The organism is Rahnella victoriana, assembly GCF_021276285.1.
In the GTDB taxonomy this organism is placed as follows: domain Bacteria; phylum Pseudomonadota; class Gammaproteobacteria; order Enterobacterales; family Enterobacteriaceae; genus Rahnella; species Rahnella victoriana.
Genome location: NZ_CP089920.1, coordinates 576,714 through 692,056 on the forward strand (window position 1 = coordinate 576,714; position 115,343 = coordinate 692,056).

99 protein-coding genes and 3 pseudogenes (2 of these 102 cut by a window edge) are annotated in these 115,343 nt (G+C 53.7%); 55 read left to right on the forward strand and 47 right to left on the reverse strand.

Annotated elements, in window-relative coordinates; translation table 11 throughout:
• Positions 1-5,748, reverse strand: the 5' portion of a protein-coding gene (locus tag J9880_RS23945) for a GH36-type glycosyl hydrolase domain-containing protein (RefSeq protein WP_408637243.1). 2,793 nt of this gene lie to the left of the window's left edge; only the first 5,748 of its 8,541 coding nucleotides appear in the window; the start codon lies at positions 5,746-5,748; its stop codon lies off the left edge, out of view.
• A gap of 377 nt (positions 5,749-6,125) precedes the next feature.
• Between J9880_RS23945 and lldD the strand changes: the two genes are divergently transcribed.
• Complete coding sequence (gene lldD, locus J9880_RS23950; RefSeq protein WP_095925524.1) at positions 6,126-7,289, forward strand: FMN-dependent L-lactate dehydrogenase LldD; 1,164 nt, start codon at positions 6,126-6,128, stop codon at positions 7,287-7,289.
• A gap of 37 nt (positions 7,290-7,326) precedes the next feature.
• On the opposite strand, the gene J9880_RS23955 is transcribed toward lldD, so the two are convergent.
• From J9880_RS23955 to fhuE, 9 genes are all read right to left on the reverse strand, one after another.
• A complete protein-coding gene (locus J9880_RS23955; RefSeq protein WP_232770608.1) occupies positions 7,327-8,472 on the reverse strand; it encodes a GGDEF domain-containing protein in 1,146 nt (381 codons plus the stop codon).
• Positions 8,473-8,556: 84 nt separating this feature from the next.
• Positions 8,557-10,788, reverse strand: coding sequence for a pyrroloquinoline quinone biosynthesis protein PqqF (gene pqqF, locus J9880_RS23960; RefSeq protein ID WP_232770610.1), 2,232 nt, complete (start codon positions 10,786-10,788; stop codon positions 8,557-8,559).
• A gap of 7 nt (positions 10,789-10,795) precedes the next feature.
• Positions 10,796-11,929: a pyrroloquinoline quinone biosynthesis protein PqqE gene (pqqE, locus tag J9880_RS23965; RefSeq protein ID WP_408637244.1), complete on the reverse strand. Its 1,134-nt coding sequence runs from the start codon at positions 11,927-11,929 to the stop codon at positions 10,796-10,798.
• A complete protein-coding gene (pqqD, locus tag J9880_RS23970) occupies positions 11,916-12,173 on the reverse strand; it encodes a pyrroloquinoline quinone biosynthesis peptide chaperone PqqD (protein ID WP_229921234.1) in 258 nt (85 codons plus the stop codon). The genes pqqE and pqqD overlap by 14 nt, the downstream gene beginning before the upstream one ends.
• A gap of 26 nt (positions 12,174-12,199) precedes the next feature.
• Positions 12,200-12,967, reverse strand: coding sequence for a pyrroloquinoline-quinone synthase PqqC (gene pqqC / locus J9880_RS23975; RefSeq protein WP_232770611.1), 768 nt, complete (start codon positions 12,965-12,967; stop codon positions 12,200-12,202).
• Positions 12,968-12,979: 12 nt separating this feature from the next.
• Positions 12,980-13,891, reverse strand: a complete 912-nt coding sequence (gene pqqB / locus J9880_RS23980; protein ID WP_232770612.1) for a pyrroloquinoline quinone biosynthesis protein PqqB — start codon at positions 13,889-13,891, stop codon at positions 12,980-12,982.
• 57 nt (positions 13,892-13,948) lie between these two features.
• Positions 13,949-14,020 carry a pyrroloquinoline quinone precursor peptide PqqA gene (gene pqqA / locus J9880_RS23985; protein ID WP_013578120.1) on the reverse strand — a complete coding sequence of 24 codons (72 nt, stop codon included), beginning with the start codon at positions 14,018-14,020 and terminating at the stop codon, positions 13,949-13,951.
• Between the two features lie 169 nt (positions 14,021-14,189).
• A complete protein-coding gene (locus J9880_RS23990) occupies positions 14,190-15,227 on the reverse strand; it encodes a dipeptidase (RefSeq protein WP_232770613.1) in 1,038 nt (345 codons plus the stop codon).
• A 296-nt stretch (positions 15,228-15,523) separates the two neighbouring features.
• Entirely contained in the window at positions 15,524-17,746 is a 2,223-nt protein-coding gene (fhuE, locus tag J9880_RS23995) for a ferric-rhodotorulic acid/ferric-coprogen receptor FhuE (RefSeq protein ID WP_232770615.1), read from the reverse strand.
• Positions 17,747-18,347: 601 nt separating this feature from the next.
• On the opposite strand from fhuE, the gene J9880_RS24000 reads away from it, so the two are divergent.
• The 7 genes from J9880_RS24000 to blaRAHN all read left to right on the forward strand — a co-directional run bounded on the left by J9880_RS24000 (position 18,348) and on the right by blaRAHN (position 27,209).
• A complete protein-coding gene (locus J9880_RS24000) occupies positions 18,348-19,259 on the forward strand; it encodes a homocysteine S-methyltransferase family protein (protein WP_232770617.1) in 912 nt (303 codons plus the stop codon).
• Positions 19,260-19,320: 61 nt separating this feature from the next.
• The gene (locus J9880_RS24005) at positions 19,321-20,862 is read left to right on the forward strand and encodes an ABC transporter substrate-binding protein (RefSeq protein WP_232770922.1); all 1,542 of its coding nucleotides are present in this window, start codon (positions 19,321-19,323) and stop codon (positions 20,860-20,862) included.
• A gap of 94 nt (positions 20,863-20,956) precedes the next feature.
• Entirely contained in the window at positions 20,957-21,895 is a 939-nt protein-coding gene (locus J9880_RS24010) for an ABC transporter permease (RefSeq protein WP_131694168.1), read from the forward strand.
• An 18-nt stretch (positions 21,896-21,913) separates the two neighbouring features.
• Positions 21,914-22,738 (forward strand): ABC transporter permease, encoded by an 825-nt coding sequence (locus J9880_RS24015; RefSeq protein WP_232770618.1) that lies wholly within the window; start codon positions 21,914-21,916, stop codon positions 22,736-22,738.
• Positions 22,735-24,321 (forward strand): ABC transporter ATP-binding protein, encoded by a 1,587-nt coding sequence (locus tag J9880_RS24020; protein WP_095925536.1) that lies wholly within the window; start codon positions 22,735-22,737, stop codon positions 24,319-24,321. Before J9880_RS24015 ends, J9880_RS24020 begins: the two co-directional genes overlap by 4 nt.
• Positions 24,322-24,525: 204 nt before the next feature.
• Positions 24,526-26,196, forward strand: a complete 1,671-nt coding sequence (locus tag J9880_RS24025; protein ID WP_232770620.1) for a methyl-accepting chemotaxis protein — start codon at positions 24,526-24,528, stop codon at positions 26,194-26,196.
• 125 nt (positions 26,197-26,321) lie between these two features.
• The gene (blaRAHN, locus tag J9880_RS24030; protein WP_232770622.1) at positions 26,322-27,209 is read left to right on the forward strand and encodes an RAHN family extended-spectrum class A beta-lactamase; all 888 of its coding nucleotides are present in this window, start codon (positions 26,322-26,324) and stop codon (positions 27,207-27,209) included.
• Between the two features lie 48 nt (positions 27,210-27,257).
• Here the strand turns inward: blaRAHN and J9880_RS24035 are convergent, their stop codons facing one another.
• On the reverse strand, positions 27,258-28,247 hold the full coding sequence (locus J9880_RS24035) for an aldo/keto reductase (RefSeq protein WP_232770623.1): 990 nt from the start codon (positions 28,245-28,247) through the stop codon (positions 27,258-27,260).
• 320 nt (positions 28,248-28,567) lie between these two features.
• Here J9880_RS24035 and J9880_RS24040 point away from each other — a divergent pair, with 320 nt between their 5' ends.
• From J9880_RS24040 to J9880_RS24050, 3 genes are all read left to right on the forward strand, one after another.
• Positions 28,568-28,981: a hypothetical protein gene (locus tag J9880_RS24040; protein ID WP_229921219.1), complete on the forward strand. Its 414-nt coding sequence runs from the start codon at positions 28,568-28,570 to the stop codon at positions 28,979-28,981.
• A 514-nt stretch (positions 28,982-29,495) separates the two neighbouring features.
• The gene (locus tag J9880_RS24045; protein WP_207391101.1) at positions 29,496-30,878 is read left to right on the forward strand and encodes a diaminobutyrate--2-oxoglutarate transaminase; all 1,383 of its coding nucleotides are present in this window, start codon (positions 29,496-29,498) and stop codon (positions 30,876-30,878) included.
• Between the two features lie 18 nt (positions 30,879-30,896).
• Positions 30,897-32,369 carry a pyridoxal phosphate-dependent decarboxylase family protein gene (locus J9880_RS24050; protein ID WP_232770625.1) on the forward strand — a complete coding sequence of 491 codons (1,473 nt, stop codon included), beginning with the start codon at positions 30,897-30,899 and terminating at the stop codon, positions 32,367-32,369.
• Between the two features lie 191 nt (positions 32,370-32,560).
• Here the strand turns inward: J9880_RS24050 and J9880_RS24055 are convergent, their stop codons facing one another.
• Positions 32,561-33,106: a cysteine hydrolase family protein gene (locus J9880_RS24055; protein ID WP_232770627.1), complete on the reverse strand. Its 546-nt coding sequence runs from the start codon at positions 33,104-33,106 to the stop codon at positions 32,561-32,563.
• 489 nt (positions 33,107-33,595) lie between these two features.
• Here J9880_RS24055 and J9880_RS24060 point away from each other — a divergent pair, with 489 nt between their 5' ends.
• Positions 33,596-34,129: a GNAT family N-acetyltransferase gene (locus J9880_RS24060; protein ID WP_232770628.1), complete on the forward strand. Its 534-nt coding sequence runs from the start codon at positions 33,596-33,598 to the stop codon at positions 34,127-34,129.
• 177 nt (positions 34,130-34,306) lie between these two features.
• On the opposite strand, the gene J9880_RS24065 is transcribed toward J9880_RS24060, so the two are convergent.
• Positions 34,307-35,368 (reverse strand): MFS transporter, encoded by a 1,062-nt coding sequence (locus tag J9880_RS24065; protein WP_232770629.1) that lies wholly within the window; start codon positions 35,366-35,368, stop codon positions 34,307-34,309.
• A 152-nt stretch (positions 35,369-35,520) separates the two neighbouring features.
• Between J9880_RS24065 and J9880_RS24070 the strand changes: the two genes are divergently transcribed.
• A complete protein-coding gene (locus J9880_RS24070; protein WP_195817969.1) occupies positions 35,521-36,417 on the forward strand; it encodes a LysR family transcriptional regulator in 897 nt (298 codons plus the stop codon).
• A 94-nt stretch (positions 36,418-36,511) separates the two neighbouring features.
• On the opposite strand, the gene J9880_RS24075 is transcribed toward J9880_RS24070, so the two are convergent.
• Complete coding sequence (locus J9880_RS24075; protein WP_232770630.1) at positions 36,512-37,261, reverse strand: IclR family transcriptional regulator; 750 nt, start codon at positions 37,259-37,261, stop codon at positions 36,512-36,514.
• 117 nt (positions 37,262-37,378) lie between these two features.
• On the opposite strand from J9880_RS24075, the gene J9880_RS24080 reads away from it, so the two are divergent.
• A complete protein-coding gene (locus tag J9880_RS24080) occupies positions 37,379-38,527 on the forward strand; it encodes an MFS transporter (protein ID WP_095925559.1) in 1,149 nt (382 codons plus the stop codon).
• Between the two features lie 14 nt (positions 38,528-38,541).
• On the opposite strand, the gene J9880_RS24085 is transcribed toward J9880_RS24080, so the two are convergent.
• Positions 38,542-38,922, reverse strand: a complete 381-nt coding sequence (locus tag J9880_RS24085; RefSeq protein ID WP_095925560.1) for a winged helix-turn-helix transcriptional regulator — start codon at positions 38,920-38,922, stop codon at positions 38,542-38,544.
• Between the two features lie 79 nt (positions 38,923-39,001).
• On the opposite strand from J9880_RS24085, the gene J9880_RS24090 reads away from it, so the two are divergent.
• The 5 genes from J9880_RS24090 (at position 39,002) to J9880_RS24110 (ending at position 44,211) form a co-directional block, all read left to right on the forward strand.
• Complete coding sequence (locus tag J9880_RS24090) at positions 39,002-40,009, forward strand: zinc-dependent alcohol dehydrogenase family protein (RefSeq protein ID WP_095925561.1); 1,008 nt, start codon at positions 39,002-39,004, stop codon at positions 40,007-40,009.
• A 134-nt stretch (positions 40,010-40,143) separates the two neighbouring features.
• A complete protein-coding gene (locus J9880_RS24095; RefSeq protein ID WP_232770631.1) occupies positions 40,144-42,129 on the forward strand; it encodes a CocE/NonD family hydrolase in 1,986 nt (661 codons plus the stop codon).
• A 49-nt stretch (positions 42,130-42,178) separates the two neighbouring features.
• The gene (locus tag J9880_RS25110) at positions 42,179-42,826 is read left to right on the forward strand and encodes a TetR/AcrR family transcriptional regulator (protein ID WP_095925562.1); all 648 of its coding nucleotides are present in this window, start codon (positions 42,179-42,181) and stop codon (positions 42,824-42,826) included.
• 281 nt (positions 42,827-43,107) lie between these two features.
• On the forward strand, positions 43,108-43,677 hold the full coding sequence (locus J9880_RS24105; protein ID WP_095925563.1) for a TetR/AcrR family transcriptional regulator: 570 nt from the start codon (positions 43,108-43,110) through the stop codon (positions 43,675-43,677).
• Between the two features lie 57 nt (positions 43,678-43,734).
• Entirely contained in the window at positions 43,735-44,211 is a 477-nt protein-coding gene (locus J9880_RS24110; RefSeq protein WP_095925564.1) for a nuclear transport factor 2 family protein, read from the forward strand.
• 187 nt (positions 44,212-44,398) lie between these two features.
• Here J9880_RS24110 and J9880_RS25215 read toward each other — a convergent pair whose 3' ends face one another.
• The 11 genes from J9880_RS25215 to J9880_RS24160 form a co-directional block, all read right to left on the reverse strand.
• Positions 44,399-44,503, reverse strand: coding sequence for a hypothetical protein (locus J9880_RS25215; RefSeq protein ID WP_165497983.1), 105 nt, complete (start codon positions 44,501-44,503; stop codon positions 44,399-44,401).
• A 103-nt stretch (positions 44,504-44,606) separates the two neighbouring features.
• On the reverse strand, positions 44,607-45,302 hold the full coding sequence (locus tag J9880_RS24115; RefSeq protein WP_131694134.1) for a DJ-1/PfpI family protein: 696 nt from the start codon (positions 45,300-45,302) through the stop codon (positions 44,607-44,609).
• Between the two features lie 108 nt (positions 45,303-45,410).
• Positions 45,411-46,688: an OprD family porin gene (locus tag J9880_RS24120; RefSeq protein WP_232770633.1), complete on the reverse strand. Its 1,278-nt coding sequence runs from the start codon at positions 46,686-46,688 to the stop codon at positions 45,411-45,413.
• A gap of 150 nt (positions 46,689-46,838) precedes the next feature.
• Positions 46,839-48,245, reverse strand: a complete 1,407-nt coding sequence (locus J9880_RS24125; RefSeq protein ID WP_232770634.1) for an FAD-binding oxidoreductase — start codon at positions 48,243-48,245, stop codon at positions 46,839-46,841.
• Positions 48,246-48,271: 26 nt separating this feature from the next.
• Entirely contained in the window at positions 48,272-49,087 is an 816-nt protein-coding gene (locus tag J9880_RS24130; protein WP_095925567.1) for an ABC transporter permease, read from the reverse strand.
• A gap of 4 nt (positions 49,088-49,091) precedes the next feature.
• Positions 49,092-49,919, reverse strand: a complete 828-nt coding sequence (locus J9880_RS24135) for an ABC transporter ATP-binding protein (RefSeq protein ID WP_095925568.1) — start codon at positions 49,917-49,919, stop codon at positions 49,092-49,094.
• Positions 49,916-50,830 carry an ABC transporter substrate-binding protein gene (locus tag J9880_RS24140; protein ID WP_408637254.1) on the reverse strand — a complete coding sequence of 305 codons (915 nt, stop codon included), beginning with the start codon at positions 50,828-50,830 and terminating at the stop codon, positions 49,916-49,918. The genes J9880_RS24135 and J9880_RS24140 overlap by 4 nt, the downstream gene beginning before the upstream one ends.
• An 82-nt stretch (positions 50,831-50,912) precedes the next feature.
• Positions 50,913-51,794 (reverse strand): creatininase family protein, encoded by an 882-nt coding sequence (locus tag J9880_RS24145; RefSeq protein ID WP_095925570.1) that lies wholly within the window; start codon positions 51,792-51,794, stop codon positions 50,913-50,915.
• A 21-nt stretch (positions 51,795-51,815) separates the two neighbouring features.
• A complete protein-coding gene (locus J9880_RS24150) occupies positions 51,816-52,286 on the reverse strand; it encodes a RidA family protein (RefSeq protein ID WP_232770635.1) in 471 nt (156 codons plus the stop codon).
• Entirely contained in the window at positions 52,276-53,556 is a 1,281-nt protein-coding gene (locus J9880_RS24155) for an amidohydrolase family protein (RefSeq protein ID WP_232770636.1), read from the reverse strand. Before J9880_RS24155 ends, J9880_RS24150 begins: the two co-directional genes overlap by 11 nt.
• Positions 53,557-53,576: 20 nt before the next feature.
• Positions 53,577-54,551: a PDR/VanB family oxidoreductase gene (locus J9880_RS24160; protein WP_232770637.1), complete on the reverse strand. Its 975-nt coding sequence runs from the start codon at positions 54,549-54,551 to the stop codon at positions 53,577-53,579.
• Positions 54,552-54,764: 213 nt separating this feature from the next.
• On the opposite strand from J9880_RS24160, the gene J9880_RS24165 reads away from it, so the two are divergent.
• From J9880_RS24165 to J9880_RS24180, 4 genes are all read left to right on the forward strand, one after another.
• Complete coding sequence (locus J9880_RS24165; protein ID WP_131694141.1) at positions 54,765-55,688, forward strand: LysR family transcriptional regulator; 924 nt, start codon at positions 54,765-54,767, stop codon at positions 55,686-55,688.
• A 261-nt stretch (positions 55,689-55,949) separates the two neighbouring features.
• Positions 55,950-56,939: an ABC transporter substrate-binding protein gene (locus tag J9880_RS24170; RefSeq protein ID WP_232770638.1), complete on the forward strand. Its 990-nt coding sequence runs from the start codon at positions 55,950-55,952 to the stop codon at positions 56,937-56,939.
• An 11-nt stretch (positions 56,940-56,950) separates the two neighbouring features.
• Positions 56,951-58,378, forward strand: a complete 1,428-nt coding sequence (locus J9880_RS24175; RefSeq protein ID WP_095925576.1) for an amidohydrolase family protein — start codon at positions 56,951-56,953, stop codon at positions 58,376-58,378.
• Between the two features lie 27 nt (positions 58,379-58,405).
• Positions 58,406-59,410: an isopenicillin N synthase family dioxygenase gene (locus J9880_RS24180; RefSeq protein ID WP_095925577.1), complete on the forward strand. Its 1,005-nt coding sequence runs from the start codon at positions 58,406-58,408 to the stop codon at positions 59,408-59,410.
• Between the two features lie 58 nt (positions 59,411-59,468).
• Here the strand turns inward: J9880_RS24180 and J9880_RS24185 are convergent, their stop codons facing one another.
• Positions 59,469-59,657: a YjfB family protein gene (locus J9880_RS24185; RefSeq protein ID WP_013575215.1), complete on the reverse strand. Its 189-nt coding sequence runs from the start codon at positions 59,655-59,657 to the stop codon at positions 59,469-59,471.
• 222 nt (positions 59,658-59,879) lie between these two features.
• On the opposite strand from J9880_RS24185, the gene pstS reads away from it, so the two are divergent.
• The gene (gene pstS, locus J9880_RS24190) at positions 59,880-60,926 is read left to right on the forward strand and encodes a phosphate ABC transporter substrate-binding protein PstS (protein WP_232770640.1); all 1,047 of its coding nucleotides are present in this window, start codon (positions 59,880-59,882) and stop codon (positions 60,924-60,926) included.
• 342 nt (positions 60,927-61,268) lie between these two features.
• Here the strand turns inward: pstS and J9880_RS24195 are convergent, their stop codons facing one another.
• Positions 61,269-62,438: an MFS transporter gene (locus J9880_RS24195; RefSeq protein ID WP_232770641.1), complete on the reverse strand. Its 1,170-nt coding sequence runs from the start codon at positions 62,436-62,438 to the stop codon at positions 61,269-61,271.
• A gap of 158 nt (positions 62,439-62,596) precedes the next feature.
• The gene (locus tag J9880_RS24200; RefSeq protein ID WP_123428136.1) at positions 62,597-63,526 is read right to left on the reverse strand and encodes a LysR family transcriptional regulator; all 930 of its coding nucleotides are present in this window, start codon (positions 63,524-63,526) and stop codon (positions 62,597-62,599) included.
• Between the two features lie 128 nt (positions 63,527-63,654).
• On the opposite strand from J9880_RS24200, the pseudogene J9880_RS24205 reads away from it, so the two are divergent.
• From J9880_RS24205 to J9880_RS24240, 8 genes and pseudogenes are all read left to right on the forward strand, one after another.
• Positions 63,655-64,220 (forward strand): annotated as a pseudogene (locus J9880_RS24205) (NADPH-dependent FMN reductase).
• 42 nt (positions 64,221-64,262) lie between these two features.
• On the forward strand, positions 64,263-64,787 hold the full coding sequence (locus J9880_RS24210) for a VOC family protein (protein ID WP_049089393.1): 525 nt from the start codon (positions 64,263-64,265) through the stop codon (positions 64,785-64,787).
• Positions 64,788-64,879: 92 nt separating this feature from the next.
• A pseudogene (locus J9880_RS24215) lies at positions 64,880-65,172 on the forward strand (IS3 family transposase); the annotation flags it as partial.
• A 305-nt stretch (positions 65,173-65,477) separates the two neighbouring features.
• On the forward strand, positions 65,478-66,800 hold the full coding sequence (locus tag J9880_RS24220) for an MFS transporter (protein WP_133822537.1): 1,323 nt from the start codon (positions 65,478-65,480) through the stop codon (positions 66,798-66,800).
• A gap of 17 nt (positions 66,801-66,817) precedes the next feature.
• Positions 66,818-67,981, forward strand: coding sequence for a mandelate racemase/muconate lactonizing enzyme family protein (locus tag J9880_RS24225; RefSeq protein ID WP_133822538.1), 1,164 nt, complete (start codon positions 66,818-66,820; stop codon positions 67,979-67,981).
• Positions 67,975-68,871, forward strand: coding sequence for a dihydrodipicolinate synthase family protein (locus tag J9880_RS24230; RefSeq protein ID WP_232770643.1), 897 nt, complete (start codon positions 67,975-67,977; stop codon positions 68,869-68,871). Before J9880_RS24225 ends, J9880_RS24230 begins: the two co-directional genes overlap by 7 nt.
• Positions 68,868-69,761 (forward strand): 2-dehydro-3-deoxygalactonokinase, encoded by an 894-nt coding sequence (locus J9880_RS24235; protein ID WP_232770645.1) that lies wholly within the window; start codon positions 68,868-68,870, stop codon positions 69,759-69,761. The genes J9880_RS24230 and J9880_RS24235 overlap by 4 nt, the downstream gene beginning before the upstream one ends.
• Positions 69,751-70,347: a bifunctional 4-hydroxy-2-oxoglutarate aldolase/2-dehydro-3-deoxy-phosphogluconate aldolase gene (locus tag J9880_RS24240; protein WP_232770647.1), complete on the forward strand. Its 597-nt coding sequence runs from the start codon at positions 69,751-69,753 to the stop codon at positions 70,345-70,347. The genes J9880_RS24235 and J9880_RS24240 overlap by 11 nt, the downstream gene beginning before the upstream one ends.
• On the opposite strand, the gene J9880_RS24245 is transcribed toward J9880_RS24240, so the two are convergent.
• A complete protein-coding gene (locus J9880_RS24245; RefSeq protein ID WP_095925585.1) occupies positions 70,330-71,019 on the reverse strand; it encodes a helix-turn-helix domain-containing protein in 690 nt (229 codons plus the stop codon). The genes J9880_RS24240 and J9880_RS24245 overlap by 18 nt on opposite strands.
• A gap of 1,118 nt (positions 71,020-72,137) precedes the next feature.
• Positions 72,138-72,294, reverse strand: a pseudogene (locus tag J9880_RS25220) (Lrp/AsnC family transcriptional regulator); the annotation flags it as partial.
• Positions 72,295-72,414: 120 nt separating this feature from the next.
• Between J9880_RS25220 and J9880_RS24250 the strand changes: the two are divergent.
• Both J9880_RS24250 and J9880_RS24255 read left to right on the forward strand, forming a co-directional pair.
• Positions 72,415-73,521 carry a mechanosensitive ion channel family protein gene (locus tag J9880_RS24250; RefSeq protein ID WP_232770923.1) on the forward strand — a complete coding sequence of 369 codons (1,107 nt, stop codon included), beginning with the start codon at positions 72,415-72,417 and terminating at the stop codon, positions 73,519-73,521.
• A 117-nt stretch (positions 73,522-73,638) separates the two neighbouring features.
• A complete protein-coding gene (locus tag J9880_RS24255) occupies positions 73,639-74,475 on the forward strand; it encodes an alpha/beta fold hydrolase (RefSeq protein ID WP_232770648.1) in 837 nt (278 codons plus the stop codon).
• 40 nt (positions 74,476-74,515) lie between these two features.
• Here the strand turns inward: J9880_RS24255 and J9880_RS24260 are convergent, their stop codons facing one another.
• Positions 74,516-75,412, reverse strand: coding sequence for a LysR family transcriptional regulator (locus J9880_RS24260; protein ID WP_095925599.1), 897 nt, complete (start codon positions 75,410-75,412; stop codon positions 74,516-74,518).
• A gap of 136 nt (positions 75,413-75,548) precedes the next feature.
• On the opposite strand from J9880_RS24260, the gene J9880_RS24265 reads away from it, so the two are divergent.
• The gene (locus J9880_RS24265; RefSeq protein WP_232770649.1) at positions 75,549-76,508 is read left to right on the forward strand and encodes a zinc-binding dehydrogenase; all 960 of its coding nucleotides are present in this window, start codon (positions 75,549-75,551) and stop codon (positions 76,506-76,508) included.
• A gap of 215 nt (positions 76,509-76,723) precedes the next feature.
• Here J9880_RS24265 and J9880_RS24270 read toward each other — a convergent pair whose 3' ends face one another.
• The 4 genes from J9880_RS24270 to J9880_RS24285 form a co-directional block, all read right to left on the reverse strand.
• On the reverse strand, positions 76,724-76,972 hold the full coding sequence (locus tag J9880_RS24270) for a biofilm development regulator YmgB/AriR family protein (protein ID WP_195817984.1): 249 nt from the start codon (positions 76,970-76,972) through the stop codon (positions 76,724-76,726).
• A gap of 131 nt (positions 76,973-77,103) precedes the next feature.
• Positions 77,104-78,924: a glycoside hydrolase family 15 protein gene (locus J9880_RS24275; RefSeq protein ID WP_232770651.1), complete on the reverse strand. Its 1,821-nt coding sequence runs from the start codon at positions 78,922-78,924 to the stop codon at positions 77,104-77,106.
• A gap of 116 nt (positions 78,925-79,040) precedes the next feature.
• Positions 79,041-79,487, reverse strand: coding sequence for a DUF421 domain-containing protein (locus J9880_RS24280; protein ID WP_195817986.1), 447 nt, complete (start codon positions 79,485-79,487; stop codon positions 79,041-79,043).
• Between the two features lie 11 nt (positions 79,488-79,498).
• Positions 79,499-80,017, reverse strand: coding sequence for a hypothetical protein (locus J9880_RS24285; RefSeq protein ID WP_232770653.1), 519 nt, complete (start codon positions 80,015-80,017; stop codon positions 79,499-79,501).
• 158 nt (positions 80,018-80,175) lie between these two features.
• Between J9880_RS24285 and J9880_RS24290 the strand changes: the two genes are divergently transcribed.
• Positions 80,176-80,661, forward strand: coding sequence for a CinA family protein (locus J9880_RS24290; protein ID WP_119824527.1), 486 nt, complete (start codon positions 80,176-80,178; stop codon positions 80,659-80,661).
• A gap of 46 nt (positions 80,662-80,707) precedes the next feature.
• Here J9880_RS24290 and J9880_RS24295 read toward each other — a convergent pair whose 3' ends face one another.
• Both J9880_RS24295 and J9880_RS24300 read right to left on the reverse strand, forming a co-directional pair.
• Positions 80,708-81,223, reverse strand: coding sequence for a ferritin-like domain-containing protein (locus J9880_RS24295; RefSeq protein WP_232770654.1), 516 nt, complete (start codon positions 81,221-81,223; stop codon positions 80,708-80,710).
• Positions 81,224-81,276: 53 nt separating this feature from the next.
• Positions 81,277-81,768, reverse strand: a complete 492-nt coding sequence (locus J9880_RS24300; RefSeq protein ID WP_119824523.1) for a YciE/YciF ferroxidase family protein — start codon at positions 81,766-81,768, stop codon at positions 81,277-81,279.
• 314 nt (positions 81,769-82,082) lie between these two features.
• On the opposite strand from J9880_RS24300, the gene J9880_RS24305 reads away from it, so the two are divergent.
• The 3 genes from J9880_RS24305 to J9880_RS24315 all read left to right on the forward strand — a co-directional run bounded on the left by J9880_RS24305 (position 82,083) and on the right by J9880_RS24315 (position 84,523).
• Positions 82,083-82,250 carry a con-10 family general stress protein gene (locus J9880_RS24305; RefSeq protein WP_119824521.1) on the forward strand — a complete coding sequence of 56 codons (168 nt, stop codon included), beginning with the start codon at positions 82,083-82,085 and terminating at the stop codon, positions 82,248-82,250.
• A gap of 161 nt (positions 82,251-82,411) precedes the next feature.
• Positions 82,412-83,605: a zinc-dependent alcohol dehydrogenase gene (locus J9880_RS24310; RefSeq protein ID WP_232770656.1), complete on the forward strand. Its 1,194-nt coding sequence runs from the start codon at positions 82,412-82,414 to the stop codon at positions 83,603-83,605.
• Between the two features lie 522 nt (positions 83,606-84,127).
• Positions 84,128-84,523 carry a hypothetical protein gene (locus tag J9880_RS24315; RefSeq protein WP_232770658.1) on the forward strand — a complete coding sequence of 132 codons (396 nt, stop codon included), beginning with the start codon at positions 84,128-84,130 and terminating at the stop codon, positions 84,521-84,523.
• A gap of 29 nt (positions 84,524-84,552) precedes the next feature.
• Here the strand turns inward: J9880_RS24315 and J9880_RS24320 are convergent, their stop codons facing one another.
• Together J9880_RS24320 and J9880_RS24325 are read right to left on the reverse strand one after the other, a co-directional pair.
• Positions 84,553-85,875, reverse strand: coding sequence for an IS4 family transposase (locus J9880_RS24320; protein ID WP_232770659.1), 1,323 nt, complete (start codon positions 85,873-85,875; stop codon positions 84,553-84,555).
• Between the two features lie 114 nt (positions 85,876-85,989).
• Positions 85,990-86,262 (reverse strand): DUF883 family protein, encoded by a 273-nt coding sequence (locus tag J9880_RS24325; RefSeq protein ID WP_131694154.1) that lies wholly within the window; start codon positions 86,260-86,262, stop codon positions 85,990-85,992.
• Positions 86,263-86,645: 383 nt separating this feature from the next.
• Here J9880_RS24325 and J9880_RS24330 point away from each other — a divergent pair, with 383 nt between their 5' ends.
• The 4 genes from J9880_RS24330 to J9880_RS24345 all read left to right on the forward strand — a co-directional run bounded on the left by J9880_RS24330 (position 86,646) and on the right by J9880_RS24345 (position 91,730).
• Positions 86,646-87,209, forward strand: a complete 564-nt coding sequence (locus J9880_RS24330) for a fimbrial protein (RefSeq protein ID WP_232770660.1) — start codon at positions 86,646-86,648, stop codon at positions 87,207-87,209.
• A 62-nt stretch (positions 87,210-87,271) separates the two neighbouring features.
• Complete coding sequence (locus tag J9880_RS24335) at positions 87,272-88,009, forward strand: fimbrial biogenesis chaperone (RefSeq protein ID WP_232770661.1); 738 nt, start codon at positions 87,272-87,274, stop codon at positions 88,007-88,009.
• 204 nt (positions 88,010-88,213) lie between these two features.
• Complete coding sequence (locus tag J9880_RS24340; RefSeq protein WP_232770662.1) at positions 88,214-90,628, forward strand: fimbria/pilus outer membrane usher protein; 2,415 nt, start codon at positions 88,214-88,216, stop codon at positions 90,626-90,628.
• Positions 90,629-90,674: 46 nt separating this feature from the next.
• Positions 90,675-91,730 carry a fimbrial protein gene (locus J9880_RS24345; protein ID WP_131694157.1) on the forward strand — a complete coding sequence of 352 codons (1,056 nt, stop codon included), beginning with the start codon at positions 90,675-90,677 and terminating at the stop codon, positions 91,728-91,730.
• 165 nt (positions 91,731-91,895) lie between these two features.
• Here the strand turns inward: J9880_RS24345 and J9880_RS24350 are convergent, their stop codons facing one another.
• Complete coding sequence (locus J9880_RS24350; protein ID WP_232770663.1) at positions 91,896-92,519, reverse strand: response regulator transcription factor; 624 nt, start codon at positions 92,517-92,519, stop codon at positions 91,896-91,898.
• Between the two features lie 323 nt (positions 92,520-92,842).
• Between J9880_RS24350 and J9880_RS24355 the strand changes: the two genes are divergently transcribed.
• Complete coding sequence (locus tag J9880_RS24355) at positions 92,843-93,472, forward strand: response regulator transcription factor (RefSeq protein ID WP_131694159.1); 630 nt, start codon at positions 92,843-92,845, stop codon at positions 93,470-93,472.
• 165 nt (positions 93,473-93,637) lie between these two features.
• Positions 93,638-95,554, forward strand: coding sequence for an ATP-binding protein (locus J9880_RS24360; protein WP_232770664.1), 1,917 nt, complete (start codon positions 93,638-93,640; stop codon positions 95,552-95,554).
• A gap of 19 nt (positions 95,555-95,573) precedes the next feature.
• On the opposite strand, the gene J9880_RS24365 is transcribed toward J9880_RS24360, so the two are convergent.
• The 5 genes from J9880_RS24365 to J9880_RS24385 form a co-directional block, all read right to left on the reverse strand.
• Positions 95,574-96,119, reverse strand: a complete 546-nt coding sequence (locus J9880_RS24365; protein WP_232770665.1) for a helix-turn-helix transcriptional regulator — start codon at positions 96,117-96,119, stop codon at positions 95,574-95,576.
• A gap of 52 nt (positions 96,120-96,171) precedes the next feature.
• Positions 96,172-96,996, reverse strand: a complete 825-nt coding sequence (locus J9880_RS24370; RefSeq protein WP_165497982.1) for an EAL domain-containing protein — start codon at positions 96,994-96,996, stop codon at positions 96,172-96,174.
• Positions 96,997-97,185: 189 nt separating this feature from the next.
• A complete protein-coding gene (treY, locus tag J9880_RS24375) occupies positions 97,186-99,729 on the reverse strand; it encodes a malto-oligosyltrehalose synthase (protein ID WP_232770666.1) in 2,544 nt (847 codons plus the stop codon).
• The gene (treZ, locus tag J9880_RS24380) at positions 99,726-101,513 is read right to left on the reverse strand and encodes a malto-oligosyltrehalose trehalohydrolase (protein WP_232770671.1); all 1,788 of its coding nucleotides are present in this window, start codon (positions 101,511-101,513) and stop codon (positions 99,726-99,728) included. The genes treY and treZ overlap by 4 nt, the downstream gene beginning before the upstream one ends.
• A 144-nt stretch (positions 101,514-101,657) precedes the next feature.
• Positions 101,658-101,849: a cytochrome c oxidase subunit II gene (locus J9880_RS24385; protein ID WP_232770673.1), complete on the reverse strand. Its 192-nt coding sequence runs from the start codon at positions 101,847-101,849 to the stop codon at positions 101,658-101,660.
• Between the two features lie 296 nt (positions 101,850-102,145).
• On the opposite strand from J9880_RS24385, the gene J9880_RS24390 reads away from it, so the two are divergent.
• From J9880_RS24390 to J9880_RS24410, 5 genes are all read left to right on the forward strand, one after another.
• Positions 102,146-103,252, forward strand: coding sequence for an ABC transporter substrate-binding protein (locus J9880_RS24390; RefSeq protein WP_232770675.1), 1,107 nt, complete (start codon positions 102,146-102,148; stop codon positions 103,250-103,252).
• 374 nt (positions 103,253-103,626) lie between these two features.
• A complete protein-coding gene (locus J9880_RS24395; RefSeq protein ID WP_195817992.1) occupies positions 103,627-104,208 on the forward strand; it encodes a fimbrial protein in 582 nt (193 codons plus the stop codon).
• A 95-nt stretch (positions 104,209-104,303) separates the two neighbouring features.
• The gene (locus J9880_RS24400; protein ID WP_232770677.1) at positions 104,304-106,805 is read left to right on the forward strand and encodes a fimbria/pilus outer membrane usher protein; all 2,502 of its coding nucleotides are present in this window, start codon (positions 104,304-104,306) and stop codon (positions 106,803-106,805) included.
• A gap of 12 nt (positions 106,806-106,817) precedes the next feature.
• Positions 106,818-107,549, forward strand: coding sequence for a fimbrial biogenesis chaperone (locus tag J9880_RS24405; protein ID WP_232770678.1), 732 nt, complete (start codon positions 106,818-106,820; stop codon positions 107,547-107,549).
• Between the two features lie 9 nt (positions 107,550-107,558).
• Positions 107,559-108,530 carry a fimbrial protein gene (locus tag J9880_RS24410; protein WP_232770924.1) on the forward strand — a complete coding sequence of 324 codons (972 nt, stop codon included), beginning with the start codon at positions 107,559-107,561 and terminating at the stop codon, positions 108,528-108,530.
• A 21-nt stretch (positions 108,531-108,551) separates the two neighbouring features.
• Here J9880_RS24410 and J9880_RS24415 read toward each other — a convergent pair whose 3' ends face one another.
• Positions 108,552-108,845 (reverse strand): hypothetical protein, encoded by a 294-nt coding sequence (locus J9880_RS24415; RefSeq protein ID WP_095925611.1) that lies wholly within the window; start codon positions 108,843-108,845, stop codon positions 108,552-108,554.
• A gap of 403 nt (positions 108,846-109,248) precedes the next feature.
• Between J9880_RS24415 and evgA the strand changes: the two genes are divergently transcribed.
• From evgA to J9880_RS24440, 5 genes are all read left to right on the forward strand, one after another.
• The gene (gene evgA / locus J9880_RS24420) at positions 109,249-109,881 is read left to right on the forward strand and encodes an acid-sensing system DNA-binding response regulator EvgA (protein ID WP_095925612.1); all 633 of its coding nucleotides are present in this window, start codon (positions 109,249-109,251) and stop codon (positions 109,879-109,881) included.
• The gene (locus tag J9880_RS24425; protein ID WP_232770679.1) at positions 109,856-113,485 is read left to right on the forward strand and encodes a response regulator; all 3,630 of its coding nucleotides are present in this window, start codon (positions 109,856-109,858) and stop codon (positions 113,483-113,485) included. The genes evgA and J9880_RS24425 overlap by 26 nt, the downstream gene beginning before the upstream one ends.
• A 179-nt stretch (positions 113,486-113,664) precedes the next feature.
• Positions 113,665-114,177 (forward strand): fimbrial protein, encoded by a 513-nt coding sequence (locus tag J9880_RS24430; RefSeq protein ID WP_095925614.1) that lies wholly within the window; start codon positions 113,665-113,667, stop codon positions 114,175-114,177.
• A gap of 90 nt (positions 114,178-114,267) precedes the next feature.
• Positions 114,268-114,984, forward strand: coding sequence for a fimbrial biogenesis chaperone (locus tag J9880_RS24435; RefSeq protein ID WP_232770681.1), 717 nt, complete (start codon positions 114,268-114,270; stop codon positions 114,982-114,984).
• A protein-coding gene (locus J9880_RS24440; RefSeq protein ID WP_232770682.1) for a fimbrial protein crosses the window boundary here: on the forward strand, positions 114,968-115,343 show its 5' portion. It continues 164 nt past the right edge of the window; 376 of the gene's 540 nt are visible here — the first part of the coding sequence; it begins with the start codon at positions 114,968-114,970; its stop codon lies beyond the right edge, outside the window. The genes J9880_RS24435 and J9880_RS24440 overlap by 17 nt, the downstream gene beginning before the upstream one ends.

Sequence of the window (115,343 nt, forward strand, 5' to 3'; positions counted from 1 at the left end):
GCTGGTCATGGTCAGCAACACAATGGGCAGGTCGCCGGAGAGGGATTGTCCCCACAGGCCGGACTGCCCGCGGCGGTTAGCGGCAACCGTCTGCGCATCGCCGCGCATTTCCTGACTGGCAAAAATCAGCGCACCGGCCAGACGGTTAAACAGACCGGCATCGTCCTCGCTGGCGTTAAGCTGGCGCAACACCACCTGACTGTGTGACCAGGCGATTTCGAATACCCGATCAGCAATATGGTGATCGCGGTATTTTTCCAGCAGCGCAAGACTCTGCAAACGTGTCTCGCTGATGCCATACACCATGTCGATTATCACCGGCACACCGGGTTTCAGGCGGATGCGCTGGCGGATCGCCATGACCGGATCTAACACCGCACCGGCGCTGTTGCCCAGTACGGCGTGATGCTGCAATGCCTGCGGATTGGCGGCGGTATTACCACGGCCGATAAAGGCTGCACGGTCGGTTTCAAACGAGGTTTCCCGTTCAACGGCACCGTGGATTGCCATCATATGAAACAGCCACGGGCACTGTTCATCCGGTTCGCGCGGGCGGCGGTGACAGAGAATGCCTTCCTGCGCGGGCACCAGTTCCGTCTGCACAAACAGATTGCTGAATGCCGGATGCGCGGTGTCATTGGCGGCCGGAGCCAGCACCACTTCCGCGTAGGTGGTGATATCCAGCGTGCGCGGATGGCGGCCCTGATGCGTGACGGTCATGCGTCGGATTTCCACGTCATCTTCCGGTGACACCACAATGTGCGTTTCCAGGGTCAGCGATCCCTGCGTGCGTTTAAATTCCGCACCGAAATCTGTCAGCACGGCGTGATACGTGCCTTTTTGTTTGCCGGACGGCTGCCAGGTATTGCTGTACACCGCGCCGGATTCCGGGTCGCTGACGTAACAGAAAATCCCGCGATGATCGCGCGTCGCATCTTCCCGCCAGCGGGTCAGGGTCATATCTTTCCAGCGGCTGACGCTGCCCCCGGCCTGCGTCACCATCAGGTGATAGTTTGTGTTCGACAGCAACTGCACTTCCGGCGTCGGGCTGTCGGCGCTGCTGAATTCGCGCAGTTCGGTATTCACTTTCTGCAAGGTGTTGTCGTGGGATTCGAAGTGGCGACGCGGGCTGTAAAGCTCGACGGCATCCGGCACCCGTTCCTGCAACAGCAGACGGGCAGACTGGAACGCCGCGTTTGCCGCAAAGCGCGCGGTCATCGGCGCACCGAGCAGCACGTTGGCCAGCGCCAGGAATCCCATGCCCTGATGGTGCGCCATGTAGGAACGCACCACGATATAAATCTGCCCGCGGATCAGCCGTGACGGGGTGTAATCCAGCGCATCGTAGAAACCGTATTCGCCGCGCGCGCCGCAGTTTTCCAGTTCTGTCAGATTCAGACAGGCTTCCTGCGGGCGGATCATCAGCGCCATCAGGGTGGCGTAAGGCGCGACCACCATATCTTCACCCAGACCCCGTTTCAGGCCGAGGCCGGGCACGCCAAACGCGTGATACTGATAATTCTGGCTGAGGTCAAAGGCTGCATACGCCGATTCGGAAATCCCCCACGGCACGTTGTTTTCACGGCCCCAGGTGATTTGCCGGTCAACGGCGGTCTGACACATCTGCGTCAGCAGGGTATCGGGATAGGCGGGCATCACCAGTTGCGGCATCAGGTATTCAAACATCGAACCGCTCCACGACATCAGCGATGGCTGTTTGTCGATCACGGTGAATAACCGGCCCAGCGCGAACCAGCTTTTTTGCGGCAACTGGTTGGTGGCGATGGTGACATAGTTGGTCAGACGAATTTCTGAAGGCAGCAAATCGTACTTTCCGCTGTCCAGTTTATGCGCGTCGCAGTTATAACCGACGGTCAGCAGATGGGTGTTTTTATCGTAAAGGAAAGTGAAGTCCATGTGCGCGTGGTCGTTCAGGCGCTGTTCCAGTTCACCGATAATGTCCAGACGCTGACGTGCCAGCCCGATAGCGCGGGAAAGCTGCGGTGCATCCAGACCGTTTTGCTGCGCCAGCCATTGCAGCGAAGGCAGCGGCTGTTGTTGTGCTTCCGGCGACAGACCGCCGTAAAAATCTGACCACTCTCTTAAGCCTGCATCGAGCTGGCCTGCCAGCCGTTGCAGCCATTTTCCGGCGGATAGCGGGATCAGCGCGCGGACCGCCTGTAAATGCTCAATCGCCTGCGCGCCTTTCCCGGTCATCGCACGGTGCAGGAGCTCTTCAAGTTCAGACACCCGCGACGCGTCATCCGCTGTCTGCGCCATCTTCAGGGTGTCTTCCAGCCCTTTCAGCCAGGCATCAATATCCATCGCCGGTTGCGTGCGCCACAGCCGCAGGCCGGTGCTGAGTGTCAGCAGATGCCCGGCCAGATTGCCGCTGTCGACGCTGGAAATGTAACGCGGATTCAGCGGTGCCAGCGTGCGTGTGTCATACCAGTTGTAAAGGTGACCGCGATAATGCTCGAGTTTATCCAGCGAATCGAGCGTCAGACTGGTACGTTCCAGCACGTCGCCCTGGGTGATGTAACCGAAATCCCACGCGGTGATATTCGCCAGCAACGACAGGCCGATATTGGTCGGCGAGGTGCGGTGCGCGATCACCGGCTGCGGAATTTCCTGATAATTATCCGGCGGCAGCCAGTTTTCGGTTTCATTAACGAAAACCTCAAAGAATGACCAGGTTTCGCGCGCGGTCTGGCGCAGGGAACGCTGTTGCTGTGCATCCAGATCCGGCACTTCCCGGCGGGCAGGCTGACTCAGCCAGCACAGAATACGCGGCGCGACAAACCACAGCACGCCGGTCAGCAGGGCAAAACCCGACAACGGCGGATGTGCCGTCGCGGACAGTAAAATAACAGCCACTCCGGCCAGCGGATTCGCCCACATGCGGCGATAGAAATATTCCGGTGACAACGCGCTTTTTTTCGCGCTGATATTCACGCTTGCCCATTCATGCAACATGCGGTGGCTGACCTTCAGACGCCACAGCGTCAGCACAATGGCGTGCACGGAATAGGCGGCTTCATGCGGCAGCGTCATGATGTAAAGCAAAACGCGGGAGAGCCGGCTGACGGTGGCTTTCGCCACGCTTTTCAGGTGCGCAAACAGCGACCGTCGCGGCCCCTTGTTGAGCAGATCCAGTACCAGCGCCACCCCCGCCGGAAACAGCAATATGACGCCGGTAAACCCGAGCCAGTAGGCGGTGTTGGGCACCACGGCCAGTGCGCAAAAAATGATGATCAGCAGGGCAGGCGCGACCAGACTGCGACGCAGATTATCGAACAGTTTCCAGCGCGACAGCGGGGTTAGCGGGTTGCGGCAGCGGGTGCCGTCTTCCTGAGTGACACGAAAACCCAGCCAGTTCAGCAACTGCCAGTCGCCGCGGATCCAGCGGGTTTTACGCGCCACATCGGCCAGATAATGATCCGGATATTGTTCGTACAGCACCACATCGCTGAGCATGCCGGAACGTGCATAGCAGCCTTCCAGCAGGTCGTGGCTGAGCACCCGGTTTTCCGGGCAGGTATTTTCCGTCGCGCGGATAAACATATCGACGTCGTAAATGCCTTTACCGACGAACGAGCCTTCTCCGAACAGATCCTGATAGATATCGGAAGACATTGACGAGTACGGATCGTTGCCCGGCACGCTGCTGCATAACGCGGCATAACGTCCCTGACCGTTTTCGGGGATCTCTTCCGCCAGTCGCGGCTGGAGGATGGCGTAACCGGACACCACCCGCCGGCGCTGTGCGTCGTACACCGGCTGATTCAGCGGGTGCGCCATCGCCGCCACCAGCTGATGCGCGGTATCGCGCGGCAGAACGGTGTCGCTGTCGAGGGTGATGATGTATTTCACGTCACGCAGTTGCGCCTGCGTACTGCCTTCGATCAGTGAGAAAGGTTCGCCTTCGTCGCGCAGCCAGCGGTTCAGCGCATTCAGCTTGCCGCGTTTGCGTTCGTATCCCATCCACACGCCCTGCGGCGTATTCAGTTCACTGTCGCGATGAAGCAGGGTAAACAGCGCGCCCTGTGGCGACGGATAGCGCCGGTTCAGCCGCTGAATTTGTTGCGAGGCGAAAGCCAGCAGCGCGTCGTTATCCGCATTATGCTGTTGTGCGCTGTCATGAAAATCACTGAGCAGCGCGAATTTCAGGTTCGGCAGCACGTTACCGAGGTAACACACTTCGAGGCTGTTGATCAGCGTCCCGATATTTTTGCGGCTGCCGAGCAGACAGGGGATCACCACCAGCGTGCTGGCCTCTTCCGGGATACCACCGGCAAAATCCAGGCGCGGCAGCGGTTGCGGGGTACGGCTGCGGGTGGTGATTTCACTCAGCAGATTCAGCGCGAACTGACTGGCCACCAGCACCACCGGCAGCAGCAACGCCCACCACAGCCAGTGCAGCGACGGATGGGCGGAACGGTATAACGCATCGGCGGTCACTGCGGTGGTCAGCAGCAACAGACTGCCGAGCCACGACAGCAGCGGTGTCTGGCTCAGCCGGGCGCGCAGTCGGGTCAGCAGAGGGAACCGCACGCTGAGATCGTCTTCCAGTGCTTTGCGGCCTTCACCAATCAGGTAATACCCGACGTGTTGTTGCAATGCATTGTCGCCGGAAAGCCGGGCCAGCGCCACGGCGCGCGAGGCGACAAAGGCTTCATCATGGCGTGAATTTCGCGAGAGACGTTCAATCTGATGGCGGTAATTATCGCGGGTATCAAAGTGCATCCGGGGGTAAATGCCTGCCGGATCCTCACGCAGGATTTTCTCCACCACGCTGAGGTTTTCCGCGAAATCTGCCCAGTCCATTTCCGTCAGCTGGCGTAATCCCATAATGCTGTTGCTGACCGAAAGCTGGCTGGCCGCCAGTTGCTGATTAAATTTGTCGATCACTTCCCGCTGCGTCAGCCCGACTTCGCTCAGGCGCTGTTCCACCCAGGTCAGCGGCAGCGCCAGCATGGATCCGTGTCCCTGCAACCGGCGCACCAGTTCGGCGACAAACGCGCTGGTGCGCGGCGGATTGGTGCGTGCCATATCGGCAATCACAATGATCTGACCGGACGGATCGTTCTCCGCGCTGTCGTGCAATTTATTGACCCAGAAGTCGGCCAGATTGCGCTCCTGCTGGGCATCCGCCACTTCAATGCTGACGCGCCGCAGGTTCTCGATCAGCGCCAGACGCAGCATACCGGGGAAAGCCCACAGTTCGCCGAGCGTCAGCGGGCGCACGCTCTGATAAGTTGAGAGAAAGCGGGTGAGGGTTTCGATGTCCCACAGGCCGTCACTGTGACTGACCACTTCCGTGGCGATGTCGTAAATACGCGGACAAAAATGCGGTGCGCCCAGTGAAGGCAGCCCCTTGCCGAAGTTCTTCGGCAACAGCTGACGCACCACGCGGATCTGTTCTTCAATCAGATAAAAGTTATCCAGCAGCCATTCACCGGCTGGGGTGATGCTGGCTTTGTCGCCGCTGCTGAGGATCAGGCAACTTTGGGTTAAGACTTTTTCGTTATCGTCCAGACGTTTCAGCAGGTAATAAGGCAGTTTCTTGCGGGAAAGTTTGTGGGAGAGCGCGAGTTTTCCGCCGAAGCGTTCCATCTGGTCGGCCGAAAATAATTCAGCACGGATTGGCGCAGTGTGTTCGTTCGCGCCGGGGCGATGACGCCGCGAAAGCGTGAGAACGGGGGGTGCTCTTTTACTTTTGTACCAGCTAATCACAGCATTTTTCACGTCAACATACCCTGTGCGGACCCGAGAAGGCAGTTGCCTGAGCTGCGATAAGAGTTCACAAAAAGAGAAAAGTGGGTAAAGGGCAGGGAGGCACAACGGTCTGACGCCCGGACTGGCGTCTCGCCTCAGCTTAGTCTGTTTATGCCATGTGCGTCGGTTTTCTTTTCCGTTTTGCTTTCTGACTGGCGGGTAAAAGACATGGGGGGTTAACCCCCTTTATTTATGAACGATCGTTCCATTTCTCCCGCCCCATGCCCTGTCCCGTAAAAAATATCGTGGTCTATCGGCATTGTTTTCTCCCGCGCGGGGTTTATCAACTACACTTTTGACACCCCTACAGCGCCACGAAAAAGAGCGCAAGAAAACGAGAGAAAACAATGATCATTTCTGCATCAACGGACTACCGCGCTGCGGCAAAACGTAAACTGCCGCCCTTCCTGTTTCACTATATTGATGGCGGTGCCTACAACGAGCATACGCTCAGACGTAACACGGCCGATCTGGCGGATATTGCCCTGCGCCAGCGCATCCTGAAAAACATGTCGGATCTCAGCCTTGAAACGCAACTGTTCGGCGAAAAACTGGCGATGCCGGTGGTCCTGGCACCGGTCGGGCTGACGGGTATGTACGCCCGCCGTGGCGAAGTGCAGGCAGCGCGTGCGGCGGCGAAAAAAGGCATTCCGTTCACGCTTTCCACCGTCTCCGTCTGCCCGATTGAAGAGGTCGCACCGGCTATCGACCGCCCGATGTGGTTCCAGCTTTACGTGCTGAAAGACCGCGGTTTCATGCGCAATGCGCTGGAGCGCGCACAGGCCGCAGGCGTCAAAACGCTGGTGTTTACTGTGGATATGCCGACGCCCGGCGCACGCTATCGCGATGCGCATTCCGGCATGAGCGGCCCGAACGCCGCCGCCCGCCGCATGTTGCAGGCAGTGACGCATCCGCAATGGGCGTGGGATGTCGGCCTGAACGGCAAACCGCATGATCTGGGCAATGTCTCGGCCTATCGCGGCAAACCGACCACGCTGGAAGATTATATCGGCTGGCTGGCGGCGAACTTCGACCCGTCGATTTCATGGAAGGATTTAGAGTGGATCCGCGAGTTCTGGAAAGGGCCGATGATTATCAAAGGCATTCTGGATCCGGAAGATGCGAAAGACGCGGTGAAATTTGGTGCGGACGGCATCGTGGTCTCCAACCACGGAGGCCGCCAGCTTGATGGCGTGTTATCCACCGCCCATGCATTGCCCGCGATAGCTGACGCGGTGAAAGGCGACATCACTATTCTCGCGGATTCCGGCATCCGTACCGGGCTGGACGTGGTGCGCATGATTGCCCTCGGCGCTGACAGCGTGTTGCTTGGTCGCGCCTTTGTGTACGCGCTGGCCGCTGCGGGCGAGGCGGGGGTGACTAATCTGCTGAACCTGATCGAAAAAGAGATGCGCGTGGCGATGACGCTGACCGGTGCGAAATCCATTGCTGATATCAGCGCGGACTCGCTGGTGTACGGGCGGGATCAGGTGCATCGCGCAACGTTATAAAACGCGCCGGGCGCGGATCTGAACCCGCGCCCGGTTTTTACATCGTTTGTTCCGGACTTCCCACGCAATACCCGTTGCGTCCCGCATGTTTGGCGTCATACAGCGCGCCGTCCGCGCGTTTGAGTAATTCCAGCGCGGTCATTCCCGGTGCCCATTGCATGATGCCCTGACTGACCGTCACCGTTTTAGCTACCTGTGACAAGGCATGCGGAATGGCAGCCTGCCCGACGCTTTGCCGGATGCGTTCCGCGACAACTTCGGCATCCTTTGCGGCCGCGCTGTGCAGCAGGATGACAAATTCCTCGCCGCCATAACGGGCAACCAGATCGGCCGGTTGCCTGACCACCTGTTTGAAGCAATCTGCAATGGCGACCAGACAGGTATCACCGGCCTGATGGCCGTAGTGGTCGTTGTATTTTTTGAAGAAATCCACGTCGATCATGATCAGGGAAAACGTGCCGCCAGAGCGTTCTGTCTGTGCAATAAGTTGTTCCAGCTGATTATCGAGCTGACGACGGTTCGCCACGCCGGTGAGCGGGTCGTAGTGCGCCAGATTATCCAGCTTACTGACCAGCAACTGGTTATCGCATTCCCGCCGCACGGAGAGCACAAACCAGCGGCTCAGCATGATACGGGCGGTCTCAAACAGGACACTGGCGACCACCATCGCGGCGATCTCCAGAATGGGAATGTCCGGCTTCAGCAGGATCAGATGGAAAAACAATGAGAACCACAGCGGAGACGTAAAGCTGTAGAGGATGGGCATCGTCGGATACAGCGCGATCAGCGCGGTGAAAATCAGCATGCAAAACAGCGGAAAGACCAGCTGTTGTTGCGCGTCACTGATCAGCATGAAATGGAACACCACTGCCCAGTACAGACCGACCAGAAATGCCAGCGCCATTGCCGGTGTACGTGATTGGATGAAGCGCAGTACCGGCAGAAGAATGATAAAAAACACCAGGAAAACCAGCGCCAGTTTATCCAGCACCGGACCGGTGATCGCCACGTCAGCGTGCGGATCCAGCAGGACCCTGAACTGGTGCCGGCCAAACAAAAACAGCACAAAACAAAGATTGGCGATCAGCAGCCAGAGACCGCTGGTGCGCAGCGAGGCTTTTTTATAATGGTCAAGCAGGGTATCGAATGAGCTGTCCTGCGGAAGGGGAGGAATATTTTGCATGTTTATCCTTAACATCGGGCATGGGGGATAGTGTAGCCGAAGTCATGTACTTACTCCTCCCCCGCGAAATGGATGCCGCCCGTCTCAGGGGTATTGGGTTTGCTCCTCCCCCTGCGAAGGGGGAGACGGGGAGGGGGTTTTAAGGACGAAACAATCCTCTCCTTCGCCGGACAGGACGTTGTCCGTTTGCCGTACACAGGCCAGCAGTTGTTCTGTTGTTATCGCCGCAACAGACTCTTCATTCCATTCTGGCGCGTACGCAAACTCCTCCAGCCATTGTTGCCGCGCGGCTTCCAGTCTGTCGGCAGGCTTCACGCTGAGCGATTCCCGCAGCGCGCCGCGTTTTCTTGCCAGTGCTTCGTCGGAAATCTCAGCAACCAGCGCCGGAATGTCAGCGATAAAAGCGCCGATAAACCCCAGTAAAGCTTCCGTGTCATACGCGGGCGACTGCAACGCGAACAGGAGCCCGGACTGGCGTGCGGTCTGATGGAAACGGCAACTCACTACGTACCCGATATTCTTTTCGACACGATATTGCCGGAAGAACGTCGGTTCCAGAAAAGCCGCGAGCAGTTGCGTGGCGGCCAGACATTCAGCGGTGTTTTCCGCCAGCGGGCAAAACACCAGCACCGCAGCATCGTCACCGGCGGTGGTGAATTCATGCACTGCGCCTGACGGGCCGCTGACCACTTCCGGCAGTTTTGCCAGCAGCGTGCGGATGGCGATGTCCGATGCCAGCTGACGTTGTTCCTGTTCATAGAGCCGTTTGCCCTGTGCCAGCGCGGCGGGTGGCGGGGCGCGCAGCAGTTCAAGCGCCCTGACCAGCGTGCGCGTTGCCCAGGCCTGCGGTCCGCTGAGCTGCAATAAGCCGTTGCCCTGCACATAGCTGAACAGCAGTGAATGCCCTTCATGGGCGGACTGCGCACAGAGGGCGCGCAGGCTGGCGCGGGCGAGGCTGGCCTGTTGCGCCGTCAGCGGCGCGCCGGTGGTCAGAACACTTTCATGGGTTTCAGGGGAGGCAGGGGCCGCCGGAAGGGTAAACGCAAAGGGCGGATCCGTGACGTTGTCACAATCTGACTGCCATGCTTTCAGGCTTACCGGCAGGGTGAAACCTTTTACCACGGTGTTTTCTCCCTGAACATCAGGAGCAATCCACAGCCGTGTCATGTTTTGCGGTCGCAGCTCGCTGAGCAATGTCTGCCAGCCATCTTGTGCGGCGGGCGGGAAATCCAGTGTCTGTGCGCGCAACTGATCCAGCGGTGTCAGGCGGCTGAATTCCCGCCGTGCCAGGGCGATGTAATGCTGTAAATGTCCGGCGCTTAAATCACGGATTTGTTGCAGCCAGTGGCGGAACAGTGTTTCCAGCCGGGCGCGCAACGCAGACGTGGTATCGCACACAAGAAATTCGATGCTGAGAATAGCGTCACGGGCAGAGGCGTACGGCAGCGAAACCCGCACGCTGTCGGCCAGCGCCTGCGTTCGCAGCTGATCCAGCAAACTGTCCGGTGCTTCATCTTCAAGCAGCTGACGCAGTAATGTCAGTGCCGGGCAGGGCGCGACCGGAAACGAAAAACGCAGCCGTGGTGAACCGTCGAGACGTAGCCGGAGATGTCGCGCCTCACGCAACGCCAGCGGCTGCACCGGCGCGGGGTGAACCCCCGTCCCGGCAGCAAAGGCATTGCCGTAACGCTCAGCCAGCGCGGTCAGGTCGGTGAACGATTGCGGACCCTGCAACCATAACGTCAGATGATCAGTGGTGAAAAATTGCTGGTGATAATGCACCAGCGCCTGTTGCAGCGCGGGGATATCATCACCGAAAGAAGCGCGGTGGCCGACGTGAAAATCCTGTAACTGCACAGGCGTCGCGAAGGCCAGACTCTGCGCCGCCTCGCACAGCGAATCCGCATGCCCGCTCAGCATGCGGTATTCGGCGTCGATCACGGCCACTTCCTGCCTGACCGCATCCTCTGTCAGCAGGGGCTGTGCCAGCATATCGGTCAGACGCGCCAGACCGGCTCCGAACTGTGCCGGTGTCATGTCGAAAAACCAGGCCGTCGAGGTGGCGTGCGTGGTGGCATTGAGTTTTGCCCCTGACGCCTGCGCCCACATCATCAGCCGGTCATCGCCATGAAACTGCTGACTTCCGGCAAAGACCACGTGTTCAAACAGGTGCGCCAGCCCCGGAAACGCGGCAGGTTCGTGATGGCTTCCGGCATTCAGATGCAGCAACGCGGCCGCGCGGGTGGCTTGCGGATCGTGGAGAAGGTTGACCCGCAAGCCGTTTTCCAGCGTCAGCGACTGCATGGCAGGCAGCATCAGCGCATCAGCCTTTGAAAATCAGCTGAGAGTTCGCGCGGTTGCGGAACTGCAACTGGTTGATCTGAATGTTGGTGCAGTTGGCCTGTTCGCGCGCGGCGAGAATTTTGCCGTGATGCTCCGATTTGGAACACACCGGATCGGCGTTGTCGGCATTGCCGGTGAGCATAAACGCCTGACAGCGGCAGCCGCCGAAGTCTTTCTCTTTTTCAGAGCAGGAACGGCAGGGTTCCGGCATCCAGTCGAAGCCACGGTATTTGTTAAAGCCGAAGGAGTCGTACCAGATTTCCTGCAACGTATTCTCCAGCACCGACGGGAATTCCACCGGCAACTGGCGCGCACTATGGCACGGCAGCGCCATACCTTCCGGCGTCACACTGAGGAAAATCGCGCCCCAGCCGCCCATGCAACCTTTCGGACGCTCTTCGTAATAATCCGGCGTCACAAACAACAGATTGGCGAGATTACCGGTACCGGCCATTTTTTCGCGGTACTGATGTACGACGTCTTCGGCACGGGCGATCTGTTCACGGGTCGGCAACAAACCCTCGCGGTTGAGCTGCGCCCAGCCATAAAACTGACAGGTCGCCAGTTCCACGTCATCGGCTTCCAGCTCGATACTCAGGTCGATAATCTTGTCGATCTGGTCGATGTTATGGCGGTGCAGCACGAAGTTCAGCACCATCGGATAACCGTGGGCTTTCACCGCTTTTGCCATTTCCAGTTTTTGCCGGAAGGCTTTGGCATTGCCCGCCAGCGCGGCGTTCAGCGTTTCATCACTGGCCTGAAAACTGATCTGAATATGGTCCAGACCCGCCTGCGCAAAGGCATCGATTTTCTTTTCCGTCAGCCCGATACCGGACGTGATCAGATTGGTGTAAAAGCCCAGATCACGGGCGGCGCGGATCAGCTCCGGCAAGTCTTTACGCACCAGCGGTTCACCGCCGGAGAAGCCGATTTGCACCGCTCCCATTTCCCGCGCTTCCTCAAACACTTTGATCCACTGCGCGGTGGTCAGCTCTTTTTCCTGTTTAGCGAAATCGAGCGGGTTCGAGCAATACGGACATTGCAGCGGGCAGCGGTAAGTCAGTTCGGCCAGCAGCCACAGCGGCGGTTTGACCGCAGGTTTAAGCAGGTTCACGGAAGGTAATCCACTTTTGTGCATGGGCCTGAGCGAAGAAATCTTTGACGTCATCATTCACACCACCGGCTTCCGGAAAGCGCGTATTCAGCTCATCAATGATATTGGCAATCGTCCGCTCGCCGTCCACCAGTTGCAAAATGAAGGTCGCGCTGTCGTTCAGTTTCGCCATGCCTTCCGGGTACAAAATCACATGGCAGTCCTGCGTTTTCTCAAACTGCATGCGGTAGCCGCGACGAAACATCGGCGTGTAGTGTTCGGTAATGGTGATCACAGGAGTCTTCCTTTATGCCAGACCGCCTGTTGCGTCACGCTGTGGTACGGCGGGCGGTTCAGTTCGTAGGCCATGGTCATGGAATCGAGCATGCTCCACAGAATATCGAGTTTGAATTGCAGGATTTCCAGCATGCGCTGTTGTTTTTCGACGGTATCGCAGTATTCCAGCGCCAGCTGTAAACCGTGTTCGACGTCGCGGTTGGCCTGGCTCAGACGGCTGCGGAAATAGCCGTAACCCTCTTCCTCGATCCAGGTGTAATGCTGCGGCCAGCTGTCGAGACGCGCCTGATGGATTTGCGGGGCGAAAAGTTCGGTCAGCGAGCTGCACGCGGCTTCCTGCCAGACGGCGCGGCGGGCAAAGTTAACGTACGCATCGACGGCGAAACGCACGCCCGGCAGCACCCTTTCTTCTGAAAGCAGTACGTCGCGATCCAGACCCACCGCTTCGCCCAGACGCAGCCAGGCTTCGATACCGCCTTCGCTGTCACCATGACCGTCGTGATCGAGAATACGCTGCACCCATTTGCGGCGGGTTTGCGGATCCGGGCAGTTGGCCATGATCGCCGCGTCTTTCAGCGGAATGCTGGTCTGATAATAGAACCGGTTCGCCACCCAGCCCTGAATTTGCTCGCGGGTCGCCTGACCGTTATGCATCGCAATGTGGTACGGATGATGGATGTGATAAAACGCGCCTTTGGCACGCAGCGCCTGTTCAAATTCTTGCAGCGTCATCGGTGACGTCGGAGTTGTCGATATGCTCATGGTCGTTTTGCCCTAAAGTTCGATGCGCATCCCGTCCCGGCTGACTTCGATATTTTGTTGCGTCAGCGCCTGCCGCTCGGCAGAGGATTCATTGAGGATCGGGTTGGTATTATTAATATGGATGAGAATTTTGCGTTCTGCCGGAAGGGAAGAGAGCAGGGCAATCAGCCCCTGTTCTTCGGCAAGCGCCAGATGGCCCATGTCTTTGCCGGTATTACGGCCGACGCCGGTGGTCGCCAGCTCGTTATCCTGCCACAGCGTGCCGTCAATCAGCAGGCAGTCGGCTTTGTTCAGCCAGCGCAACAGTTCATCGTCCGGTTCGCCCAGTCCTGGTGCATACAGCAGTGAGGTGCCGGTCTGGGTGTCTTCGATAAACAGCGCGATATTGTGGCCCGGCAGTGGCTTGCCGCGGTATTTCGAATACGGCGGCGCGTTGCTCAGCAGCGGAATAGCCGTGAACCTCAGATTCGGGCAGACGGCCACGGAGAAGCTGTTCTCCGGCTCGATAACGTGGTGTTGCAGGCCGCCATTCCAGTGAGAAAGCATGGTAAAAATCGGGAAACCGGTGGTTAAGTCTTCGTGGACTTCCGGCGTACACCACACCTGATGCGGGCAGCCTTCGCGCAAATTCAGCAGGCCGGTGCAGTGATCAATCTGGCTGTCGGTCAGGATAATGGATCCGATAGCGGTGCCGCGTAAAACGTCGTGTTTAATCAGTTCCGGCGTGGCGGCAATCTGGTGGCAAATGTCCGGTGACGCGTTGCACAGCACCCAGTCGGTGCCATTGTCGCTGACGGCAATCGACGATTGTGTGCGGGCGGACGTTTTCATGGTGCCATTGCGCACACCCTGACAGTTGCTGCAATTGCAGTTCCATTGCGGGAAGCCGCCGCCTGCCGCGGAACCAAGTACGATAATCTGCATGTGAGAACCAGGGGAAAGGGAAGGAAGATGCCCACAGTAAACCGTGGGCATAAGGGCTTAGCGGTTAGAAATGTACAGGGTCACTTCTAAGCCTAAACGCAGGTCTTCGAAAGAAGGTTTAGTCCACATAATTACGTCCTCTTGGTGATAACAGTAGTAAGTTCACTGCCCCTTTTATTGCGGCAGGTGATCGGCTTATTGTCAAATATCGCGGGTTTGGCTACAAAAATGTTGCGATGGATCCAAACCGCTATTGCCCTGTAAGCCACAGGGATTAGGGCAAACGCCGGATGAAAAACTATTCACCCCACGTTTGCTTTAATACTTTCAGCCAGTTGCGGCAGGCGATTTTTTCGATCAGTGCATCGCCGTAACCGGCATCGGACATGGCCTGCAACAGCACCGGCAGTCCGGCGACATCACCCAGCGCGTCCGGCACATTGATACCGTCGAAATCCGAACCAAAACCGACATTTTCTTCGCCCAGTTTAGCAAGAAGGTTATCAAGATGTTTAACAATTTCGGTGACCGGGGTATCGCCATGGCGTTTGCCATCAGCCCGCAAAAACGCGGTGCCGAAATTAACGCCAACAAAGCCGTCACTTTCGGCGATGGCGGCCAGTTGTTTGTTGGTCAGGTTACGCGGCTGCGGACATAACGCATGCACATTGGAATGGGTGGCAACCAGCGGCGCATCGCTGAATTTCGCTGTCTGCCAGAAGGCTTTTTCATTCATGTGCGAGACATCGAACAGAATTTTCTTCCGGTTGCATTCGCGCAGTAAATCAAGCCCGGCGGGCGTCAGACCGTCGCCAGTGTCCGGCGATCCCGGAAAGTCGCCCTTTACGCCGGTCCCAAACTGATTGGGTAAATTCCACAGCGGCCCGATGCTGCGCAGCCCTTTTTCATACCACAGATCCAGCCGCGAGAGGTCATCGCCAAGCGCCTCCGCTCCCTCGATATGCATCACCATCGCCAGTACGCCCCGGGCGATACAGTGTTCAATTTCACTCACAGAACGGCAGATTTTTGCCCGTCCTGCGGATTGCATTTCGAGGCGTTCCAGCAGTGAAATCTGTGCCTGAGTAATGGCAAAAGCATCATGAGGCGCAACAGGGGAGTTGGGCTTCAGTTGCGGCATATATGAAGCAGGTGGTACGAAAACAGCAAATAACCCGCCAGCGAAGCCGCCGAGACGACAGCGCCTGAGGTCGAGATGTCCTTCCAGCGAGCCATCAAGAAACAGGGCAGCAGGATCTGCTGCATCATGCAGCCAAAGGCGGAGTAACAGGTCATTGTGACCGTCAAAGACAGGGAGATGAGGGATGGTGTTCATGATGTTAATGGTACTTTATAAAAGCACGAAAATGTATGCGGAATATGTAATGGTTTGTTTGGTTGATGTTAAGTGATTTGACTGACTTCTTTTCATGCGGAGGAGAAAAACTCGATCGGCTCCCTCCCCTGCGAAGGGGAGGGTTGGGGTGGGGTATTAAGGTTAAAATCTAAAAGTAAAAGTGTGTTTTGACAAAGAGTTAGCCATTAAAACCCCCTCCCAACCTCCCCCTTCGCAGGGGGAGGAGCAAACTGAAAAACATTCTGCATTTGAATTATTGCTGCGGCCTCAGCAAATCAGAAACTATAACTCGCCGTCACCGACACATTTCTCGGTTCACCGTAAACCACGTACTGGTTCACACTGGTGTCATATTCTTTGTCGAACAGGTTATTGATGTTGCCCTGCACGGCCAGCTGTTTCGTAACCTGATAGCGGCTGAACAGATTGACCAGCGCATAGCTGCCTTGCTCAGCGTAACGGGTGCCGTTGCCGCTTGGGCCAGGGACGGTATCCCAGACGTGTGTCTGCCAGTTCACGCCACCGCCGACGGTCAGATCCTGCAACATCGGCAAACGGTAGCTGGAGAACAATTTCAGCTGAGTGCGCGGCAGTTGCGGGTTGACCGCATCACCGTTTTCATCTTCTGCAATGTAACGGGTACCGCCGAACGTCATCTGCCAGTTATCGGTCAGTGCGCCGTTGACTTCGAATTCGACACCACGACTGACGGTGCCGTTCTTACCTTCGTAAGCGGTATCGGTCGTGCCCGGAATAACGCGGCCAGTGCTTTGCGCGACGTTATCCAGTTCCGCGCGGAAGATGGACACGGAAGCCGTCAGACGGCTGTTGAACCAGTCGGATTTCACGCCCGCTTCGTAGTTTTTGCCGATAACCGGTGACAGATAGCCGCCATTGATATCGCGGTAAGTCTGCGGCTGGAACACCGAGGTGTAGCTGGCGTAAGTGGACCAGGTATCGTTGATATCAAACACCAGACCGGCGTACGGCGTGATGTTGTTCTTCTCGATCTGATCCGTCAGCGTGTGTGAATTCCAGTTGGTGTAACGCGCCCCGACGATCAGATGCAGCGGATCAGCCAGTGACAAACGGGTGGCGATGTACGCAGATTTCTGACGGATGGTGTTATCTTCCGCCAGAGAACGCGGACCCCAGTCGGTTTCAGGGAACTGACCGTTGAAATCGTTGAAGTTACCCAGCTCTTCGGTGGTGATGTTGGCGAAAGAGCTGTAATAGGTATTTTGCTGTTTGCTGTAGCTGACGCCGGTCATCAGTTCATGCTGACGGCCAAACAGGTTGTACGGGCCGCTGGCGAAAGCGTCCACGCCATCCACTTTACGTTTACCGGTGTTATAGCCCGTTCCGCCCACGACCGGATAACCGGCATACATGGATTCACCCACGCCGGTGGTTTTATCGAATGTCCCGTCGATGTACATCATTTTACTGTCGATATGGGATTCGGTATGCGTGCCGTTCAGCGTTGCCTGCCAGCCGTTATCGAAGGACTGCTTCAGGGTGGTGAACAGTTTGGTGGTTTCTTTATCGCTGTATGCCCAGTCCGGTGCCGAGTTAAATCCGCGACGGTAATCGGTTTTGCTGCCGTCCAGATACCAGCGCGGCATACCGCCCCAGGTCGGGCTGTCGGTGTTGGTTTGCTGGAATTCGTAGCCTGCGGACAGCAGGGTGGATTCGGTCAGATCGGCATCGACGGTGGCGTAAACGAATTTTTTGGTCGCGCCGTAACGCTCAACGTAACTGTTTTTATCCTGATAACCGGTGACCAGACGGCCACGCACGCTGCCGGAGGCGTTGAGCGGCGTCGACAAATCGGCCACATAACGCTGTTTATTCCAGCTGCCGTAAGTCGCGGAAACATTGCCGGTAAACTCTTTGCTGTCGGCGTGTTTGCGTACCTGATTGACCGAGGCCGACGGGTTGCCCGGGCCGGTCATCAGACCGGTGGCACCACGCACCACTTCGATACGGTCGTAAATGGCGGTATCTGACTGTGCATCGCCCAGATCCCAGCGCGGGTCGAAGGAGGTCGGGATGCCATCAACCATATAATTGTCGATCAGGAAACCCCGGGCGTAATAAGTGCGGCGGTCAAGATCCGAGACGCTTTCCTGAATACCGGTGGTGTTTCTCAGCACGTCACCGAGCGACTGTAACTGCTGATCCTGCATACGTTGCTTGCTGATAATACTGACGGACTGCGGAATGTCGCGTGCAGTCAGCGCCATTTTGGTTCCGGCGGTGGTCACCGGCACGCTGTAATCGGTCGCGGCGGTATCCGCTGCGCCTGCAGAACTGTTCTCGCCAGTGACGACGAGCGTATCGTCCGCCGCTTTCTGTGCAGTGGTTTCGGCCGCATACGCAGAATGCAAAGATGACGAAATGAGCAGTGCGATAACTGAAAGTGAAAGTTTTTTTCCTGAATGATGATGTGTGTCTTTCCTGACAATGACGGCGCAATTCCCTGAAACGGTTGACATAAATACTCTCCACACGGTTATTTTATTATTTTTTAAGCCACTGCCTTTTTGTATTAATACGGCTTTATCAGCATGAATATCCCCGCCAGGATCCCCCGGAACGAAGGCTGGAAAAAGGAAATACATATCAGGTTAATAAAGCGAATGAGAATAATACGCATTGGGTTTACTGGTGTAAATAAGTATTACAGACGGGGGGGGAGTGGGGGGTTGTCGCATAGCTCCCTCCCCTGCGAAGGGGAGGGCTGGGGTGGGGTATTAAGGTCAAAAACTAAATTCAAAGTGTGCTTTAACTCATTGCTTTGTATTTAAAACCCCCTCCCAACCTCCCCCTTCGCAGGGGGAGGAGCCAAAAACCGCCCCGGTCTGGCCGCCAGACGTTGCTGAGAAAGTGCTCAGTTAGCTCCCACCCCTTCGAAGGGTGAGGAGCAAAGATAAAAACCCTTTCACCCTTCAGGGCAAGTGAGAACAATTTGCAATTAAAAACCCACTTTTTAGCCATTAAGAAATCTAGACATCTAAACGTTCGTTTTGTAGAGTGGACGCCACCTGCTGAGTTAATAATTGATTCGGTTAAGAAAAATACGATGGCGGCGACACAATGATCAGTAACATTAAAATCCTCGATGGCGGCATGGGCCGCGAACTGGCCCGGATGGGCGCTCCTTTTCGTCAGCCGGAGTGGTCTGCGCTGGCGCTGATGCAGGCACCGGAATATGTGCGTGCCGCTCATGATGCGTTTATTGCCGCCGGTTCTCAGGTGATCACCACGAACAGTTACGCCGTCGTGCCGTTCCACGTCGGGGAAGAAGTGTTTGCGGAGCAGGGCGCGGTGCTGATCGCGCTTTCCGGCAAGCTTGCGCGCGAAGCGGCGGACGCGGCACCGGCTAAGGTGCGGGTCGCGGGTTCACTGCCTCCGGTGCTGGGGTCTTATCGTCCGGATCTGTTCGAGCCGGTGGCGGCGAAAAAACTGCTGCGGGTGCTGGTGGAAAATCTGACAGATCACGTCGATGTCTGGCTGGCTGAGACCCAAAGTTCTGTCGCAGAAGTCGACGCCGTACGCGATGTGCTGGGCGATGATCCGCGTCCGCTGTGGCTTTCTTTTACCCTGCAGGACAATCTTGATGAAAGCGGCAACGCGCTGCTGCGCTCCGGTGAGTCTGTGGAACAGGCGGTCAGCGCCGCGCTGCGGATTTCTGCCGGTGCCGTGCTGTTCAATTGCAGCCGTCCGGAAGTGATGGCGACGGCGGTCAAAACCGCCCGTGACGCGCTGACGGCGCAGGGTTCTGCGCTGGATATCGGCGTGTACGCCAACGCCTTCGAGCCTTCCGACAATACGCGCGGTGCCAATGAAGGGCTGAGCAAAATGCGTCAGGACACCGATCCGGCCGGATACCTTGATTTCGCGAAAGACTGGGTGGCACAGGGCGCGACCATGGTCGGCGGTTGCTGCGGCATCGGGCCGGAACACATTGCCGCGCTGAAACAGGCTTTCGTCAAAGAGCATTCATAAAAACAATAAAACGCATATCCATTCAGAAGGTGAATCCTTCGGAGACAGGGGAAAACACATGATTGATCGTCGTTCGTTTATTAAAAGTGCGGGGGCACTTTCCGTGGCTGCGGCTACCCATTCCCTGTGGCTGGGCAATGCCTTTGCCGCAGAGGCAGAAAAACCGAAAAAGGGCGGGCATCTGGTGGTTGGCGTGGATAACGCCTCCAGCACAGACCGTCTGGATCCGGCATTCTGGTTCGAAACCTACATGTATTTCGTCGGTTCGCAGATGTTTAACAATCTGGTGGAAATCGATGAAAACGCCAAACTGGCACCGTCACTTGCCGAGTCGTGGGCTTCCACTGATGGCAGCAAAACCTGGGTGCTGAAAATCCGTCAGGGCGTGCAGTTCCACGATGGCCGCTCGCTGGGCGCGAAAGACGTGGTCTATTCCCTGAATCACCATCGCGGTGAGAAATCCACTTCGCCGGTGAAAGGCTATCTGGATGCTGTCAGTTCGATAGAAGCCACCGGCGATCACGAAGTGACGATTAAACTCACCGCGCCGGACGTCGAATTCGTCTGGCTGCTGAGCGCCGTGCATTTCGCCATTACCGCTGAAAATGAAAACTTTGATAAAGGCATCGGCACCGGCGCGTTCATTCTGGAGAAATTCCAGCCGGGCGTGACCACGCTGACCAAACGCAATCCGAATTACTGGAACAGCGAACGCGGCCATGTGGATTCCGTCGAAACGCTGGCGATGAACGACTCCACCGCCCGCGTGGCGGCGCTGGTCAGCGGGTCGGCGCAGCTGATTAACCGCGTGAATCCGCGCATCGTCAGCCGCATCGAACGTATGCCGAACCTGAAACTGGTGCGCGCCAAAGACAGCATGATTTACACCTTCCCCGGCCTGTCGAATCTGGCACCCTTCGATAATGTCGATGGCCGTCTGGCGCTGAAATACGCCATTGATCGCCAGAAGATTATCGACACCGTGCTCGGCGGTTACGCCAGCGTGGCGAACGACAACCCGATTTTCCCGTCGAACCGTTACTTCGCCAAAGACATCCCGCAGCGCACGTACGATCCGGAAAAAGCGCAATTCCACTGGAAGAAATCCGGTTTCAGCGGCCCGCTGACGCTCAATGTGGCGGATGCCGGTTTCCCCGGCGCGGTCGATGCCGGTCAGCTTTATCAGCAATCCGCTGCCAAAGTGGGCATTAACCTGAATGTGGTGCGCGTGCCGGACGATGCGTTCTGGAATGACATCTGGCAGAAGAAAGCCTTTGTGTCGTCGAACTGGGCGAACCGTCCGACCGCCGACGCGCTGCTTTCGCTGGTATTCACCAGCCAGTCTTCCTGGAATGAATCGGCGTGGCATGTGCCGGAATTTGATGCGATGGTCAAAGCCGCACGCGGCGAAGCGGACGAAGCGCGCCGTAAACAGATTTATCATGATATTCAGGTGATGCTGGTCGATCAGGGCAGCGAAATCATTCCGCTGTACGCCGATGCGCTGGACGGGTGTTCCGCCAAAATCAAAGGGTTCACGTCTGTGCCGGGCATGCCGCTGAGCGGTAACCGTGCGGCGGAGAAAGTCTGGATCGAAGGCTGAACCGGGTAAAAATATGTCTGACTTATCTGCACAACAGAAAGCGACTCAACGGCCTGCGGGCCGTTTTTCGCACTTTCGTTCTTCGCTGCTGAGCATGATTCTGGTTCGCCTGTTTTATGGCGTGCTGGTGGTGCTGGCGGTTTCCATGCTGATTTTTGCCGGTGTGCAACTGTTGCCGGGCAACGCGGCGACGGCGATCCTCGGGCAGAGCGCCACGCCGGAAGCCATCCGCGAGCTGAATCTGCAACTCGGGCTGGATCAGCCGGCGGTCAGTCGCTATCTGAGCTGGCTGACCGGCGTGCTGCACGGCGATTTCGGCACCAGTTTTTCCACCCGCGAAGCCATCAGCGGTCCGCTGTTTACCCGTCTGGGGAATACGCTGTTTCTGGCCGGATGCACCGCCGCGATTGCCGTGCCGCTGGCGCTGCTGATCGGGTTTATCTCGGTGCGTTATCAGGGCAGTGTCATTGATACGCTGCTCAGCGCCATCACCCGCGCCACCGTCGCGCTGCCGGAATTCTTCTCCGGTTATCTGCTGATCCTGATTTTTGCCATTACGCTGGCATGGGCGCCGAGCAACAGCAGTATCACGGCGGAGATGCCGCTGGCCGCCCGACTCTCTGCGATTTCCCTGCCGTGCGCCACGCTGGTGCTGGCGATCCTCGGCCATATGAGCAACATGACCCGCGCCGCGCTGATTGCCGCGCAAAGTTCGGCGTATGTCGATACCGCGCTGCTGAAAGGGCTGTCGCCGTCGCGCATTTTATGGCGTCACGTATTGCCCAACGCCGTGGGGCCGATCATTAACGTCGTGGCGATCAATCTGGCTTACCTGATGGTCGGCGTGGTGATCGTCGAGAACGTGTTTGTCTATCCGGGGCTGGGACAATATATGGTCGACAGCATCAGCAAACGCGACATTCCGGTGATGCAGGATTGCGCGCTGCTGCTGGCCGGGATTTATATCCTGCTGAATTTGCTGGCCGATGTGATGGCGCTGGTCGCCAATCCGCGTTTACGCCACAACCGCTGAATTTTAGGAATTGCTGCAATGCGTGCACTCCCTGCATTAAAACCGGTTTCGGTACTCGGTCTGCTGGTACTGAGTCTGTTTATACTTATCGCCATTTTTGCGCCGTGGCTGGCACCTCACGCGCCGGATCAGACCCTCGGCATGTCATGGGATTTACCGGGGCCGAATGCGCTGCTCGGTACGGATAATCTCGGCCGCGATCTGCTTTCCCGCCTGATCTGGGGCACCCGCGTCTCTCTCGGTGTGACGGCGCTGGCGGCGCTGGTGGCGTTTGCCGTCGGCTGTACGCTCGGTTTTATTGCCGGGCTGCGCGGCGGCTGGCTGGATCAGGTGATTTCCCGCTGTAACGATATCGTGATGGCCATTCCGACGCTGATCCTGGCGCTGATCGTCCTGGCGGTTTTGCCGAAAACCCTTCTGGTGCTGACGCTGGTGCTCGGCATGCTGGAATCCGTCCGGGTACTGCGCGTGGCGCGGTCGCTGGCGGTGGATATCGGCGTGATGGAATTTGTCGATGTGGCCCGTCTGCGCGGTGAAAGCCTTGGCTGGATCCTCTGGCATGTGATTTTGCCGAATGCGTTGCAGACGCTGATTGCCGAATTCGGCCTGCGTTTTATCTTTATTCTGCTGTTCCTCTCGGCGCTGTCATTCCTCGGGCTGGGCATTCAGCCGCCGACCGCCGACTGGGGCGGGCTGGCGCGGGATAACAAAGATGGCATTTTGTTTGGCGTCTGGGCGGCACTGCTGCCGGGTGGCGCGATTGCGGTGCTGGCGCTGGCGGTCAACGCCGTGGCGGACTGGCTGATGAGCGGTGAACGTCGCGTGTGGGGGAAGAAAGCATGACCGGACACTTACTGAAGGTCGAAAACCTGCGCGTGGTGTCGCAGGGGAAAAATCCCCGTGTGCTGGTGGATGATGTGTCGTTCACCGTGAAACGTGGCGAAGTGCTCGGGCTGATCGGCGAATCCGGCGCAGGGAAATCCACCATCGGGCTGGCGATCCCCGGCCATTGCCGTCAGGGGATGCGCATTCAGTCCGGCAGTATCCGCTTCAACGGTCAGGAACTGACCGCGCTGTCTGAGCGTCAGTTGCGACAGGTTCGCGGCAGGCATATCGCCTATGTCGCGCAGTCTGCCGGGGCGGCCTTTAACCCGGCAATCACGCTGGGCGAGCAGGTGATCGAAGCTGCGCTTAAGCACCGTATCCTTCCGCGTCAGCAGGCGCAGGCGAGGGCCATTGAATTGTTCGCCCAACTCGGTTTGCCGGATCCTCAGCAATTTTATCAGCGTTATCCGCATCAGGTTTCCGGCGGCCAGTTACAGCGCGCGATGATTGCGATGGCGTTGTGCGCGGGACCGGAGTTACTGATTTTCGATGAGCCGACCACGGCGCTGGATGTCACCACGCAGCTTGGCGTGCTGAAAGCCATCAGTGACGTGATCCGTCTTTCCGGCGTGGCGGCGATTTACATCAGTCATGATCTGGCGGTGGTCGCGCAGATCAGCGATCACATTATGGTGTTGCAGCACGGCAAAACCGTTGAGCAGGCGGAAACCGCGCAACTGCTGACGCGGCCTGAGAAGGATTACACCCGCCGCCTGTTGCACGCGCAGGGCGGGAGCAAAACCCCGCAAACCGGCGATGCGCCGGTGGCACTGGAAATCCGCCATATCAGTGCGCGCTATCATGCACAGCCGGTGTTGCAGGATATCTCGCTGAGCCTGCCACGCGGGCGCACGCTGGCGGTGATCGGAGAATCCGGCTCGGGAAAATCGACCCTCGGCAAAGTGATTTGCGGACTGCTGGCCCCGGAGGCCGGAGACATCCGTCTGGATCAGCAGGTATTGCCCGCCAGCTTGCGCCAGCGCAGCCGCGTGCAGTTACGCGATGTGCAGCTGATCCATCAAATTCCCGATACGGCGCTGGATCCGAAGGCACGCATTTTTAACCAGATTTCCCGCGTGCTGGAATGTTTTACTTCCCTGAACCGCAGCCAGCGTGAGGCGCGGGTGCGTGGCCTGCTGGCACAGGTCGGGCTGAATGCGGACATTGCGGAACGTTTTCCTGCTGCGCTTTCCGGCGGCCAGAAACAGCGCGTATGTATCGCACGGGCGCTGGCGGCGGAACCGAAAATCATCGTCTGCGACGAACCGACTTCGGCGCTCGACCCGCTGGTCGCCCGCGATGTGCTGGCGCTGTTACGCCAGATCCAGCATGACACCGGGATTGCTTACCTGTTTATCACGCACGATTTGCAGGTGGTGCGCGAAGTGGCGGATGACGTCGCGGTGCTCAGACTGGGCGTGATTGCACGGCAGGGACCGGCAGCCACCGCGCTGGCAGAGCCTCTGGACGATTACACCCGCGAGTTGCTGCGTTCGGTGCCCGAAATGCGGGCTGGCTGGCTTGAGGACATGTTTTCCTGATCACACTCCCCCTGCGAAGGGGGAGCAAAATAGTCATCCTTCTTTACACTTTCCAAATATTCTCTTCACTAAAGATTCCCTTATTTATACCGATAACCCTTTTGAAATAAATTAATCATTAGAAAGTGGTTCCGCTATGTAATCAATATTTTGAATTATTTTTCATTGTATTTGTTTTATTGGCCAGGAAATAAGGGAAATAAAATGTTTAAACTGATCAACAATATGCGCGTCGGCGCCCGTCTGGGTGCAGCGTTCAGCCTCGTCATCTTGCTGCTGATCATCGTCAGCGTGACAGCCGTAACCAAAATAAGCAGCATTAACAGCAGCATTGAACAAATCGTCAACGATCGTTATGTCAAAGTCCGGCTGGCATTTGATGTCCGTGACGGCGTGAATGACCAGATTAAATATTTACGCGGCATTGTTATTGATACTAAAAATCCGGAGCAAAATAAGAAGCGTTATTTGCAACTGGATGACACGGTTAAACAAACTAATCTGGCGATGGATAAAATCGCCGCCATCCAGACCACTGTGACCGGCAAGCAAAAAATCAAAGCCTTGCAGGATGCGAGCGATACCTTTGAAGCGGCGAAAGAACAACTGGTCGCCTTAACCCGCGCCGGGGATATGGACGGTGCAACGGAATATGTGCTGCGCAAACTGACCACCTCGCAAAATGCGTATCTGGATCTGGCGACCGCGTTTGCCAACTCTCAGGATCAGCAGTTGCAGGCCGAAGGCAAAAAAGCGGTGTCAGACGGGTCTGTCGCCATTCAGCTGACACTGATTTTCTCCGCGCTGGCGATTTTAGTCGCTGCCGCGCTGGGCTTCTTCCTGACCCGTTCCATCACCCGTCCTCTGCATACTGCCGTGAAAGTGGCTGAAAATGTGGCGGCAGGGGATCTGACCACGCAGATCCAGGTGACGTCACATGACGAAACCGGTCAGCTGATGCAGGGTCTGAAAAACATGAACGAAAACCTGCTGAAAATCGTCACCGAAGTGCGTGCAGGCACCAACGCCATCACCAGCGCTTCCAGCGAAATCGCCGCCGGGAACCTGGATTTGTCTTCCCGTACTGAGCAGCAGGCCAGCTCGCTGGAAGAAACAGCGTCGGCGATGGAGCAGATGACCGCTACCGTGAAACAGAATGCCGATAACGCGCATCAGGCCAATCAGCTGGCGGCGCAGGCTTCCCGTGTTGCAGTGCAGGGCGGTGAAGTGGTGGGCGAAGTGGTGAACACCATGGAAGGCATTAATACGTCTTCGCGTAAGATTGTCGATATCATTGCGGTGATCGACGGCATCGCTTTCCAGACCAACATTCTGGCGCTGAACGCCGCCGTTGAGGCCGCGCGTGCCGGTGAGCAGGGACGTGGCTTTGCCGTGGTGGCATCGGAAGTCCGCAACCTGGCGCAACGTTCCGCCAGCGCCGCGAAAGAGATCAAAGTGCTGATCGACGATTCTGTGGCGAAAGTGGATAACGGTACGCAACTGGTCGCCAAAGCCGGGGAAACCATGGCAGAAGTGGTCTCAAGCGTGAAAAACGTCACCGATATCGTCGGCGAGATTGCCATTGCCAGCAATGAGCAAAGCACCGGCATTGAAGAGATCAACAAAGCCATCAACCAGATGGATGAAGTCACGCAGCAGAACGCCGCATTGGTTCAGGAAGCGTCATCGGCCGCGTACTCACTCAATGAGCAGGCGGAGCGTTTATCGCAGGCGATCAGCATCTTTAAAGTCAGCGCCGGTTCGGCGACGGCGGCAGTGCGTAAAGCCGCTCAGGCCAAAACACCGGCCTTGCTGTCAAACCGTCAGGCTTTACCGGCGGGGAATGCGGATCAGGGCAACTGGGAAACGTTCTAAATCCGGCTGAGTTTCTGAAAATAGTTCTGTATCCGTTCTAAAACCCGACAATTTTTGTCGGGTTTTTTACTTTCTGCTGCCGCTTTTGTCATAATCCCTTCGCCAATAAAAAGGAGAAGGCTTTGATGATGAAAAATACCCTGCGTAAAACCGTGCTGATGGCGGCGGCTGTGGTGCCCCTGCTTGCTTTCAGCGCGGCATCATGGGCGCAAACCGCCAGCAACATGACGTCCGTCCAGCAACAACTGGCGGCGCTGGAAAAAGACAGCGGCGGCCGTCTTGGGGTGATGCTGATCAACACGGCGGATAATTCGCAAATTGCTTACCGCGCCGATGAACGTTTTGCCATGTGCAGCACCAGTAAATTCATGGCCGCGTCCGCCATTCTCAAACAGAGCGAAACGCAAACGGAACTGCTGACCCGGCGTATCAGCCTGAAAAAATCCGATCTGGTGAATTACAACCCGATCACCGAAAAGCATCTGGACACCGGCATGACGATCGGTGAACTGGCGGCTGCCGCGTTGCAGTACAGCGACAACACCGCCATGAACAAGCTGATCGAACAGCTTGGCGGCCCGCAAAAAGTGACGGCGTATGCCCGCACACTTGGCGATAACACCTTCCGTCTCGACCGCACGGAACCGACGCTGAACACCGCCATTCCGGGCGATGATCGCGACACCACGTCACCGCGTGCCATGGCGCTGAGTCTGCAACACGCCACGCTGGGCACGGCGCTGGCCGAACCACAACGTGCGCAACTGGTGGAGTGGATGAAGGGCAATACCACCGGTGGGATGAGCATCCGCGCCGGGCTGCCGGCGACCTGGGTGGTCGGCGATAAAACCGGCAGCGGCGATTACGGCACGACCAATGATATCGCAGTGATCTGGCCGGATAACAAGGCACCCTTGATTCTGATCACCTATTTCACCCAGCCGGAGAAAGACGCGAAATCCCGCCGCGATGTGCTGGCTTCCGCCGCAAAAATTGTCACGCAGGGATATTGATTTGCGGTGATAAAAAAAGGGTCCGCAAGGACCCTTTCTTGTTTCCGGTTAACGCCCGACCCGCGCCTGTAAGGCGGCAGGGTAGCGGTCGCCCTGCACCTTGACGGTTTCCAGCGCGGTGGCGATGTTACGCAGTTCGCTGTCGGTCAGCGTCACGTCTGCCGCACCGAGATTTTCTTCCAGACGGTGCAGTTTGGTGGTGCCGGGGATCGGCACAATCCACGGTTTTTGTGCCAGCAACCAGGCCAGCGCGATTTGCGCAGGCGTCACTTTTTTGTCCTGAGCGATCTGATGCAGCATCGCGACCAGCGCCTGATTGGCCGCCAGCGCTTCCGGCGAGAAGCGGGGCACAAGACTGCGGAAATCGTCGTTGCCGAAGGTCGAACCCGCGGCGATGGAACCGGTCAGGAAGCCTTTGCCCAGCGGGCTGAACGACACAAAACCAATTCCCAGTTCTTCCAGCGTCGGCATGATGTCCTGCTCCGGCTCACGCCACCACATGGAATATTCACTTTGTAACGCGGTCACCGGTTGAACTGCATGCGCCCGGCGGATGGTGTGTGCGCCAGCCTCGGACAGCCCGAAGTGCTTCACCTTGCCTTCGCTGATCAGATCTTTCACCGTACCGGCGACATCTTCAATCGGCACTTCCGGATCGACGCGGTGCTGATACAGCAAATCAATCACATCGGTTTTCAGGCGTTTCAGCGAGCCTTCAACGGCCTGGCGGATATGTTCCGGGCGGCTGTTGAGGATTTGCTGCTTATTATCATCACCAAAAGTGAAGCCGAATTTGGTGGCGATCACCACTTTATCGCGCACGGGAGCCAGCGCTTCGCCGACCACTTCTTCGTTGAGATACGGACCGTAAACTTCAGCGGTATCAAAGAATGTCACGCCGCGTTCCACGGCACTGCGGATCAGTTCGACCGCCTGTCTGGTTTCCGTGGCAGGGCCGTAACCGTGGCTCAGCCCCATACAGCCTAAACCCAGCGCAGAGACTTCAAGACCCGATTTTCCCAGCGTACGTTTTTGCATGTGATTCTCCTCTGAAGCGTGGTTGCCGAAAATCCTGTCATCACATAATCACAAGATGATGGGATTGCAGGATGTACCTCACGGCAGGTATCAAGATGGCGTTAATAGTAGCCGCTGTTCTTTCATCAGATTAGAGGCTGTTATCCGCAAGACTTTATGAACTGAATTCATAAATCGCGAAGAGGGGATGGCGGGCAGGGGAGGCCGGTGGTCAAAAAGTCCTGCTTTTTAAACCACTTTTGAGAAAATAAATGCCCTGTCCGGGCCGTTATACGCTACTTTTCCTGTGGCGAGTTGTTTATGGAAATAAAGGAAGAAATATGACCAGAGCGTTTTCAGGATCGGCGCAGGCGCTGATGATGTCACTCCTGACGGGGCAGGCACTGCACTGGCAACGCGCGTGGACGCCACTGCCGTTTGCGTCTTCCGTCTGGCGGAGCGCCAGCCCGGTGCTGTTTCATAAAATACTCGAGCCGGTCTGGTGGTGTTGCCGTTGCCCGGAACCTGCGGTGACGGTGCGAAAAAATACCGTCTACTGGCTGGCGCATCTGGTGCAGGAGCCGGGTCCGGCGGCGGATAAGTTGTGGGTGGATGCGGTGAGAACCCGTTATCAGATGCAAACCAGCCAGTCGCTTCCGCCGGAATCCGACCCGTTTCTGGTGCAGGTCTTTCAGGATTACGTGGCGCTGTATGATTTGTACCGCAGGGGCCGGATCGCGGAATCTGATATTTAAGTGAAATATCTCTGAAAGACGGGATATATAAATCATCGTCAGCAAGTGGCTATTACCGGATAATAACCTGACGGGATATCCGTGTAATAGTTTTACACATCTTTATCCGGCTACTATTCAGCCATTTACTGCCCGTTTTGATTATTACGCCCTTCACTGAATACCACGGGGACTATAATAGAGAAGTGCGTTTTTCTTCCCCGCTGGCACGGCACAGTCACCGGCCAGTCTTGCTCCCTCAGCGCACGTGTTTACCCGTTGTTTTACGGGGTACATGGGCTTTTTAGTGCTTTATTAATGACCGCATAACGGGCTTATGTCAGCACGATCGTTCATTAAATCAGCAACATATTGATTCGTATAAAAAAGAATAAACAATTCTATACAAAATAAATTATTGAGGTGGGGGCAAAAAAGCCATATATTGGCCGCGTTTTTCCCATGGCAGTCATTTTTTTAATCAAATTTATTCAATTGTGGCGTTCTAATAACCCACGGTTGTAGGAGAGATATGATGACGGATAAAGTCCGTATTGACAGTTTAGGTGCGAATTCATTAAACGGAAACAATGAAACCTATTTGGCGAGACAAGCTGAATTTGAATCGAATGTTAGGAGTTATCCACGTAAATTGCCTCTGGCAATTGCGAAGGCCAATGGCGTTTGGATCACTGATGTTGAAGATAATCAATATCTTGATTGCCTGGCTGGCGCGGGTACGCTTGCTCTTGGACATAATCATCCTGACGTGCTGCAAAGCATCCAAAATGTCATTACCAGCGGCTTGCCGTTACATACACTGGATCTGACAACTCCCCTGAAAGACCAGTTCTCTGAATATCTGCTCTCTTTATTGCCACAACAGGGCAAAGAGTATTGCCTGCAGTTCACCGGCCCGTCCGGTGCGGATGCTGTTGAAGCCGCAATGAAACTGGCGAAAAAAGTGACCGGCCGTACCGGTATCATCAGCTTCTCCGGCGGTTATCACGGTATGACGCACGCCACGCTGGCGGTGACCGGTAATCTGTCTCCGAAAGAAGCGGTTAACGGCATGATGCCGGAAGTGCAGTTCATGCCTTATCCGCATCAGTACCGCTGCCCGTTGGGCATTGGCGGTGACGCGGGCGTGAAAGCTTTAACCTATTATTTCGAAAACCTGATCAACGATGTGGAAAGCGGCGTTCGTAAACCTGCGGCTGTCATTCTGGAAGCGGTGCAGGGCGAAGGCGGCGTGAACCCGGCTCCGGCTGAGTGGTTGCAGCGCATCCGTAAAGTGACTCAGGAACACGGCATTCTGCTGATCCTCGATGAAGTGCAGGCAGGTTTCTGCCGTACCGGTAAGCAGTTCGCGTTCGAACACGCGGGTATTGAGCCGGACATCATCGTGATGTCAAAAGCTGTCGGCGGTGGTCTGCCACTGGCGGTTCTGGGTATCAAAAAACAGTTCGATGCCTGGGCACCGGGTCACCACACCGGTACATTCCGCGGCAACCAGCTGGCGATGGCGACCGGCCTGACCACCCTGAAAATCCTGAAAGACGGCAAGATCGCGGAGAAAGTGGCAGCGCAGGGCGAATGGCTGAAAGCCAGACTGGCTGACATGCAGAAACGCTATCCGGTTATCGGTCACGTGCGCGGTCTGGGTCTGATGATCGGTATCGAGATCGTCAAACCGAACGAAGCACAGGATCACATGGGTTGCTACCCGGCTGACGGCGAATTGTCTGCGTTGTTGCAGAAAAAATGTTTCGAAGCGGGCCTGATCCTTGAACGCGGCGGCCGTAATGGTTGCGTGCTGCGCCTGTTGCCATCCCTGCTGATCACCAACGATGAGCTGGGTATTTTCCTCGACAAGTTTGAGCAGGCGCTGTTAGCGGCTGGCATCAAACCTGCCTGAGCGGAGTAAGAGACACCGATGTCCGAGTTAAACCCGATTCTGGCAGGCTCAGCGCACAGCACTGAAGCCTACCAGCAGGCCATTGCACAGAGCAGCGAAGCTGTTGTGCAGTGGCTGCAACAACCTGAGATGTATCAGGGCAAAACCGTTGCTGAACTGCGTGAACGTATTACCCTGGATTTCAATCCAAACGGTCTGGGTAACCAGGCCGCGATTGAACGCGCGATTGAGTATTTCCTGAAAGACAGCCTGTCTGTGCATCACCCGCAATGCGTGGCGCACCTGCACTGTCCGAGTCTGGTGGTCAGCCAGGCGGCGGAAGTGCTGATTAACGCCACCAACCAGAGCATGGACTCCTGGGACCAAAGCCCGTCAGCGACCATCATCGAGATGAAACTGATCGAATGGCTGCGTACTCAGGTCGGCTATCAGGCTGGCGACGCGGGCGTGTTCACCAGCGGCGGCACCCAGAGCAATCTGATGGGCCTGATGCTGGCGCGTGATGCCTTCTTCGCCCGTCAGGGGCATTCCATCCAGCAGGATGGTCTGGTCGGTAATCTGCGTAAGATTAAAGTGTTATGTTCTGAAAATGCGCATTTCTCTGTGCAGAAAAACATGGCGCTGCTCGGTCTCGGTTACCAGTGCGTAACGCTGGTGAAAACCGATGAGTTCGCGCGTATGGATCTCAACGATTTGCGCGAGAAAGTGGCGCAGGCGCAGGCCAACGGTGATCAGATTCTGGCTATCGTCGCGACCGCCGGTACCACCGATGCCGGTGCTATCGACCCGCTGCGTGCCATTGCTGAACTGGCGGCAGAGCATCAGATTTGGGTTCACGTGGATGCGGCGTGGGGCGGTGCGTTATTGCTGTCCGAAAAATACCGCCATTATCTGGACGGCATCGAGTTAGTGGATTCCATCACTCTGGACTTCCACAAACAGTTCTTCCAGACCATCAGCTGCGGCGCGTTCCTGCTCAAAGAAGAGCGTCACTATGAGCTGATGCGCTATCAGGCCGCTTACCTGAACTCTGAGTTCGACGAAGCCGCAGGCGTGCCGAATCTGGTGTCCAAATCGCTGCAAACCACCCGCCGTTTCGATGCACTGAAACTGTGGATGGGGCTGGAAGCGTTAGGTCAGAAACAGTACGCGGCGATCATCGATCACGGCGTGACGCTGGCACAGGACGTCGCGCAATATGTGACCTCTGAAGCCTCGCTGGAACTGGTGATGAAACCACAACTGGCCAGCGTGCTGTTCCGCTATCGTCCTGCGCAACTGGCAGGCAGCAGCGATGCCGCTATCGCACTGCTGAACCAGAAAATCGGCGATGCATTGCTGGAATCCGGCCGTGCCAACGTCGGCGTGACCGAACATAACGGTGTCACCTGCCTGAAACTGACCCTGCTGAACCCGACGGTGACGCTGGAAGACGTGAAAGTGCTGCTGGCACTGGTTGAGAAAACCGCGCAGCAACTGCTGAACCAGTAAGGTTGAGTTCTGCGCTCAGGCGCAGCGAAAAGCCGGTGATACGAAAGTGTCACCGGCTTTTTTATTGCTTGATTGGACATATTTTTTGTCGCGGATTGGCGTTTATCCTGCCCAGGGACTGAGAGACTTATTCGTGCCACAAACGGACTTTAAGCACCTTAGCCGCCCTATGGGCGGCTCTCAATCTCAACTCATTTCTCAGAGTGAAAGGTCCAGTCATTTGCTGTCGCGAGCGACACAAACGGGCCAGCCAGAGTGACGTTGTGGTGGCTGATGATTTCATTTGCGGACAGGTAATTGTTATCCATTGTCGTGTGCGCATCTGAAATCAGCACGGTGCGGAATCCCAGTTCCGGTGCTGCCCGGCAGGTAGTGTCCACACAGAATTCTGTTTTCATCCCGATGATAACCAGTTCCTTAACCCCTCGCTGGCTGAGCTGATGCTGCAGGTTCGTATCCCGGAAACAGTTGGGGTACTTTTTGATAAACACGACGTCGTGCTCAGCGTTCACATTCATTTCGGGTATCAGTTGTGTTAACGGACTTTGCTCAGAGAAGTGAGAATCATCAGGACCGGTGTGGCGGGCAAAAAATACGGGCACCTTAGCCTGCCTCGCTTTTTCAATCATCAGGCAGATGTTAGACAGAACCGAGTCTGCAGAATACGGTGAGGCGGGGCCACGGAAAAGTCCCTGCTGCATATCGATAACTAAAAGCGCATTTCCAGATGAAATCATGATGTATCTCCATTCAGTAAATCATGAACGGAGAAGTTTTCTTCCCCGTCCGGTTTGGCGGGGAGTGAGAGTCTGTTTTGTCAGGAGCCAGTCACAGATACGCCCACGCCGCCGAAAGTTCCGGTGGTGGTAACGGTTGTCGCTGGATGAACTGACTTAATCATTTTCTGAGTGTCTCTTATGGGTTGGGTATCAGGAACAGGAAACACAACGAATCTTAAAAAACTGTTCTTTTGTTTTAGCACTGAGATTTACCGGATTCAACAAATATGTTTCCTGAATGTTGCCGGGCTTTGTTGGCACCCACTGACCCGCAAAGGAAAGCGATTTAAGTTGTCAGGGCTGCAACATCAGCCCTGTGCCAGAAGCGGACGTTCCCGTAATGGTGACAATTTGGTAATCACGTCTTGTTTTCTACGATAAATATTCATTTAATTGCCAGACCATAATCGCTTTTTTCCTCTTAATGATTTCAGACAAGGCACATACATGATTCAGTTAAGAAAAGCGCAATACAGTGACGCCGGGGCAATTGCACATCTCCACGCAGCCGGATGGCGTGATACCTATGGAAATGTGATGTCTTCAGATTTTCTCGAAAATCATGCGCAAAATGAGCGCTTTTCCCACTGGCAGTCTCTGTTGAATCAGAGCAACCGAGATGTGGCTGTCTTTGTCGCAGAAAATGAAGAGAACATTGAAGGGTTTATATGTGTAATGCTAAAGAAGGATGCGCAATGGGGGGCGTACATTGACAGCCTGCATGTCAGTTCTGCACTGCGAGGCCAGGGTGCAGGAAAAAAATTGCTCCATCATGCAGCAGAGTGGGTATGCGGCGAAGATGCTAAGTCACCGCTTTACCTGTGGGTTTTTGAAGATAACGTCAGGGCAACCAGTTTTTACCAAAGGCTGGGCGGAGTTATTACCGAGCATACCGTATCCGATATGCCTTCATCCGATAATGCCCCTGTATTCAGAATCAGCTGGGAAAATGCCGTTCAGCTTGTCATGAGCACCCGCTGACCCTTTCTTTAAGCCAATCTGCGCTTTTATAGAAAATCAGCATGCTGACAATAGCAGAGTCAAGATTTATGCAGATTTACTTGCGAGCAGTTCAGTCATAAAGACCAGCAGAATTGCCATTGCCAAACATGCTCCGGCCACAGCGATCGCACTCCAGCCGCCATGATAAAAAGTAAATCAACCCAGCGCCGAACCCACTGCACCACAAATGAAAATGACGGTCATATAAGCCGCATTTAGCCTTCCCCGCGCCCCGGTATCCAGACTCTGGATGGCACGCTGGCCAAAGACCTGATTTGCCTGTGTTGCGGCATCGAGAATTATTGCGGCAAAGACCAAAATCATCAATGAATCTTCCGCGTGCCCCCAGCCACTCATCAGTAGCGCAATACCCGCGCAACCGATCACTACACCGGTGCCGGTTTTTGCCCTCCCACGGTCTGCAACTTTACCTGCCACGGGAGCTGAAAGTGCGCCTGCCGCTCCCGCCAGCGCAAAGGCAGCAATCCCCGCTTGGGCGAGACCAAAACGCAGATGTAGCATGGGAGGAGCGGCAGTCCAAAACATATTAAATATGCCGAACATCGTACCCTGATAGGCCGCCCGTCGTTGCAGAGTTCTGGAAGTTATCAGTAAGTTAAGCATTGACCGCAGCGTAGCCCAATAATTTCGCTTCGATTGAGGATGCCATTGCGGTAACGCGCGCATCATTAGCACGAAGGTACCGAGCATCAAAGCCGCTGAGAAGACAAAGATGGATCGCCATCCCCAATAGCCTGCCAAAAAACTCGCTAAGGGGCGAGACAGCATAATGCCAGAGACCAATCCGAACATGATATTGCCGATAATTTTCCCTCGTTTACGCTCCGGGGAAAGATGAACCGCAAGCGGCACCAGGACCTGGCTGCCTACGGTACAAACTCCAAGCGAAAACGAAGTGACCACCAACGCTGCGGGACCAGAACTGATCGCTACGCCAATCAGGCTAACGATAGTACCCGTGGTGGTGATCAATACTAACCGACGGTTCTCAATCAAATCGGCCAGGCAAACCAGAAAAAACAGACCCATGCCATAGCCAAGCTGGGTGGTAGTGACAATCAGCCCCGCGAGACTCGCCGGGAGATGCATACTACTCGCAATCAATCCGGCGATTGATTGCGAGTAATAAACATTCGCGGTAGTGGCTCCGCAGGCAAAAGCAAACAGGATGACAGTGGACGTCTTTAAGCTTGCCATTTGGGGGGCAGTGTCAGGGTGCAGCGGCGTTTGTGTCGTCAAATCATGTCCCAATCTTATTCAATTTTTTCTTAAGGAGGATGAGTGTAAACCTTGCGGAAATTATTGATAAGTGGTGCAATAACGAATGTATATTTCGAGAATTCCGAATAATGTTAGAAAATTTGAAGTTGTTCCTTATGATTGTTGAAAAGGGCACCCTGTCAGCAGCAGGACGTGAACTTGGACTTTCTCCAGCTTCTGTGTCTGAACGTCTGATGATGTTGGAGTCTTATTACGAGACGAGATTCCTGGCGCGAACGACCCGTTCGTTAAGCCTTACTGAAGAGGGAAGAATTTTCGCGATAGGTGCACGCCGACTGCTGGCCGAGGCCGATGAACTTGAAAGCCGCATCAAATCAGGAACACAAAAAATATCTGGCCCGATCAAAATCACCGCGCCCGTCGATTTAGGACAAACCCGTGTTGTGCCCATTCTCGATCGGTTCCTTGCCAGTCATCCCGATGTCACCATTGATCTCAACCTGACCGACAGTTTTGTTGATCTGGTGAGTCAGGGAGTCGATTTCGCCATACGTTATGGAACATTTTCGAACACCACACTCAAAGCCAGGCCGATTGGGGAAAATCGTCGTTTGATTTGCGGGTCTCCCGATTATTTGAACCGTAAAGGCATTCCATTACACCCCGATGATCTCTTAAATCACGAATGCATCATGATGCGCTTTACGCAGGGAATCGAGCGTACTTGGTCATTTCAAAACCATGGAGCACCCTATGCCGTCTCAGTTAACGGACAGCGGACAACCAACAATGGCCAGTTAATCAAACAGTGGGCATTGCAGGGACATGGGCTGTGTAAAAAGTCCATCTGGGATGTTGAGGATGATCTTGCTTGTGGCAGGCTCGTCGAAGTTTTGGCTGCCTACGCCCCTTCACCCACTGCATTGCATATCGTTTACTCGCCAGCCCCCGTTCAACCTCGTCGGGTAACAAAGCTGATCGATGTTATCGCGAATGAATTAGCGATATACAATGCAAATGGCTGATAAAAAGGTGTGCCAATTTCGCTCATAGCGGACCTGGCCTGCGCGTCCTCTTAGTGCCATAAGCGGACGTTACTGACACTCTTATATAAAATAATCAGCCTGAAATCATAGCTTCAATTTCCGCTTTGCATTTCATCAGAGATACGATGAGAAACTCCTTTTTTTCCTCAAACCGCAGGGACGGCACGGCAACGGAGACAGCATACAACTCGCTCAGAGAAGACTGTATATGAACGCTGAGGCCGCATACACCCTGCGCATGTTCTTGATAATCTACCGCATGTCCCGCCTTTCGAACTTTGGCGACTTCATTAAGAATATCTTCCACGCTGCTTAATGATTTTTGCGTCCTGATTTCAGGCGTATGGCTATAAAACGATACTATCTGCTCGTCTTCCAGACGGGCAAGCAGCGCTTTTCCCGGAGCAGTACAGTGGCCAGGGAAGGCTGTTCCAACCGGTGAAATGACACGCAACTCCTGATCGGAAGCATACTGGCTGATGAGCAGCGCATGGGCACCACGCATAACGCTGAGATCGACGGTTTCCCGCGTCCGGCGTCCCAGCATTTCCATAGGCGTACGCGCCAGAGCAACCACATCCGTATGCGCTGAAGCCGCAAGTCTTGTCAGCGCAGGACCCAGCCGGATAAAACCTGCCGCACTCAGTAAAAGTTCTTCAGCCTCCAGTGAACTGACCAGCCGGTGTACCGTCGTACGCGGCATTCCGGTATAACGCGACAAAGCGGCGATCGTCAGCCCTCGAGGATGTTCTTCAAGCGTCCGCAGCAGCAGAGCTGCCCGAACGATAACACTTGTACCTGAATCAGCAGATTTGGCCGGCATGGAGACTCCTTACTTTCAACTTACATTTTGCGCATTGACATCATCGGATAGAAGCCAGAATACTATATCCGAATGTCGGACGCTATCGTCCGAATATCGGTCATTATGGAGCGATTTATGTTACAGATAAATAAAATTGGGGGGGTTACGCTTCTGGCCGTGGCCTGCCTGACAATTATGGTGGGATGCGTAATCGTGCCGGGACTGACCAGTATTTCTGATGCGCTGAACGTGAAAGGTGCAGAGAGCTGGCTTGTTACCCTACCGTCTCTGGGAGTGGTGCTGCTTGGACCACTTGCCGGTAAATTCATGGAACGGGCGGGGCTTTACAGGGCACTGTGCCTCGGGCTTTTCCTGTACGGCTTGTTAGGTTCAGCCGGTGCATTTCTTTCCGGTTACATTACAGTCTTTGCCGATCGCTTCCTGCTGGGAGGGGCGACGGCGCTGATCATGACTGCAGGAACGGGTCTGATTTCAGTATTTTATAATGGGCCAGAACGTATGAAGATGATTGCGCGGCAGGGTATGTCGATTGAGCTGGGCGGCGTCATATTCCTGTTTATCGGTGGGTTACTTGCCGCTGCAGGGTGGCGCTGGCCGTTCGCGCTCTATTTATTTGCCTGGCTGATGCTGCTGATGGTACTGATGTTTGTTCCGCGACCTGACAACAGAGCGGAGTCTGAACAGATTAAAACGGATGTCAGCCACGGTGCCACTTCACCAGCCGTTCTGATGACCTGGGCAGCCGCGCTGATGTCCATGATTGTCTTCTTTACCGCCATTGTTGTCTTACCCCTGCACCTGCACAAAATGGGAAACACCGAGTCTCAGACGGGATATTTTCTCTCATTTGTTTCTCTGGTTGCCGTCTGTGGGGCCTGGCTGATGCCCAAGCTGGTAAGCCGTTACAGTGATTTTTCAACCTTATCCATTGCTTTCGGCTTTTACGCGCTTGCTCATCTGATCTTTGCTTTTGCGACTTCCATGCCTTTCCTTATCCCCGGGGGAATCGCACTGGGACTGGGATTCGGTTTTTCCGTTCCCCTGGTAAATCACCTTATTGTCGAACTCAGCAGTAACGCTGTGCGCGGAAGAAATCTGGCACGGCTATCAATGGCTATCTTTCTTGGGCAGTTTTTGTCCGCGTTCATGGCTTATCTTCCGGGTACCACTTCAACCGTATTTTTATCCGCTGCGGTAATCGGTGCGTTATTTTCAGTGTTTATAAAATTTCGCGCGCCGGCCAGAGTCGCACCCTATACATAACTCACCGTCCGGCTTCATGTGCCGTCAATGTGGTTACTGATCCAGTCGGTCAGCCTTTCAATATGTGCCGCAGCCTCCCGTCCCGGAGCGGTGAGCGCATATTCAGTATGAGGCGGTAAAACGGGATAAACCTTTCTGTGGACCAGAGACGCGCTTTCGAGTTCCTGCAGCGTTTTTATCAACATCCTGTCGGTAATTCCGCCCATTTTACGTTTCAGCTCCCCAAAACGATGAGTACCATCCATGAGAGTTATCAGCGTCAGGGTTCCCCACCGGCTTGTCAGGTGACTGAGCAGCCTTCTGGAAGGACACGTCGCATCAAATGTTTCTCCGTTGCGTAACCGGGTCGCCAGCACATTTTTTTTTACATCAGCAGATTCAGAGAATACAGACATTTTTGTAGGTACTTATCCTGGACGTTAAAGAAGGCTAAAGTCATAGTTTACTCTATCGGATACGGGGAAAACCTTCACGATGAAAGCTGTACTCCTTGGCAATGAAGCGGGCGTAGATAATATCGCCTTTACAGACGTTACCGATCCGGGCCAGCCAGGCAAAGGTGAAATACGCGTCCGCATTCATAATGTCTCGCTTAACTTTCACGATTACAACGTCGCTGCGGGTATCCTGCCCGCGCAGGCGGGTCGTATCCTGATGTCTGACGGCGCTGGAACCATCGAAAGCGTCGGAGAAGGCGTCACAGATTTTCAACCCGGGGATGCGGTGGTATCAACATTTTTTCCGGATTGGGACAAAGGAGAGTGCCCACTCGCCGGTTTCAGCCGAACGCCCGGAGACGGCATTGATGGCTATGCCACGGAATACGTTGTCCGTCCCGCCCGTTTCTTCACGCATTCCCCCGCAGGATGGACGCATGCCGAGGCGTCAACGCTCCCTACCGCAGCACTGACGGCCTGGCGGGCTTTGATTACCGAAGGCAATCTGCGCCCGGGGGAAGATGTTCTTATTCTGGGCACCGGGGGCGTATCCGTTTTTGCCCTGCAGCTGGCAAAAATGACCGGAGCCCGGGTCTGGGGCACGTCTTCCTCTGAAGAAAAAATGGCCTGGCTGCGTGATCAGGGTGTTGCCGGTGTAGTTAATTACCGTAAAGAGCCGCATTGGGGTAAAAAAGTCTTCGAGCTCACCGGTGGACGGGGGGTTGATCATGTCATTGAAATTGGCGGCCCCGGCACGCTGGCTCAGTCAATTGCCGCAGCGCGCATAGGCGGCCAGATTACGCTTATTGGCGTATTTACCGGCATTGCCGGAGAAGTCCCTACGGCGGCAATAATGGGCAAGCAGCTAACCGTCCGGGGCATCACCGTTGGAAGTCGTGAACATCAGAAAGAGATGATCCGCGCTTTTGAAGCCTCTGATGTACGTCCCGTTATTGATAAAGTTTTGCCGCTCGGGGAGCTGCAGGACGCATTCCGGCATCAGCTTGCCGGTAAGCACACGGGTAAAATTGTCATAGAGATTTAACAAGTCAGGCCAGCGGAAGCTGGCTTTTTTTTTGCACAAAATGCGGTCTCGTCGTGTTCCGGCACCAAGCAGATTGACTTGTAGACAATGCGCTTTAAAATTAAATCATCAACTGATGATTTATGGGGAGTGTGATGAATAAAATGAAACCAGCTGGCCTGGAAGTTTCACGACGCTCGCTACTGGCGGGTGCAGTGGGAATGGCCGTGACACATATGATGTTGCCGCGACTGGCATTTGCTCAGAGCGGCAGTACAAACGGGAATCGTATCGTGCAAAATACAAAAATTTATGGCGACAGCGCTTATCCTGTCTGGTATCGGCGTCCGCTGCCTCTTAATGCTCCCCGCGCTCGCTATCCCGGTTTTGCTCCGGGCACGACTCTGCTCAAAAAAGGGACCGTCCGGCGTGAAGGGGCAAAACCACTGCCCTGCGACATCATCTTTGAGCAGGACGTGGCTCTTAAAATGCGTGATGGAACAACCATTTATACGGATGTTTTTCGGCCGGTAGCGGAAGGAAAATACCCGGCTCTGGTAGCATGGAGTCCCTATGGAAAAGAGATAGGCGGTCAGTGGCTGGATGATATACACGAGCGCTCCGGCGTGCCGCTGGAGTGGGTCTCAGAACTTCAGAAGTTTGAAGGCCCCGATCCGGCCTTCTGGGTCAATGAAGGTTACGTTATTCTGAATCCAGATCCACGTGGGGCTTATAAATCTGAAGGTGATATCTCTTACTGGGGGCGGCAGCTGGCTGAAGACGGTTATGATTTTATTGAATGGGCCGCGCAGCAGTCATGGTCAAGTGGAAAAGTGGGTATGGCGGGGAACTCCTGGCTTGCCGTCTCGCAGTGGTTTATTGCAGCCGAGCAGCCTCCCCATCTCACGGCTATCGCGCCCTGGGAAGGGTTTGTCGATCATTTCAGAGAAACGGGTAATCGCGGAGGAATACCTGCGCCGGCATTTCCTGAAGTCATACTGAAATCTTTCGCCGGCGAGAACCTTGTCGAAGATCAGCCCCGGATGATTATGGAAAAACAGCTGATGGATGGCTACTGGGAAGACAAAAAGGTAAAGCTTGAGCGTATCAGCATCCCGGCGTACGTTGTCGCAAGCTATACCAATCACGCTCATACCCACGGATCGTTTGCCGGTTACCGTCAGATAGCTTCAGAAGAAAAATGGCTGCGGGTTAATAACACAAACGAATGGCTGGATTTTTATACGCCCGCCTATTCGCAGGAACTTCTGGCGTTTTTTGACCATTATCTCAAGGGCCAAAAAAACGGCTGGGAAAACACCCCCCGCGTGCGTATCTGCGTTCTGGATGATGGCGGTACAGATATTGTTGACCGGACTGAAGACAGCTGGCCACTGCCCCATACTCAGCTGAAAAAAATGTTTATTACTTCCGGCGCGCAGCTCAGCCCTCTGGGTCAGAACATACCGGCGTCTCTGTCCTATGACGTTTCCGGTGAAGGAAAAACGGAGCTTCACTTTACCTTCACGCAGGATACAGAGCTCACAGGCTACATGAAACTGAAGCTCTGGGTGGAAGCCCAGGGGGCTGATGATATGGAGCTTGAGATTGGCGTTGAGAAACGAAGTAAAGACGGAAAACCGTTTGAACGCCTGCTGGGAGAAGGCGTGAAAGGACCGGTGGTCGCATCAGGTCTACTGAGGGTTTCCCAGCGTGCGCTTGATCCCACGCTGTCAACTGAAACAGAGCCGTTCCACACGCACATCCGTGAAGAGAAGCTGCACGCTGGGGAGATTGTACCTGTGGAAATAGGTATCTGGCCGATGAGCATGCTTTATCATGCAGGTGAAAAACTGGTGCTGACCATTGCCGCTCACCGCCCAATACCCACAAGTATTGACATGGGGTTTGGCTCTGCCGTCATTGAACTGCCAGCTTCCGGAGGAACCTTTATGCCAGGTGAGAAAATTAAACGTATTTACCTCGGCGGTCCGGCGTCAACGCTTCTGCCATTTGTCAGTGAACAGCAGGTAGCTACCCCGGTGAGCCGGAATGCAGGCCGGCATATCATTCATTTTGGTGGAAAATATGACAGTTATCTTCAGATCCCGGTTGTGAGTAAAATGGGCATGGTATTTTGATCAGTAAAAAGCACCGGTCCGGTCCGGTGCTTATCAAAAATGGAATCACATGAGCTCACAAGACAACAGACCTTCAGTACGGGGGCGCCGCCCCGGCGGGGCAGTTTCAGGGCGGGAAGCGCTTCTTCCCGTCGCTACACGTTTTTTTTCCCGAAACGGTTATGACGGCACATCTTTACGAAAAATCGCAGCTGAAGCCGGTGTGGATATGGCTCTGGTGGCGCGCCTTTTCGGTTCAAAATCCGATCTCTGGAATGCGGTTCTTGAACATCTGCTGGATAAGCAACGGCATCATCTTGAAGAAATCAGTGCAATTGAACACTCGTTCAGTATCAATCCTGCCGAAGGGTTTCGCCGGTTTATCCGTCACCTGACCGCTATCAGCGTGGAAATTCCAGAGTTTCCCTCGCTGCTGCTGAACGAGGCGGCGAGGGGCGACGAACGGCTTGAATACCTTCTCCTGCATCTGGTTACGCCGTTTCGTGACAGCTGCCTGCCTGTCATCAGACTGGCGATGGAGAAAGGCATCATCAGAAGTCATCAACCCTCACTGACTTTTGCTTTGATGATTTCAGCAATTTCGTTGCCTTTGATCACTCCCGGTCTGATCGATCCGGATGCCCCTCAATCCACCTCTCTTTCCTCTGATATTGCTGATGAAGCTATACGTCTGTTCGTCGTCTCTGAACATTCCTGAACCAATGACCTGTTGCATAAGTGCAGCGGTTGCGCGCTATCGGCAGTTTATAGCCCATCCAGGGCTGCTGGAATCAAGCCTCTGGTGACGGTCTGCTCCTCGCTCAATACTGCCCTATCTGGTGCCAGGGCAGTTTTGTGCCAAAAGGGTACATTTTCAAATCACGCTTTATTCATAAATGGGTACCCGTTCTTTAACCCCCAAAGACTGTATTTTTCATTTTTATACCTGTTTTTAAGAAAACTGTTGACCATGAAGAACGATCGTTCTACCTTCATCTCATGAACAAGAAGCCAACAGATACCCGCGAAAAAATCCTGACTACCGCTGAGCAATTGATTTATCGGAATGGAATTCATGCCACAGGCATGGACCTTCTGGTCAAGACCTCAGGCGTAGCAAGGAAAAGTATTTATCGCTATTTCGCGAACAAGGATGACGTGGCAGCCGCCGCGTTGAATGAACGTGATGAACGCTGGATGCACTGGTTCAGAACTGAATCTGATAAAGGTGATACTCCTCAGAAGCGCATTTTGAATATGTTCAGTGTGCTCAGGGGCTGGTTTGATTCAGAAGGCTTTCGTGGTTGTGCTTTTATAAATACAGCCGGAGAAGTTGGTGATCATAACGACCCCATTCGTCAGATAGCAAAGCTGCATAAACAAAAATTGCTGGATTACACGCTCGATCTCACGGAGCAATTAAACATTGAGCAACCTGTCGTTCTGGCCAAACAGTTGCTGATTCTGATAGAGGGCGCAATCACCATAGCCTATGTGATGGGCGATAGCAGCGCCGCCGACAGTGCAAGGGAAGTTGCGGAACGTTTGCTGGAACAGGTCTCTCCTTAAGTCCTGAGTAACACAACTGTTTCTATTTATATATCCAATTCTACGGGAGGCTTTACCATGTCCGATACACACACTCGCCAGCCACTTCCACCTTTCACTTACGAATCGGCGACTGAGAAAGTTCGGCTCGCTGAAGATGGCTGGAACAGCCGCGATGCCGAAAAAGTATCGCTGGCGTACTCAATGGAGACCAAATGGCGTAACCGAACAGAGTTTGCCAATAATCGTGAAGAAGCCAAAGAATTCCTCACACGTAAGTGGAACAAAGAACTTGAGTATCGTCTCATTAAAGAGTTGTGGACGTTCGGTAGCAACCGCATTGCTGTTCGCTACGCTTATGAATGGCGTGACGACTCAGGTAATTGGTTTCGTTCTTACGGGAATGAAAACTGGGAGTTTGAAGCAGATGGCCTGATGCACCGTCGCTTCGCCTGTATCAATGACATGCCTATCAAAGAAGGTGACCGCAAGTTTCACTGGCCCCTGGGGCGTCGCCCGGATGACCATCCGGGTCTGTCGGAGCTGGGTCTGTAAATTTGACGATTATCTCGCCAGAAGCCCAGGGCTACTGTCTTAGCTTGGGTTTTTTGACTCAAAAGCTATCCCGATTACCCCGGAAAATTCAATAAGTTAAACCCTGAGTAAAAACTATAATCAACGTTTTCATTACGTATTTCAGTGGACGTTCCCTATTCAGACCTGCACGAGACGCTTCAGCAACTCATGCAGGATGGACAAATAGGGTTACCGCATCACGTACAACTCCTGCTGCAATCTCAGCATTCTTTATTTTAAACTCACCGCTATTTATGCCTTGCTGAATAATCTGCTGAGCGGTTCAATCAGTGTGTTGCATCCATCGGTTGAACTCACAGCCAAAAGCAAAAGTTGAAAAATGAAGAGGAAAATAACCTTTTTCCGCTATGCCCTTATTTCTGAAGTCTGGCTGCTGCTTTTAAAGTTGCCTGCCGCCTTTTTTCAATAAATGGCGCAGCCTGTTCCTGTGCTTTTTTTAGCTGTTCTTCAGAGGCCGTGCGGGGTGAGCCACAGGTAAAGGGAGGTGCGGGGTCGTATTCCATATGCAGCTGAATATTCTGAGCGATATCACATCCGTAGATTTCTGACACGACGTTGAGAGCAAAATCGATACCTGAAGTCACACCTGCGCCAGTTATACGGTTTCGGTCACGAACTACACGCTCACTTACTGGCTCGGCACCTAACAAAGCGAGCTGATCCAGAGATGCCCAGTGCGTAGTGGCTTTGTATCCCTTCAGAAGCCCTGCTGCGCCCAACACAAGCGACCCGGTGCATACCGAAGTCACCAGCTTTGCATGTTGACTTTGAGTCCGGATAAACGAAAGGACTTCTTCGTCCTCCATCAGGTCAATCTGCCCTGGACCACCCGGGATACAAATGACATCCAGTTCGGGACATGCGTTGAATGTGGTTGTTGGCTGTATAGCCATACCACGATCAGAAACCACGAGGTCCAGGTTTTTCCAGATGAGATGAACCTTTGTGTTTGGCGCTCTTACGAAAACTTCATAAGGGCCGGTAAGATCAAGCTGAGTAAGAGCCGGAAACAGGAGCAGCCCGATTGATGTGCATGCAGAATCACTCATAAAATTCCTTTAACCTTAAAAGGATATAATGTCTCTCCGTTCAACAAAGGCAACCATTTGTTGAACGGAGAGACGTGCACCTAGTCTTGCAGGCAAGCTGAGCGTTATTTAAAAATCATATTCCAGCGCCAGACGGTTTTGCCAGAAGGATTTGTCGGAGGTGGAGGTGGTTTGCACACCGGCAAAGTCGGTCAGGCTCAGCCCTTTGAGCACGCCGCCGAAACTGTAGGTACCGTACACCAGATATTCAGACTGATTGCTGCTTGAGGCACCTTTGGACGGGGTTAAATCCATAAAGGAATAACGGCTGCCCAGAGAGATGCTGTCGGTCGCGCTCCAGTTCAGATCGGTTGAATAGGCGTTGCCGCTGCCCAGATCCTGTGTGCTGGTGAAGAAGGGTTGCGCAAAGTACGGGCCGGAAGAGGTGTTGTGTGCGTAAGGTGTGACCAGTGCGCCGTTGCCGTAAGCATCACCATTGGCGGCAATATGGTTGTAATTGAGTGACCATTTCAGCACCGGAGTGAAATTCATCGCGAACTGCGCGCCGTAGCTGGTGCTGTTCACGTTGCCCGCCAGCGCTTTGCCTTCGCTCACACCGCGAATAAACTGAATGCCGATCTTCGGCTGGGCAGGGCTGTCCGTCCACGACAGGAAGCTGTCGGCGTACACCATTTTGGTGTAGTTGTGATACTCCTCGTACCACAACTGGCTGTTCAGTTTTTGATTATCAAACGTAAGGGCGCGGCCGCCGCCAATTCCCCACATGCCGTTGGTGGTGCCGTCGGCGTCGGTATAAGCGGTGGTGTTCAGGAACTCATCGTCGCCCCACGGTTTATAACGGGTGATTTTGGTGGCATGCAGGAAGTTGTCGCTGTCGCCGTAGCTGCTGTCGATACCCCGGAACAGGATCGGCGTGATGCGCCAGTCATAGTCGCCGATGAAAGGAATATTAATACGCTGATCACCGGCGGTGATGCGGAAGTCCTGATAGTGGTAGCTCAGATAAGCTTCGCCCACGCCGGTCTGGTTAGAACCCAGTTCGGTGATCAGATGGTCGTCGTTGTGTGAAATTCCGCGCTGAAGAATACCGCTGACGCCCAGACTCAGGCCGTAATATTCTGCCGTGGCGTATTTCACGCTGCCGCCGTAGCTGACCGTGTCCTGAGAATAGCCCGGCACGAAATACGCATTATGGGTGGAATAATACAGGGTGCGCAGGCTGCCGCTGACCGTGCCGCAGGTGAACATTTCGGTCAGGGAATCTGCCGCGCCTGTGCCGCAGTCAGACGTGACCGGTATGGCCGCAACCGCGTGGTTCATGAATAACGCTTGTGACACGACAATTGCGCTTAACGTGAGCGCAAAGTTGAAGGTGTTACTTTTCATTAATCTCTTCCTGTCAAAAATGTAATAAGTTTCTCCGGCAGCAAAACTGCCGTTAATTGTTTTTATGAGGGCGCACGCAAACGGGTGCCTTCCCGTTTATTTTGTTGTTATCAATAAGCGGGGAGGATAATAGTTATTTTTATTTTACAGTCAATATTTGCCCGTCAATAAAAGAGGATCATTGTCTAATTCCAGCGTGTCGCGCACATCCCAGCCGCGCAGTTTGCCGGGGTTAAGTAACCCGCTGGGATCAAGACATTTTTTGACGGAAACAACGTCGGGCTTTATTTCTCCCTGCTTGCCGTCTTCTATCTGAAAGACATGCGGGTTATTTATTTTTACGTCATTATCACGGAAGGTCATCATTATTTCGTTCAGTCTTTCTTCGGTGGAATAACGTACTAATTGCAAACCGCTGGCAGTGATATTACCGTCATTGTCACGCAGGAATTCAATATGAGAAATAACCTCGTCGCCAAACATTTTAGCCATATCGATAATCTGCTGACGATAATGGGTATAATTAAACGCCGTTTGCAGATAGGTCAGCGTACTGTCAATTTTCAGCGCGTGCAGCGTGGTGTGGTTCCAGCAATATTCCATCAGTGAGGCATTGGCCTCGCGTGCTTCACCGGCAAACTGACGCACCGCGCTGTGCCCGCGATATTTTTCCAGCAGAGGGGCGCAAAAACCTTCGCTTTCCTGCGCAATCACGCTGATTACCGCGTGCTGACTGGCAAGATAATGTCCGTTCAGATGGCTGAAATATGATGGGATCGGCGCGGCGAACAGCGCAAGCTGCCGTTTCACCAGCCCCGGCGAGCGGGCAAAGGCGTTGGCGTAATCCAGCGCATCGGTGAAATCATCGAACACATCCAGCCGTTCAATCCACTGATGAACCGGTGCCAGCGCCAGTTCGACCTCAAGCACAATGCCGTTGCTGCCATAGGCGTGATGCAGTAACAGCGCCTGCGGAGCCGGAACGTGCAGAATGCGCGGTTCGGCTTCCATGGTCATGACCTTGACGCTGAGCACATTGCCCGGCGCGCCGAGCGGACCGTAGTTGATCGAGCCGATGCCGCCAAAGCCGCCGCCGTACAGGCCGCCGAGGCTGGCGAGCCGGTAAGTTGACGGCATACACCGCAGTTCCCAGCCCGCCGGACGGGTCAGGGTTTCAATCTCGGCCAGGCGGATCCCCGCCTGTGCCCGCACCACGCCGTTGCCCAGTTCACACACCTGATTAAACCCGGTCATATCCACCAGAATTCCGCCTTCCAGCGGGACCAGCTGGCCGTAGTTGCCGGTCGCGCCGCCGCGTAAAATCAACGGTAACTGGTGTTTAACGCAGGCCTGCACCAGTAAACTCAGCTCTTCTTCACTGCGCGGTTTGACCACAGCGTCGGCCTGTTTATCTTCCAGTTGCCGCTTCAGCACCGGGCTGAACCAGTGAAAATCGCGTGAGAGGCGTTTCACTTTGGGTGCCTGTAACGTCCAGTCGAGATCAGGGAGTGCCTGCTGTATCAGGGCAAGCGCGTGTTGACGTTGTTCACTGTCCATATTTTTCCTGCCTGAGTTGAATGAGGTTAATGAGATTGCACGGCTTCGCTTTCATGCCAGGCGCTCAGGGCGCGGCGCGAAATCCACGACATCACGCCAAACAGCGCGATACCGGTGAGTGAAATCAGCAGCAGCGCTGCAAACATCAGCGGGATGTCCAGCTGATATCCGGCCTGCAATATCTGATAGGCCAGACCGGTGTTATTGCCGCCGGTGCCCGCCACGAATTCAGCGACCACCGCACCAATCAGTGACAGGCCGCTGGAAATGCGCAGCGCGCCGAAAAAATACGGCAGGGCAGAAGGGATGCGTAAGCGGATCAGGATTTGCAGACGGCTGGCACGGTTAAGCTGGAAATAACTCAGCAGACCCGGCGATACGCTGCGCAGGCCCTGCGTGGTATTGGAAATGATTGGGAACACCGCCATCAGCGTTGAACACACCACCAGCGACAGCGTGGTGTCCTTGACCCAGATAATGATCAGCGGCGCGATGGCCACAATCGGCGTCACCTGCAAAAACACGATGTACGGGAACAGCGCGGTTTCGACAAAGCGGTTTTGCACCAGCACGAACGCCACGGCAGCGCCGATAACAATCGAGAGTAAAAACGAAATCAGGGTGATTTTCAGCGTAAACAGCAGCGACATCATCAGCGAACCGAAATTGGTCCACAGGCTTTGCAGCATCACACCCGGCGAAGGCACCAGAAACTGGGGGATTTTGAAATAACTGACCCAGCCCTGCCACAGCAAAATTACCACCACGGCGACCACGGCCGGATACAGCACTTTGCGGAACGTGGGGTTATTGATCCACGGAACGGATTTTTGAGTTTGCATACCGTTACTCCCTGCCTGATTGGCTGGCTTGCAGCAGGCTGTCCTGCAACTGCTTCGCATAACGTGAAAACGCCGGACTGACGCGGAAATCTTCGCTGCGCGGGAAAGGCTCAGTGATGGCGATATCTTCCACCACGCGTCCCGGACGGGCAGCCATCATGATCACCCGCTGCGACAGAAACACCGCTTCGTGGATCGAGTGCGTGACAAATACCACCGTCAGCCCCTGTTCCCGCCACAGGCGCAGCAGGTCGCTGTCGAGTTTGTTGCGGGTGATTTCATCGAGTGCGCCAAAGGGTTCATCCATCAGCAACAGTTTCGGGCGCGTCACCAGCCCGCGGGCAATCGACACGCGCATCTGCATGCCGCCTGACAACTCGCGCGGCAGGACGTGGGCAAACTTCCCCAGCCCGACCAGTTCAAGCGCCTCGGTGACACGGGTGTTGGCTTCGGCACGCGGCACGCCCGCCAGATCCAGCGGCAAACGCACGTTATTTTGCACATTGCTCCACGGCATCAGCGTGGCTTCCTGAAACACGAAAGACAGCGGCACCTGCGTTTTTTCACGGCTGTCGCGACGCCACAGCACCAGCTTGCCGTCGCTGGGTTCTGTCAGCCCGGCGACCATTTTTAGCAGGGTACTTTTGCCACAGCCGGACGGGCCGAGCAGGGTGACGAATTCCCCCTGGTTGATGGTCAGATTGACCGGCAAAAGGGCGCGGGTGCCGTTGCTGTAAATTTTCTCCGCCGACAGCACTTCAATAGCCGGAACCGGCGGAGGATTGGCTGAGCGGATATCGCTCATCACGGTCAGTTTCGGGGCTGAATTCATGGCATTACCTTCGCGTCTTTGATCATGTCGAGGGTATAAGTCTGCTCAAACGGCACTTTGTCCGCGTCGATCAGCTTGTTTTTCACCAGCATGTCCCAGGTCTTTTTCAGACGCGGTTCAGTGATGATGCCGATACCACCGGTCTGTGCGTCGCCGCCGGTGACCAGCTCATACTTCTTCATCTGCGCGATGCCGAAAGCAATCTGATCGGCACCCATACGCGGGTTGTCTTTGGTGATAAGCGCGTTGCCCGCTGTCGGATCCTGCAGGTATTCCTTCCAGCCCTGCATCGAAGCTTTCACGAACGCAGCCACCGCCGCCGGGCGTTTTTTAACGGTGTCGGCCATACAAATAATCGAGTTGCCGTACGGCGGATAACCCCAGTCGCTGAGCATGTAGACGTAGAACGGTTTGCCGCCTTTTTCGACAGAGAAAGGCTCGGAGGTGACATAACCCTGTTGCACCAGATTATTGTCCGCCAGGAAGGGTTGTACGCTGAAGGTGTACGGGCGGATTTTGGCGCTCGCCAGTCCCAGTTCACTCTTCGCCCACGGCCAGAAAGAGGTGTAAGCCTCGGTGGCCAGCAGGAAGGTTTTGTCTTTCAGCTCCTGACCTTTCTCCACTTTGTCATGGCTGATAAACACTGTCGGCGAATGCTGGAACACTGTCGCGACGGTCACCGCATGTACGCCCGCCTGCCAGGTTTCCAGCGCCTGGCCGTTATCGCCAAGCGTGCAGTCAGCTTGTCCGGCCGCCATCAGTTGCATCACGTTGACCTGCGGGCCGCCCATTTTGATGCTGACATCCAGACCGGCGGTTTTGTACAACCCTTTGGCCTGCGCCTCGTAGAAACCACCATGCTCCGCCTGCGCGTACCAGTTGGTCAGGAAGGTAAATTTCTCTTCCGCCATGCTGGTGGTGGAAACCCCGGCCAGCAGCACGGCCAGCAGGCTGTAAGTGAAGGGACGCTGTGTTTTCATGGTGAGAATTCCTTTATTCAGAGGCCAGAGAAGACGAAGGAGGAGTGAAGCTGGTCTGCACGAAGCCGTTCCAGTGGTGTTTTCCCCAGGTCGGTTCGCTGCGGACTTTCCATTCCATATGATGGATTTCGGTGATGGCCTGCGCCCAGCTCGCCGCCAGCGAATCGAGGATCGCGTGGCCCTGTTCAGCGGTCGCGCCGGTCGGGTCGCCGATGACGCCACTCGGGCCAAAATCATAAGACGCCCAGGCGGCGGCAGGACGACCCGATGACAGCGTCGGGCACGGGAATTCCGGCGGATAATTGGCGACCGCATGTTCGATGTGCACGCATTCGGGTGCCAGCGCCAGCATCACTGCGGTTTCGCTGTGACCGGCGTGCATCGCCATTTTTTGCTCCTGTGCGCTCAGGAACTGGTTTTCGACATTTGGCACACGGAATACGTCGTGTGGGATCATGATCATGTCGCCGTGACGCAGGCGCATTTCACGCGAGGCCATTTGCAGCACCTGCGGCTGTCCGCCGTGACCGTTGATCATCAGCAGCTTGCGAAATCCGGCGCGGTACAGGGATTCGGCAATTTCCAAAACGGTTTGCAACAGGGTGTCACCGGTTAAAGTCAGCGTGCCGGGGAAATTCAGATGTTCGTCCGATTTGCCGTAAGTGATCGGAGGAATGGCGTAAGCCGGAATGTCTTTTGGCAAACGCGCCAGCGCGTGACCCGCCACGCCGGACGAGATCACGCTGTCCACCGAGCACGGCAGATGCGGCCCGTGTTGCTCAATCGCGCCGGTCGGCAGGACGATCACGGTATTGGCTTTATCGGGCAGGGCAGCAATGGCTGTCCAGCTCAGGAAAGGGAGAAATCGATCTGCGGGAAGATAGCCGTTAATCATGCTGTGCCTCGTGGTCGGACATTATTGGGTTAAGCGGGATTGCGGTAACCAGGCCGTGGCTTCCACTTCAATCAGCACGTCGGTGCTTGGCAGCATCTCGCTGACCTGCACCACCGTGGAGACCGGCGGTTGCCCGGCGTAAAAGAGTTTTCTGACCCGGCTGTAATACGGGAAGTGATCAAGGTTGCGAAAATACTGCACCAGCTTGATCACATCGCTCATTTGCCCGCCCGCGTCTTCAATGGTGTGGCGGATGCTTTCGAGTACATACCAGCTCTGGGCGAGGATCGGCCCCTGTTTGGCGTCGGTGGAAAACTCACCGGTTTCGCCCAGCAGCAGACGCGCTTCGGCGGGAATGTCCTGAAAACCGCGCACGATGGTTGCCGTTTGCGGGTTGACGGGGATGATGCCGGAGAGAAACACGAAATCACCGGCGCGACGCCACGCGGCATATTTGGCGAGCGGTTTTCCCGCTCCCGCTTCAAGACTCATGGGATAACTCCTGATTCCAGGTACGTTGATGCGTCAGCCTGCCGTGGTGAATAACCAGGCGGGCCGCGCTGTGTAAAGGCCAGGTCAGACTGTCGCTGCCGGGAAAGATCACCAGACTGGCGTCGCTGCCGGGGGCGAGCGGCAGTCCGCCCTGATCATCACCGGTCAGGGCGGCGACATCGCAGATAAGCCGCGACTGCCGGTCAAAGACGTTATCGAGCTGAAGCGCGAACAGGGCGCAGGTCAGCGTATCCAGTGGGTCATAACTGCCTGCCGGACAAAAGGCGTCCTGCACGTTATCGCAGCCGAGCAGCAGCGGAACACCCGCCGTCTGCGCTTCTTTGATCAGGGTGATGCCCCGCTGGCGCGGCGTACGGCCGGTCACCGCATCCTGCAACAGCAGATTGGTCATCGGCAGGGCAATCAGCGTAACGCGCTGCGCAGCCAGCACACTCAGCACGTCCCGGGCCTGTTGTTCACTGCCGGAGGCCAGCGCACAGCCATGGCTGCAACAGATGTGACCGCTGAATGTATTCTCTGTCAGGTAATGCGCCAGCCAGCTCAGACCGTGTGCCACCGGGGAAAGCTCCTCGTCGATATGCAGATCCAGATTCAGCTGCCAGCGTGAGGCGCTGCGCATCAGATGGGTCATCGCCGTCGGATCCCAGTTTGAGGAGTGGATAAATCCACCCAGCAGACAATGCTTTCCGCTTTCTGCGACCGCACGGGCTATGCGGTCTGCCGCGTGTTCATCAGCAAAAATACTCAGGGGTGCCAGTGCGACGCGTTCCAGCGTGACGCCCGGCTGGTCAATATCGGCCAGCTCCCGCCAGGCCAGCGGCGGAACCACATCGAACCAGTCAATGTGGGTGCGCAAATGGGTCACGCCGTTAGCCGACGCCCACGCCATGCCTTTTGCGGCGCGCTGGCGAAGATCATCGGCGGTCCAGTGCTGACGGTCCTGATGCAGCGTTTCAATGGCGGCCAGCAGACCGGGTTTCGGCGGACGGCTGCGGTGGAGGGTGAAGGTTTTATCAAGATGCGCGTGGGGTTCCGTCAGCCCCGGCAATGCCAGCGCGCCGTGCGCGTTCCACAGGTCAGCCTGATCCGGCTGAGCAGGCGTCACGGATGCAATTATGCCTGCGTCAAAACGCAGATCTGCCGTAACCGGTTCGCCTGCCTGCAAAGGCCATCCGGCGGGAAGCAGCCACGCGGGCAGACGAGCGTTGGCAATGCCGTTCAGCGGTGTGGTGGGATCCGGTAGGTTCATTGTGTCGCTCCGCGTTAACATCACAGGTCGAGGACCAGAACAGGACTTTTGGATCGCGAACAGCACAGCGTTATCTGCGTATTCTCCGCTTTCTCTGCATCCGTCAGCACGCAGTCCCGGTGATCGGGAATACCGTCTAACACATCAGTAATACAGGAGCCGCAAATACCCTGTTCGCACGACAGCATAATATCGACCCGGGCGCTTAATAAGACTTCGGCGATGGTCTGGTCGCGGCCCACTAAATAACGTTGGCCGGTAGAACTGAGCTGAATATGAAATTCATTTCCGGCGGTGTCATTATTCATTCCCGTATTGCTGAACCGCTCGAAAGATAATTGATTTTCCTGCCAGTGATGGGTCCGCATAATTTCCTGCAGGCGTTGAATAAATCCGTCCGGGCCGCAGGCCATTACCCGCGTATTCTCATCCGGCTGACATAAGCTCAGCGGCGTGTGATGGCGCAGGGAATCGTTTGCGCCGCTGTCATGTATAAAGACATTTTTCGCTAAGGCAGGCGCCGTTAAGCGCGGCAGAAACGCGATTTGCTCACTGTCTGAAACAGAGTAATGCAGTTCAAATTCAATATCCTGATGCGCAATCTGTTCCGCCATTGCCAGCAGCGGCGTGATGCCAATGCCACCGGCAAAGAACAGATATTTACCGGCCTGTGGCAGCGGAAAATGATTGCGCGGAGGCGAAATGGTCAGGTTATCGCCGGGGCGGAAATGATGGTGAATATAGTGTGAGCCACCGGTCGAATTATCCGTCAGTTTTACGCAGATTTCATAATATTCACCGTTGCTGTTTTCACTGCAAAGTGAATATTGCCGCGGGCCGGTTTCCGGAATGAAAACGTCAATGTGCGCGCCGGGTAAATAAGCCGGTAATAACCCGTTCTGCTGCGGAACAAGCTGCAATGAAATATTCCCTGTTCCGTTTATTTCCATTGATTTTATCGTGACAGGAATGGATCCGGCATCTTTCATCGTCATTTACCGTATTTGCTGAATGAGGCTTTCATAAAAAGGGGGATCCCCCGGTTTGCCGCATAACCCGCTGTCTTAACGCGCATTACTGCGCAGAGTCAGCCTGATGAGCGGTGAAACGAATGTTCCCGTTGCAATGAAAGCTACGTTATTGTTATAAAACTGTTGCGTCCAGCGCTTTGATTCGCACGTCCCGTTGCATAAAAGAGAGCACTCACTATGTTCGCATTCTCCCGGTTTCTGCTGTACTTCACTGAGGTTGCCCGCCAGGGATCGTTTCGTAAGGCGTCCGAAACCCTGCATGTTGCCGCATCGTCGATTGACCGGCAGATACTGCGGGTTGAAAAAGAACTCGCCATGCCGCTGTTTGAACGGCACCCCACCGGATTGCGGCTGACGGCGGCCGGTGAGCTGTTGCTTCATGCCGCCAGTAACTGGAAAAAGGATTTTTCGCGCGTTCTGGAACAGCTCGATGACCTGCGCGGGCTGCGGCGCGGGCATGTGCGCATTGCCACCATCGACGCCATCAACCGGCAGTTTTTCTCGTCGATGCTCAAAAAGGTGCATCTCGATTACCCGAATATCTCGTTTACCCTGACGACCATGAACAACGTGGATATCCAGCAGGCGCTGATGTCGGGCGACGCCGACTTCGGGCTGATGTTAAATCCGCAAAGTTCCCGCGAGTTGCAGGTGCGCGCCTTTGCTGAAATCGAACTGGGGATTGTGGTGCCGAAAGGGCATCCGCTCGGGGACAGAAGCGGCGTGCGTTTTAATCAGTGCATGGAGTATCCGTTTATCCTGCCCGCTGCGCCCCTGATGCTGGCCGAGCCGGTGCAGGCGCTGATGAATATCAACGGTGACATGGTTCGCGAAGTCGCGGTATCCAATAACATCCACATGATCCGCTCGCTGATTAAAGAGCAAATGGGCATCGGCATTCTGTGCTGGCTCGACATCATGGATGAGGTGGAAAGCGACGAGTTGCAGTTTATTCCGCTGACCGATCCGCAACTGAAAACCTTCACACTCTCCCTGTGCGTTGCCCCTTCACGCCAGCTTTCACTGGCAGCTTCGATGATGCTCAAACAGCTGGAGATGTTATTCAGCCAGATCCAAACGCCGGGTCACCAGCGCCACTGATTTGCACCATTCTGGTGCAGTGCGCTCTGTGGTGAATCAAAGGTTGCAGCGCGCGAAGACAAGATCCCCCGCAAAGCGCAGGGGGCGCGGCTCTGCGAAGTTGGCATCCTTTTTGTATAGATAAACGTGAGTAGAAGCGGTCAGTGCAGGCAACTGCGCGGGACATTGCTCAGCAACCATTTCGCGGTTCATTTTGAGCCGGTCAGGGGAGCTGAGCCGCATTTGCTCGTCTTCCCTCCGGCGATGATTAGGAGAGGAGCAATGAAGTCAATTTCCCGCATTCCCCTGTCTTGCTGTGTGCTGAGCACGCTGATCACTGGCGCTTTCTCACTGTCGGCGCAGGCCGATGAGAAAATCGCGCTGCTGACTTCCTGGTACGCGCAGGCTGAACAGGGCGGCTATTATCAGGCGCTGGCGACGGGCATCTACAAACGTTACGGGCTGGATGTCAGCATTCAGTCCGGCGGCCCGCAGATCAACGGCATGCAGTTGCTGTTATCAAAACGTGCCGACGTGATCATCGGTTATGACCTTCAGCTGCTCGAGTCAGTGCAGCGCGGATTTCAGGCCAAAGCCATCGCCGCCCCCTTCCAGTTCGACCCGCAGGGGTTACTGACCCACGCTTCTGTCACGTCACTCGACGGCCTGAAAGACAAAACCATTCTGGTTTCCAGCTCCGGGCAATCGACCTGGTGGCCGTGGCTTAAGGCACGCTATCAGCTCAGCGATTCTCAGGTTCGCCCGTATACCTTCAACATTCAGCCCTTTGTCGCCGACGGGAACGTGGCGCAACAGGCGTACGTCAGCTCTGAAGTTTTTCAGGCACAAAAGGCGGGCGTGAAATCGAATTTCTTCCTGTTCTCGGAGCACGGCTATCCGCCTTATGGCGGCATTCTGATCACCCGTCCTGAGCTTATCAGCAGCCGCAAAGACGCGATGGCGAAATTTGTGCAGGCGTCGATGGAAGGCTGGGTGAGTTATCTGCAAAACCCGGCGGCGGGCAACGCGCTGATCAAAAAGGATAATCCGAAGATGACGGACGACCTGCTGGCCTGGGGCGTTCAGCAAATCAAAGAACATCACCTGATTGACGGCGGCGATGCGGCGAAACAGGGCTGGGGCACCATGACGCAGGCCCGCTGGCAGAAAACCCGTGATTTCATGGTCAGCGCCAGACTGCTGAATGCGGATACCGACTGGAAGCAGGCGTATACCACCGAATTTGTTGACCACATGCAGGTTAAACCCTGAGGAGCGTTGCGATGTCATCTGACTCTTTACTGATTAAAAATGCACACGCCATCCTGACCGGTTTACCGGGAGACGAAGCGCGTCATGCCGGGCCGGATATCCGCGTCCGTCACGGCGTGATCGAGGCGATGGGCACCCTGACGGCGCTGCCCGACGAGCGGCTGATTGATGCCCGCGATTGTGTGGTCTATCCGGCCTGGGTCAATACTCACCATCATTTGTTTCAGTCATTGCTCAAAGGCGAGCCGCAGGGGCTGAACCAAAGCCTGACCGCGTGGTTAAGCGCGACGCCTTATCGCTTTCGCGCCACGTTTGACGAAGCCACTTTTCGCCTCGCGGTGCGTATCGGCCTGACCGAACTGCTGCGTTCGGGTTGCGCCACGGTGGCGGATCACAACTACCTTTACTGGCCGGATATGCCTTTCGATACCTCCGACATTCTGTTCAGTGAAGGGGAAGCGCTGGGCATGCGCATTGTCTTATGCCGCGGCGGTGCGACGCAGGGGCGGGCGATTGAGAAAGATTTGCCACAGGCACTGCGTCCGGAAAACTTCGACCATTACATGACGGACATGGAACGGCTGGTCGGGCGCTATCACGATGCGAAACCGACGTCGCTGCGCCGCGTGGTAATGGCACCGACGACATTGCTGCATTCGGCTCCGGGTCCGCAGCTGCGCGAAATGGCGAAACTGGCGCGCAGTTTAGGGATCCGCCTGCACAGCCATTTATCCGAAACGGTGGATTATCTCGATGCGGCACGCGCTAAGTTCGACATGACGCCGGTGCAGTTTTGCGCGGAACACGACTGGCTGGGGGACGATGTGTGGTTCGCGCATCTGGTCAAACTGCTGCCGCAGGAGATTGCGATGCTCGGACAGACTCGCACCGGCATTGCGCACTGTCCGCAAAGCAACGGGCGTCTGGGCAGCGGTATCGCCGATCTGCTGGCGCTGGAACAGGCGGGCGTGCCGGTTTCGCTGGGCGTAGACGGTGCGGCATCCAACGAGGCGGCCGATATGCAAAGTGAAGCGCATGCCGCGTGGCTGTTGCAGCGTGCCCGAAAAGGCATGCTGGCGACACCGCGCTATGACGGTGGCACTTTTGAAGGCGGCGGAGACGCAGCATCCATTGAAGACGTGGTGCGCTGGGGCAGTGCGGGCGGGGCGCACATCCTCGGGCTGCAACAAAGCGGCAGCGTGCAGGTCGGTATGCTGGCGGATATCGCCATTTACCGGCTGGATGACCCGCGTTATTTCGGTTTGCATGACATGGCCATCGGCCCGGTGGCCTGCGGCGGTCGTGCCTCGCTGAAGGCGCTGATGATTAACGGCCGCGTGATCGTCGAAAACGATGTCATCCCCGGTCTCGATCTGGACGCCATGCGCCATGAGGCGATGTCAGCCGTCCGTACCCTGCAACAGCGCGCTGCGCGCTAACCCCATTGATTAAGAAGGATAAAAATAATGACGCCATCACCTCAGACACAGTCCGCTCAAACAAAAAGCTATGCATTGCAGGAACTGGAAAAAGAAGCCGGAATGGGCGCGATGGGCGAAGAGACCTTTGCCCGCGAAGTGCGCTGTATTGACCTGTCAGATTTTGAAAACCGTAAAAGTGAGATCGCCGACGAACTCTGGCGTGCAGCCGTCGAAATCGGCTTCTTTCAGGTCAGCAATCACGGTATCGCGTTGAGCGATATCCGTCAGGCCTTCAGCATGACCGAGGATTTCTTCTCGCTGCCCGACGCGGTAAAAGCGCAGTATCCGCTGGCGCGTAACGCCGGATGGGAGAATAAATCGCAGGTGCGCCCGTCGACCCGCACGCCGGATCAGAAAGAGTCCTACCAGATCACCCGTCCGCTGATGGACACGCTGTGGCCAGGCGAGCAGGAATTGCCCGCGTTTAAAAACACCATGCTGGGCTTTGAATCGCAGTGCTGGCAACTGGGCATGAAATTGCTTTCCTGTTTTGCGCTCAGGCTGGGCTTTCCTGAGCATTTTTTCGAACAGGCGCACAATCCTGATCAGCAAACCTATCAGAGCACGCTGCGCATGCTGCATTACTATGCCACCGAACAATCGGAGCAGGGGATGTGGCGGGCGGGCGCGCATACGGATTTTGACTGCCTGACGCTGCTTTTCCAGCGTCCGGGGCAGGGCGGATTGCAGGTTTGTCCGGGTAAAGACAGCGAAAGCCAGCAGTGGACCAGCATCGAACCGCGCGAAGAGGTGATCACCTGCAATATCGGCGACATGCTGATGCGCTGGAGCGATGACCAGCTGCCGTCAAATTTCCATCGGGTGAGAAGCCCGCTGCCCGGCGAATATCAGGGGGCGCGCTACAGTCTGGCGTTTTTCTGTCAGGCCAATAAAGACGTCGAGATTTTGGGGCCACAGGCGAAGTATCCGGCCATCAGCGCCGAAGATTATCTGCAACAGCGTATTCAGGCGAATTTCGCCAAAGGGTAAGAGGCCATAAAAAACAAAAAGCCCGCTGAGTTTGCTCACGCGGGCTTTTTTGTCTCTGTCAGGCGGTGGTATTGATATTGCGACCGATTGCCGGATTAGCAGGTAACGCGGGGATCGCGTCAATCATGCTGGTCACTGCCGTCTGCTGACTATCCAGCGACTTTTTCAGCAGGATGTTGTTGACCTGAGTGCTGGTATCCAGGCTATTAAGGCCGGTCGCCAGCGATGCAATTTGCGAAACATCCATTTTGTTCTCCTGTTCGGTACCACATAAAAGGAACTGATTACGGCCCGGAAATCGCCATTGCATTGTTATCGGCATGTCAGGCAATAACTTGAGCAGTAAATGCAGTTCTGCGGCAGTCGGGCGGAGGAAGTGTGCCCCTGATATTACCGCTGGCGGATCCTTGACTATATTAAGCTAAGTATCTCAGGAGAAAGAATCACATCACGCGATCAGGAGCGGAACATGAAATTCATACAGGGGACTTTTTCCTGCTTTATCGCTGTCGTTTTCTTACTCGTCATCACACCCTCATTGGCAGCCGTTAATCTGACCGGCGCGGGGGGGACTTTTCCTGCGCCGATGTATGCGAAATGGGCCGATGCTTATTTTAAAAATACCGGTAATCGGGTGAATTATCAGGGGATTGGTTCTTCCGGCGGTATAAGACAAGTTATCGCGAAAACCATCGATTTTGGTGGCACAGATATCCCCATGAGTGAAGAAGATTTGAACAGGAATGATTTGTTTCAGTTTCCGACCCTGACAGGCGGTATCGTCGTGGTTGTTAACATTCCAGGTATCGCTTCCGGGCAGCTGATTCTGGATGGTGAAACACTGGGAGACATCTATCTCGGTAAGATTAAAAGATGGAATGACCCCGCAATCGTCAGACTGAACCCCGGACTCAATTTGCCTGGCATCAATATCGCGGTAGTCAGGCGTTCTGACGGCGCGGGTTCGACGTATGTATTCACCCGTTATCTGGAAAAGGTGAACAGCAGATGGAAAGCAAACGTCGGCTCTGGTGCGACTGTCAGATGGCCAACCGGCCTCGGGGGTAAAGGGAATGACGGTGTGGCCGCATTTGTACAACGTCTGCGCGGCTCAATAGGTTATGTCGAATACACCTATGCGAAGCCGGGGAATATGGCATACACCCGACTGGTCAATGCGGAAGGTAAAGCGATCAGCCCGAATGAAGCCTCATTCCGTGCGGCAGGCGACGGGGCTGACTGGAGCCAAAGTTTTTCTCAGGATCTCACTAATCAGAAAGGGGATAACGCGTGGCCGGTCACTTCTGCGACGTTTATTTTGATTCCCAAAAAGCAGAGAAATATCGCTAAGGGAAAAGAAATCCTGAGGTTTTTTGACTGGGCCTTTAAAAATGGCGATAACCTTGCGACAGAACTGGATTTTGCGGCACTGCCTGACCCGTTAGTAGAGAAAATCCGTACCGCCTGGCAAACCAATATTAAAGACAGCAGTGGAATACATCCTTTATATCCTTAAGAACTGCTTCCTCACTTTACGGTTCCGGAGCGGCCGACGCAGATTCTTTACTTACCAGACAGACAAATAACACCTGCGCAAAGAAGCGTTGTCGGCTTCTCAATGGCGTCTTTTGGGGATGCGTTTTTTCCGGAAAATATCCCCGTCAGGCTCGATCCGATTTTTAACTTTGACAGTCCGTTCTTCGCTCACAGCAGACCTTCAGCGTTACGTGTTTGTCTGCTGCGTGCCAGAAGCGGACGTTAGTTAACCAGTTAAGTGAAATGCGAATAAATTTTGCGATATCTGTTATGGCCAGTGAATGATTCGGATGACGTTCTCACTGGCCAGTGGTGATACCTTCTAATTCAACTCTGCAGCATGCCCGGTTTTATCCGTAAGACCGGACAACACCGCTAGTATCAGTGCAATGACAGACAATATAGCGCCTGCCCAATTGGGCGCTTGCAGACCGAATCCCGCAGCAATCACCGCGCCACCCAGCCAGGCTCCCACGGCATTACCGAGGTTGAAAAGACCGATATTAACCGCAGCGGCCAGCGTGGGGGCACCTGCCGCTCGCGCTTTATCCATCACCAGTTTCTGAATTGGCGATACTGTCGCAAATCCAAATGCAGCCATCAGAAAAATGCAGAGAGCTGACATAACCTGGCTGTGGGCCGTGAAGTTGAATACCAGTAACACGACGGCCTGAGCAGCCAGTGTGATATAAAGCATCGGCATCAGGGCGCGATCAGCATACCGGCCACCAAGCTGGTTGCCCGTAAACAATCCAAGTCCGAACAACAGCATCAGCCATGCGAGGCTGCTTTCACTGTATCCTGCCAGCTCGGTCATCATCGGCGCGATGTAGGTAATTGATGTAAAAAATGCGCCCGGCCCGAAAACAGTAATGCCCATTGCCAGTAGCACGTTGACGTTTCTGAAGGCGTTAAATTCATGCGCAAATCTCTGGTTTTGTGCCCTTGGCTGGTGCGGGATGAGCATACCGATGCTGATAACCGTAATGACCCCAATCACCGCTATGGCCATAAAGGCATCACGCCAGGAGAGGTGTTGACCAATCCAGGTACCTGCGGGTACGCCTATAAGGTTTGCGACGGTCAGCCCCATAAACATGAATGCAATGGCCCTCACGCGCTTAGACGGTGCAACCATATCTGCTGCAATAATCGAACCGAGGCCAAAGAAAGCACCGTGCGTCATCGAGGTAATAATTCTGCCCAGTATGGCTATGCCAAGTGTTGGGGCAAACGCCGTCACCAGGTTCCCGGCCACGAAAAGCAGCATCAGGAAAACCAGCATGGCTTTACGCGGGACTTTTGAACCCAGAATAATCAGGGCCGGTGCGCCGACGAAGACGCCCAGCGCATAAGAGGTTGCCAGATAGCCGGCAACGGGAATGGTGACGTTAAAATCAATGGCAATGACGGGGAGCAGCCCGGCAATGATGAATTCAGTGGTTCCGATACCGAATGCACCTATCGCCAGCGCCCAGAGAGCTAATGGCATAACAAATATCCTGTAACATTATGTTTTACGTTTGAACTGCTCCGGCATACGGGAAAGGTTTCAGCCCGTAAGGCAACAAAAGCAGCGGGACGATAAGGATATAAGTTTGCTAAAAGGCGATAAACAGCCCTGATATCGCCTCACTGACGACAAAAATTCTACCTCAGTGTGCCGAAATAGCCTTCTCCGGCCTTTTTCAGCAGTTCGTCAACGATGAGGCGAACTCTCGGTATGAGGTGCCTCGTTCGGGGCCAGATAACGTTCAACTCAACCGGGATGGGGGCATGGTCTGCCATCACGGAGATCAGGTTGCCTGCGGCGATATGGCTGTTAACCATCGACTCAGGAAACTGCGCTATCCCCACGCCAGCCAGACAGGCCTGAATCATGGCATCTCCGTCGCTTATCTGATGTGCTGTGGGGGATATAAATTTCACTTCACGCTCCCCGGCCTTTCGCAGCCGCCAGGCAAGGGGGGCGCCCCGACGGTAGCCCATAATGCAGTAGTGGCTTTTCAAATCCTCCATATCGGCAGGCAATCCGTTCTGTTCAAGATAGGCCGGAGAGGCGCACAGGATAAGCCGCTGCCGGCTCAACCGACGGGCGATCAGCTCATCGGTGCTCTGTAGCTCCCCCACGCGCAGAACCAGGTCAACGCCTTCCTCCACCGGGTCAATAAGACGGTCATTGAACGTGAGCGCCAGCCGCAGGGCCGGGTAGCGGGTCATCATCTCGATTAATACCGGCATCATCAGATTCCTTCCGAAAGACGCAGGCATATCAATACGGACCGTCCCGGCGGGATTTTCCTGGCGTCTGCTGAGCGTATTTTCGGCAGAGTCGAGAATTTCAAGCGCCGAGAGGCAGCTGGTCAGGTAAGCCTCTCCATCACTCGTCAGGCTCAGTTTACGCGTTGAACGGTGAAAAAGACGCGTTCCCAGTCTCTCCTCAAGCCGTGCCACACTTTTACCTACGGCCGATTTGGTAATGCCCAATTGCTCCGCGGCCTCAGTGAAGCTGCTCGATTTCGCGGTAATGACAAAGTTAGTAATCCCCCGCAGGGATTCTGCTGACAGTCCGGTAGACATAAAGTTGACTCTGTGACGACTCATAGTGCGTTTATCGATGTGTAATTCTATACCAGGCTTATCGCTATCAGTAAACAAAGCACCGGCAACCGCCGGATAATCCATTTTTTTAATTACAGGGGACAGGCATGTCATATGAAAAACCACTCAAATTTGTGACTCTTCTGGGAAGCCTTCGCGAAGGCTCTTTAAACGCCATTGTGTCGCGCAATCTTGCCTCACTGGCACCCGAGCATGTGGAGATTAGTGCACTGGGCTCTGTAGGAGAGTTACCGCACTATGATGCAGACCTTCAGGCGCAGGGCTTCCCCGAGGCGGTGGTGGCAATGGGAAAAGCAATATCGGCAGCGGATGCGCTGATTATCGTCACGCCTGAATATAACTATCCCTCCCGGGTGCCCTGAAAAATGCGCTGGACTGGCTTTCCCGCCTGCCTGACACGCCAGTTGCCGGCAAGCCTGTTGCCATACTGACGGCGTCACCCGGGGCGATCGGCGGTGCACGAGCCCAGTATCACCTGCGTCAGATTCTGGTCTTTCTGGACGGGCGGGTTCTTAACAAGCCTGAAGTCATGATCGGTCAGGCCACTTCAAGACTGGATCCGGAAAATGGCAGCATCACGGATGCGGACACCCGCAATCTGATATCAGCTCAGCTCGCTGCACTGGCAAAAATGACGGCCAGCCTGGGCTGAACATCCCATCACTCTTATCCGTAAACCCACTGGGAGAAAATTATGTCTACTGAAACTATTCGCGGTATGGACCACGTTGGCATCACCGTTTCTGATATTGATGAGGCGACCCGCTTCTTTGAAGAAGCCTTTGGTGCAGAAGTTATCTATGACTCCGTTTCACGATCGGATGACGACGTGAAAGGGGAAGAGACGGAAAACATCCTCAATCTGTTTCCAGGAACACGTATCACCACGGTCAGGATGATGACGCTGAAGCACGGGCCGGGGCTTGAGCTTTTTGAGATGAAGGGGCCAGAGCAGAATCAACCCGTGCGGCCAAGCGACTACGGGTTACAGCATTTCGCCGTATACGTTGATGATATTAATGAGGCCATCAGCCTGTTTGAACGTGCCGGGGGGAAAATGTTTACCTCTCCTCAGCCGCTGATGTTTCCTACTGAGGTCGGAGACAATAACTTCTTCTGTTATGGCCGCACGCCGTGGGGCAGCGTCATTGAGCTGATCTCTCTACCCTCAAGAATGCCTTATGAAGATCACACGTCTTTGCGCCGCTGGAAGCCCTGAATTCGACTGGGTGCGTCAGAACAGGCTACCCATAAGATTTGAACGTCCGCTGTTCGCTCACAGCTGCCCTTGATCTTTGCATCGGGCTGCTTCGTGAGCATAACGGTAAAGTTGCATTGGCAGAAAGCGATCTGTGGTTGTGTTCAGATGGCTTCTCGTTCGGCTGTGATGACGACAGAAAAGGTTCGCACTGGACTGCTGCGACAGAGAAGCCATAGGGTGGGCTGCCAGTACAGGTGGTTACGACATCAGCACGGTACAGGATGTGATATTGGGTGCAATGGAAAAGCTGTTCGGTGATCCGTTACCGGAAAAATCGTTCGAGTCGCTGACGGACAACGGTTCTGCTTATGTCGTGCATGAAACCAGCAGATGCGCGACGGAATACTGAGTCCGTTAGATGACAATGACTTACATATAAAAACAGTCTGGATATAGCGGGTCAAGATCATAGGGGTTTCACCAGAGTAATCATGCCTGTCTGTTTTGGTCACTCTTAGTAATACGAGCCCGGTATATTATCTCAACTGCAACTGCTTCATTATATGAAGCAAAAAATCATTTCAATTTTGATTCATCTCGCTATTCCAACAGTCCATCTCATCTCCCGAGATCTAATCAATATACTCGTCCTATACCTACTAAAAAGTCGTACCAAGACTGAGACCCTACCTACCCTCGGGAGTTGATATGGACAATACAGAGACCCAATACGCCACAGACTACAGCGGGGCTAGAGAAAAAGTGCCAGCCCGGCGCACAGCAAAAATCATGCTGTCGGCCGGTATCGGTCATTTTATTGAATGGTTTGATTTTGGACTTTACGGGACATTAGCCACCATTATCGCGAGCAATTTTTTTGCCAGTAGTGACCCGGCAATCGCACTGCTTAAATCCTTTGCTGTTTTCGGTTCTGGCTTCTTGATGCGACCGCTTGGCGGGCTGTTCTTTGGCTCGATGGGCGATCGTCTCGGACGGCGTAAAGTGCTGGTCACGGTCATTGTGATCACGTCAATTTCGACCTTTATAATGGGGCTTTTACCCACCTGGCACCAGGTAGGCATAATCGCGCCAGTCTTACTGGTATTCACCCGTCTGATACAAGGGTTTGCCGCCGGTGGCGAAAGCTCTGGCGTGATTACTTATCTGGCGGAAAGCGCAAAGCCCCACCGCAGAGCCACCTTGACCTGCTGGAGTGAAAACTTCAGTTTTTTGGCCTTTGTCTGCGGTTCCGGGTTGGTTCTTTTTCTCACCCATACCTTAGGTGAGGAAGTGATGAACGACTGGGGATGGCGCATTCCATTTCTGCTGGCAGCGCCATTAGGTCTGGGTGGCCTGTATATGCGCCGTAACATGGAGGACTCCGCTGAGTTTCATAAACTTAAAGCCGCCGGAAAGATTGAAAAATCACCTTTGCGCACATCTCTTTCAACCTCGATGTCTGCCCTTTTGTTCTGCACAGGATTTGTGATTGTTAAAGCGGTAAGTAGCTGGGTTCTGCAATCTTTTATGCCCGGTTATCTCTCCACCTATTTGCATTACAGCCGTACCGACTCCTACTTAATTACCACCCTCGGGCTGCTCAGCGTCGCAATTTGTATGCCACTCACCGGCTATCTATCTGATCGTTGGGGACGCAGGCCACTGATGCTGATGGGATGTGGCGGATTCATTTTACTGACTTACCCGGCAATGCTGGTGATGAGCCAGGGATCAGTCGGCTCGTCCATTGCGGCGATGAGCATGCTCGGCGTCTTTGTCGCCATGTTTAATGGGGGCTGCGGCGCAGCTATGGTCGAACTGTTCCCGACCGCAATTCGTTACGGCAGTATTGCCATCGCCTATAACCTGACTGTCGCTGTCTTTGGCGGTGTAACACCATTGGCTTCAGCAAGCCTTATCACGCTAACCGGTGACCCCTTATCCCCTGCCTGGTATGTGATGATCACTGCCGCAATCTCGTTTATCGCCGTCTGGTTTGCTAAAGAAACCGCTGGAAAAAATTTGGATTAATGTGCCCAGGAGTCGCAATGAAGATAAGCCATATTGAATGTTTCCCGCTGAAAATTACGCCACAACAAGCCTATCTTGGAGGGAGTGTTGAAGGTCACAACAGCGATTATTACTATCGCCCGGAGTATCGCTGTGTCTATTCGCGAAAAATGGAAACGTGCCTGGTTAAGATCACGACCAATGAAGGGTATGTCGGTTGGGGAGAGGCGCTGGCACCGGTAGTACCTCAGGTGATCGCCGAATTAATTAACCATCTTTTTGCCCCGTTACTGATTGGCCAGTCGCCGTTCGCCAGTGGGGTACTGAACTCTAAAATGTATGATGCCATGCGCGACCGTGGCCATATTACTGGCTATCACATTGATGCTATCGCCGCGGTGGATATTGCCTTGTGGGATCTGAAAGGCAAGATCCTTCAACTCCCGGTCTATCAGTTACTCGGTGGCGCCTATCGCGAGACAATTCCTTGCTATGTCTCTGGGTTGCCCGAACCTGACCTGCCTGCCCGCTGTCATCTGGCGAAGCAATGGCAAGACAAAGGTTTTAATGCCTTCAAACTGGCGTTGGGCTATGGGGTAAGGGAAGACATCGAAAACGTGAGCGGGATTCGTGAAACGTTGGGCAACGACGCTGATATTTTTCTCGATGCCCACTGGAATTACAGTGTGGCGCAAGCCGCTGAATTGGCAGCAGCCTTGCATCCATTAGGAGTCGGTTTCCTTGAAGCCCCGCTCCTGCCTGAAGATATTGCGGGTCACCGTGAATTGCGGGCGAAAAGTCCCGTCGCTATCGCGATCGGGGAAACCGAGCGCACCCGCTATCAGTTTAAGCCGTTCATCGAGCAACGCGCTGCCGATATTCTGCAACCAGACGTTGGCCGTACCGGCATCAGTGAAATGATGCACATTGCTTCCATGGCTGAAGCCTGGAATCTACAGGTTGCGCCTCATCTTAGCGTCGGCTTAGGTCCCTGCATTGCCGCTTCAATCCAGGTTGCAGCCGCGATCCCTAATCTCTTTATGCTGGAGTACCAGCCGCCGGTTTTTGCCATTGCTAATCAGCTACTCAACACACCACTGGTGTGTGAGCAGGGACATTACCAAAGACCTGAAGGCCACGGTCTGGGTATTGAAATTAATGAAGAACGTGTTCGTGAATATGTCATGGGGGCAACATGTTAAAGGGTAATGTGCCAATTCTGGCAACGGCATTTGATAAGCTAGGTAACGTTGATTTCACTTCAATTGAAAAACTGGTGCGGTTCTTGTTGAGCCAGGGTATTGACGGCCTGGCGCTGTTTGGCAATGCCTCAGAAGGCTATGCGCTAACCAGTGGAGAGAAAGAAGCGCTATTCCATTGTGTAAAACGACTGACCGGAAACTTACCGCTGGTCGCCGCTGCGGGAGGAGCCAGCTCAGCCGTTGCCATCGAGGATATTAATCGCGTTAAACAATGGGGCGCTCAGGTGGCGATGGTCAACCCACCCTCAGTGGTTAAACCCGGCCCGGATGAGATTTTCCATTTTTATCGCGACATCTGTCATGCCTGCGATATAGAGATAATGATCCAGGATGCGCCGATGATGACTGGCGTGACGATACCGGTCGCCACGCTGGTCAAGCTCTGCCAGGCGTTTGCCGCGATCAAATACATTAAAGTTGAACAACCGCCGACCACTCTCAAAATCACAGCGCTCAAAAATGCCCTCGGTGATAGCGTCGGCTTGTTTGGTGGGCTCAATGCCGGCTTCTTATATGAAGAGCTTCGCCGTGGCGTGATTGGCACCATGCCTGCCTGCGAGTTTCCCGATGTGATCAATGCCATTCTGCGGGCCTTTCCACGCAATGAACAGGAAGCACAGGCGCAATTTTATCGCTATCTTCCCTTCCTGCGTTATGGGGTTCAACCGGGTATTGGCGTAGCCATCCACAAAACCGTTTTGCATAAAGCTGGCATTTTTGCCACGGACTACGTTCGCGAACCGGCAAAACCGATAGATGATATCACACGGGATGAACTGCAAAATCTCACTGCTGCATTGCCACTGGCAGTCTTCGGAGCGAACCAATGAACTACATTGCCGTAGATTGGGGTACCAGTAATTTCCGCGCGCTGAGTGTACGTAATGGCGTCGTCACACGCATGGTTGAAGACACGTGCGGGGTGGGAAAATGCCAGCGCGAGCAGTTGCCTGATATTCTGCGCCAGCAATTGCTGCGCCTAAAGGATGCCTGGGACGCACAGCTCCCGGTTATTCTGTGTGGCATGATTGGCAGCAATATCGGCATTGCCGATGCCGGATACCTGGAGTTGCCACTCAGTTTTGCCGCCTTACTTGGCAAAGGTCGCGAGCTCAAGGGGGTACTCTCCAATCCTCTCACTCTGCGCCCGGGTATATGCGACCGCCGCGTTAATGAAGTGTGCCGGGGTGAGGAGATGCAACTCGCGGGCGCATTAACGTTAACCGATGCCAGCCGCTTCGCTGCGGTGGGGACGCACAGTAAATGGATAACCGTTGATCGCTCGAAACAGCAGGTTGAGAGCTTACGCACCCTCATGACCGGTGAACTTTATCATTTCGTTGTTCACCATTCAGTGGTGGGTAAAGGTCTGCCCGAACAAATAGATTCCACTTCGGCATTTATCGACGGGGTCAACACTGCGCAATCTTTTGATTACCCTGCCAGTGATATTATTACCGAGCTATTTCGTAGCCGCGGGCGATATATTCTTGGTGCCATAGAGCCACGCCATGCCGCAAGCTACCTTTCAGGTTTACTGATTGGCTACGAAATCCTGACCGGGCAGAAAGAGGGTGAAAGTATCTGCTTTATCGGCAATCGCACCTTGTTGTCACTGTATCGCCAGGCCTGCGATGTGTTATCTGTCAGTTGCACCACGCTTGAAGCTGAAACCACAATCATTGCCGGACTGAATGAGGTTTTTCGCGATGATCAATAGTGCAAAAGTCGTCGCCATTCTGCGGGGGATCACCGCAGAGGAGGCGATAGAACATGTCGCCTGTCTGCTGGAATATGGCATCAATACGGTGGAGATCACCACCAACTCCCCTGGCTGGGATCAGAGTGTGCAACAGATTAGTCGCCAGTTTGGCGAACGGGTGCGAGTGGGAGCCGGGACGGTGCTCACGCCTGAGCAGGTGGAAACCAGTGCCTTACGCGGAGCAGGATTTATTTTAACGCCCAATCTCGATTTCCGTGTTGTCACTGCGGCAAAGCGTCATGGTCTGGATGTCTGTGCCGGCGTTTTTACCAGTAGCGAAATTTTCTCGGCCTGTGAGATGGGAGTGGATGTGCTGAAAATTTTCCCTGCTGCGGCGCTGCCGGTTAACTATCCGCAATTGATCAAGGGCCCGCTGTCACAAGCAAGCCACTTCTGCGCAGTGGGGGGTGTTGATATTGAAAATGCAGCCGATTATTTACAGTATTACGACAGCGTAGGAATCGGTTCTGCACTCTACCGTTGTGGGCAAAGTGTGGCGACTACGGCTGAATGCTGCCAGCAATTACTACAGGATGGGAAATGATTCTCTACTGATTTTCTGTGCTGCAGTCATTAAAAATTGGCGAAAACTATCAATATTGAGTTTGTCACCCTGAATATTAGACAATGCTATGGCTGCTTGCATGCCAGGAATAATACAGGCCAGTCGGTAATCTGTCTGGCTGTATACTTTTTCAAATACCTGATGTCGCCTTGCCTCTTGTATATCATTTTTCAACAAATTGTGGTCATGGACACCAATGCGAGCGACTATTTCTTCATCACTCATGGCTGAGAGTAGTTTAATGCCAATGACTGAATCATGAATCGGATAGGACTCATAATTCCCGATAGCACGGGCGATACTTTTCCCACCACGGGTATGGATTAAATACGTCACATTCTTCCCGCTTAATATACCAACAACGATAGAAACAGAGTGACTACCAATTTCCTCTAGCATTCCCAACACTGCGCTATAAAAGGTTGAGTTATGTATCGCACGGGCAGAGAGTTGGTGGATACCCATCCCTAAACTATATTTTTTTCGTATATCTTGCTCCACCATTTCCAGTGACAATAAAGTCTGCATCAACCGAGTGACTTTTGCTGAATCCAGTTCCAAAGTCCGCCCCATCTCCCTGATACCTAAAGCACGATTTCCGGAGGACAATAATTTCAAACAACGAAATGCATCATAAACTGTGTTGTTCATCTCATACCTCAATTATGGGAAAGTGATATTTTTTCCCCCATTTAAACAGTGCTAAATAGCTTCGCAAAATAGTAGATCACACTTAGAGGGGACTCAGCCCGGATTGTGCGATCTGGGGGCCGCTTGGAAAACGGAAAATATCCTACGCTAAGCCAGTGACTTAAGCAGGTATGACGGTCCGCTTTGTGCCAAAAGCGGAAGTCACGAACAGTAAAGTGCGTTAATCAAAGGGGTGCAGGTCAGTGAGATGGGTTGGCAAACCGGTCAGCGAATTCACCCACGAAGCATCTGAGCTGCTAGTCTAAGATATTTCATGTAAAAGCCCAGCGCTCGCCCACTGTAAAACCCAACACTCAGACCGGATGCAATCGCCAAGATTGTTAGTTGCATAAGAGATAGACTATGAGGATTAGCCATCGCCTCGGAGTACCCTAGATAATAACGCACCGCAAAATATAACAAAAAAACAATCAATACAGAAATTGTACCAGGTATGTTAATTGTATTAACTTTAGTTCCCAGACTTACAGCCGCTTTTTGAGTAAATTTGAATATTATGAGTGCGCTTATTATAAAGGACGATAACCAATATACTGACATAGTTAATGGTAGCGGATGGTGCCATATCGACCATAAAGAAAGGCTCAGGAAGATACAAGGTAACAAAATAAAGCTATGAATATCAACGTCCCTACGGTGGCGGGCTTTAAAACAGTAATATAGCGTGACAAAGAAAACGACAAATACCCAAGTAGGGGTATTCTCCAACGTTATCAACATAATAGGTCCATTTTAAGATTTAATAAAGGGGGAAGGGAAATAGTATTCTCCAAAATTAAATAAATACAAGGTCATTTGAATGAATTTGGCTATAAGTAGATAAAACGGTCATCAAGGCTTGAAACCGTCATTCGTGCCTTCCCTGGTATTCTGCAACAACTCGATCCCCAGTCATTCATTATGACCTGCTCCCCATTGCTCAAGACGCCTCGATGTAAGTATACATTCCGAACTTCCGCTGTTCGCTCATACCGGACCTTCAGCGCCACGCACTCGTCATCTTAGTACCCAGGCCGACCCCGCTCATATCCCTGCCATGTTGGTCAAATGTGAGCCGGTCACTTCGGGCGTACAGGCACCTGTTTACGCAGCGCATGAGACAGAACTAACGACGTGGTCACTGAATGATGAACGGACAAGGGCATCGACCATGGCCTCCGGATCAGTCGGTTGAGAAAACGCACAACGTACGGTTAGGCCGTCCTCTCCTGTCATCCCAGCACTATCTCCGCAAGTTGATCCGTTCGCCCCTCGCGCACCGAACTGTCCTATTCTGCCGTCCTCTGAACTCTCATTTCCTATACTGGTAGTTTGTGAAAAAAACGGGGAGGGATGATGGATTTCTTATCACGCTTTGATGTCATCGCATTAGTGATGTCGCCGGTATTTTGGATCGGGGTGGCGACGATGTGTGTCGTGACGTTCGTGACCTACTGGCTGATTAACTGGTTGTTGTCGTTTCTGCGTAAGGGCGTCAGGACATGGGGAGATATGCATCCGGCGACCGACAGAATGCGGTTTATTCTCGGTGATATGCTTGACCGGACCAGCAGCCTGCTGATCTTTGTCGCGGCATTCCTGTTCAGCCTGCGGTTCGTTAATTTACCCGATAATCTCTATAACACCATCAGTCACGCCTGGTTCCTGGTGCTGGCGTTGCAGATGGCGCTGTGGCTGGATCAGGGCGTTGTCTCGTGGCTTCGGCATATCATGCATCAGCCGGGAATGAATAAAAATCCGGTCACGCTGGTGATCACCGGACTGATATTCCGCGCGGTGGTCTGGTCGGTGATGCTGTTGTCGATTCTGGCGAATGTGGGCGTCAATATTACCGCGCTGGTCGCCAGTCTGGGGGTCGGCGGTATCGCCATTGCACTGGCTATCCAGACCATTCTCAGCGATGTCTTCGCCTCACTTTCCATCGGCTTTGATAAGCCTTTCGAAATCGGTGATTTTGTGGTGTTCAATGATGTCGCCGGGACCGTCGAACATATTGGTCTGAAAACCACCCGCATCCGCAGTTTAAGCGGGGAACAGATCGTCTGCGGCAATGCCATATTACTTCAGCAGACCTTGCACAATTACAAACGCATGCAGACCCGTCGTATCGTGTTTAATTTTGGGGTGGCGCTGAATACGCCGCCGGATAAGTTGCGCAATATTGGTGAAGCGGTGAAAGAGATTATTACCGAGATGGGCGAAACCAAATTCGACCGGGCGCATCTGCTGGGATTTGGCACTGACCGCCTTAATTTCGAAGTGGTGCATATCGTCAATACCGCTGATTACAATAAATATATGGATATTCAGCAGGAAATTAATATCCGGATTATTGAGAAGTTAATGGAGAACGGCATCGAAATGGCACTGCCAAATATGATTGTGAAAACGCCGGATGCCCGGATGCCGGGGGATTCGCCACAGCCTGCGGCGGAAGGGTGATGTATAGATTTCAGGCAATTCCGCCATGCTTTGCTACGCTTTCTGAGCATTGAATTTTCTGAGCCTGACCCTGCATACCGTACTGTTTTCCCTTCAATTACCTGAGGAGTGCATACTATGCCATTTGTTAAAACCCAAGACGGCGTCAATATTTTCTTCAAAGACTGGGGTTCCAAAAGCGCACAACCTGTTGTTTTTCATCATGGCTGGCCGTTAAGCGCCGATGACTGGGATACACAAATGCTGTTCTTCCTGAAAGAAGGTTTTCGTGTGATCGCCATTGACCGCCGGGGCCACGGACGCTCAGATCAGACCAGCGAAGGCAACGATATGGATCATTACGCGTCGGATGCTTCCGCCGTGGCCGAGCATCTTGATCTGCACGATGCGGTGCATATCGGGCATTCCACCGGTGGCGGGCAGGTGGCGCGGTATGTCGCGAAATTTGGACAGCCGCAGGGCCGGGTGGCGAAGGCGGTGTTGATCAGTGCCGTGCCGCCGCTGATGGTGAAAACAGACAGTAATCCTGAGGGGACGCCGATTGAGGTGTTTGACGGTTTTCGCAGCGCGCTGGCGGCCAACCGTGCGCAGTTCTATTTAGACGTTGCCACCGGGCCGTTTTATGGATTTAACCGCGACGGGGCCGAGGTCTCGCAGGGCACCATCAACAACTGGTGGCGTCAGGGCATGACAGGCAGCGCCAATGCGCATTACGAAGGCATTAAAGCGTTTTCAGAAACGGATCAGACAGAAGATCTTAAAGCGATCACGGTGCCGGTGCTGGTGTTGCAGGGCGATGACGATCAGGTGGTGCCGTATAAAGATGCGTCACTGCTGCAGGATAAACTGCTCGCCGACAGCACCCTGAAAATCTATCCGGGTTATCCTCACGGTATGCACACCACCCATGCGGACGTGATAAACGCTGACATTCTGGCGTTTATCCGCGGTTAATTCCCGCCCGCCGTTCCCCTTTAACCGCTCTGCGGAGCGGTTATTCAGGGTCTCCGCGTTGCGCCAGTTCATGCATAAAATGCTCACAGAACGAAGCCACCACGCTGGCCGGTCGCCCCGGCAAACGCAGCAGATTCATCGGTCGCGGTACCGGCGCAAAATCCGGCAACACACGTCGCAGCCGTCCCGTCGCAATATCCTCCTGTAGCATAAAGCACGAATGCATTACGATCCCCAGCCCCGACAAGGCGGCCTGGCGTATCGCTTCGCCGGAATCCACCGTCAGTCGCGGGGTCAGCGCGACGTCCACCGGCCCCTGCGGACCGGTTAATGGCCAGAGATGATCAGAGCGCCACTGACTGAAACTGACGCAGTTGTGGCGGGTCAGATCGTCCGGTGTCGCAGGCGTGCCGTATTTGTCCAGATAGGCCGGAGAGGCCGCCAGCACCATCTCATACGGCGGCAGCGGCACCGCGATATAGCCTTCATCCAGCAAACTGCCAATGCGTATGGCGACCTGAAAACGTTCCTCAATCATATCCACGCGCCGGTCACTCAGGACCAGTGCGGCGTTCACGGCCGGGTAACGCTGTAAAAACGTCGATAAAATCGGCGTGAGAATACGCTGACCAAAGGTGACCGGCGCGCTGATGCGCAGCAGGCCGGTGACCTCTTCGTTCAGGTGTCGTGCCAGCGAATCGGCATCGGCGATGGTGGCGAGGATCTGCACGCCATACAGATAAAACCGGTGACCGGCCTCGGTCAGCCCCTGACGCCGCGTGGTGCGGTTGATCAACACGCAACCGGTGCGGGTCTCGAGCATCTGAATATGCTTGCCGACCATCGCTGGCGTGATGCCCAGCTTATCGGCCGCCGCCGTAAAACTGCCGGACTCCGTCGCGGTGATGAAGGATTCCACGCATTTTAAGTAATCCATTGTTTTGCCCGCAGAGGATAAAGTCCGTCATTATAAAATTTTATTATCAAATTAATAAAGCAGACGACTCTTTATCTGCGGCCATCCCTTGCTGATAATCGCCGCCATCATCACAGTATTTAATTAAGGAACGGCAATGCACGCACTGGGATTTGAACAGACGGGATCGGCGGACGTATTACACCTGCACGAGGCAGCAGATCCGGTGGCGGCGGAGGGCGAATTGCTGGTTGCCGTGACGGCGGCCGGGCTGAATTTTGCGGATATTTACCGCCGTCAGGGGCGTTATCCGCTGGCGGGGAACTCACCGTACATTGCGGGCTATGAAGGCGCGGGACGGGTGATGGCTGTCGGTGACAAGGTGACGGGCTGGAAAGCGGGCGACCGCGTGGGGTTTGCCGATGTGCCGCTGGCGCACGCCAGCCATATTCGCGTGCCGGTGGACCATGCGATCCGTCTGCCGGAATGGCTGTCAGAACGCGATGCGGCGGCCGTGTTATTACAGGGGCTGACGGCGGATTATCTGCTGCACGATGTGTTGCCTTTGCGCGCAGGCATGCATGTTGCTGTGCTCGCGGCTGCGGGCGGTGTCGGCCGTTTATTGTTGCAGATGCTCAGGCATCAGGGCATTCACGCTTTTGCGGTGGCCTCAAGTGAAGAAAAACAGCAAGCCTGCCTGTCGCTTGGCGCAGAGGCTGCTGCCGGTTACGACACCTGGCCTGCACAGTTGCGCGGGTGGCAACCCGCCGGATGCGACGTGGTGTTTGATTCAGTGGGCACCACGCTGACCGAAAGTCTGGATGCCCTGAAAGACGGCGGGCGCGTGGTGTTGTTTGGCATGTCCGGCGGGGCGCTTTCCGCATTCGACCCGTCACGCTTGCAGCTGCATTCGCATGGCGTGCTGGGCGCAGATCTCTGGACCTATCTGACCTCAGGGGAAGAACGCCAGCGCCGGGCAGACAGACTTTTTGCGCTGATCCGTGACGGTGCCGTGACGCTGCCCCCGGTGACGGAATTTTCCCTGACCGCGGGCGCTGACGCCCACCGCCTGCTGGAAACCCGCAGTTTCAGCGGAAAAATTATTCTTCTGCCGTAAGGTCAGCCGAAGGGGGAAGGGGGAAAACAAAAAAGAAAAAAGCCCGTCAGGGGAAACGGGCTTTTTTTAAACGTTACGAGGGGAACTCGTGAGATTTCTGTAGTCTGCTACAGATGGGTTTACTATACCCGTCGTTTGTGACAAAAGTGTGTAGGAAAAATCTGTTTATCCTTTAAAAACACTCACACTTTCTGACTACTTCAGGCAAAACACCGTCATGCGTCGGGCGCGGCCTGTAAAATGATCTCAAGCGTTTTCCGGTAAATATCCGATTTTGTCACATCCTGTTCTGTCTCCAGTTTGTGAATCAAACCGGCAATGATTTCCTTGTTACTTACTGACTTATTCACCGATGTCAGTTCCTGATAAAGCTGAGTAAAAGTCTCTTTTTCAGTCAGGAATTCCTCGTTCATGCCACGGAAGTATTCATCTATTTGATCGACAGTGCTGGTTGTCTGCTGCATATCCTTGCCTCAGTCAGGGTTGAAAGGTTAAACGAAATAAATCTCATTATTCAGTTTAGACACGATTTTCAACGATGTGAGGACGTGAAAGCATAAAGACACTTTTTGGCAAAATGGCGACATGCCGCGTATTACTTGCCTTGTGTCACCTGAGTAATGATGTGCGCCGCACAAATCACGGACAGATGGCTCAGTCCCTGCGGCATGTTGCCACAGCATTTTTTCTGATCCACGTCGTACATCTCGCTCATGATCCCTGCGCTTTTGTCGCCCTGATGGGTTTTCAGTAAGGCGTTCATCCGTTTTTCTGCCTCTTCCGTTTCGCCGAAGACGGCGAGCGCGGCGACCATCCAGAACGCGCAGGCCACGAAGGTGTTTTCCTCTTTGTCGACGCCGGAATAGCGGTAGAGCATCTTGTCTTTCGTGCCTAATTCCTGTTCGATTTGTTGCAGGGTACTGAGCATTCGTTTGGGGGAAACCTGCTGGCCGTACTGATGCATCAGCGCCACAGAGGCATCCAGACTCTGCGATCCAGGCCAGAAGGTATAACTCTGGCGTTCTTCTGACCAGCACCGGGTTTCAATCCAGTCACGGATCCTGTCGCGCTCGCGCTGCCAGCGACCTTCCCATGTCGGCTCGATGTACTTGCCTTTTGCCAGATGCACCGCCTGATTGAGTGCGACCCAGCAGGCCATTTTCGACTGGGTATAATGCTGCGGCTCAGGCAGTTCCCATATGCCGGAATCTTTCTGCCGCCACGTATCAGCACAATGATTCGCGAGCTGGCCGAGCAGGCGGGAAGTGTCCAGATCCAGCACATGTCCGGCATCGGTAAACAGCACTGCCGTATCGAGAATGTCGCCATAATTACTGAGCTGTAGCTGGCGCGCGGCATTGTTGCCCACGCGCACCGGCTGTTCAGCGCGATAACCTTCCACCTCAATGTAGCGTTCTTCCGGTACCGGCTGGCCGTTGAGCTGAAAACAGGTGTGCATCTCGCAGCCGTTTTCGCGCAAGATTCCCGCCAGCCATGAAAAGGCCGCCTGACAATCTTCCAGTGCGCCGGTGTAAATGAAGGATTTGATGATCATGCAGGCGTCGCGCACCCACGCATAACGATAATCGTAATTCTTACCGCTGCCGGCGCCTTCAGGCAGACTGGTCGTTGCCGCCGCCGCCAGCGCACCGGTCGGGGCATACCAGAGAAACTTCAGCGCGAGGGCAGAGCGCAGCACATAAGGCTGGAATTTACCGTCGTACTCAAGATTGTCTGCCCAGCTTCGCCATGCGGTATCACTCATATCGATGCGTTTATCAATGCGCGCCAGACCGGGCACGGCCAGTGGCGCATTTTCCGTGACCAGCACTGCCGCCAGCAGCCGTTCATCGCGATGTACGGTAAAGTGGCTTTCTGCGCCTGCGTCATGACATTCTCCCGGCCTGATGGCCTCCGACAGGCGCAACATCAGTTGCAATGAACCGACATGCCAGACCGTGCCGTGTGACGATTCATCCCTCCACGGAGAACGGGAGGCCGCCGCCGTACCGATTTTCATCCGCAGGGTCATCAGCACCGAGCCGGAAAGCCCTTCAATACGCCGGGCAAATTCATTCCACGGTAAACGCCCGGCCAGCGTGCTGTTGATCGATTCAGTAACTTTGACTTTGCCCGTCTCCGTCTCGTAGACGGATTCGAGCACATTGCTGTTTTCCCGATACTGGCGGGTCATGCGATAGGGATGGCGGGGGACAAGCTGAAAATAGCCGCCATTTTTGGCGTCCAGCAGCCGGTCAAACAGCGGGGGTGAATCGAGCGAGGGAACGCACCACCAGTCGGCTGAGCCATCCGGCGAGAGCAGGGTGACCGTGCGGCCTTCTCCCACTGCCGCGTAATCGCCTAAATCACAAAATCCGTCCTCATCTCTGAATTCACCGGGGAATTGTTGAGCCATTGGCGATGTTCCTTGTAGAGTCTGTTAGCAAATTAACGTGTCCAACGTCATACCGCTGCTTAAGGAATTAAGTTTAGTGAGGGTTGCTGCTTTTTCCATGTGGATTATCCCCGGCGTTATTTCTTCACCGGAATAATCGATATCTTGCCGTTCTTTTCTAATATGGCGAATCTGATATCGTCCAGGCTTTCCAGCCCTTCCTGCTGACGGGCGACTTCCATGATCTCATCTTCAGAGAGTGAACATTTACGCAGCCGGTGATCCAGGACTTTGCCGTTTTCGATCAGAATGATCGGCGAGCCATTCAGCCACAAATTAAGTCTGGGGATTTTGTTCTCGAGAAAACCTAAACTTTTATCGATAAAAATCAACGTCCCTATGGTGATCATCGCGCCCGTCAGGGAAAAATCTTCGCCCAGCAACGCCTGTTGTGTCGCCTCACTGATAATCAGCACCAGAATAAAATCAAAAATGGTCATTTCCAGCAGCGTTTTTCTTCCTGATATTTTGAAAATAATAAACAGAAAGACATACATAATGGCGGCTCTGAGAACGTTTTCCATTTTCCTCTCCTTTAAGGGAAAACAATCTGTTTAAAAATAAAAGGGGCGTTGTTATTGGCGGAAACCGACAGGGTATAGAGGCCATATTCTCTTGGTTTGAGCGTCAACTGAACGCCGCCTTTATCCGCAAATTTAGGATTATTCGGATAAATGATTAACGTGCCGGGGCTTCGGTGTATTACCGCGCTTTCCGGGCTGACATTGATAATATCGTACTCGTTGACGAACTTTCCTTTCAGGATAATACGGTCGCTTTTTTCATCCTTAAAAGGATAAGCAATAATCAGCGGCGATTCGGTATCGCTGCGCAGATACTTTTCATAGGTAATTTGCGTTGAGGTTGTTTCATCGTGGTAGACGGCATCGCTCAGCCAGCCCTGTGAAAATCCGCCCAGCAAGGCATACAGGATAAATACTCCCAGCAGGAAAAAACCTATACGTTCAAGACGCCACGCGGTCTTTATCCACCGCATGTTTTCCTGTACCGGCGTGCTTCTTTCCCGGAACTGGCTCTGTTTTTCATTATCCATTTTTCATCTCTTATAGGAGAAGCTGGGGTAAATTATAGACTTTATGGCAAAACTCGCAGAATGAAGGGAACCGGTTAATACTTTGAACAACTGGCGCGGGATGCTCAGTGCAGCAATCAATAACAACGCGATATAAGAGATAAAAGTAAGGAGAAATCATGGATCACCCATTACTCAATGCCGCAAAGAATGTGCTTAACGTACTGAAAGCCAACAGCCTGAATCTCGCCACAGCGGAATCCTGCACCGCCGGGTTGATCGGCATGACGTTATGCGCCGCGTCGGAAGGCGGAGCAAACTATTCAAGCGGATTTGTCACCTACGACGATACGGCGAAGTCGATCATGTTAGGCGTTAAATCCGAGACCCTCTCCCATTTTTCAGCGGTCAGCGCACAGGCCGTAAAAGAGATGGCGCAGGGGGCCAACCGGGCGGCAAAAACGCAGGTTGCGTTGTCGGTCAGTGGTTATGCCGGGCCGCAAGGCGGGGACGACGGCACGCCTGCGGGCACCATCTGGTTCGCCTGGGCGTTTGGCACAGAACGGGTGATCGCCGAGGTTAAACATTTTGAGGGAGACTGTGAAGCGGTGATCCATCAGGCCGCGCTCTTTTCCCTTGAACGCCTCGCGTCCCTGCTGGCCTGACGATAACCCGCCGTCCTGGCGGGTTTCTTAACGAAGAAAAACCCGGTTAATGGCTGGCATCCAGATTGGAAGAATCCACCAGAGACAGGAATTTTTTCGTCACTGCCGGCAGGTTTTCAGCCAGCCATTTCGCCATCTCTTCTTCCTGAACTTTTATCCGGCGAAAGACTTGCGCGCCTTCCAGATCGCCGACGGCTTCTGCGGCCACGATAAGCGTGTCGTAGCAGGCAATCTCGAAATGCTCAAACACGTAACCGCTGATGCCGCCTTTGATGACTTCATCGCTGGCAAACATGCCGCCAAAAGCCTGCGTCATCGCCGACATCTTCCCTGCGGTATCTTTGATGACAGAACTCGATTTATCGAGGCGGTCCAGCACGCTTTCGACCAGACGCTGCTGATCCTGCGTCTCGGTAATGTGTTGCGTGATGCGTTCCCTCAGGCGCGGATAGTGCTCCAGCCGGTCCGCCATCTTGGTCAGCATGGTTTCCGCCTGTTTTTCCATAGCATGTGCGTCCCGCACCCAGTCGACATAATTTTCATACGCTTTAGATTTGGCCATTTTGCTACCCTCATCTCGTGTAAGTTGAAATTATCAGTCCGTGTCATCCGGGATTAACGGCTCTTGCCGGAAGATTCCGCTTGCGCAATGGTCGTTAATTTCTGATCGGCATTCTTTTCTTCCTGCAATGTGGCTTCCAGAAGTTTTGCCGCCTGGGTATAACCGAGTTTTTTCGCCAGCGCGGCCAGCGTGCCGTAAGTGGCGATCTCGTAGTGCTCGACTTTTTGCGCCGCGCCGATCAGCCCCGCATCCAGAACTTCTCCTTTCTCTACGGAATCAATCAGTTCCTGCGCTTCTTCCACCAGTCCTTCCATGGCATGGCACTTCATGCGTTTGATGCGTAACTCGTCGGAGGATTCCACCACCTGATCTAAACGTTCAATCTGCCCCTGGGTTTCTTCCAGATGCGATTTGAACGCTTCAATGAGTTTAGGATCCGTTGCTGCGCGGGCCATTTTCGGCAACGCTTTGGTAATTTGACGCTCAGCGCTGTAAACATCAGATAAATCATGAATAAAGAGTTCTTTCAGATTTGTAATAGACATTTCATTCTCCTTGAGGTCAGTGTAAATACCTCCCTTAGCTTAGCCGTTCTCAATAAATAGCGATAACATTGAGATTTTTCTTAATATAATTTAATAAATATCGCTAAGCTTATGAATTCCGGAAAATATGTATTCAACCGGCGATAACGACGGATTTTTATATAATTCCCCGTTGACACGCAAACTCACTGTACTAGACTGAATACCGAGCTTAACGCTCAGGACAACTTTATTATTGGACGCTTTAAAAGTTGATAATAAGTTGTATTAGGATCTTACAGAAAATAACCAAGTACATCCGATAGGAGGATATTATGGCCGATCATCGTGGCGGTTCTGGAAATTTCGCGGAAGATCATGAAAAAGCCTCTGAGGCTGGCAAAAAAGGCGGGAAAAACAGCGGGGGTAACTTCGCTAATGACCGTGAACGTGCCAGTGATGCAGGTAAAAAGGGTGGTAAACATAGCCATGACAACCGTTAACGGTTGGTATGCAGTACGTTATGGATAACACCCGGCCCGCGGCTCACGCCGCGGGCTAGTTATTTATACTCATCGTTTTATATTTCTGCCATCACAATGAGCAAATTCGCTATAAAAGCAGCTTTGGCTATTTCGGAAACATTCTGCAAGGATAATAAATCATGAGAGCACTGACTTATCACGGCCCTCACAATGTGAGCGTCGATAATATGCCTGATCCGACCATTCAGGCCAGCGACGATATTATTCTGAGGGTGACGGCTACCGCTATTTGCGGATCTGATTTGCATCTGTATCGCGGGAAAATACCGGGTACGCACCATGGCGATATATTCGGCCATGAATTTATGGGCGAAGTGGTGGAGGCCGGGCCGGAAGTGACCGCTGTCGCCAAAGGAGACCGCGTGGTGATCCCGTTTGTGATTGCCTGCGGAGAATGTTTTTTCTGCAAACTGAATCAGTATGCCGCCTGTGAAACCACCAACAGCGGCAACGGTGCGGCGCTGAATCCGAAAAAAATCACCCCACCGGCGGCGTTGTTTGGTTACAGCGAACTATACGGCGGCGTGCCCGGCGGGCAGGCCGAGTATGTGCGCGTGCCGAAAGCCAACGCCGGGCCGTTTAAAGTGCCTGACGGTTTAGCCGACGACAAAGTGCTGTTCTTATCTGACATCTTACCGACGGCGTGGCAGGCGGTAAAAAACGCTGAGATCATGCCGGGATCGTCGGTGGCGATCTTTGGTGCCGGGCCGGTGGGATTATTAAGTGCGGCCTGCGCCCGTCTGGCCGGGGCGGAACAGATATTTATGATTGACCATCACCCGTACCGGCTGGCTTTCGCGCAGGAACGCTATGGCGTGATCCCGATTAACTTTGATGAAAACGACGATGCGGCTGCCTGGATTATTGAACATACCGCCGGTCACCGTGGCGTGGATGCGGTGATTGATGCCGTCGGTTTTGAAGCCAAAGGCAGTATGACTGAAACCATCCTCAGCAATCTGAAAATCGAAGGCAGCAGCGGGAAGGCGCTACGACAATGTATTGCGGCGGTGCGCCGTGGCGGGATCGTCAGCGTGCCGGGTGTATATGCCGGATTTATCCACGGATTCCTGTTCGGCGATGCGTTCGATAAAGGGCTGACGTTCAAAATGGGACAGACGCATGTTCACGCCTATCTGCCTGATCTGCTTTCCCTGATTGAAGCCGGACAGCTTAAACCCGAAGAGATCGTCACCCATCATATGCCGCTGGAAGATGCCGCTAAAGGCTACAGTATTTTTGAAAAACGTCAGGAAGACTGCCGGAAAATCATTCTGTTGCCCGGTACGCCTTCCCGCGAATCTGCGGCGTAACGAAGAGGATTAAAGATATCTTCGAAGTGACCCTCTTTTTTAACTCTCACTAACGCATTGATTTTACTGACACTAATGTGATGAAAAAAGAGGGTATTTCAGTACAAACAGGGATAATCTTTGCAGCTCAACGCCTAATCCCGAAAACCTACCAGTTCACTGCCGTGGCAGCCGCTTGCAACGCACTGCAAATCCTAAAAACTCCCTGGAAGCAGTATCTCATTCTGATTCTTTGCCCATTTTCTCTGTGTGGATATCCAGTTATTGTCTGCTCGCTGCGGCAACATCCGCAGTCGGGTGTAGGAACCTGATCCCTCAGGCGAATGTTTTAATTTCGCCATCGCTTTGTATTACCAGAAGATAACGAAGTATTATCGTATATTGTTTTGGTAACTCGGGCGGGGCAGCTTTAGAGCTGGTCGGAGAGGGTAACCGATATTCCTACCCCCGCCTGAGTTGCCACCTAAGTGTAGGAACTTAAGTGGTAGCGCGATACGCAATCTAATATTAGGTTCTGATCAAATGGATATTACTCAAACCACCGAAACATCCCCCGATTCATGGACACTCACCGATCGCTGCCGTTTGCTGGCGCACGCACTGGTGAATCCGCAAAATAAAGGCGCACAGGACAGACTTTGCGTGATGCTGCAAAACCAGCTTGAATGCCTTGAAGCGACGTTATCGCTGCCCGTTCCGGAGCACCGGAAAGATTTAGGCATACCGCTGGACGACGGCTTATATGATTACGCCGATCTCGAACCCGACGAACTTTGCGACCAGTGCATGGCGCTGAACTTCACGCTGATGACGCTGCACGACAGAAAGATAAAAGAGATCATCGCGTATATCTTGTGGGAGCGTTTTGAAATGCTGCGCTGTTCGCTGTATTCCTCATCTGAGGAGTTTGACGCATGAAAAAAGACTGGCACCAGGCCTAATGCCGGTCACTTAAGGTGACCGGCATTGTTTTTTAAGGGATATTTCGACCTTTTTTCTCTCACTTCCCTGGCATATTCACGCTCACGCCTCGGGGGGAGTTTTAGCATCGCTGCGTTGCTGTAAAAATGCTTCAGATGACCCGGGATGGCTCCCGCTGATGCCCACGGCAGCCCGATTAACAACCGTAATATCTCCGACACTGCACCGCTAAAACTCAGCTGATAAGGCAGATAATCTCCCTTCAGGCTGAATGCCATCTTGATCATCTGGTAACGAACAAGGTTATGAGTCAGCAGGATACCCCACAGTTCCTGCCTGACCATTTCCGGCAGTTTGCTTCTCAACGCCCACCGGTTCCCCAGTAAAAACTGCTTAGCCTCCCGGTATCCTAACTCGATTTCCCAGCGATGCTTATAAAGCTCCGCCACGCTGGCGGCCGGATAACGCATCGCATCCGTCATTGACGTCACAACCTGCCGTTCAACGCCATTGACCTTCCGGCGGATAAGCCGCACGGTTATTTCTTCCGGCAGTCCTTCCCACTGTTTTCTGGCCTGCGGTGACGTTTTCAGCCGTATCAGCTCGTCCTGTTTGCCGAGCTTACACACCACCTCGTACTGCGTGTTCTTTTTCAGCGGCGTCAGCCAGTGGCGATTTTCGCCCGCATTATGCCAGTCATGTAGCAGTCCTAAAGAGTAAAAACCCTTATCAAACAGCGTAATACTGTTATCCGGCGCGCTGTCTGCCAGATGTGCCGCCAGGCGCATCTCGTTAACGTCGTAACTGTCCATCACACTGGCCCGCAGCAGGTGGCTGCTCAGTTCCATCAGGCATACCATGCGGACCTGAGGATATCCGCGTTCACCGTGCTGGTTAGAAGCCTTACCGAAGGCCTCTGCATTTTCAGGCGTGTCCTGCGTATGCCAGACTACGCCATCGACGGCATTGAGTGTCAGTCCGTGCCAGAGAGGATGTTTTACCTCTGCATGCCAGTGTTGCTGAGTGATATCAAACAGAACCCGGATGGCATCTTCACCTAACGTTTTTCTGCGGGCAATAACGGAGCTGGGTACGGTGAATGAGCGTCCGGTTCGGTCAACAATATCCATCAGATTAACGATATGACTCATAGGCTTATTGTTGAATATGGCCATAGCGATAACCAGCCAGACCATGGACTCGAGGGGGAGTTTACGCTTGCGTAGGGTGACGGTGTCAGTAAGAGAAAAAGCTTGCTGAATGAGGTCAGGAGACAGGAGGTCAGCGAGGCTTTGAACTTCATCGGGGGCAGTAAGATTGATAATACCGAGAGCTTGTGAAAGTTCCATTTAAAAAGGGTCCATGTTGAGCATGAACCCTTTTTACACGAGCCACCGGATCGGTCAACTGATCCTTAAACGATCGGCATTAGCCCGAAGGCCTTTTTATCGGTACAAGACGGTTTACTTACGACCCAGCAGTAACCCGAGCACGACACCAATTGCGCCGGCCGCGATCAGACCTGACAGGGGATTTTCTTTGATTTTCTCCGCGACGTCAGACACGACTTCACAGGCCTGAGCCGAGTATTTACGTGCTGCGCCTTTAATCTGGTGCTTAGGAGAATCAACAAAATCGCCAAATTGTTTCTGCGCTTCACCGGCAAGCTGGTTGTCTTTGTCTTCGAGCTTATCTGCCAGATGGTTTGCATCTGCATCGATATCATGTGAGGACATATCTCTATCTCCTTTAGTTAACCGTTATTAAGCGTAGTCGAGATTTTAAAATCTGGGTGTTAATACGGAATAAAAAACGGCCATGCTGTAAGAATATGTTAATAATACGGATTTCTCTTAATTAACTGCCCTGAGGAGATCGCGGTTTTTTTAGTGGGCCGTTTTATTTCAAATACAACATCAGCAGGTAATAAATAATCGCAAGTTACGTTAAATAATAATGTTGCCGTGAGATTATTCCTACAACGAATGTAATCCTCCTGACATATTTATTCACTTATTTACGTCATAGTTATTTCATCCTTCAGAGACCGCTATCCGGGTCCGACGGGAAGGAATAAAAGACGCTTATTTTAATTGATGTGCAGATGGATGATAGAATTATGAAAAAATTAAATATTGCTTTCGCAGCGACCACATTGGCGCTGATTTTGGGTCAGCAGGCATACGCGGCAGATGGCACCATTACTTTTAATGGTGAAGTTACTGACGTGACCTGTATTGTTTCTGCGGGTACAGGTGCGGATACCACTATCAAGTTGCCTACCGTTGCGGTAAGCGCATTCGGCAGCCAGGCCAATACCACCGCGGGCGCAACGCCTTTTGCTATCTCTTTGACCGGTTGTGCGAGTACGGCTGGCGCGCTGGCACAGCCAAAAAGCGTAGCGGTGTATTTCGAGCCGGGTAGCAATGTTAATGCGGACGGGCGTTTGAACAACACCGTTACGACCGGTGGCGCAACCAACGTTGATATTGCGCTCTATCAGGCTTCTGCGAATACCAAACCACTCGGATTAGGTAAGATCCCTTCTGCGGGGTATTCCACTATTTCAAGCACTGCGCCTGCAACCACCATGAATTTCCTGGCGAAGTATTATTCCACAGATGTTGCTGTAACTTCCGGTTTAGTTTCTTCCAATGTCACTTATTCCATTGTTTACCCATAAGTTTTGTTAGTAATCCGCGCGGGCTTCCCCGCGCGGCTCTATTATTAAAAGGATTTTGTATCATGACAAGGTTATTTCATGGCAAACGTATGCACATTGCCGTGCTGCTCTTCAGCTTTTTTATTCTCCCTGTGACCGCGCAGGCATCTGTCGTCGTGACAGGAACCCGGGTTATTTATCCTGAATCGGCCCGTGAAGTGACCGTAAAACTCAATAACGGAGGCAGTACTCCTGCTTTAATCCAATCATGGATTGATAACGGCGACCCGAAAGCCACGCCTGACGTTGCCAGTTCACCTTTTATTCTGACACCGCCTATCGCGCGCATCGACAGCCATAAAGGTCAGGTGTTACGCATTCGTTTTGACGACGATAAAACGCTTCCACAAGATAAAGAATCTATTTATTGGTTGAATATTTTAGAGTTGCCACCTTCCGTCGAGGACGGCTCGAATAAACTTAAAATCGCTGTGCGTACACGTCTCAAGATGTTTTACCGCCCATCAGGATTACAAGGGGATGCGGATAAAATGGCGGGGGATCTGGAATGGACAATGGTGCGCAGCGGAAATAAAACCACACTGGATTGTTATAATCCCGGTGCTTATTACGTGTCTTTAAATAGTGTAAAGGTGGGGGGTAAAAAAGTCGAATTAAATATGACTAATGGCACGGTTGCACCAAAACAAACTCAGCATTTTGAAATGGATAACAATGCGACTCCCGGAGCTTCGATTAATTACAGCACGATTAATGACTATGGTGCGGTTATGGCATGGGATTCAACATTAAAAAATTAAAATAATATTCCTCTCACAAAATATCTGAGAATTTTTCCTTGGTGGAAAAAGCGCGGGTTACTTATGAATAAGCCAGTTTTTACCTTAAAAAGTCACTGCTGTATTAAATCTGACTGCCAACTTCATCCTCTGAAAGTTGCGGTTCTGATGGCGGCAGGTCTCTGGCAAATACCTTTCAGTGCTCATGCGCAATCGGGTGCCGATATGCTCATCGCTAATTTTGATAAATCTATGCTGTGGGGTCAGGGAGCTCGCAGCATAGACCTGACGCGTTATGCCGAAGGAAATCCTGTTGAACAGGGGATCCAGACGCTCGACGTGACGATTAATACGCGCCAGGCTGGCATGTTTGACATCAAATTCAACGAGGGTGATCGTCCAGGGCACGCGAGACCTTGCCTGAATACCACGTTGCTGGACAGTTTGGGTGTCAATCTTGAGAAATTAGCGACGGTCGCGGGTTCCATCAACAGCGAAGGATGTCTGGACTGGACGAAAATTCCTGACGCGACTTACGAGGTCAGCACGGGTGATCAGTCGCTGACACTCAGCGTGCCACAAATCTATATGCGCACGGATCCGCATGGTTACGTCAGCCCTTCGCGCTGGGAAAATGGGGTGACTGCCGGTTTTATCGATTATGCCCTGAATGGTTATCAAAATAGCCGGACAGGCCACACTGACCAGAGCCTGTATGCCTCGGCCAATATGGGACTTAATTTCGGAGCCTGGCGCTTGCGTCAGCGTTCTTCCCTTAATTGGAACGACGAAAGCGGTCACAAGCTCGATGCTATCAGCACCTATGTGCAGCGGGATATCGACGTGCTTCGCGCTCAGCTGACAATGGGTGACACATTCAGCGACGGAGATCTGTTTGATTCTGTTTCAGTCCGTGGCGTGCGACTTGCCTCAGATGATCGGATGTTGCCTTCTTCGCAAACGAGCTACGCGCCCGTGGTGCGCGGAATTGCGGCCACCAACGCGCGGGTCACTATCCGTCAGCGCGGTTATGTCATTTACGAAGCGACGGTTCCGCCGGGAAATTTTGAGATTTCAGATTTAAGCCCTGGTACTAACAATGGCGATCTGGATGTCACGGTGACGGAAGCGAATGGTGAAGAAAAACGCTTTATCGTGCCATTTTCTTCTATTGCACGTTCACTGCGTCCCGGCGTCTCACGCTTTACCACCACAGCTGGCGTGGTCCGCAACCTTCAGTACAACAATCAGCCGCACCTTGTTCAGGGCACCTGGCAACACGGTTTAACGAACATGGTGACGCTCTACGGCGGGCTGACAGGATTTGAAGAATATAAAGCCGCCCTGGTCGGGATGGTGCTGGGTACCGAGTGGGGGGCAGTGGGGCTGGACGTTACTCAGGCCCATACCGACCTGGGACAACAGAGTTTCTCTGGCCAGTCCGTGCGTGTCAGTTATAACAAGATCCTCACGGATGTGGGCACCGACGTCACTCTGGCGGCTTACCGCTATTCAACGGATGGTTACTTCGGTCTCAGTGATGCCCTGACGGCGGTTGATCAGGTTAAGGCGCAGGGTGACGATACGGCTGACAATATCCGCCGTCTGAAAACCCGCAGTGAAGTCGTGATCAACCAGCGGCTTACCGACACGGATTATGTGTATTTCAGCGGTTCCCGGCAGGATTACTGGAATGGCAGCGGTTACGATAATCAGCTGCAGGCCGGTTATACCAGAACATGGAGCTGGGGAAATACCAACCTCAGCGTGGCTCGTGCTCAGGATCCTTATGGCAAAGACGATGACAACATTATGTTGAGTGTCTCGGTTCCCTTTGGTGCATCAGGATACCTGACCAGTTCTGTCAGTCGGGATAGTGACGGGGGCGCTAATCTGCAAACGTCCTTTAATTCCAACGCCGGAGAAAATAGTCGCCTGAGCTATGGGCTCAGTGCCGCCTACGACAGAGCCAATGACGCCACCCGTAGCAAAAGCCTGAGCAGTAATGCGCAGTATCGGACATCTTTCGGCACACTCAATGGTTCCCTCAGTGAAGGGACTGATTTCCGTCAGGTTTCAGCGGGTATGAGCGGTTCTGTGGTTGTGCATCCTATGGGCGTGACCTTCGGGCAAAGTCTGGGTGACACCATCGGGATCATCAGCGCGCCGGGAGCCAAAGGGGCTCAGGTTCTGAATGCGCAAAATGTGTCACTGGATAGCAGTGGTCAGGCCGTGGTGCCTTATCTTTCAGCCTACCAGCGAAACGAAGTGGCACTTGACCCGAAAGGGTTGTCTGACGATGTCGAACTGAAAAATACCAGCCTTGAAGTCATACCTCGCAGCGGTGCCGTGATGCTTGTGCAATATGACACCCTCAACGGTCATGCCATTTTGATCCAAAGTCGTCGTGCCGATGGTACGGCGTTGCCATTTGGTGCCAGCGTTTTCGATTCTACGGGGCAGGAAGTCGGCATCGTCGGACAGGGTGGGCGTATATTTGCCCGCCTGAAAGAAAATAGCGGAAAACTGTTTATTACCCTGGGAGATAAAGAAAAACCACTTTGCATAATTCCTTATCGCTTAAATCCACAGGATGAGAATAAAAAGAATATGGTGAAAATAAATGCCGTTTGTAACTGATTACACTGGAGTTAATTCTTCTGGAAATAAAAGGTAATAAGTCATCATGAAAGATTTATTGGCTCTGAAAGTATTGCGGATCCTGCTGCTGGCACTGGCATCCTTATGGACGTTGCCCGTTATTGCAGGTGTGTCCTGTACGTCAAACCCTGCAACTGCCACTTTAACGGCCACCATTCCGGCAGTCAGCACCGTGGTTACGGTCGGCAGCCCGGGGAATCGCTATTTAACGGACTGGTTTTCTGCACCCGCATCAGGCTACAGCAGTCTCTACACAGGATGTGTTGTAGGAAATATTACTCTGCAAGGGAAAATTGCATTGCAACCCGCCGGGAGTAGCATTGATGGTTATGCCATCTTCAAAACTAACGTTGATGGGATAGGCATTATTGTTCAGGGGCGTAACCGTAACAACACGGGGCCAGCGCTAGGTACAGATTGGGTTGATATCATTACAGGAAGTACCAGCTACTGGGATGGAAGTTTTACAGCACGGCTGGTTTCAACAACAACAACCATTCAGTCAGGCTCGGTGACATTACCCGGAACAATCGGTTACTTACGCATCGTCGATAAAAATGATGTGGCGGGCAGCAGCACTATCATTCCGGTCAATCTTGTGGTCAGCGGGAGTATGACATTTACGTCGCAAACCTGCACTGTGAGCGCGAACTCTAAAAACATTGGGGTGTCCTTAGGCAAAGTGAACAGCAACGCGATCACCACCGGCGGGAGTTCTCTGGTCCATTCACCCTTCACGATTAATCTGGACTCCTGTTCTGTCACGTCAGGCTTAAGCGTCAATATGACGTTCACGGACAATAACAATCCGGCCAATACCAGTAATATCCTTTCGCTGACGAATGATGGTAAGCAGGCGACCGGTCTTGGGATCCGCATTATCAATCAGGCCACCCAGCAACCCGTTAGTTATGGTCCTGATAGCGCGGTAGTCGGAAATCCCGGGCAATTCAGGGTGACGACAACCACCGGCGGAAGTCTGTCTATTCCCTTTATGGCGACCTATATTAAATCAGGCTCAGAGCCGATTGTCGGAGGAACGGCAAATGGTGTGGCGACTTACACAATGAGTTATCAGTAAACCGGTCCTTCGAAGATTGATGACTAAAACTGGGTGATACAAAGCGTGCAAGAATAAATATTGAAGCTTAATTATTAAGGCTTCAATATTTATCTGGAGGAGATTTTAAGGATGTCACTCGGAGGTCATTAATATGACATGTGGATATGAAATATTTGCAACAACCTAAAAATTTCGCGCCACAATCCCCGAAAGTTCAATCACATTCTTGGCATTCAGTTTTTGCATTAATCGCATTTTATAGGTGCTAACCGTTTTATTACTGATTAATAAGTCTCTGGCAATTTCTTTATTGCTTACGCCACGGGCAAGGTAACGCAGAACAGTGACTTCACGGTTGGATAACAAAGTTAATAATTCCTGTTCGCGAAGTTTTGTTCCGGGGCTGTGAAAGTGAAGAGAGTCTGTTGTCGGAAAACAGCTGAACCCCATCTGTACCGCCTTGATGGCCCCAATGAGTTTGTTCAGATCGTTGTTTTTACTGACGAAGCCATTAGCCCCGACACGAATGCAGCGCGCGATGTAAATATCCGGGTTAAGGCCGGTAAGAACAATCACCTTTGCGTCAAGGTTTGAATCCTTAAGACGCTTAATCACTTCAAAACCGTCTAACCCCGGCAGGTCGATATCCAGCACGATGATGTCGGGATGCAATTTTCGCGTCAACTCCAGTGCATTGATCCCATTGTTAGTTTCCCCCACCACCCGATATTTTTCCTTTTCCAGTAATATATTCAGAGCAAGGCGGATAATGGGTTGGGCGTCTACAATAAGAATATTACACATCATGGTTCCTAAGGTTTGGATTAATTTTTCTGACCTGCTAGGACTGATATCGTCCGGTGTGAATCTTCTAAAAGAATACTGCCCTGATATCCCGCGTTAATCAGGGATAGACGTTATGTAGTAAAACCACATAAAAAATATTGATAAAACCAGTATGACAGTATTATTTGTAGGGGTATGTCAGGCTTGTCCTGAAAGCTGTAGGGCATTTCTGACGGCGCTGTCAGTTAAGTCAGAACAAGATTTCACTCATCTGCGCGGGCACTGGGTTCACAGCTATAATGTTTAAAGAAAATCTGAGCGGATCATGAAACGGGAGAAAGACGGTGAAAAGTGTTCTGATTGTCGATGACCACCCCATGATACGTTTCGCCGCCCGGTTACTGCTGGAGCAGCATGGTATGAAGGTAGTCGGTGAAACGGATAACGGTATTGAAGCCCTCAGCCTTGCCCGGACGATTCAACCGAATATCGTGATCCTTGATATCGGTATACCCAAGCTCAATGGACTGGAAGTCATCGACCGCTTACGGGCGCAGAATCCCGCGATTAAAGTGCTGGTTCTGACCTCCCTCAGTCCGGCGGTATATGCGCATCGCTGTATCTTAGCGGGCGCGTCGGGCTTTGTGAGTAAAACTAATAACCTGAATGAACTGGCCAGCGCCACCAATGCTGTACTTTCCGGGTTCCGGTATTTCCCAGATACGACGAGGGTTACGCCTGACGCATTTACGGAGGCATCGCAGGAATTACCATTAATACATTCCCTTTCCGGGCGGGAAATCACTGTGCTCAAGTATTTAACCGCAGGGCTGACAAATAAAGAAATTGCCCGTGAAATGCTGATCAGTGATAAAACGGTCAGTACTTATAAATCCCGCCTTCTTGTCAAGCTGAATGCCAGAACGCTGGTAGATCTCATTGAGTTTGCCAGCAGAAACAGCGCCAGCCTTTAATGAATTTTGCATAGGATCGTAATGCCAAACCTTGAACAGTCCTTTCCCTGGGAAATCTGGCTCGCACTGGCACTGATATTATTTGTCAGCGTTGTCCTGTGGAACGGTTATCTGTTGCGACAAATACGTCTGCGTAAAAAGGCCGAAGATAAACTCGCTGAGCAGATGAACTTCCAGAAAGAATTTTTCAATATTATTCCCCATCCTGTTTATGTCCGCGATCGGGAAGGTCGATTAGTGACGGCCAACAGCTGTTTTTTTCAGGCGACGGGCGAACAGCAGGAAACTTTGCTGGGTAAGAAGATCACTGAAGTCAGCTGGTTTTCTGCAGAGGAAGGACCGTTTTATCAGACGCGGTATCTTGAGGCTTTAGCTGACGGAAAAAACATTCTGGAAGACCTCAGGTTAAAGATAAAAGACGAGTTCATTGATGCAGAAGTCTGGCTAATACCCTACAAAAATGCGCAGGGCGAAATCTCAGGCATGATAGGTGGCTGGACAGATGTCACCGAGCGTTACCGGCTATTGAACGAGGTGGAACATGCCAGACAACTGGCTGACGATGCCCGTGAACTGGCTATTCGCGCTAATCAAGCCAAAGGGATATTTCTGGCGACCATGAGCCATGAAATTCGCACACCGGTCAGTGCCGTGCTGGGAATGCTTGAACTGACACTCAGGCAAGCAGAGAAAGGGCATCTGGAAAAAGAGGCGATTGAAACCGCTTACGATTCGGCTAATTCGTTGCTGGTGTTATTGGGCGACGTTCTGGATCTGGCCAAAATTGAATCGGGACAATGGGTCTTATCCGCGCAAAGATGTAATCCCCTGCACCTCACGCAGTCAGTTATCAAAGTCTTTAGCGGGCTGGCCGGTGAAAAGAATATTTCATTAGCGTTCGTCACTGAAGGGCCTGTTGGCCACGATGTTCTGCTGGACGCCCAGCGTTTTCGGCAGGTACTCAATAATCTGATCAGCAATGCTGTAAAATTTACCGACACAGGTGGCGTCATCGTCACGTTAACGGCTGAGAAAGCTGATGAGGCGAATACCCTGCTGACTTTATGCGTGCAGGATACGGGAACAGGTATCGCGGTTGAAGATCAGGATAAGCTGTTTAAATCCTACAGCCAGCTTTACTCCGGCGCACAACAGCATCGCGGCGGCACGGGGCTGGGGCTGGTGATTTGCAAAGAAATCGTTGAGAAGATGGGGGGTGACATCAAACTCACCAGCCAGGCCGGAAAAGGCACACGCATCGATGTCACACTTAAGGCTCACTGTCCTGGATCTCCGGCGGAAGAAAATACCATTTTAGCTCCGCAGAACGATGCGTCTGCCGATGGTTACCCGCTCAATGTCTTGGTGGTTGATGATCACCCTGCGAACCGTTTGCTGCTTCGAAAACAACTGGAATTCCTCGGGCATCACGTATGGCTGGCGCAGGAAGGGGAGGAAGCGTTTTCACACTGGAAAAAACAGTCATTCGACGTGGTTATCACGGACTGCAATATGCCCGGCATAAACGGTTATCAGCTAACCCGGTGGATCCGTGATTCTGAGCGTGAGCAGGGCCAGAAAACTTGCGCTATTTTGGGGCTGACGGCCAACGCGCAATACGAAGAAGTCGAACGGTGTCAGCTGGCGGGAATGGATACCTGCTTATTTAAACCGTTAAATCTGCAACAGCTACGCCAGCAACTCGAAATCCTGCACAGCGATCCTTTGCCCGTTCCCTGCTGTGACCCCGACGGACTGGAAGCACTGACCGGGGGAAATCGTTCCGCCACGGTTCAGCTCATCAATGGGATCATCAAAGCAAATCGTGACGACCTGAATAAAATCCGGCTCGCGGATGAGCAGGGGGATAGAGAAAAGGTGGCTGAAATCACTCATCGTATAAAGGGAATTGCGAATATGCTGACGGCTCAGCCCTTAGTGAGCCGGTGCGAGGAATTAGAATTGCAATGCGGCACCGCAGCAGACCTGACATCTGCAATTGCTTTACTGAGTGATGCGATGAACAATATAGATGACACTCTGAACGCCTGGGTGAGCCAATATAAGCAGAACAACGAATAGCGCGTTCAGTATCAGATGTTCATTTTACAGTGAAAAACCCCGCAAACCTGTTGAGTTCCTTCAGGTTTTTCACGCCGAATTTTCTGCACACGTAGTACCTCTGCGAATAAATAGTTTTGGCTGATCCGCCTAACTCACTGGCAATATGTCTGACACTTTTGCCTTTCAATGACTCATTAATAATGTAGTGCTGTTTATCTGAAATGACGACTGGTGGTGCTGGCAAACAGGTCACCGTATGAAGAGTTTCCAGAATATTTCCCAAAACATCTTTCACGGGTGCATGAATATCGAGGTAACTATAAACGCAGGATAAAGAAGGGCTTTTATTGTTGCCATCGCGACTCATTGCGATAATTTTTGGGTGTCCATGACATTTCATTATCCTGATAACCGGTTCTGGTATTCTTTCCGAGGCATCAATGAGGATGATATCATTTTCAGTGAACGGTATAATCCAGTCTTCATGCAGGAAGTTCATATCAGTGACATCCAGCCCCGCTGAGTTAAATAATAATTTAATACCATAATTTAAATAGTGGTTTCTGCTAATGAGATAAATCATTTTTAAACTCCCATCCAAAATGGATAAAAACAGATGAATAAATTCATGCGGTTTACATTCCGATATAACGATGAATAAACTCGCTGACCTGCATAGGCTCTGCCAGATAATCGCCCTGCAATCCATTAATTCCTGCCTTGCGTAACAGCGGCATTTGTTCGTATGTCTCTATGCCATCAGCGGTAACAGAAACACCCAACCGGGAAGAAAGGGTCATAATTGCATCGATGACATTTTCATAAACCAACTGTCCGTTAATGGCCTGGGTGAGGTCTTTATCAATCTTAAGGGCAGAAAGGCCGATGTTTTCTATATATTTCAGTGATAAGGAGCCCGCGCTAAAGTCATCAATGGCTAACCTGATGTCGTTTGCGACCAGGTGCTCAATGACCTGCATCGTCTTATCATCGAAATTCAACGCTGTTCTCTCAACCACTTCCAGCACAAGCGTGGCGGCATCCTTAAAAGTTCTGCTGAAATGAAGCGCTGCGTTGATCACGTCGTGTGAAGATATCTGCCCGGCAGTAATATTGAAGGAGAAATAAAAGTCCTCTGGCAGATAATTCATTATGTTTTCAAAAGACTTTTCAATTTCCTGAAACAGATGACAGATAATATCATCCCTGTAGCGACTGGCTTCCATTTCATGAATATATAAAACCGGCGAGTTATAATTATTCTCAGACTTCACCCGCAGTAAAATCTCACATCCTTTCAGCGTGAAACCATCCGCGCTAAAAACAGGCTGGATAAACGGATGAAATTCATCGCGCTTAATTGTTTTTTGCAAAACCCTCTCCTCAGCCACGTGCTGTAAGTTTTTTTTATTTCTGGAAATGACGTCGGCCAGCGAAAGAAGCGCGTTATAAATAATCATTACAGAGGCCCTTAACTGACGATCTGACAGAGACATTCATCTGTGAAGCTAATGACCACACAGATTTTGTTGGAAACAAGAGTATGGCAATATCGCTGAGAGAGATATGTCAGGGAGGGGCTAAAAGTTGTAGGAAATTTCTGCACTAACATTTTTTCTATCTGAAAATGCCAGCGCAGGTCGTGGGATTTATTTATCTGGATTGTTTTCAGTAAGACCGGACAAACTCAGCACTACCGGTTCATCACGCGGCCAGGTACTGAGATCTATCCTGTCGGTCGCACGGAGTTCCCTGCCACTGTGCAGGTCAGAATAGGTTCGGTTAGCCAGCGAAGCGGGCAGCAGTATCTGCATATCCCATCCGTCTTCAGTCTGATTAAAGTGAATTTTTTGCGCATCAAAAACCTGACGCGGTGCTGCGAAAATCACCGCATCGTTCCTGAAGGTTCGTGCAAATGCGATCACGTTTTTGGAGTGATCTCCCGCTGCGGTCAGCGCAACGTAATCACCCTGCAAAAACAACGCAGGTTTTTGCAGGCGGTAACGGGCGAGTACCGCAACCACATGTTGCTTCAGTTGTCCGCTTGTCCAGGCGGTTTCGTTATCCCACACCGGTTTTTCTCCCTGAATCAGCAGCCTTTCCAGCCCGGCAAAATCCGGCAGGCGGCGGTTATCCGGATCCACCAGACTGAAGTTCAGCGCTTCGCTGCCCTGATAAATATCCGGCACGCCGGGAGCCAGCATTTTCAGCGCAGTCTGCGTCAGGCTGTTGACCAGTCCGGCGTGGATAAACGGCTGTATCGCGTCATGAAAATCTTGCAGAAAACGCCGGTTATCCGGCGACAGAAGATGTCGGGCATAATCGAGCACCGCCTTCTCATAGTCTTCGTTGCTGTTATCCCAGTTGGTGCGCAGCTTGGCTTCCCGCAGGGCTTTCTCCACGAAACCCTGAAACCGTTCATCCAGTGCCTGTAAACCGGCCGCATCGTCGGGATTAAGCGTCACCGGCCACGCCCCGGCCAGCGCCTGATACAGCATCCAGGTCAGTGCCGGACGCGGTGCCGGACCGTCCGGCAGCATGATCACGTTTGCCTCATTCATCTTGTGCCAGCGGCTGACACACGCCGCCCAGCGTTCCGGCGCTTCGGTCAGGGTGAACAGTCGCGCACGGGCATCTTCGCCGCGTTTGGTGTCGTGGGTGGAGGTGGCGGAAAGCGCGTCCGGTTGCTCCTCAAGGCGTTTACGCATCTCGTCATGGAAGCGATCCGGTGAGAAGGTGCGCGGCAGCGGTTCGGCCCCCACTTCGTTCAGGGCCAGATCCATGTTCTGCCGGAAGAACAGCGTGTCTTCCACCGATTTCGCCATCAGCGGGCCGGTCAGTTGCTGGAAGCGGGTGCGGAATACCGTGGCTTGTGCGGACGTGGCGGGCGAGGTGCGGGCATAGAGAATGCGCGCCAGAAAACTGAGCGTCTCCGGCGCAATAAACAGCGCCGTGCTTTTGACTTTTCTGATAATCCGGCACAACAGCGCCGCATCTTCCGGCGGCAGACCCTGCGCGGTGCCGTAGGTGCGATACACCGGAAAGGCGATCAGCAGTTCCCGCAGCGCCAGCCGGACGGCGTTGTCATCCGTACTGACACCTTCGGTGGCGGCAATCTCCAGCGCCAGTTTTTGCAGCGTGGTGAATTCCCCCTCGAAATTCTTATCGGTCATCATCAGTTTGGCCGCCCGCAATTCCTGTTGCATATCGACGGGCTGACCGACCACGTTGTCATAGTGGTCGCGCAATACGGCAATGTGTTCGTCATTCACCAGCACATCGGACAGCGAGGCAATAAACTCATAACCGGTGGTGCCGGAAACCGGCCAGTCCGGCGGCAGGCGCTCGCCTTTGCCCAAAATCTTCTCCACAGTGATGTAGCAGTCTGCCCCGGCTTTTTCCCGCAGACGCATCAGATAGGCTTTTGGATCGGCGAGGCCATCCACGTGATCGACCCGCAGACCGTCCACTTTGCCGGATTTCACCAGTTCCAGAATCAGCCGGTGTGTGTCGTCAAACACCGCGTCATCCTCCACGCGCACCCCGGCGAGACCGGTGATTTCAAAAAAGCGGCGATAGGAAAGTTCACGCGGCGCATCGCGCCATGACATCAGGCGGTAAGGCTGGCGCCCATGCAGTTCAGCGATATCGGATTTACTCAGCGTTTTTTCACCTGCCTCCAGCGTGCCGGGGGCAACGGGATAAAAGGTGTCGAAATAGGCGAGGGCAGGCTCGCCGGTTTCAGGATCGGGGGCAAGGCGGATATCGCCTTTTTCCAGCGCGTCTTCAAAGGATTCGCCGAGAAAAGGCAGGGTCAGAGGCTGCGACCAGTCGATGTCAAAATGCCGCGCGTAACGGCTGTTTTCCCCGTGCTGCACCACATCGCGCCACCAGCGGTTTTCCAGCGAGGCCGCCATATGATTAGGCACGATATCGAGGATCAGCCCGAGTCCGGCGGCTTTCAGCGCCTGCGACAGGCGGTCAAACCCGGCCTGCCCGCCGAGCGCCGGGTCGATCTCATTGGCGTCGGTGATATCGTAACCGTGCTCAGACCCGGTGGTGGCGGTAAACACCGGCGAGGCGTACAGGTGGCTGATGCCGAGTTTTTTTAAATACGGGATCAGCGCCGTGGCGGTGTCAAACGTCAGCCCGTTACGGAACTGAAGCCGGTAGGTCGCAGTGGGTATCTTCACGTTTTAGCTCCCGGAGAAAAACGGACAATCAGCGAACCCAGCGCGGAAGTCGCAGCATCCTGCGGCCAGGCAAAAAGTGTGTCACCCGGCAGCGTCGGGAGAAGGTGATTGTCAGTGCCGATATTCAGCGTCATTGACAGGGTGCCACGCGGGAACGTCCAACTGACGGAAAGAAAACCTTCAGACGTTTGCAGGATCTCACCGACGTCGCCCTTCGCGGGCGTCAGTAACGGCACAATATATTTCTGCCGCAGCGCCAGCAGTGTGCGGGCCAGCGACAGGGCGTGCTGGCCTTCGGGGTCTGAACATGTCTGCCAGCGGAGTGTCGATTGTTCAAAGGTGCTGAGCGCGTTCGGATCCGGCACCGCGTCCTGATCGTATCCGCTGTGCCCGGCAAATTCCCGGGCGCGACCTTCGCGCACCGCCTGCGCCAGTTCCCCTTCAAAATCGGTGAAGAACAGGAACGGCCGGGTCTCGCCATATTCTTCGCCCATAAACAGCAGCGGGATATGCGGCGATAACAGTAACGCAGCGAGCAGCAGACGGGTACGCTCCGCGCCCGCCAGCGTGATCAGCCTTTCCCCGTGCGCACGGTTGCCGATCTGATCGTGATTCTGGATGAAATCCACAAAGGCGACCGGCGGCTGTCTGTGGCTGACCGCGCCGCGTGGCTTACCGGTTTGCGGTGACATCTCGCCCTGATACGCAAATCCCTCCGCCAGCGCGCGGGCGGCCAGTTGTTCGGGATGCGTGGCGAAATCCTGATAGTAGGCATGGCTTTCGCCGGTGCTGAGCACATGGATCGCGTTATGGAAATCGTCATTCCATTCGGCGGTAAACAGCGGCACGTTGCCGTCGGCGTTGCGCGGGTGCAGAAACGTAACGTTGCGGCTGTCTTCGGTGGTCAGATGCACCGGGCGGTCGGTAATTTCTTCGCGGATACGCTCGGCGATCTCGATCAGGATATGCGGTTCTGAGACATCCTTCATCTGATCGACCGCGTCAAAACGCAGCCCGTCCAGCCGGTATTCCTGCAACCAGTAAAGCGGGGCGTCGAGAATATACTGCCGTGCGCCGTCAACCTGATAAGCGATGCCTGCGCCCCAGGCAGTCATGCGTTCGGGGTCGAAAAACGCCGGTGCCAGTCGCGGCAGATAATTGCCTTCCGGCCCGAAATGATTCAGCACGATATCCAGCACCACGGAGATGCCGACGCCGTGCGCGGCATCGACAAAGGCTTTGAACTCTTCCGGCGTGCCATACGCTGAGTGCGGTGCGTAGAGCAACACGCCGTCATAGCCCCAGCCACGGTTGCCGCCGAACTGCGCCAGCGGCATCACTTCGATCATGGTGATGCCGGTTTCAGCCAGATACGGCAGTTTTTCCGCTGCCGCCGTAAAAGTACCTTCGGGGGTGAATGTCCCGATATGCAGCTCATAAATTACGCTTTCTTCCCACGGACGGCCTTGCCAGCGGGTGTGTTGCCATTCATATTGCGTGGAAGAGACAACCCGCGACGGGCCGTTCACCTCCGCCGTTTGCGCGCGGGAGGCCGGATCAGGCAAGGCGGTGCCATCGGCCAGCACAAACTGATATTCCTCACCGGCAGAAACGCCGGTCACCCGCGTGTCAAACCAGCCGTCCTCCGACGCGGTCATTTCCCGGTCGGTGCCGGAAAGCCTCAGTGTGATCTGTTGCTGACCGGGCGCCCAGACACGAAAATGCACCGTCCCGTCGGCCACGAATCTGGCTCCCCAGCGTGTCGCAAATGCGGTGTGTGGCATCTCTTTACCTCCCAAACAAATGAGTGAGTAAGCAGGCAGTTAGCAAACGAATAATAATGATAGACGAGGATGAGCAGGAGGGGATCTTATCTGACAGCAGGCCCCGGCAAATACCGGGGCAGTGAGGGATGCGTTGATCAGATATCAGGAAGAAGAGGTGAAAAACACGATGGATATAATGAAAGAGACCACGGTCCCGATCAGCAACATGCAGTTGTGCGGGGTGAAGAACTTCTTGTTTGCATTGCTTTTATGCGCTTTCACCAATAACCACAGCATCATGATGCCAACGATAATGAATATTACACCACCCGATAAACTCGCCACTGGCGCCATATAAGTATCCTTCTCAGCAGGTAAATTTTAATTATAGCTCAACCTGCCGGACGGGGATGGGCAGGCCGGGCGCGACCGCACAGATACGCCTTTGCCAAAGAGTGCGTTTCGCCGGTGAAATCGCCTTTCCACGGGATATTAGCGGTCGGGAAAATATCTTGTGCTGGCGGCTGTATTTGAGCAATGATGAGGCCGCCGTAATGGGCTATTAAGCAGTCACTTAACGGCAATCAGACCGTCACAATAAAAATAATCTCTGCCACAGAGAATAATCACACAATACCTAAGGGAATTAAATGAAGTTACTTCATGGTTTGCTTTTTATGTTGTCTGTCATGATGACCGGACAGGCCGCTGCCGCCAGCACCACCCTGACCGATGTTCTGGGAAATAAAATAACCTTAGATACCCCTGTTAAAAGAGCGGTATTAGGTTTCTATTTTGAAGATTATATGGCGGTCGGCGGTGAACAGGCGTTTGACCATATTGTCGGCATCTCCCGCGAGGCCTGGCATGGCAAAGTGCCGGCGAACTGGGATATGTATATTAAACACCGTCCCTCCATCGCTGAAATTCCGGATATTGGCGAAATTGACCTGCACAACGTGTCACTGGAAAAGGTGATCAGCCTGAAGCCGGATGTGGTCATTCTGGCAAGCTGGCAATACGCCGCCCTGAAGTATGAAGTCACGCAACTTCAGAGCCTCAACATTCCGGTTGTCGTGCTCGATTACAACGACCAGACCGTGGAAAACCATATTAAATCAACGGAAATCATCGGGGTATTAACCGGCCAGACTGACCGTGCGCACGAGCTGGCTCAGCTTTATAAAAATAACCTTACGCTGATTGAAGAGCGGATCCGACAGGCAAATCTGCCCAAACCCAAAGTCTATATTGAGTTCGGTAATAAAGGTCCTGCAGAGTATTCATTTACCTACGGTGAAAATATGTGGGGCGTGATGCTGCGTCTTGCCGGGGGCGAAAATATCGCGGCGCCGTTTGTGAAACAGTGGGGCGAAATTAATCCTGAGCAATTACTGGTCTCTAAGCCCGATGTCATTTTTATTTCCGGCAGGGAAAACAATAAAGTCGATACGGCGGCTGAGATGGGTATCGGTGTGAATGAAGCCACGGCCAGAGCGAAACTCAACGGATTTGCTCACCGCAACGGCTGGAGTTCATTACCGGCCATTCAAAATGACCGACTCTTCGGGGTTTATCAGGGGGCGTCCCGTACCCTTGTGGATTTCACCATGGTGCAGTTTATTGCGAAATCCCTTTACCCTGATTTATTTAAGGATATTGATCCGGTAAAAAACTATCACGATTATTATAAAAAATACCTGCCTGTCATGCCGGTGGGGACGTTTGCGTTATCGGCCAGCGGGGATAATCACTAAGATTTTTTATTATTAACCCCGCCAGAATAAATGAGCGGGAAACATCATGGCGGAGAAAATTCCTAAAAACGCCGGAATTGACCCGATTTATGATTAATTTCCCGCTTACCTCCCGCGCTCTGCCGCACTATTTTTGTGACCTCCTTATTATCTTGTGCTGATTTTTTTCAGTTTCAGGCTAATTTTCATGATTTAAATAATATTTCCCGCCGCAATCTGGCGTATAAATCTTAATGTTTTGGTTATGCAACTTATTATAGCGATATCAGGGAGGGTGTCAGTATATTGGTCTGGAATGAGAGGCATGTTCTCTCAGGTATAGCGAAAAATATCGCTTAACGTTTTTTTGCCAGTCAATATCTCAAGGATCTCCAATGTTTAATGGAAACACTATTCCCTCTGCTGTCGCGTTAGCCATCTTTATATCCGGTTCAGCATTTGCCGCTGACGATCCCACGCCGCCGGTGGGCGCGGATCAGGGTTCAGGCCGTATTCATTTCACCGGCACGGTGATTAATGCGCCTTGTTCTGTGGCCGCGGGCGACGAAGACATTAATGTCAATATGGGGCAGGTGGCGAATAAGGTGCTGGAAACCGGCAGTAAATATTCGCAGAACGTCAGTTATACCATTCATTTGCAGGACTGCGATCTGACCGCACAGACGGTCGGCACAGTGGCTTATCCTGTGGTGTCGAAAGTGGCGGTGTCCTTTAGCGGTACGCCTGACAGCAGCGCGTCGGAACTGCTGGCAAACACCGGCAGCGCAAAAGGCGCGGGCATCCGCCTGATTGACGCCAACGGCGATCTGCTGAAAGTCGGTGACACGTCTAAAGATATCAACCTGGTCACCGGCAATAATGAACTGGTGTTTGCCGCGCGTGTGGAAGCCAACGCACAGCCGGTCGCGACCGGTACCCTTGTTTCTCAGGCCACCTACGCCCTGAATTACAAATAAGTATTGTCATTATCGGGGGGAGTTTCTCCCCCTTTTTCTCTGTGCCAGTACCGGGTTTTCAATGTAATACCGTGCAAGAAACAAGTGATAATATTATGGCGTTGTTAAAGGAAGAAATATCAGCAGGGAAACGGCAGGCGGCTGGCATTATTATAATTATCTCCGGTTGCTTTATTTCCGACAGAAGCCTTGCGGTAGAATTTAACGTTAATTTTATCGATTCTGCCGATCGCAATAATGTCGATCTGTCACGATTTCAGGTAGCCCATTATATCGCGCCTGGTGAATACCTGCTGGATGTGGTGCTCAATGGCCGCACGCTCGGCGATCAAAGCCTGATTAAGTACATTTCCGCTGAAAATAACCCGGACAGCCGCCTTTGTCTGCCGCCCGCGCTGGTGGATAAATTCGACCTGACGCCGGCTGCCCGCGAGAAGCTGACGCTGTGGCATCAGGGCGAATGCACGTCGCTCGATCAGCAGAAAGAAGTGATCACCCGCTACGATCAGGAAAAACAGACCCTTAACATCAGCATTCCGCAGGCGTGGCTGACCTTTCACGATGAAAACTGGGTGCCGCCGTCGCAGTGGGATGAGGGCGTGAACGGCGCACTGCTGGATTACAACCTGCTCGGCAGCAAATACATGCCGCAGTCCGGCGACAGCACCACCAGCTTCAGCAGTTACGGCACCACCGGCGTCAACCTCGGGCCGTGGCGCGCCCGTGCCGATTATCAGTATGCTTCATCGCGCACTTCCGGCACCCCGGCCAGCGACAAATTCACCTGGACACAAACCTATGTTTACCGCGCATTACCGTCCCTTGGCGCGCGCCTGACCGGCGGACAGACCTATTTCAGTTCGGATATTTTCGACTCATTCCGCTTTCTCGGCGTGTCGCTGAACAGCGACCAGCGCATGCTGCCGCCGTCGCTGCGTGGCTACGCGCCGCAGGTGACCGGCATCGCCAAAACCAACGCCAAAGTGAGCATCAGCCAGAACGGACGGGTGATTTACCAGACCAACGTGTCGCCGGGGCCGTTCGTGGTGCAGGATCTGACCGAAGCGGTGCAGGGCGCGCTGGACGTGAAAATCGAGGAAGAAAACGGCAGCGTCACCACCTATCAGGTGACCACCGCGACCATTCCGTTTCTGACCCGCAAAGGGCAGGTGCGCTTTAAAACCGCGACGGGCAAACCGACCACCGGCAGCAACAATCACGTGTTACAGCCCGGTTTTTACAGCGGCGAAATGTCCTGGGGCGCGCTCAATGATTTCTCACTTTACGGCGGCGTTATTACCACCACCGGCAACTATCAGGCGCAGGCGCTCGGCGTCGGACAAAACCTGCAAAAGCTCGGCGCGGTGTCGTTTGACGTCACGCGCTCCTCGGCCACCGTGCCGGTGGCGGGCAGGCAAACCGGGCTGAGTTATCGCGCCAACTACTCCAAACGCTTCGATTCGACCGGCAGCCAGATCACCTTTGCCGGATACCGTTTCTCGCAAAAAACCTTTATGTCGTTCAGCCAGTATCTCGACAAGGTCAACGGCGACGGCTATTCCCGCGACGATAAACAGACCTACACCGTCACCGCCAACCAGTACCTGCCGTGGCCGGCCATCACGCTCTATCTCTCGGCCACCCACAAAATCTACTGGAACGAGCGTGCCAGTAACAACTACAGCCTGTCGGTCAGCAAGATTTTCGATGTCGGGCGCTTTACCGGCGTCTCGGCGACGTTTTCCGCCAGCAAGCTGAACTACCGCGATACCGATGAAAACCAGATGTTTCTGTCGCTCAGTGTGCCGCTCTCTTCCGGGCAGCAAATCAGCTACGACGCGCAGCAGGATTCGCAGAGCGGCTTCTCGCAAACGGCGTCGTATTACAACAGTCAGGATCCGGCCAACAGCTGGCGCGTCGGCGCGGGCGGCAGCAGCCCGGATCTGCAAAAAGGCAATGGCGTGTTCCGCGCCAACTACCAGCACATGTCGCCGTACGGCCAGTTCGGGGCGAACGGCAGCGTGAAAAATAACGATTACCGCTCGGTGAATGCCAACTGGTACGGATCGCTGACCGCCACGGCGGCGGGCGCGGCCCTGCATCAGAGCAGCGCCGGCAGCGAGCCGCGCATGATGTTGTCGGCGGGCGTGAAAGGCATTCCGGTCAGCGACGGCGCATCCGTGACCAACGATTACGGCATCGCGGTGGTGAACGGCGTGTCCAGCTACCAGACCTCGGATATCCGCGTCGATGTCAATAATTTGCCGGACGACGTCGAGGTTTACAGCTCGGTGGTCAGCAAAACGCTGACCGAAGGGGCGATCGGTTTTCGCCAGATCCGCGCCGTGAAAGGCGAGCGCCTGATGGCGGTGATCCGCCTGAAAGACGGCAGCCATCCGCCGCTGGGCGCGTCGGTGACTGACAACAGTTCCGGCTTTGAGGCGGGGCTGATCGGTGACGGCGGCCTGGCCTATCTGGCCGGTGTGTCAGGGGAAAAATCCCTGACGGTCCGCTGGGGCGATGCGCAGCAATGCCAGATCCGCGTGCCTTCTGAACCCGAAACCCGTTCCGGGCAGATGTTGCTGCCCTGCACATAAGGAAATAATCCCATGAAAAAACAGCATTTTTATCTCATCGCCCTGCTGACGATGGTCGCGGCGACGCCCGCGCTGGCCGCCGTCAATCTTGACCGGACGCGCATCATTTATCAGGCCGGTGATAAATCCGTCAGCGTGATGCTGGAAAATCAGAGCAAAACATTGCCGTATCTGGCACAGGTCTGGCTGGAGAATGCGCAGGGCAAAAAAATCACCTCGCCGCTGGTGGCGCTGCCGCCGATGCAGCGCATTGACGCCGGTGAGAAAAGTCAGATCCGCATCCTGCAATTACCTGAAACCGCAGGCTTACCGAAAGACCGCGAGTCGCTGTTTTACTTCAACGTGCGCGAGGTGCCGCCCAAAAGCGACATGGCGAACGTCATGCAGGTGGCGATCCAAAGCCGCGTGAAGCTGTTCTTCCGCCCGGCCGCCATCAGCAGTCAGATCAAAAATAACTGGCAGGAACAGCTTCAGGTTGTCCGGCTCCGCGACGGCCTGAAACTGACCAACCCCACGCCGTTTTACATCACCGTCGGTTATCTGGGAACGGACAACAAAGGCAATATTCCCGGCTTCGACAGCGTGATGCTGGCACCCTTTGCGACAGAAAATCTCACCGGCAGCCGGTATGTCAGTAACGAATACAGCCTCGGTTACATGGACGATTACGGCGGTTTGCAGGTGAACGAATACCGCTGCCAGACCTCGCCGTGTCAGATCGTCAGCCAGCCCGCCAAAAAGTAAGGAAGCATGATGCGATTTGTCCTCAGACGATTACTGAACCCGCCGGTTTTAATCTTGTTGCTGCTGTTATTTTCCCGTCACGCGCTGGCGCTGGATTGTGTCGAAAAAGGCACCGGCATCGTGGATAAACCGGCGATCCCGGTCGGGCAACTGGCGATCCCGGCCAATGTGCCCGCCGGAACCAAGGTGTGGGAATCCAATGACATTACGGTGACGGCCTACTGCGACAACGTGCTGGGGTCGGCCATTGACGTGGTGCATTTCTACTTCAACCCCAAATCCCAGTCGATTGGCGAGGGATTAAGGCTGGGCGTCAGTTACAACGGGCAGGAACTGGAGCAGGATCAGCAACGCACCAGCACCAACAGCACGCCGATCCAGCGGGGCGGGAGCGTAACGCTGGATGTGACGTTTCGTCTGTATATCAAGGTGACCGGCACGCCGCCTTCCGCCGGGTATTATCAGGGGACGGATCAGTTTACGGTGTTTCAGCTCGACGGCAGCAGCCGCGTCAACAACACGCCGGGGGCGAAAAACCTTAAATATAATCTGTCGGGATTGCAGGGGGTCCGCTTTCTGGCCTGCGGTTCTGACCTGAAAGTCTGGCCGGAATCCCAGATTGTGGATTTCGGCGCGATCCAGTCAACTACCTTATCGCGCTCGTCCGGCATTTCGCTGCCGTTTGCCATCAGGGCGGTGAAACAGGGATGTCTGGATAATTTCTCGCTACAGGCGGAGTTTTCCACCGCCAGTCCGTTGCTGGATAACACGGCGATTGACCTGCAAAACGGCGCCAGACTGATGCTGTATAACGATCAGGATCAACTGGTGGTTTTTAACCGTTACGATGACTTTGCCGCACTGAATAACGTGAACGAGGTGACGAAAAATTTCAGCGCCAGACTGAGTGCCATTCCCGGCCGGGCGCTGACGCTCGGGCAGTTTGATGCGTCCGTGATCGTCAAAATTAACTATTACTGACGACCGGCAAAAAGAACAACATTAAAGCTGACGCTGATCAGCCTGCAAGGTGCGCCGGTATTTCTGAATGGCTTTATCCAGCGCGGCTTTGCTGTTGTTCACGGCGATCAGGGCGTGCTGAATATCTTCCTGCGACACTGCCGACGCGCCGCCGTACTGGATCCGGCGGTTGTAATCATTCAGTGCCTGCTGATAGGCCATCTGCGCTTTCAGAATTCGGGCGTTATTACGGTCATCTCTGGCGTAACGTGCTTTCGCCATGCTGACCGTTTCGATCCGCTTCACCGGCATAACCGGCTCCACCGGTTTATTCACCGGGGCGGAAGCCGGGAGGAGATTTCTGGCAATATAAGCACGGCGGGGTTCTGGCGGTGGTGTCGAATTAAAATAACAACAGGGAACAGACAGTAAGTTAAATATAAAAAGTAACGCCAGACAAATTAATTGTGTATTGGTTCTCTTCATGAGAATAGTAAACCCCACGCAGACCGGGGCGTGTTGAGGTGATCCATCATTTAAATTGAAAAGTAAGAATAAACGTCACGGCCGATGAAATACACCAGACGCATCGGAAACTTTTGCAGGGAATATCCTACACGTGAAGTCCGGAGGGGAAATTAATTAACAGATACTATTTTTCTTAATGTGCATAGAAATGGGCATTCGGAGTAGGTAGACTGAAAATAGTCCCGTTGCTGAAAAAGAAGACTGCCAGAGCATGAGCAAAACCCATAAATTAAATGCGGTCATTGTTGACGATCATCCGCTAGCCCGTATGGCGATCAGAAACCTGCTGGAAAGCGAGGGGATCACTGTGGTCGGTGAAGCCGGTGATGGCGCACAGGCGCTGCAACTGGTGGATCAGCTGTACCCGGATCTGGTGATCGTGGATGTCGATATCCCGGTGATGAGCGGCATTGAGGTGGTGGAGAAACTGCGCAAGCAGGCGTTCAGCCGCATTATTATTGTGGTTTCTGCCAAAAACGATCTGTTTTACGGCAAACGCAGTGCCGATGCGGGGGCGAATGCCTTTATCAGTAAAAAAGAGGGAATGACCAATATTATCGCGGCGGTGAATGCCTCCCTGAATGGCTACAGTTATTTTCCTTTATCCCTGCATGCTTTTATGGGCAGCCTTTCCTCGGAGCAGGAAATGTTGCAGTCGCTGTCCAGTCAGGAAATCAAAGTGATGCGTTATATTCTCGCGGGTACCGATAATATGAAAATTGCCTCAGAGATGAACATCAGCAATAAAACGGTGAGCACCTACAAAAGCCGCTTAATGGAAAAACTGAACTGCAGGTCGTTAATGGATCTCTTCTCTTTTGCCCAACGCAATAAAATCGGGTAATGCCATGATCCGCCGGGTGATGGCCGTGATGTTTCTTCTGCTGGCGGTCGTCTGCCCGCTGCGCGCCGCCACGCCTGAACCGGTAACCCTCACCCTTGCCAGCGATTATCAGGTCTTTACCCCTGCGCTGCCGTTAAGCCATCTCGATCTGCTGTGGCTGGCGGCCAAACGGACACTGACTGTCGGCGTGTATGGCACGGAAACCCCGCCGCTCAACATGAACACCTCCACCGGTCGCTACCGGGGGATGAACGCCGATTACCTGTTGCTGCTGGAAAATTCCCTGCAAGTCCGCGTGGTGATCAAACACTATGCGAATCAGCCACAGGCCCTGGCGGCACTTCAGGGCGGCAACCTTGATCTGATCCTGACCTCCCCGTCGGGGGGAGAACCGCTGGCGGCACCCTTCACCGCCTCGCTGCCACTGGTCCGCGCTTTTCCGACGCTGGTGACCCGTCAGGCCGACGTGATGAAACCCTTGTCGGATGAGCATGACGCGGTGAAAGTGGCGATTAAACAAGGCTATCCTTCCGACGCCTTTATCAAAACGGTGTTTCCGCAGGCGCAGATCACCGCCTATGCGGATAACTATCTGGCGCTGGCGTCGGTCGCCAATAAAGAAAACGACTACTTTTTTGGCAACAATCTCACCTCCAGCTTTATTCTGGTGCGCGATTTTTATCAGGCGCTGGACATGGTGAAATTCTGGCGCGAACCGCAGACCGGCAACGCGTTTATTGTGCTCGCCAGCCAGCCGCAGTTACGGGGCATTCTCGATACCTTTATCAGTTCCCTGAGCGAGCAGACGCATAAACAGGTGGCGCAGTCCTGGGTGGATAACGGAAATATTTCCTTTTTAAATAAGGCGATGAAACTCACGCCGCAGGAAGAACGCTGGGTCTCCCGCCATCCGGTGCTGCATGTGCTGATCAACCCGTATTACGCGCCGTTCAGCATGATTGACGACAATCAGGAAATCCGCGGCCTGCTCGGCGATATTCTCAACCTGATCCAGTTGCAGACCGGCTTGTCCTTCGAACCGGTGATCGCCAATTCCAACAGCGACATGGTGAATATCATGCGCAAAGGCGGCTGGGATATTTTGCCGACCGCCACTTACAGTACCGAACGCGAAGAGCAGATGTTATTTACCCATCCGTTTATTGCCACGCCGTTTGTGCTGGTGACCCGCGACACGAGCGGGCACGAAGATAGTCTGTCGCCGGGGTCGAAAGTGGCGATACCGGCGTATCATCCGCTGAGTGAAAAACTGAAGAAGAAATATCCCGGCGTGACCTGGGTGATTGCCGAAAATACCAGTACGGCGCTGAGCAAACTGATGCTCGGCGATGTGGACGCCGTGGTGTCTACCCAGCTCGCGTCGCGGTTTATCATCGATCACTATTATCCTGAGATGATGACCTATACCCGCATTCCGGATGAGCCGTCGGCGCAGATTGCCTTTGCTATCCCGCGTGACGCGCTGGAATTACAAAGTATTCTGAACAAGGCGCTGGATGATATTCCGCCGAAAGAGATCCTCAATCTGGCCGGAAAATGGGTGAAAGCGCCGGATGTGAAAATCGGCACCTGGAATCTGTATAACCGGCCATTTTATCTGGTGGCGGGGCTGGCCGCATTGCTGGTCATCAGCAGCCTGCTGTGGGGTGTCTATCTTTTGCGGGCGATCAGCCGGGGCAAGGCGTCGCAGGCGGCGCTGAGTTATCAGCTTATCCTGCGCCAGACCCTGTCCAACGCCATTCCGGTGCCGGTATATGTCATCACGCCGGACGGTGAACTGGAAAGCTACAACAGCGCCTTTGGTGAATTCTTTACGCCGGAACGCCGTGAGGCCATGCGCTATTCGCTGTATGACCGCCGCAGCCCGCTGGCGGATGTGTTCCCCGATGTGCAGCAGGAAATCCAGAAAGGGCTGACGCCGGATACGGTGATCACCCATCAGCTGGTGCTGAATAACGGCGAAGAAGATCGCCTGATCCTGCACTGGCTCACCTCATGCCGGATGCCGGATGAGTTGCCCGCCACCCTGATTTGCGGCTGGCAGGACATCACCGAATCCCGCCAATTGATGAAAGCGTTGCAGGTCGAGAAAGACAAAGCCATCGATGCCAGTCAGGCGAAAAGCCGTTTTCTCGCCAGCATGAGCCATGAAATCCGCACGCCGGTCAGCTCGATCATGGGATTCCTGGAATTACTGACCACCCGTAAACAAAGCGCGGAAGAAGCGAAAGACACCATCGAACTGGCCTACAGCACCGCGCAGACGCTGATCGGCCTGATTGGTGACGTGCTGGACATGGAAAAAATCGAGTCGGGCAATTTTACCCTGACACCGGAATGGGTCGATCTGGATCCGCTGATCCATACCACGGTGGCGAATTTCGACGGGCTGGCGCGGCAGAAAAACCTCAGGCTGACGGTGGATTGCCGCCTCGAAGCGGGCAAAACCCTGTGGCTCGATCCGCAGGCCACCAAACAGGTGCTGGCGAATCTGCTCAGTAACGCCGTCAAGTTTACGCAGGAAGGCGGCGTCGAAGTGATGGCGCACACGCAGGCGCTGGGCGAGGAGCGGGTGTATCTGTCACTCAGCGTGCGGGATTCCGGACCGGGGATCAGCGCCGGTGAGCAGCAGCAACTGTTCAAACCTTTCAGTCAGACGCAGGTCGGCAAGCGCAATATCGGCTCCGGGCTGGGGCTGGTGATTTGCCGTGAAATGGTGGAACGCATGGCCGGGCAGATGAGCATCGCCAGTCAGCCGGGCATGGGCACCACCATGATGGTCACGCTGATGACGCAATCCTCTGACCATGCGCCCGCCGTGCCGCTGATCGCCGAACAGCAGGCGACCCTGCCAGCCGCCTTGCGCATCCTGATTGCCGAAGATAATCCGACCAACCGGCTGTTGCTGCGCCGTCAGCTGGACATGCTCGGCTACCATGTGGATGAGGCCGAAGACGGCCTTCAGGCGCTTAGTCTGATCCAAAAACAAGAGTATGACCTGCTGATCACCGATCTGAATATGCCCCATATGGACGGCATCACGCTGACGCGGCGGGTGCGCGAACGCGATCAGCAGATGGTGATCTGGGGGCTGACCGCCAACGCGCAGACCGACGAAAAAGAACGCTGTCTGGCGGCGGGCATGAATATGTGCCTGTTTAAACCCATCGACCTGCAACAGCTGAAAGCCGCCCTCAGCGGCCTGAACCTGCCCGCCGCGAGTCTGGCGCTGGAAGAGTTTGTCGATATGCCGACGCTGGAAGCGCACAGTCTCGGTGATAAAAAACTGATGATGCAGATGCTGGAACAGGCGCGGACGGAGAATGAAAAGGATCTGACCGCCGCGTCACAGGCGCTGGCGCAGCAGGAATGGGGCGTCCTGCAACATCACCTGCACCGCATTAACGGCACCCTGCAACTGCTGAGTGCGACGGCATTGCATGAACTTGCCGAAAAATTAGAAGACGCCCTGGCCGCCGGGGAAACCGGGCCGGTGATTAAAGAAAATCTTAATGTGTTGGAACAACAAATACGGATGTTCAACAGCGCCATTGAAATGTATGCTAAAACTGCCCGCCATTAATAAATTCTGCCATTGAAATCTGTTCGTTATCCTACACCTGTAGTCTGCGCCCTTCGTGAAAATAAAGCCTCTCTGATATTTTATCTTTTCTCCCCTGCGTATTATCTCCTCCTCAGCCAAGGCAGGCTGAAATAACTTTTCTCTTGTCGTAATACTTATATTGAATAAAGGATTTAGTAATGAATAAAATTATCGCCCTTGCGCCTGTTGCTTTGATGATGGCTATGGCGGGTCAGGTTCAGGCTGCTACTCAGGCTGACGTCCAGCTGCAGGGCAATATTGTCGACACCACGTGTGAAGTGACGGCAAATAACGGCGCTTCCACCCTGAACGTCGGTTCTTTCTCTAGAATCGCTTTCGACGCAGCGAAAAAACAGATTGGTGAAGAGCCTCTGCTGGTTTCCCTGAAAAATTGCAGCAAAGACGAAGCGGGCGCGTTGCAGGTCAGCGGCATTGTTGCGACCGGTAACGAAACCGTGTTCCTGAGCGATGTTGGCCAGTCCGCAGGCTTCATGCTGACCCGTGAAGATGGCACCACTCAGGTGACCAACAACACCAGCATCCCTGTGGTAGCGGATGCTTCCGGCGCGCTGACCTATACCTTCAACACCGGTATGGCAGTGCTGGATAAAGCGAACGTTCAGCCAGGTGCTTACCACGCGCCAGTGAAAATCTCTTACGTCAGCAACTAAGCGTAAGCGGTTTCAGAACGTCACTATAAGCAGTACAGAAAAGAGAGGGTTATTACGGCCTCTCTTTTTCGTTTAACGGGCAGGAACAGTATGAAGTGTTATCACAAGTGGGCGTTTATTCTCAGCCTGAGCCTGGTATTGACCGCACCGGCGATAGCCAGTATTTCGCTCGGGGCCTCACGGGTTATTTTTAACGGGGCTGACAGTGCGCAGAGTATTGATATTAATAACCGCTCACAAAATCAACCTTATCTTATTAATGTCGGTATTTCCGGATCCCTTTCAGGCCAAACGACAGACAGCGTGTTTATTCCGACACCGGCGTTATTTCGTATTGAGCCTGACTCCACCAATAAAATTCGTATTCTGAAAAAAGCGAATGCTCTGCCGCATGACCGGGAGTCGGTTTTTTATCTGAATATTATGGCGATCCCGACCAGTAAAACCGGGCAGGAGACCCGCACGGAGAATGTCGGCGGGACATTGCAGGTAGCCACCGGCAATACCATCAAGCTGTTCTATCGCCCGGATAATTTGCCGATGACGCAAAAAGAGGCGATGGGCAAATTACAGTTTGTCCGCACAGGTCAGGGCGTCAACGTCAGCAATCCCACGCCTTATTACATCTCGCTGAATAAGCTGATGATTGATGGCAAGAAAGTGAAACTCGATGTGATCAAAGGCACCAGCATGATTGCGCCGTTTGCTGCCAATACCTATCCGGTGACCGCCGGGCAGGGGAAAGCTGAGTGGGCCGCGATTAATGATTTTGGTGGCGTGGAGGCGTTCCGTGGCACGGTTAATTAAACATATTTCTTCCGGCCTGCTGCTGATGTTATCAGGTATGCCGGTCAGTCAGGCGCTGGCCACCACGACAGACATTAAAGCCAATATCACCGATGGCAGCTGTCAGGTGTCGCTGGATCAGACCAGCCTCAGTTTTGGCAATCAAAACACCACGCAGTTCGCCACCGGCACCGCGCAAATCCTGCCGCTGGCGGTGACGCTCGACTGCACGGATATGCAGGGGCAGACACCTGCGCTGAGTGTGACCGGTGAGTCGTCAGGCTTAAATGACGCTCAGCTGTTTCGTGCCGCCAGTTCAACGGCGAAGTACGCCGGTTTTATGCTGAAAAAAGGCACGTTGACCAACCTGAGCGATTTTT

Bases quoted from the DNA above. Each gene is read 5' to 3' on its own strand.
- lldD (WP_095925524.1), top strand. From the start codon at position 6,126: ATGATCATTTCTGCATCAACGGACTACCGCGCTGCGGCAAAACGTAAA.
- J9880_RS23955 (WP_232770608.1), bottom strand. From the start codon at position 8,472: ATGCAAAATATTCCTCCCCTTCCGCAGGACAGCTCATTCGATACCCTG.
- pqqF (WP_232770610.1), bottom strand. From the start codon at position 10,788: ATGCTGCCTGCCATGCAGTCGCTGACGCTGGAAAACGGCTTGCGGGTC.
- pqqD (WP_229921234.1), bottom strand. From the start codon at position 12,173: ATGTTTCGTCGCGGCTACCGCATGCAGTTTGAGAAAACGCAGGACTGC.
- pqqC (WP_232770611.1), bottom strand. From the start codon at position 12,967: ATGAGCATATCGACAACTCCGACGTCACCGATGACGCTGCAAGAATTT.
- pqqB (WP_232770612.1), bottom strand. From the start codon at position 13,891: ATGCAGATTATCGTACTTGGTTCCGCGGCAGGCGGCGGCTTCCCGCAA.
- J9880_RS23990 (WP_232770613.1), bottom strand. From the start codon at position 15,227: ATGAACACCATCCCTCATCTCCCTGTCTTTGACGGTCACAATGACCTG.
- fhuE (WP_232770615.1), bottom strand. From the start codon at position 17,746: ATGTCAACCGTTTCAGGGAATTGCGCCGTCATTGTCAGGAAAGACACA.
- J9880_RS24000 (WP_232770617.1), top strand. From the start codon at position 18,348: ATGATCAGTAACATTAAAATCCTCGATGGCGGCATGGGCCGCGAACTG.
- J9880_RS24010 (WP_131694168.1), top strand. From the start codon at position 20,957: ATGATTCTGGTTCGCCTGTTTTATGGCGTGCTGGTGGTGCTGGCGGTT.
- J9880_RS24015 (WP_232770618.1), top strand. From the start codon at position 21,914: ATGCGTGCACTCCCTGCATTAAAACCGGTTTCGGTACTCGGTCTGCTG.
- J9880_RS24020 (WP_095925536.1), top strand. From the start codon at position 22,735: ATGACCGGACACTTACTGAAGGTCGAAAACCTGCGCGTGGTGTCGCAG.
- J9880_RS24025 (WP_232770620.1), top strand. From the start codon at position 24,526: ATGTTTAAACTGATCAACAATATGCGCGTCGGCGCCCGTCTGGGTGCA.
- blaRAHN (WP_232770622.1), top strand. From the start codon at position 26,322: ATGATGAAAAATACCCTGCGTAAAACCGTGCTGATGGCGGCGGCTGTG.
- J9880_RS24035 (WP_232770623.1), bottom strand. From the start codon at position 28,247: ATGCAAAAACGTACGCTGGGAAAATCGGGTCTTGAAGTCTCTGCGCTG.
- J9880_RS24040 (WP_229921219.1), top strand. From the start codon at position 28,568: ATGACCAGAGCGTTTTCAGGATCGGCGCAGGCGCTGATGATGTCACTC.
- J9880_RS24045 (WP_207391101.1), top strand. From the start codon at position 29,496: ATGACGGATAAAGTCCGTATTGACAGTTTAGGTGCGAATTCATTAAAC.
- J9880_RS24050 (WP_232770625.1), top strand. From the start codon at position 30,897: ATGTCCGAGTTAAACCCGATTCTGGCAGGCTCAGCGCACAGCACTGAA.
- J9880_RS24055 (WP_232770627.1), bottom strand. From the start codon at position 33,106: ATGATTTCATCTGGAAATGCGCTTTTAGTTATCGATATGCAGCAGGGA.
- J9880_RS24060 (WP_232770628.1), top strand. From the start codon at position 33,596: ATGATTCAGTTAAGAAAAGCGCAATACAGTGACGCCGGGGCAATTGCA.
- J9880_RS24065 (WP_232770629.1), bottom strand. From the start codon at position 35,368: ATGGCAAGCTTAAAGACGTCCACTGTCATCCTGTTTGCTTTTGCCTGC.
- J9880_RS24070 (WP_195817969.1), top strand. From the start codon at position 35,521: ATGTTAGAAAATTTGAAGTTGTTCCTTATGATTGTTGAAAAGGGCACC.
- J9880_RS24075 (WP_232770630.1), bottom strand. From the start codon at position 37,261: ATGCCGGCCAAATCTGCTGATTCAGGTACAAGTGTTATCGTTCGGGCA.
- J9880_RS24080 (WP_095925559.1), top strand. From the start codon at position 37,379: ATGTTACAGATAAATAAAATTGGGGGGGTTACGCTTCTGGCCGTGGCC.
- J9880_RS24085 (WP_095925560.1), bottom strand. From the start codon at position 38,922: ATGTCTGTATTCTCTGAATCTGCTGATGTAAAAAAAAATGTGCTGGCG.
- J9880_RS24090 (WP_095925561.1), top strand. From the start codon at position 39,002: ATGAAAGCTGTACTCCTTGGCAATGAAGCGGGCGTAGATAATATCGCC.
- J9880_RS24095 (WP_232770631.1), top strand. From the start codon at position 40,144: ATGAATAAAATGAAACCAGCTGGCCTGGAAGTTTCACGACGCTCGCTA.
- J9880_RS25110 (WP_095925562.1), top strand. From the start codon at position 42,179: ATGAGCTCACAAGACAACAGACCTTCAGTACGGGGGCGCCGCCCCGGC.
- J9880_RS24105 (WP_095925563.1), top strand. From the start codon at position 43,108: ATGAACAAGAAGCCAACAGATACCCGCGAAAAAATCCTGACTACCGCT.
- J9880_RS24110 (WP_095925564.1), top strand. From the start codon at position 43,735: ATGTCCGATACACACACTCGCCAGCCACTTCCACCTTTCACTTACGAA.
- J9880_RS24115 (WP_131694134.1), bottom strand. From the start codon at position 45,302: ATGAGTGATTCTGCATGCACATCAATCGGGCTGCTCCTGTTTCCGGCT.
- J9880_RS24120 (WP_232770633.1), bottom strand. From the start codon at position 46,688: ATGAAAAGTAACACCTTCAACTTTGCGCTCACGTTAAGCGCAATTGTC.
- J9880_RS24125 (WP_232770634.1), bottom strand. From the start codon at position 48,245: ATGGACAGTGAACAACGTCAACACGCGCTTGCCCTGATACAGCAGGCA.
- J9880_RS24130 (WP_095925567.1), bottom strand. From the start codon at position 49,087: ATGCAAACTCAAAAATCCGTTCCGTGGATCAATAACCCCACGTTCCGC.
- J9880_RS24135 (WP_095925568.1), bottom strand. From the start codon at position 49,919: ATGAATTCAGCCCCGAAACTGACCGTGATGAGCGATATCCGCTCAGCC.
- J9880_RS24140 (WP_408637254.1), bottom strand. From the start codon at position 50,830: ATGGCGGAAGAGAAATTTACCTTCCTGACCAACTGGTACGCGCAGGCG.
- J9880_RS24145 (WP_095925570.1), bottom strand. From the start codon at position 51,794: ATGATTAACGGCTATCTTCCCGCAGATCGATTTCTCCCTTTCCTGAGC.
- J9880_RS24150 (WP_232770635.1), bottom strand. From the start codon at position 52,286: ATGAGTCTTGAAGCGGGAGCGGGAAAACCGCTCGCCAAATATGCCGCG.
- J9880_RS24155 (WP_232770636.1), bottom strand. From the start codon at position 53,556: ATGAACCTACCGGATCCCACCACACCGCTGAACGGCATTGCCAACGCT.
- J9880_RS24160 (WP_232770637.1), bottom strand. From the start codon at position 54,551: ATGACGATGAAAGATGCCGGATCCATTCCTGTCACGATAAAATCAATG.
- J9880_RS24165 (WP_131694141.1), top strand. From the start codon at position 54,765: ATGTTCGCATTCTCCCGGTTTCTGCTGTACTTCACTGAGGTTGCCCGC.
- J9880_RS24170 (WP_232770638.1), top strand. From the start codon at position 55,950: ATGAAGTCAATTTCCCGCATTCCCCTGTCTTGCTGTGTGCTGAGCACG.
- J9880_RS24175 (WP_095925576.1), top strand. From the start codon at position 56,951: ATGTCATCTGACTCTTTACTGATTAAAAATGCACACGCCATCCTGACC.
- J9880_RS24180 (WP_095925577.1), top strand. From the start codon at position 58,406: ATGACGCCATCACCTCAGACACAGTCCGCTCAAACAAAAAGCTATGCA.
- J9880_RS24185 (WP_013575215.1), bottom strand. From the start codon at position 59,657: ATGGATGTTTCGCAAATTGCATCGCTGGCGACCGGCCTTAATAGCCTG.
- pstS (WP_232770640.1), top strand. From the start codon at position 59,880: ATGAAATTCATACAGGGGACTTTTTCCTGCTTTATCGCTGTCGTTTTC.
- J9880_RS24195 (WP_232770641.1), bottom strand. From the start codon at position 62,438: ATGCCATTAGCTCTCTGGGCGCTGGCGATAGGTGCATTCGGTATCGGA.
- J9880_RS24200 (WP_123428136.1), bottom strand. From the start codon at position 63,526: ATGTCTACCGGACTGTCAGCAGAATCCCTGCGGGGGATTACTAACTTT.
- J9880_RS24210 (WP_049089393.1), top strand. From the start codon at position 64,263: ATGTCTACTGAAACTATTCGCGGTATGGACCACGTTGGCATCACCGTT.
- J9880_RS24220 (WP_133822537.1), top strand. From the start codon at position 65,478: ATGGACAATACAGAGACCCAATACGCCACAGACTACAGCGGGGCTAGA.
- J9880_RS24225 (WP_133822538.1), top strand. From the start codon at position 66,818: ATGAAGATAAGCCATATTGAATGTTTCCCGCTGAAAATTACGCCACAA.
- J9880_RS24230 (WP_232770643.1), top strand. From the start codon at position 67,975: ATGTTAAAGGGTAATGTGCCAATTCTGGCAACGGCATTTGATAAGCTA.
- J9880_RS24235 (WP_232770645.1), top strand. From the start codon at position 68,868: ATGAACTACATTGCCGTAGATTGGGGTACCAGTAATTTCCGCGCGCTG.
- J9880_RS24240 (WP_232770647.1), top strand. From the start codon at position 69,751: ATGATCAATAGTGCAAAAGTCGTCGCCATTCTGCGGGGGATCACCGCA.
- J9880_RS24245 (WP_095925585.1), bottom strand. From the start codon at position 71,019: ATGAACAACACAGTTTATGATGCATTTCGTTGTTTGAAATTATTGTCC.
- J9880_RS24250 (WP_232770923.1), top strand. From the start codon at position 72,415: ATGGATTTCTTATCACGCTTTGATGTCATCGCATTAGTGATGTCGCCG.
- J9880_RS24255 (WP_232770648.1), top strand. From the start codon at position 73,639: ATGCCATTTGTTAAAACCCAAGACGGCGTCAATATTTTCTTCAAAGAC.
- J9880_RS24260 (WP_095925599.1), bottom strand. From the start codon at position 75,412: ATGGATTACTTAAAATGCGTGGAATCCTTCATCACCGCGACGGAGTCC.
- J9880_RS24265 (WP_232770649.1), top strand. From the start codon at position 75,549: ATGCACGCACTGGGATTTGAACAGACGGGATCGGCGGACGTATTACAC.
- J9880_RS24270 (WP_195817984.1), bottom strand. From the start codon at position 76,972: ATGCAGCAGACAACCAGCACTGTCGATCAAATAGATGAATACTTCCGT.
- J9880_RS24275 (WP_232770651.1), bottom strand. From the start codon at position 78,924: ATGGCTCAACAATTCCCCGGTGAATTCAGAGATGAGGACGGATTTTGT.
- J9880_RS24280 (WP_195817986.1), bottom strand. From the start codon at position 79,487: ATGGAAAACGTTCTCAGAGCCGCCATTATGTATGTCTTTCTGTTTATT.
- J9880_RS24285 (WP_232770653.1), bottom strand. From the start codon at position 80,017: ATGGATAATGAAAAACAGAGCCAGTTCCGGGAAAGAAGCACGCCGGTA.
- J9880_RS24290 (WP_119824527.1), top strand. From the start codon at position 80,176: ATGGATCACCCATTACTCAATGCCGCAAAGAATGTGCTTAACGTACTG.
- J9880_RS24295 (WP_232770654.1), bottom strand. From the start codon at position 81,223: ATGGCCAAATCTAAAGCGTATGAAAATTATGTCGACTGGGTGCGGGAC.
- J9880_RS24300 (WP_119824523.1), bottom strand. From the start codon at position 81,768: ATGTCTATTACAAATCTGAAAGAACTCTTTATTCATGATTTATCTGAT.
- J9880_RS24305 (WP_119824521.1), top strand. From the start codon at position 82,083: ATGGCCGATCATCGTGGCGGTTCTGGAAATTTCGCGGAAGATCATGAA.
- J9880_RS24310 (WP_232770656.1), top strand. From the start codon at position 82,412: ATGAGAGCACTGACTTATCACGGCCCTCACAATGTGAGCGTCGATAAT.
- J9880_RS24315 (WP_232770658.1), top strand. From the start codon at position 84,128: ATGGATATTACTCAAACCACCGAAACATCCCCCGATTCATGGACACTC.
- J9880_RS24320 (WP_232770659.1), bottom strand. From the start codon at position 85,875: ATGGAACTTTCACAAGCTCTCGGTATTATCAATCTTACTGCCCCCGAT.
- J9880_RS24325 (WP_131694154.1), bottom strand. From the start codon at position 86,262: ATGTCCTCACATGATATCGATGCAGATGCAAACCATCTGGCAGATAAG.
- J9880_RS24330 (WP_232770660.1), top strand. From the start codon at position 86,646: ATGAAAAAATTAAATATTGCTTTCGCAGCGACCACATTGGCGCTGATT.
- J9880_RS24335 (WP_232770661.1), top strand. From the start codon at position 87,272: ATGACAAGGTTATTTCATGGCAAACGTATGCACATTGCCGTGCTGCTC.
- J9880_RS24340 (WP_232770662.1), top strand. From the start codon at position 88,214: ATGCTCATCGCTAATTTTGATAAATCTATGCTGTGGGGTCAGGGAGCT.
- J9880_RS24345 (WP_131694157.1), top strand. From the start codon at position 90,675: ATGAAAGATTTATTGGCTCTGAAAGTATTGCGGATCCTGCTGCTGGCA.
- J9880_RS24350 (WP_232770663.1), bottom strand. From the start codon at position 92,519: ATGATGTGTAATATTCTTATTGTAGACGCCCAACCCATTATCCGCCTT.
- J9880_RS24360 (WP_232770664.1), top strand. From the start codon at position 93,638: ATGAACTTCCAGAAAGAATTTTTCAATATTATTCCCCATCCTGTTTAT.
- J9880_RS24365 (WP_232770665.1), bottom strand. From the start codon at position 96,119: ATGATTTATCTCATTAGCAGAAACCACTATTTAAATTATGGTATTAAA.
- J9880_RS24370 (WP_165497982.1), bottom strand. From the start codon at position 96,996: ATGATTATTTATAACGCGCTTCTTTCGCTGGCCGACGTCATTTCCAGA.
- treZ (WP_232770671.1), bottom strand. From the start codon at position 101,513: ATGCCACACACCGCATTTGCGACACGCTGGGGAGCCAGATTCGTGGCC.
- J9880_RS24385 (WP_232770673.1), bottom strand. From the start codon at position 101,849: ATGGCGCCAGTGGCGAGTTTATCGGGTGGTGTAATATTCATTATCGTT.
- J9880_RS24390 (WP_232770675.1), top strand. From the start codon at position 102,146: ATGAAGTTACTTCATGGTTTGCTTTTTATGTTGTCTGTCATGATGACC.
- J9880_RS24395 (WP_195817992.1), top strand. From the start codon at position 103,627: ATGTTTAATGGAAACACTATTCCCTCTGCTGTCGCGTTAGCCATCTTT.
- J9880_RS24400 (WP_232770677.1), top strand. From the start codon at position 104,304: ATGGCGTTGTTAAAGGAAGAAATATCAGCAGGGAAACGGCAGGCGGCT.
- J9880_RS24405 (WP_232770678.1), top strand. From the start codon at position 106,818: ATGAAAAAACAGCATTTTTATCTCATCGCCCTGCTGACGATGGTCGCG.
- J9880_RS24410 (WP_232770924.1), top strand. From the start codon at position 107,559: ATGCGATTTGTCCTCAGACGATTACTGAACCCGCCGGTTTTAATCTTG.
- evgA (WP_095925612.1), top strand. From the start codon at position 109,249: ATGAGCAAAACCCATAAATTAAATGCGGTCATTGTTGACGATCATCCG.
- J9880_RS24430 (WP_095925614.1), top strand. From the start codon at position 113,665: ATGAATAAAATTATCGCCCTTGCGCCTGTTGCTTTGATGATGGCTATG.
- J9880_RS24435 (WP_232770681.1), top strand. From the start codon at position 114,268: ATGAAGTGTTATCACAAGTGGGCGTTTATTCTCAGCCTGAGCCTGGTA.